The 114,689-nt window shown below is 54.3% G+C and carries 110 protein-coding genes, 1 tRNA gene, 1 other RNA gene, 1 pseudogene and 1 riboswitch (2 of these 114 only partly in view); of the genes and pseudogenes, 68 read left to right on the top strand and 45 right to left on the bottom strand.

Annotated features, from left to right (window positions below; all coding sequences use genetic code 11):
- Nucleotides 1–708: the 5' portion of a 4,5-DOPA dioxygenase extradiol gene (gene ygiD / locus HV127_RS03050; RefSeq protein ID WP_182234969.1), read on the bottom strand. Its footprint begins 84 nt before the window's first position; 708 of the gene's 792 nt are visible here — the first part of the coding sequence; its start codon is at nt 706–708; its stop codon lies off the left edge, out of view.
- Between the two features lie 195 nt (nt 709–903).
- On the opposite strand from ygiD, the gene zupT reads away from it, so the two are divergent.
- Nucleotides 904–1,674 carry a zinc transporter ZupT gene (gene zupT, locus HV127_RS03055; RefSeq protein WP_182234970.1) on the top strand — a complete coding sequence of 257 codons (771 nt, stop codon included), beginning with the start codon at nt 904–906 and terminating at the stop codon, nt 1,672–1,674.
- 58 nt (nt 1,675–1,732) lie between these two features.
- Here zupT and ribB read toward each other — a convergent pair whose 3' ends face one another.
- The gene (gene ribB, locus HV127_RS03060) at nt 1,733–2,386 is read right to left on the bottom strand and encodes a 3,4-dihydroxy-2-butanone-4-phosphate synthase (RefSeq protein WP_182234971.1); all 654 of its coding nucleotides are present in this window, start codon (nt 2,384–2,386) and stop codon (nt 1,733–1,735) included.
- A 105-nt stretch (nt 2,387–2,491) separates the two neighbouring features.
- Nucleotides 2,492–2,643: riboswitch (FMN riboswitch) on the bottom strand.
- A 120-nt stretch (nt 2,644–2,763) separates the two neighbouring features.
- Here ribB and ubiK point away from each other — a divergent pair.
- Nucleotides 2,764–3,045 carry a ubiquinone biosynthesis accessory factor UbiK gene (gene ubiK / locus HV127_RS03065; protein WP_182234972.1) on the top strand — a complete coding sequence of 94 codons (282 nt, stop codon included), beginning with the start codon at nt 2,764–2,766 and terminating at the stop codon, nt 3,043–3,045.
- A gap of 33 nt (nt 3,046–3,078) precedes the next feature.
- Here ubiK and glgS read toward each other — a convergent pair whose 3' ends face one another.
- A complete protein-coding gene (gene glgS / locus HV127_RS03070; protein WP_142514369.1) occupies nt 3,079–3,288 on the bottom strand; it encodes a cell surface composition regulator GlgS in 210 nt (69 codons plus the stop codon).
- A gap of 352 nt (nt 3,289–3,640) precedes the next feature.
- On the opposite strand from glgS, the gene HV127_RS03075 reads away from it, so the two are divergent.
- The 3 genes from HV127_RS03075 to HV127_RS03085 all read left to right on the top strand — a co-directional run bounded on the left by HV127_RS03075 (nt 3,641) and on the right by HV127_RS03085 (nt 6,288).
- Nucleotides 3,641–4,270: an OB-fold-containig protein gene (locus HV127_RS03075; RefSeq protein WP_182234973.1), complete on the top strand. Its 630-nt coding sequence runs from the start codon at nt 3,641–3,643 to the stop codon at nt 4,268–4,270.
- Between the two features lie 31 nt (nt 4,271–4,301).
- Nucleotides 4,302–5,987: a flotillin family protein gene (locus HV127_RS03080; protein WP_182234974.1), complete on the top strand. Its 1,686-nt coding sequence runs from the start codon at nt 4,302–4,304 to the stop codon at nt 5,985–5,987.
- A gap of 241 nt (nt 5,988–6,228) precedes the next feature.
- Complete coding sequence (locus HV127_RS03085; protein ID WP_142462141.1) at nt 6,229–6,288, top strand: type I toxin-antitoxin system Ibs family toxin; 60 nt, start codon at nt 6,229–6,231, stop codon at nt 6,286–6,288.
- A 121-nt stretch (nt 6,289–6,409) separates the two neighbouring features.
- Here HV127_RS03085 and hldE read toward each other — a convergent pair whose 3' ends face one another.
- The 3 genes from hldE to HV127_RS03100 are packed head-to-tail and all read right to left on the bottom strand — an operon-like array spanning nt 6,410 to nt 12,061.
- A complete protein-coding gene (gene hldE / locus HV127_RS03090; protein ID WP_182234975.1) occupies nt 6,410–7,846 on the bottom strand; it encodes a bifunctional D-glycero-beta-D-manno-heptose-7-phosphate kinase/D-glycero-beta-D-manno-heptose 1-phosphate adenylyltransferase HldE in 1,437 nt (478 codons plus the stop codon).
- 58 nt (nt 7,847–7,904) lie between these two features.
- Entirely contained in the window at nt 7,905–10,739 is a 2,835-nt protein-coding gene (glnE, locus tag HV127_RS03095; protein ID WP_182234976.1) for a bifunctional [glutamate--ammonia ligase]-adenylyl-L-tyrosine phosphorylase/[glutamate--ammonia-ligase] adenylyltransferase, read from the bottom strand.
- A gap of 23 nt (nt 10,740–10,762) precedes the next feature.
- Nucleotides 10,763–12,061 carry an inorganic triphosphatase gene (locus tag HV127_RS03100; RefSeq protein ID WP_182234977.1) on the bottom strand — a complete coding sequence of 433 codons (1,299 nt, stop codon included), beginning with the start codon at nt 12,059–12,061 and terminating at the stop codon, nt 10,763–10,765.
- Between the two features lie 214 nt (nt 12,062–12,275).
- Between HV127_RS03100 and HV127_RS03105 the strand changes: the two genes are divergently transcribed.
- Both HV127_RS03105 and HV127_RS03110 read left to right on the top strand, forming a co-directional pair.
- Nucleotides 12,276–12,896, top strand: a complete 621-nt coding sequence (locus HV127_RS03105; protein WP_182234978.1) for a TIGR04211 family SH3 domain-containing protein — start codon at nt 12,276–12,278, stop codon at nt 12,894–12,896.
- 60 nt (nt 12,897–12,956) lie between these two features.
- Entirely contained in the window at nt 12,957–14,198 is a 1,242-nt protein-coding gene (locus HV127_RS03110; protein ID WP_182234979.1) for a multifunctional CCA addition/repair protein, read from the top strand.
- Between the two features lie 13 nt (nt 14,199–14,211).
- Here the strand turns inward: HV127_RS03110 and bacA are convergent, their stop codons facing one another.
- A complete protein-coding gene (gene bacA, locus HV127_RS03115; RefSeq protein ID WP_182234980.1) occupies nt 14,212–15,033 on the bottom strand; it encodes an undecaprenyl-diphosphate phosphatase in 822 nt (273 codons plus the stop codon).
- Nucleotides 15,034–15,101: 68 nt separating this feature from the next.
- A complete protein-coding gene (folB, locus tag HV127_RS03120) occupies nt 15,102–15,485 on the bottom strand; it encodes a bifunctional dihydroneopterin aldolase/7,8-dihydroneopterin epimerase (RefSeq protein WP_110273010.1) in 384 nt (127 codons plus the stop codon).
- Nucleotides 15,486–15,706: 221 nt separating this feature from the next.
- On the opposite strand from folB, the gene plsY reads away from it, so the two are divergent.
- Nucleotides 15,707–16,327 carry a glycerol-3-phosphate 1-O-acyltransferase PlsY gene (gene plsY, locus HV127_RS03125; protein ID WP_182234981.1) on the top strand — a complete coding sequence of 207 codons (621 nt, stop codon included), beginning with the start codon at nt 15,707–15,709 and terminating at the stop codon, nt 16,325–16,327.
- Between the two features lie 247 nt (nt 16,328–16,574).
- Here plsY and HV127_RS31655 read toward each other — a convergent pair.
- Nucleotides 16,575–16,655 (bottom strand): annotated as a pseudogene (locus tag HV127_RS31655) (hypothetical protein); the annotation flags it as partial.
- On the opposite strand from HV127_RS31655, the gene HV127_RS03130 reads away from it, so the two are divergent.
- Genes HV127_RS03130 through ureG form a run of 7 tightly spaced genes read left to right on the top strand, consistent with a single transcriptional unit; the run spans nt 16,627 to nt 21,572 of the window.
- On the top strand, nt 16,627–17,451 hold the full coding sequence (locus HV127_RS03130; RefSeq protein ID WP_182234982.1) for an urease accessory protein UreD: 825 nt from the start codon (nt 16,627–16,629) through the stop codon (nt 17,449–17,451). The pseudogene HV127_RS31655 and the gene HV127_RS03130 sit on opposite strands and share 29 nt — an antisense overlap.
- A gap of 9 nt (nt 17,452–17,460) precedes the next feature.
- Nucleotides 17,461–17,763, top strand: coding sequence for an urease subunit gamma (locus HV127_RS03135; protein ID WP_110273008.1), 303 nt, complete (start codon nt 17,461–17,463; stop codon nt 17,761–17,763).
- A 10-nt stretch (nt 17,764–17,773) separates the two neighbouring features.
- Entirely contained in the window at nt 17,774–18,094 is a 321-nt protein-coding gene (locus tag HV127_RS03140; RefSeq protein WP_181484820.1) for an urease subunit beta, read from the top strand.
- Complete coding sequence (ureC, locus tag HV127_RS03145; protein ID WP_182234983.1) at nt 18,087–19,790, top strand: urease subunit alpha; 1,704 nt, start codon at nt 18,087–18,089, stop codon at nt 19,788–19,790. The genes HV127_RS03140 and ureC overlap by 8 nt, the downstream gene beginning before the upstream one ends.
- A 9-nt stretch (nt 19,791–19,799) precedes the next feature.
- Entirely contained in the window at nt 19,800–20,270 is a 471-nt protein-coding gene (gene ureE / locus HV127_RS03150) for an urease accessory protein UreE (protein ID WP_181484818.1), read from the top strand.
- Between the two features lies 1 nt (nt 20,271).
- Nucleotides 20,272–20,946 (top strand): urease accessory protein UreF, encoded by a 675-nt coding sequence (locus tag HV127_RS03155; protein WP_182240545.1) that lies wholly within the window; start codon nt 20,272–20,274, stop codon nt 20,944–20,946.
- 8 nt (nt 20,947–20,954) lie between these two features.
- Nucleotides 20,955–21,572: an urease accessory protein UreG gene (ureG, locus tag HV127_RS03160; RefSeq protein ID WP_182234984.1), complete on the top strand. Its 618-nt coding sequence runs from the start codon at nt 20,955–20,957 to the stop codon at nt 21,570–21,572.
- Nucleotides 21,573–21,629: 57 nt separating this feature from the next.
- Here ureG and tsaD read toward each other — a convergent pair whose 3' ends face one another.
- Nucleotides 21,630–22,643 (bottom strand): tRNA (adenosine(37)-N6)-threonylcarbamoyltransferase complex transferase subunit TsaD, encoded by a 1,014-nt coding sequence (tsaD, locus tag HV127_RS03165; protein ID WP_112213683.1) that lies wholly within the window; start codon nt 22,641–22,643, stop codon nt 21,630–21,632.
- Between the two features lie 362 nt (nt 22,644–23,005).
- On the opposite strand from tsaD, the gene rpsU reads away from it, so the two are divergent.
- The 4 genes from rpsU to HV127_RS03185 all read left to right on the top strand — a co-directional run bounded on the left by rpsU (nt 23,006) and on the right by HV127_RS03185 (nt 27,952).
- Nucleotides 23,006–23,221: a 30S ribosomal protein S21 gene (gene rpsU / locus HV127_RS03170; protein ID WP_001144069.1), complete on the top strand. Its 216-nt coding sequence runs from the start codon at nt 23,006–23,008 to the stop codon at nt 23,219–23,221.
- Between the two features lie 111 nt (nt 23,222–23,332).
- Nucleotides 23,333–25,078, top strand: a complete 1,746-nt coding sequence (dnaG, locus tag HV127_RS03175) for a DNA primase (protein ID WP_182234985.1) — start codon at nt 23,333–23,335, stop codon at nt 25,076–25,078.
- A 149-nt stretch (nt 25,079–25,227) separates the two neighbouring features.
- Nucleotides 25,228–27,072 carry an RNA polymerase sigma factor RpoD gene (rpoD, locus tag HV127_RS03180; protein WP_110273000.1) on the top strand — a complete coding sequence of 615 codons (1,845 nt, stop codon included), beginning with the start codon at nt 25,228–25,230 and terminating at the stop codon, nt 27,070–27,072.
- A gap of 238 nt (nt 27,073–27,310) precedes the next feature.
- Nucleotides 27,311–27,952, top strand: a complete 642-nt coding sequence (locus HV127_RS03185) for a TetR/AcrR family transcriptional regulator (protein ID WP_182234986.1) — start codon at nt 27,311–27,313, stop codon at nt 27,950–27,952.
- Nucleotides 27,953–28,089: 137 nt separating this feature from the next.
- Here HV127_RS03185 and mug read toward each other — a convergent pair whose 3' ends face one another.
- Nucleotides 28,090–28,596, bottom strand: a complete 507-nt coding sequence (gene mug, locus HV127_RS03190) for a G/U mismatch-specific DNA glycosylase (protein WP_110272997.1) — start codon at nt 28,594–28,596, stop codon at nt 28,090–28,092.
- 124 nt (nt 28,597–28,720) lie between these two features.
- Here mug and HV127_RS03195 point away from each other — a divergent pair.
- Nucleotides 28,721–28,796: transfer RNA gene (locus HV127_RS03195), tRNA-Ile, on the top strand.
- A gap of 182 nt (nt 28,797–28,978) precedes the next feature.
- On the opposite strand, the gene HV127_RS03200 is transcribed toward HV127_RS03195, so the two are convergent.
- From HV127_RS03200 to HV127_RS03225, 6 genes are all read right to left on the bottom strand, one after another.
- On the bottom strand, nt 28,979–29,278 hold the full coding sequence (locus HV127_RS03200) for a DUF1889 family protein (RefSeq protein WP_182234987.1): 300 nt from the start codon (nt 29,276–29,278) through the stop codon (nt 28,979–28,981).
- 162 nt (nt 29,279–29,440) lie between these two features.
- Nucleotides 29,441–30,238, bottom strand: a complete 798-nt coding sequence (locus HV127_RS03205) for an MIP/aquaporin family protein (RefSeq protein WP_182234988.1) — start codon at nt 30,236–30,238, stop codon at nt 29,441–29,443.
- Between the two features lie 59 nt (nt 30,239–30,297).
- Nucleotides 30,298–32,109, bottom strand: a complete 1,812-nt coding sequence (locus tag HV127_RS03210; RefSeq protein ID WP_182234989.1) for a diol dehydratase reactivase subunit alpha — start codon at nt 32,107–32,109, stop codon at nt 30,298–30,300.
- Nucleotides 32,110–32,119: 10 nt separating this feature from the next.
- Nucleotides 32,120–32,548, bottom strand: coding sequence for a diol dehydratase small subunit (locus HV127_RS03215; protein WP_182234990.1), 429 nt, complete (start codon nt 32,546–32,548; stop codon nt 32,120–32,122).
- Nucleotides 32,549–32,550: 2 nt separating this feature from the next.
- Nucleotides 32,551–33,135: a propanediol/glycerol family dehydratase medium subunit gene (locus tag HV127_RS03220; RefSeq protein WP_181484809.1), complete on the bottom strand. Its 585-nt coding sequence runs from the start codon at nt 33,133–33,135 to the stop codon at nt 32,551–32,553.
- Nucleotides 33,136–33,146: 11 nt separating this feature from the next.
- The gene (locus tag HV127_RS03225) at nt 33,147–34,814 is read right to left on the bottom strand and encodes a propanediol/glycerol family dehydratase large subunit (protein WP_182234991.1); all 1,668 of its coding nucleotides are present in this window, start codon (nt 34,812–34,814) and stop codon (nt 33,147–33,149) included.
- A gap of 395 nt (nt 34,815–35,209) precedes the next feature.
- On the opposite strand from HV127_RS03225, the gene HV127_RS03230 reads away from it, so the two are divergent.
- The 4 genes from HV127_RS03230 to HV127_RS03245 are packed head-to-tail and all read left to right on the top strand — an operon-like array spanning nt 35,210 to nt 37,728.
- On the top strand, nt 35,210–35,638 hold the full coding sequence (locus HV127_RS03230) for a heme-binding protein (RefSeq protein ID WP_182234992.1): 429 nt from the start codon (nt 35,210–35,212) through the stop codon (nt 35,636–35,638).
- Between the two features lie 22 nt (nt 35,639–35,660).
- Nucleotides 35,661–36,824: a 1,3-propanediol dehydrogenase gene (dhaT, locus tag HV127_RS03235; RefSeq protein ID WP_182234993.1), complete on the top strand. Its 1,164-nt coding sequence runs from the start codon at nt 35,661–35,663 to the stop codon at nt 36,822–36,824.
- 19 nt (nt 36,825–36,843) lie between these two features.
- Nucleotides 36,844–37,197 carry a glycerol dehydratase reactivase beta/small subunit family protein gene (locus tag HV127_RS03240; protein ID WP_182234994.1) on the top strand — a complete coding sequence of 118 codons (354 nt, stop codon included), beginning with the start codon at nt 36,844–36,846 and terminating at the stop codon, nt 37,195–37,197.
- Nucleotides 37,198–37,728 (top strand): cob(I)yrinic acid a,c-diamide adenosyltransferase, encoded by a 531-nt coding sequence (locus tag HV127_RS03245; protein WP_182234995.1) that lies wholly within the window; start codon nt 37,198–37,200, stop codon nt 37,726–37,728.
- Here the strand turns inward: HV127_RS03245 and dhaR are convergent.
- The 3 genes from dhaR to HV127_RS03260 form a co-directional block, all read right to left on the bottom strand.
- Nucleotides 37,706–39,619, bottom strand: coding sequence for a dihydroxyacetone kinase operon transcriptional regulator DhaR (gene dhaR, locus HV127_RS03250; protein WP_228727448.1), 1,914 nt, complete (start codon nt 39,617–39,619; stop codon nt 37,706–37,708). The two genes, HV127_RS03245 and dhaR, sit on opposite strands and share 23 nt — an antisense overlap.
- Nucleotides 39,620–39,708: 89 nt before the next feature.
- A complete protein-coding gene (locus HV127_RS03255) occupies nt 39,709–40,806 on the bottom strand; it encodes a glycerol dehydrogenase (protein ID WP_181484802.1) in 1,098 nt (365 codons plus the stop codon).
- A 177-nt stretch (nt 40,807–40,983) separates the two neighbouring features.
- Nucleotides 40,984–41,187: a hypothetical protein gene (locus HV127_RS03260; protein ID WP_182234997.1), complete on the bottom strand. Its 204-nt coding sequence runs from the start codon at nt 41,185–41,187 to the stop codon at nt 40,984–40,986.
- 216 nt (nt 41,188–41,403) lie between these two features.
- Between HV127_RS03260 and dhaK the strand changes: the two genes are divergently transcribed.
- From dhaK to HV127_RS03280, 4 genes are all read left to right on the top strand, one after another.
- Nucleotides 41,404–42,474, top strand: a complete 1,071-nt coding sequence (gene dhaK / locus HV127_RS03265; protein WP_182234998.1) for a dihydroxyacetone kinase subunit DhaK — start codon at nt 41,404–41,406, stop codon at nt 42,472–42,474.
- Between the two features lie 10 nt (nt 42,475–42,484).
- A complete protein-coding gene (gene dhaL, locus HV127_RS03270) occupies nt 42,485–43,117 on the top strand; it encodes a dihydroxyacetone kinase subunit DhaL (RefSeq protein ID WP_110272982.1) in 633 nt (210 codons plus the stop codon).
- Nucleotides 43,118–43,127: 10 nt separating this feature from the next.
- Nucleotides 43,128–44,540, top strand: a complete 1,413-nt coding sequence (gene dhaM, locus HV127_RS03275; RefSeq protein ID WP_182234999.1) for a dihydroxyacetone kinase phosphoryl donor subunit DhaM — start codon at nt 43,128–43,130, stop codon at nt 44,538–44,540.
- Between the two features lie 68 nt (nt 44,541–44,608).
- The gene (locus HV127_RS03280; RefSeq protein WP_182235000.1) at nt 44,609–46,258 is read left to right on the top strand and encodes a glycerone kinase; all 1,650 of its coding nucleotides are present in this window, start codon (nt 44,609–44,611) and stop codon (nt 46,256–46,258) included.
- Nucleotides 46,259–46,547: 289 nt separating this feature from the next.
- Here HV127_RS03280 and HV127_RS03285 read toward each other — a convergent pair whose 3' ends face one another.
- The gene (locus HV127_RS03285) at nt 46,548–47,321 is read right to left on the bottom strand and encodes a siderophore-interacting protein (protein WP_182235001.1); all 774 of its coding nucleotides are present in this window, start codon (nt 47,319–47,321) and stop codon (nt 46,548–46,550) included.
- A gap of 240 nt (nt 47,322–47,561) precedes the next feature.
- Between HV127_RS03285 and HV127_RS03290 the strand changes: the two genes are divergently transcribed.
- Together HV127_RS03290 and ygjG are read left to right on the top strand one after the other, a co-directional pair.
- The gene (locus tag HV127_RS03290) at nt 47,562–48,113 is read left to right on the top strand and encodes a PadR family transcriptional regulator (RefSeq protein WP_182235002.1); all 552 of its coding nucleotides are present in this window, start codon (nt 47,562–47,564) and stop codon (nt 48,111–48,113) included.
- A gap of 240 nt (nt 48,114–48,353) precedes the next feature.
- Entirely contained in the window at nt 48,354–49,733 is a 1,380-nt protein-coding gene (gene ygjG / locus HV127_RS03295) for a putrescine aminotransferase (protein ID WP_182235003.1), read from the top strand.
- Nucleotides 49,734–49,904: 171 nt separating this feature from the next.
- Here the strand turns inward: ygjG and HV127_RS03300 are convergent, their stop codons facing one another.
- The gene (locus HV127_RS03300; protein WP_110272970.1) at nt 49,905–50,237 is read right to left on the bottom strand and encodes a tRNA-binding protein; all 333 of its coding nucleotides are present in this window, start codon (nt 50,235–50,237) and stop codon (nt 49,905–49,907) included.
- Between the two features lie 219 nt (nt 50,238–50,456).
- Here HV127_RS03300 and ebgR point away from each other — a divergent pair, with 219 nt between their 5' ends.
- The 7 genes from ebgR to ygjK all read left to right on the top strand — a co-directional run bounded on the left by ebgR (nt 50,457) and on the right by ygjK (nt 61,914).
- Nucleotides 50,457–51,440 carry a transcriptional regulator EbgR gene (gene ebgR, locus HV127_RS03305; protein WP_112213655.1) on the top strand — a complete coding sequence of 328 codons (984 nt, stop codon included), beginning with the start codon at nt 50,457–50,459 and terminating at the stop codon, nt 51,438–51,440.
- Nucleotides 51,441–51,714: 274 nt separating this feature from the next.
- On the top strand, nt 51,715–54,807 hold the full coding sequence (gene ebgA, locus HV127_RS03310) for a beta-galactosidase subunit alpha (RefSeq protein WP_182235004.1): 3,093 nt from the start codon (nt 51,715–51,717) through the stop codon (nt 54,805–54,807).
- Nucleotides 54,804–55,253: a beta-galactosidase subunit beta gene (locus HV127_RS03315; RefSeq protein ID WP_182235005.1), complete on the top strand. Its 450-nt coding sequence runs from the start codon at nt 54,804–54,806 to the stop codon at nt 55,251–55,253. The genes ebgA and HV127_RS03315 overlap by 4 nt, the downstream gene beginning before the upstream one ends.
- Before the next feature lie 93 nt (nt 55,254–55,346).
- Nucleotides 55,347–56,780, top strand: coding sequence for an amino acid permease (locus HV127_RS03320; protein WP_182235006.1), 1,434 nt, complete (start codon nt 55,347–55,349; stop codon nt 56,778–56,780).
- Between the two features lie 225 nt (nt 56,781–57,005).
- Nucleotides 57,006–58,439 carry an amino acid permease gene (locus HV127_RS03325; RefSeq protein WP_110272965.1) on the top strand — a complete coding sequence of 478 codons (1,434 nt, stop codon included), beginning with the start codon at nt 57,006–57,008 and terminating at the stop codon, nt 58,437–58,439.
- A 47-nt stretch (nt 58,440–58,486) separates the two neighbouring features.
- A complete protein-coding gene (ygjJ, locus tag HV127_RS03330) occupies nt 58,487–59,545 on the top strand; it encodes a protein YgjJ (RefSeq protein ID WP_182235007.1) in 1,059 nt (352 codons plus the stop codon).
- Nucleotides 59,546–59,562: 17 nt separating this feature from the next.
- Nucleotides 59,563–61,914 carry an alpha-glucosidase gene (ygjK, locus tag HV127_RS03335; protein WP_182235008.1) on the top strand — a complete coding sequence of 784 codons (2,352 nt, stop codon included), beginning with the start codon at nt 59,563–59,565 and terminating at the stop codon, nt 61,912–61,914.
- A 172-nt stretch (nt 61,915–62,086) separates the two neighbouring features.
- Here the strand turns inward: ygjK and lsrG are convergent, their stop codons facing one another.
- The 6 genes from lsrG to lsrA are packed head-to-tail and all read right to left on the bottom strand — an operon-like array spanning nt 62,087 to nt 67,793.
- A complete protein-coding gene (gene lsrG, locus HV127_RS03340) occupies nt 62,087–62,383 on the bottom strand; it encodes a (4S)-4-hydroxy-5-phosphonooxypentane-2,3-dione isomerase (protein ID WP_182235009.1) in 297 nt (98 codons plus the stop codon).
- Nucleotides 62,380–63,267: a 3-hydroxy-5-phosphonooxypentane-2,4-dione thiolase gene (lsrF, locus tag HV127_RS03345; protein WP_182235010.1), complete on the bottom strand. Its 888-nt coding sequence runs from the start codon at nt 63,265–63,267 to the stop codon at nt 62,380–62,382. The genes lsrG and lsrF overlap by 4 nt, the downstream gene beginning before the upstream one ends.
- Nucleotides 63,268–63,278: 11 nt before the next feature.
- Nucleotides 63,279–64,280 (bottom strand): autoinducer 2 ABC transporter substrate-binding protein LsrB, encoded by a 1,002-nt coding sequence (lsrB, locus tag HV127_RS03350; protein WP_112213646.1) that lies wholly within the window; start codon nt 64,278–64,280, stop codon nt 63,279–63,281.
- Between the two features lies 1 nt (nt 64,281).
- A complete protein-coding gene (gene lsrD / locus HV127_RS03355; RefSeq protein ID WP_182235011.1) occupies nt 64,282–65,274 on the bottom strand; it encodes an autoinducer 2 ABC transporter permease LsrD in 993 nt (330 codons plus the stop codon).
- On the bottom strand, nt 65,275–66,309 hold the full coding sequence (gene lsrC / locus HV127_RS03360; protein ID WP_182235012.1) for an autoinducer 2 ABC transporter permease LsrC: 1,035 nt from the start codon (nt 66,307–66,309) through the stop codon (nt 65,275–65,277). It abuts the gene before it with no gap.
- The gene (gene lsrA / locus HV127_RS03365; protein WP_182235013.1) at nt 66,306–67,793 is read right to left on the bottom strand and encodes an autoinducer 2 ABC transporter ATP-binding protein LsrA; all 1,488 of its coding nucleotides are present in this window, start codon (nt 67,791–67,793) and stop codon (nt 66,306–66,308) included. The genes lsrC and lsrA overlap by 4 nt, the downstream gene beginning before the upstream one ends.
- A gap of 219 nt (nt 67,794–68,012) precedes the next feature.
- Here lsrA and lsrR point away from each other — a divergent pair, with 219 nt between their 5' ends.
- The 3 genes from lsrR to HV127_RS03380 all read left to right on the top strand — a co-directional run bounded on the left by lsrR (nt 68,013) and on the right by HV127_RS03380 (nt 72,903).
- The gene (gene lsrR / locus HV127_RS03370; protein WP_182235014.1) at nt 68,013–68,984 is read left to right on the top strand and encodes a transcriptional regulator LsrR; all 972 of its coding nucleotides are present in this window, start codon (nt 68,013–68,015) and stop codon (nt 68,982–68,984) included.
- 37 nt (nt 68,985–69,021) lie between these two features.
- Nucleotides 69,022–70,614, top strand: coding sequence for an autoinducer-2 kinase (lsrK, locus tag HV127_RS03375; RefSeq protein WP_182235015.1), 1,593 nt, complete (start codon nt 69,022–69,024; stop codon nt 70,612–70,614).
- A 267-nt stretch (nt 70,615–70,881) separates the two neighbouring features.
- Nucleotides 70,882–72,903: an NADPH-dependent 2,4-dienoyl-CoA reductase gene (locus tag HV127_RS03380; RefSeq protein WP_182235016.1), complete on the top strand. Its 2,022-nt coding sequence runs from the start codon at nt 70,882–70,884 to the stop codon at nt 72,901–72,903.
- Here the strand turns inward: HV127_RS03380 and HV127_RS03385 are convergent.
- From HV127_RS03385 to HV127_RS03400, 4 genes are all read right to left on the bottom strand, one after another.
- Nucleotides 72,900–73,688 (bottom strand): hypothetical protein, encoded by a 789-nt coding sequence (locus HV127_RS03385; RefSeq protein ID WP_182235017.1) that lies wholly within the window; start codon nt 73,686–73,688, stop codon nt 72,900–72,902. The two genes, HV127_RS03380 and HV127_RS03385, sit on opposite strands and share 4 nt — an antisense overlap.
- Before the next feature lie 6 nt (nt 73,689–73,694).
- Nucleotides 73,695–74,531 (bottom strand): hypothetical protein, encoded by an 837-nt coding sequence (locus HV127_RS03390; protein WP_228727449.1) that lies wholly within the window; start codon nt 74,529–74,531, stop codon nt 73,695–73,697.
- Between the two features lie 78 nt (nt 74,532–74,609).
- Nucleotides 74,610–75,740 (bottom strand): 23S rRNA (guanine(1835)-N(2))-methyltransferase RlmG, encoded by a 1,131-nt coding sequence (rlmG, locus tag HV127_RS03395; protein ID WP_182235018.1) that lies wholly within the window; start codon nt 75,738–75,740, stop codon nt 74,610–74,612.
- 104 nt (nt 75,741–75,844) lie between these two features.
- Complete coding sequence (locus HV127_RS03400; RefSeq protein WP_181484779.1) at nt 75,845–77,188, bottom strand: glycoside-pentoside-hexuronide (GPH):cation symporter; 1,344 nt, start codon at nt 77,186–77,188, stop codon at nt 75,845–75,847.
- Nucleotides 77,189–77,295: 107 nt separating this feature from the next.
- Between HV127_RS03400 and HV127_RS03405 the strand changes: the two genes are divergently transcribed.
- From HV127_RS03405 to sstT, 6 genes are all read left to right on the top strand, one after another.
- Nucleotides 77,296–78,162: a helix-turn-helix transcriptional regulator gene (locus HV127_RS03405; RefSeq protein WP_181484778.1), complete on the top strand. Its 867-nt coding sequence runs from the start codon at nt 77,296–77,298 to the stop codon at nt 78,160–78,162.
- A 129-nt stretch (nt 78,163–78,291) separates the two neighbouring features.
- Nucleotides 78,292–79,935 carry a glycoside hydrolase family 43 protein gene (locus tag HV127_RS03410; RefSeq protein WP_182235019.1) on the top strand — a complete coding sequence of 548 codons (1,644 nt, stop codon included), beginning with the start codon at nt 78,292–78,294 and terminating at the stop codon, nt 79,933–79,935.
- Between the two features lie 78 nt (nt 79,936–80,013).
- On the top strand, nt 80,014–80,517 hold the full coding sequence (locus HV127_RS03415) for a M48 family metallopeptidase (protein ID WP_181484776.1): 504 nt from the start codon (nt 80,014–80,016) through the stop codon (nt 80,515–80,517).
- Between the two features lie 70 nt (nt 80,518–80,587).
- Nucleotides 80,588–81,577 carry a Gfo/Idh/MocA family oxidoreductase gene (locus tag HV127_RS03420; protein WP_181484775.1) on the top strand — a complete coding sequence of 330 codons (990 nt, stop codon included), beginning with the start codon at nt 80,588–80,590 and terminating at the stop codon, nt 81,575–81,577.
- A 256-nt stretch (nt 81,578–81,833) separates the two neighbouring features.
- Nucleotides 81,834–82,802 carry a TerC family protein gene (locus tag HV127_RS03425; RefSeq protein ID WP_142982311.1) on the top strand — a complete coding sequence of 323 codons (969 nt, stop codon included), beginning with the start codon at nt 81,834–81,836 and terminating at the stop codon, nt 82,800–82,802.
- Between the two features lie 254 nt (nt 82,803–83,056).
- A complete protein-coding gene (gene sstT / locus HV127_RS03430) occupies nt 83,057–84,304 on the top strand; it encodes a serine/threonine transporter SstT (protein ID WP_139540608.1) in 1,248 nt (415 codons plus the stop codon).
- Between the two features lie 15 nt (nt 84,305–84,319).
- On the opposite strand, the gene HV127_RS03435 is transcribed toward sstT, so the two are convergent.
- From HV127_RS03435 to uxaC, 3 genes are all read right to left on the bottom strand, one after another.
- Entirely contained in the window at nt 84,320–84,874 is a 555-nt protein-coding gene (locus HV127_RS03435) for a YgjV family protein (RefSeq protein ID WP_182235020.1), read from the bottom strand.
- Between the two features lie 119 nt (nt 84,875–84,993).
- Nucleotides 84,994–86,481 (bottom strand): altronate dehydratase family protein, encoded by a 1,488-nt coding sequence (locus HV127_RS03440; protein WP_182235021.1) that lies wholly within the window; start codon nt 86,479–86,481, stop codon nt 84,994–84,996.
- 18 nt (nt 86,482–86,499) lie between these two features.
- Entirely contained in the window at nt 86,500–87,912 is a 1,413-nt protein-coding gene (gene uxaC, locus HV127_RS03445; RefSeq protein ID WP_182235022.1) for a glucuronate isomerase, read from the bottom strand.
- A gap of 480 nt (nt 87,913–88,392) precedes the next feature.
- On the opposite strand from uxaC, the gene HV127_RS03450 reads away from it, so the two are divergent.
- The 11 genes from HV127_RS03450 (at nt 88,393) to HV127_RS03500 (ending at nt 95,745) form a co-directional block, all read left to right on the top strand.
- Nucleotides 88,393–89,694, top strand: a complete 1,302-nt coding sequence (locus HV127_RS03450; protein ID WP_112213627.1) for an MFS transporter — start codon at nt 88,393–88,395, stop codon at nt 89,692–89,694.
- A 129-nt stretch (nt 89,695–89,823) separates the two neighbouring features.
- Nucleotides 89,824–90,600, top strand: a complete 777-nt coding sequence (gene exuR, locus HV127_RS03455; protein ID WP_182235023.1) for a transcriptional regulator ExuR — start codon at nt 89,824–89,826, stop codon at nt 90,598–90,600.
- 338 nt (nt 90,601–90,938) lie between these two features.
- Nucleotides 90,939–91,601 (top strand): DedA family general envelope maintenance protein YqjA, encoded by a 663-nt coding sequence (gene yqjA, locus HV127_RS03460; protein ID WP_110272940.1) that lies wholly within the window; start codon nt 90,939–90,941, stop codon nt 91,599–91,601.
- Between the two features lie 8 nt (nt 91,602–91,609).
- Nucleotides 91,610–91,987, top strand: coding sequence for an EnvZ/OmpR regulon moderator MzrA (mzrA, locus tag HV127_RS03465; protein WP_181421753.1), 378 nt, complete (start codon nt 91,610–91,612; stop codon nt 91,985–91,987).
- Nucleotides 91,988–92,137: 150 nt separating this feature from the next.
- Nucleotides 92,138–92,506, top strand: a complete 369-nt coding sequence (locus HV127_RS03470) for a DUF1090 domain-containing protein (protein ID WP_182235024.1) — start codon at nt 92,138–92,140, stop codon at nt 92,504–92,506.
- Between the two features lie 45 nt (nt 92,507–92,551).
- Entirely contained in the window at nt 92,552–92,857 is a 306-nt protein-coding gene (locus tag HV127_RS03475; protein ID WP_004125506.1) for a YqjD family protein, read from the top strand.
- A gap of 2 nt (nt 92,858–92,859) precedes the next feature.
- Nucleotides 92,860–93,258, top strand: coding sequence for a phage holin family protein (locus HV127_RS03480; protein ID WP_112213622.1), 399 nt, complete (start codon nt 92,860–92,862; stop codon nt 93,256–93,258).
- The gene (locus HV127_RS03485; RefSeq protein ID WP_182235025.1) at nt 93,255–93,554 is read left to right on the top strand and encodes a YqjK-like family protein; all 300 of its coding nucleotides are present in this window, start codon (nt 93,255–93,257) and stop codon (nt 93,552–93,554) included. Before HV127_RS03480 ends, HV127_RS03485 begins: the two co-directional genes overlap by 4 nt.
- A gap of 249 nt (nt 93,555–93,803) precedes the next feature.
- The gene (locus HV127_RS03490; protein WP_110272936.1) at nt 93,804–94,196 is read left to right on the top strand and encodes a DoxX family protein; all 393 of its coding nucleotides are present in this window, start codon (nt 93,804–93,806) and stop codon (nt 94,194–94,196) included.
- Nucleotides 94,197–94,263: 67 nt separating this feature from the next.
- Entirely contained in the window at nt 94,264–95,250 is a 987-nt protein-coding gene (locus tag HV127_RS03495; protein ID WP_182240549.1) for a glutathione S-transferase family protein, read from the top strand.
- Between the two features lie 126 nt (nt 95,251–95,376).
- On the top strand, nt 95,377–95,745 hold the full coding sequence (locus HV127_RS03500) for a DUF805 domain-containing protein (protein ID WP_112213618.1): 369 nt from the start codon (nt 95,377–95,379) through the stop codon (nt 95,743–95,745).
- 37 nt (nt 95,746–95,782) lie between these two features.
- Here HV127_RS03500 and HV127_RS03505 read toward each other — a convergent pair whose 3' ends face one another.
- The gene (locus HV127_RS03505; RefSeq protein WP_110272932.1) at nt 95,783–96,679 is read right to left on the bottom strand and encodes a LysR family transcriptional regulator; all 897 of its coding nucleotides are present in this window, start codon (nt 96,677–96,679) and stop codon (nt 95,783–95,785) included.
- Nucleotides 96,680–96,783: 104 nt separating this feature from the next.
- Between HV127_RS03505 and HV127_RS03510 the strand changes: the two genes are divergently transcribed.
- A complete protein-coding gene (locus tag HV127_RS03510; RefSeq protein ID WP_182235026.1) occupies nt 96,784–97,485 on the top strand; it encodes a pirin family protein in 702 nt (233 codons plus the stop codon).
- Nucleotides 97,486–97,509: 24 nt separating this feature from the next.
- On the top strand, nt 97,510–97,671 hold the full coding sequence (locus HV127_RS03515; protein WP_182235027.1) for a hypothetical protein: 162 nt from the start codon (nt 97,510–97,512) through the stop codon (nt 97,669–97,671).
- 36 nt (nt 97,672–97,707) lie between these two features.
- Here the strand turns inward: HV127_RS03515 and HV127_RS03520 are convergent, their stop codons facing one another.
- The 7 genes from HV127_RS03520 to garP form a co-directional block, all read right to left on the bottom strand.
- Nucleotides 97,708–98,118 (bottom strand): Spy/CpxP family protein refolding chaperone, encoded by a 411-nt coding sequence (locus HV127_RS03520; protein ID WP_112213616.1) that lies wholly within the window; start codon nt 98,116–98,118, stop codon nt 97,708–97,710.
- A gap of 132 nt (nt 98,119–98,250) precedes the next feature.
- On the bottom strand, nt 98,251–98,544 hold the full coding sequence (locus tag HV127_RS03525; protein WP_182235028.1) for a hypothetical protein: 294 nt from the start codon (nt 98,542–98,544) through the stop codon (nt 98,251–98,253).
- 33 nt (nt 98,545–98,577) lie between these two features.
- An RNA gene (gene rnpB, locus HV127_RS03530) (RNase P RNA component class A) lies at nt 98,578–98,956 on the bottom strand.
- A gap of 32 nt (nt 98,957–98,988) precedes the next feature.
- Nucleotides 98,989–100,134: a glycerate 2-kinase gene (garK, locus tag HV127_RS03535; RefSeq protein WP_182235029.1), complete on the bottom strand. Its 1,146-nt coding sequence runs from the start codon at nt 100,132–100,134 to the stop codon at nt 98,989–98,991.
- A 65-nt stretch (nt 100,135–100,199) separates the two neighbouring features.
- On the bottom strand, nt 100,200–101,090 hold the full coding sequence (garR, locus tag HV127_RS03540; RefSeq protein WP_182235030.1) for a 2-hydroxy-3-oxopropionate reductase: 891 nt from the start codon (nt 101,088–101,090) through the stop codon (nt 100,200–100,202).
- A 28-nt stretch (nt 101,091–101,118) separates the two neighbouring features.
- Nucleotides 101,119–101,889, bottom strand: coding sequence for a 2-dehydro-3-deoxyglucarate aldolase (garL, locus tag HV127_RS03545; protein WP_182235031.1), 771 nt, complete (start codon nt 101,887–101,889; stop codon nt 101,119–101,121).
- A gap of 28 nt (nt 101,890–101,917) precedes the next feature.
- Nucleotides 101,918–103,252 (bottom strand): galactarate/glucarate/glycerate transporter GarP, encoded by a 1,335-nt coding sequence (gene garP / locus HV127_RS03550; protein WP_182235032.1) that lies wholly within the window; start codon nt 103,250–103,252, stop codon nt 101,918–101,920.
- Nucleotides 103,253–103,645: 393 nt separating this feature from the next.
- Here garP and garD point away from each other — a divergent pair, with 393 nt between their 5' ends.
- Nucleotides 103,646–105,217 carry a galactarate dehydratase gene (gene garD, locus HV127_RS03555; protein ID WP_110272925.1) on the top strand — a complete coding sequence of 524 codons (1,572 nt, stop codon included), beginning with the start codon at nt 103,646–103,648 and terminating at the stop codon, nt 105,215–105,217.
- A gap of 54 nt (nt 105,218–105,271) precedes the next feature.
- Here garD and HV127_RS03560 read toward each other — a convergent pair whose 3' ends face one another.
- Both HV127_RS03560 and HV127_RS03565 read right to left on the bottom strand, forming a co-directional pair.
- Nucleotides 105,272–106,219 (bottom strand): sugar kinase, encoded by a 948-nt coding sequence (locus HV127_RS03560; protein WP_182240551.1) that lies wholly within the window; start codon nt 106,217–106,219, stop codon nt 105,272–105,274.
- A gap of 10 nt (nt 106,220–106,229) precedes the next feature.
- A complete protein-coding gene (locus tag HV127_RS03565) occupies nt 106,230–107,024 on the bottom strand; it encodes a DeoR/GlpR family DNA-binding transcription regulator (RefSeq protein WP_182240553.1) in 795 nt (264 codons plus the stop codon).
- Between the two features lie 351 nt (nt 107,025–107,375).
- Here HV127_RS03565 and HV127_RS03570 point away from each other — a divergent pair, with 351 nt between their 5' ends.
- The 8 genes from HV127_RS03570 to HV127_RS03605 all read left to right on the top strand — a co-directional run.
- Nucleotides 107,376–108,230 carry a tagatose bisphosphate family class II aldolase gene (locus HV127_RS03570; RefSeq protein WP_112213609.1) on the top strand — a complete coding sequence of 285 codons (855 nt, stop codon included), beginning with the start codon at nt 107,376–107,378 and terminating at the stop codon, nt 108,228–108,230.
- 24 nt (nt 108,231–108,254) lie between these two features.
- Nucleotides 108,255–109,169 (top strand): 1-phosphofructokinase, encoded by a 915-nt coding sequence (gene pfkB, locus HV127_RS03575; protein ID WP_182235033.1) that lies wholly within the window; start codon nt 108,255–108,257, stop codon nt 109,167–109,169.
- Nucleotides 109,170–109,179: 10 nt separating this feature from the next.
- Complete coding sequence (locus tag HV127_RS03580) at nt 109,180–110,592, top strand: PTS fructose transporter subunit IIBC (RefSeq protein ID WP_182235034.1); 1,413 nt, start codon at nt 109,180–109,182, stop codon at nt 110,590–110,592.
- A 10-nt stretch (nt 110,593–110,602) separates the two neighbouring features.
- Nucleotides 110,603–111,418, top strand: a complete 816-nt coding sequence (locus tag HV127_RS03585; RefSeq protein ID WP_182235035.1) for an HPr family phosphocarrier protein — start codon at nt 110,603–110,605, stop codon at nt 111,416–111,418.
- A 176-nt stretch (nt 111,419–111,594) separates the two neighbouring features.
- On the top strand, nt 111,595–112,866 hold the full coding sequence (gene gatZ / locus HV127_RS03590) for a tagatose-bisphosphate aldolase subunit GatZ (protein WP_182235036.1): 1,272 nt from the start codon (nt 111,595–111,597) through the stop codon (nt 112,864–112,866).
- Nucleotides 112,867–112,880: 14 nt separating this feature from the next.
- Nucleotides 112,881–113,348 carry a PTS galactitol transporter subunit IIA gene (gene gatA, locus HV127_RS03595; protein ID WP_182235037.1) on the top strand — a complete coding sequence of 156 codons (468 nt, stop codon included), beginning with the start codon at nt 112,881–112,883 and terminating at the stop codon, nt 113,346–113,348.
- Between the two features lie 26 nt (nt 113,349–113,374).
- A complete protein-coding gene (gene gatB / locus HV127_RS03600; RefSeq protein ID WP_112213604.1) occupies nt 113,375–113,659 on the top strand; it encodes a PTS galactitol transporter subunit IIB in 285 nt (94 codons plus the stop codon).
- A 5-nt stretch (nt 113,660–113,664) separates the two neighbouring features.
- Nucleotides 113,665–114,689: the 5' portion of a PTS galactitol transporter subunit IIC gene (locus HV127_RS03605; RefSeq protein WP_182235038.1), read on the top strand. Its footprint extends 349 nt past the window's final position; only the first 1,025 of its 1,374 coding nucleotides appear in the window; it begins with the start codon at nt 113,665–113,667; its stop codon lies off the right edge, out of view.

A 114,689-nucleotide genomic window follows, 5' to 3' on the forward strand; every position in this document is an offset into this window, starting at 1 on the left:
CCACGCACCCAGGACATAAAGCAGAGGCAGGAAGTGGTCTGCGGTCGGGTTGGATAGCGATCCGCCTTCATGTGCCAGATAGTTCACCAACGGATGTTCCGCAATCGGTCCTTTCCAGTTCAGGTTCGCTTTCACGTAATCATTAAACGACTCAGCCCAGGGATATGGCGTGCTTTCACCATGCCAACGCGCGGTACGCAGGTTATGCACCACGTTACCACTTGCTACCAGCATAATGCCCTCATCACGGAGTTGCGCCAACTTGCGCCCCATTTCCAGATGCCAGGCCGCAGGTTTAGTGCTATCAATGCTCAACTGCACCATCGGAATATCAGCATCGGGATACATCTTAATCAGCACGCCCCACGAACCGTGGTCGAACCCCCAGGCCTCTTTATCTAGCGTCACCGGTACTGGCGCCAGCAACTCAACCAGGCGCTGTGCCAGTTGAGGAGAACCCGGTGCCGGGTAATGCGTATCGTATAGCGCCTGCGGGAAGCCACCAAAATCATGAATGGTTTTCGGCGCTTCCATCGCGGTCACTCCCGTACCGCGCGTGAACCAGTGCGCAGAAATCACCACAATCGCTTTTGGTCGCGGTAGCTTTTCACCCAGATGGTGCCAGGCGCGAGTATAGATGTTATCTTCCAGCACGTTCATTGGGCTGCCATGACCTAAAAACAGCGCGGGCATACGGGTACGGGACATGATGATATCCTTAATTCAGATGAATTTGATGTATTCACATTACGCGCTTTTGGTTCAGGATAAACTCTGATAAGCATGATGATGATCATCAGAAAATTTGAATGTAAGAGGCGATAAAGAGTTAATTTTTCCTCTCGCGGTCATATATGAATACAGATAATATTAATGAGAATCATTATCACAAGGAGGTGAGCAATGTCATCACCCGTAATTTTGACCCTGTTAGCCGGTAGCGCCACCTTCATAGGGGCAATATTCGGCGTTATTGGGCAAAAACCATCTAATCGCGTCTTAGGGTTCTCTCTGGGGTTCGCTGCCGGGATCATGCTGCTCATCTCGCTGATGGAGATGCTACCCGCTGCGCTGAGCACCAAAGGCATGTCACCATTGCTTGGCTACGGTATGTTTATTATCGGCCTGCTGGGCTATTTTGCTCTTGACCGCCTGCTGCCGCACGCGCATCCGCAGGACCTGATGCTCCCAGGCATTTCCCGCCCGCGAAATTTGCGACGTACGGCAATGCTTCTGACGTTAGGTATCAGCCTGCATAACTTTCCGGAGGGAATCGCCACCTTCGTGACGGCCAGCAATAACATTGAGTTGGGTATGGGGGTCGCATTAGCAGTCGCGCTACACAATATTCCCGAAGGGCTGGCGGTCGCCGGTCCGGTATATGCTGCCACCGGTTCCAGAAGTAAAGCGGTATTCTGGGCCGGTATTTCCGGCATGGCGGAAATTCTCGGTGGCCTGTTAGCCTGGATTATCCTCGGTAGTCTGATATCGCCGATAGTAATGGGAGCAATTATGGCTGCCGTCGCCGGAATAATGATCGCGCTCTCGGTTGATGAGCTCATGCCGCTGGCAAAAGAGATAGACCCTCAGAGTAATCCCAGTTATGGCGTACTGTGCGGTATGTCTGTGATGGGATTAAGCCTTGTTGTTTTGCAAACAATGGGAATTGGCTAAAGAACGAAAAAACAAAGCCCACATCTAAATGTGGGCTTTGTGAGCAAATAAGCTTGAATTAACTCGCTTTACGCTCGTGCTCACGGCGATAAGCCGCCAGATCTTCGATAGTCACTACGGCCATATTATGCTGCTGAGCAAACTCGATGCACTGCAGCGCACGGGCCATAGAGCCATCGTCGTTAGTCAGTTCACACAGTACGCCAGCCGGTTTAAAACCCGCCAGAGTTACCAGGTCGATAGTTGCTTCGGTATGGCCGCCGCGGGTCAGTACGCCACCCGGCTGCGCGCGCAGCGGGAAAACGTGCCCAGGACGGTTCAGGTCTGACGGTTTTGCGCCATCGGCAATCGCCGCACGCACGGTAGTCACACGATCCGCGGCAGAAACGCCGGTGGTGACGCCTTCAGCAGCTTCAATGGTCACGGTAAAACCGGTGCCGTAAGCGCTGGTGTTGTTTTCAACCATCATTGGCAGGTCGAGCTGTTTGCGACGATCTTCAGTCAGGCACAGGCAAACAATGCCACTGCCGTGACGAATGGTCAGCGCCATCTGCTCAACGGTCATGGTTTCAGCGGCGAAAATCATATCGCCTTCGTTTTCACGGTCTTCATCGTCAAGCACCATCACACCGCGGCCTTCGCGCAGTGCATTTAAAGCGTGTTCCACGCGTTCAAAAGCGGTACCAAAAGAAGAAAGGAGCGTCTGATTCATGGTAAAAAAACCTCATTAAAATTATGGTTACCAGAATCAGGGCAGTCTTAGGAGCGCCGGTTTAGCGGCAAAAGTCAACGCAAGCGGATCGAAACCCGACTGAGCCGTTACTCTCTCCCATCCGGACTCTAACCGTCGGCCCCGGAATCACACCGGATCTGCTGACCTTTCTGCTTTAGCAGAAAGCGCTCGCGGGCTTTCAACGCTATGGTTGATTTACCGCCGGTGGGGAATTTCGCCCCGCCCTGAGAATAAGCACAGCAACTATAACGCTATTGACTATCGTCGGCAATGCATAAGCTTCAAACATTTATGGTTTATCGGTACCGACGATCGCACTACAATGAGCGGCAAACCGACCAGATCAGGAAACCACCATGATTGACCCGAAAAAAATTGAACAGATCGCCCGTCAGGTCCATGAGTCAATGCCGAAAGGCCTTCGTGACCTTGGAGAAGATGTGGAGAAAAAAATTCGTCAGGTGCTCCAGTCGCAGTTAACTCGTCTGGATCTGGTAAGCCGCGAAGAGTTTGATGTGCAGACGCAGGTGCTACTGCGTACACGTGAAAAACTGGCTTTGCTGGAACAACGCCTGAGCGAACTAGAAAGCCGCTCGGCGAGCGTCTCGGTGACTCCGGACGCAGAAGAGAAGCCGTAAAACAAGCAACGGGCCTTTCGGCCCGTTGTAGTCTCAGTGCTCCAGCTCCGCTTCTGGGATCATAGCCTTACTCACCTGCTGGCGGTAAAACTCATATCGTTGGCAAAACCATTCGCGATGCGCTTCATCCATGTTACCGACAATGGCCTGAAGATCGACGGGCTGACCTTGTGCGTACATTCTGGCGAAACTCTGAGCCAGAAAATCAAAATTCTTCATCAAATACATGTCTTTATTATTCATCCGCATACTCCTTCAGCCGTTGGTATTCTGATTGGTCATATGCTTTTTACTCACTTCAGTATTTACCCTTACCTTAACTTTTTTTGGGCGAAAAATGCGCTCAAAGTGGCTATTTATTGCGCTGAATCATAATTCTCATCATTAGGTTTTAAAGTGTGATCTCACATCGCTGAACCTCTCTCCCCTTTGTCTCCAGGTCCCCCTGGATACTGCACGGTTTAAGTTCCATCTGAGCGCATTAAAAAACAAAAGGAATAGCGATATTACCTATTCTATTGCTCGTATTATTGTTAAACTAACCACCAGTATCCGGGTAAAATCTTTATAAGATCTTTCACGAATAAGGAGATTCATGCATCTATTTTCCGAATACAACAATCCTTATCTTTTTGCCCTATCATTCGTACTCCTTATTGGTCTTCTGGAAGTTATTGCGCTTATTTTCGGACATCTGCTTTCCGGCATTATTGACGCGCATTTAAATCATTTTGACTCTTTAACTTCCGGTAACATCGGTCAGGTTCTTCATTATCTGAATATCGGGCGAATCCCTGCACTTATCGTACTCTGTCTGCTGGGAGGCTATTTTGGTTTTCTCGGTATCATCATTCAGCATGCCTGGGTGAGTCTTATGTCATCACCGTTAAACAACTTCCTGTTAGCGCCGGTCTGCCTGGTGGTCTCTGGCATCGCGGTACACTACACGGGAAAAGCCATTGCGCCATGGTTGCCGCTAGATGAAACCACGGCGATTACCGAAGACGATTTTATTGGCAGCATGGCCCTTATTACTGGTCATTTTGCCGAGTCAGGCCGTCCATGCGAAGGAAAGTTCACGGATAAATTCGGTCAAACACATTATTTATTACTTGAGCCGGAAGAGGGTAAAGAGTTTAAAAGAGGGGATCGGGTTCTAATTATCCTCAGACTTACCTCAACACGTTATTTAGCTGAGCTAAATCCCTGGCCACACGTTTTATAGTTTTGTTTCTCATAAATAAGGAGGTTACATAATGGATGGCATTACTGGCTTATTCCCCTCATGGATGTTTACGGCGGGTGTCGTCGTCATTGTTCTATTGGTTATCGGTATTATTTTCGCCAGGCTCTATCGCCGGGCTTCCGCAGAACAGGCTTTTGTCCGTACAGGTCTTGGCGGACAAAAAGTGGTTATGAGCGGCGGTGCTATCTCCATGCCCATTTTCCACGAAATCATCCCGATAAACATGAATACCCTGAAGCTTGAAGTTAGCCGCTCTACCGCCGACAGCCTGATCACCAAAGATCGTATGCGCGTCGACGTCGTCGTGGCCTTCTTCGTCAGGGTAAAACCGTCTATTGAAGGTATTGCCACCGCAGCGCAAACCCTCGGTCAACGCACATTGTCGCCGGAAGATTTACGCATGCTGGTTGAGGATAAGTTCGTGGATGCCCTGCGCGCCACCGCGGCGCAGATGACCATGCATGAGCTGCAGGATACGCGTGAAAACTTCGTGCAGGGCGTACAAAATACTGTTGCTGAAGACTTATCCAAAAACGGCCTGGAGCTGGAAAGCGTCTCGTTGACCAACTTCAACCAGACTTCGAAAGAGCACTTCAACCCCAACAACGCCTTTGACGCCGAAGGTCTGACTAAGCTCACCCAGGAGACGGAGCGTCGTCGTCGCGAGCGTAATGAAGTCGAGCAGGACGTTGAAGTCGCCGTGCGGGAAAAAAACCGCGATGCCCTGTCGCGCAAGCTCGAAATCGCACAGCAAGAAGCCTTTATGACGCTTGAGCAGGAGCAGCAGGTGAAAACCCGCACCGCCGAGCAAAACGCGAAAATCGCCGCTTTTGAAGCGGAACGCCATCGCGAAGCGGAACAAACACGCATCCAGGCTGAACGACAGATTCAGGAAAGCGAAATCGAACGCGAGCAGATTGTGCGGACTAAAAAGGTCGAAGCGGAACGGGAAATTCGCATTAAAGAGATCGAGCAACAGCAGGCGACGGAAATTGCGAATCAGACAAAATCTATCGCTATCGCCGCAAAATCCGAGCAGCAGTCTCAGGCAGAAGCTCGTGCAAACGACGCGCTGGCCGAATCCGTACGCGCACAGCAAAACGTTGAAACCACGCGCCAAACAGCGGAAGCCGATCGTGCAAAACAGGTTGCGTTAATCGCCGCTTCTCAGGATGCAGAAACCCAGGCGGTCGAGCTGACGGTTCGGGCAAAAGCAGAAAAAGAAGCCGCTGAGCTTCAGGCAGCGGCAATCGTGGAACTGGCAGAAGCCACAAAGAAAAAGGGCCTCGCGGAAGCGGAAGCCCAGCGCGCACTCAACGATGCTATCAACGTGCTTTCCGATCAGCAGACCAGTCTGAAATTCAAACTGGCACTGCTGCAATCGCTACCGGCGGTTATCGAGAAATCCGTTGAGCCGATGAAGTCCATTGAAGGCATCAAGATTATTCAGGTTGACGGCCTTAACCGGGGCGGCGGCTCTGGCGGCGCGGAAAACTCCACCGTCAGCGCAGGCGGCAGCAATCTGGCGGAGCAAGCGTTGTCCGCGGCCCTTTCCTATCGTACCCAGGCACCGCTGATTGATTCGCTGTTAAATGAAATTGGCCTCTCCGGTGGTTCGCTTAATGCTCTGACCACGCCACTAAATTCACCAACAGCGATCGAGCCAAGTGAGGAATCAGTAGGAAAAGAAGCATAATCGCTTCCCAGCAAAATCGCTAAACACCTCATCCCTGGCCCCAAAAGCCGGGGATTTTTTTATCCCAAACATGACCTTTCAGCGCCAGGAATGCTGTTTTTGCGTGTACGCTCCAGTAATAAAAAATCGGAGAGGGGAAGCACTTGTGCCTGTGAGGGCGCTCACTAACAATCGCTGTGTTAGCAAGGGGCTGAAACGGGAAAGCCCCTCCCGAGGAAGGGGCCTTAATAAGGAAAGGGTTATGATGAAACTGGTCATCATACTGGTTGTGCTGTTACTGATAAGTTTCCCGACTTTCTAACAGTCAATCAGAGGGGGGAGAAATCCCCTCTCACCCTTATTCCTTTACTTTAGGTCGAAAAAACAGCAGCGTCAACAGCGAGGGGCGCACCAAAGCGAAATGCTCAATGCGCCTTCAACATTCATGATTTATCGCTATCTTTCTGGATCTTCTTAATGATGTTGGTTGTCGAACAGCCATCTTCAAAGTTGAGCACCAGCACCTCGCCGCCGTTTGCCCACACCTCTTCACTACCGGCAATCTGCTCCGGCTTGTAGTCGCCGCCTTTCACCAACAGGTCCGGCAGAATTCCAGCAATCAGCCGCTGTGGCGTATCTTCTTCAAAAGAGACCACCCAGTCGACAGCTTCCAGCGCACCCAGCACGATCATTCGCTGATCCAGCGGGTTCACCGGGCGAGACTCACCTTTCAGACGTTTGGTCGATGCGTCGCTGTTAACAGCAACAATCAGGCGGTCGCCCAGCTTGCGCGCATTCGCCAGATAGGAGACGTGGCCCGCGTGCAGAATGTCGAACACGCCGTTGGTCATCACGACTTTCTCGCCGCGTTTACGCGCCGCAGCCACTGCCAGCTTCAGCTCTTCTTCGTTCATCACGCCAAAGCCCGTTTCTGAACGCCCGCGAACCGCATTTTCCAGCTCGATAGGCGAAACGGTAGAGGTACCGAGTTTGCCTACCACCACGCCTGCCGCCGCGTTGGCGAAGTAGCAGGCTTCTTCCAGCGAATTACCGGAAGCCAGCGTCGCGGCCAGCACGCCAATCACCGTATCGCCCGCGCCGGTAACGTCATAAACCTCCTGCGCCTGAGTCGGCATATGCAGAGCCGGTCGGCCCGGCTGCAGCAGCGTCATGCCCTGCTCGGAGCGAGTGACCAGCAGCGCAGACAGCTCGAAATCAGTGATGATTTTCATCCCACGCTCAACTATTTCCGCTTCGTTCTGACATTTCCCCGCTACCGCTTCAAACTCGGAGAGGTTCGGCGTCAGCAGCGTAGCACCACGATAGCGTTCAAAATCAGTGCCTTTCGGGTCGATCAGCACCGGAACGCCCGCGTCACGAGCGAGCTTAATCATGGTCTGCACGCTGGTCAGCGCGCCTTTGGCGTAGTCAGACAGCACCAGCGCACCAATAGAGCTCAGCGCCTGCTGAATACGTTCGTGCATCGGCTGCGGATCGACGCCAGAGAAACCTTCTTCGAAATCAAGACGAATTAGCTGCTGGTTGCGCGAAAGCACGCGTAGCTTGGTGATTGTTGGATGCGTAGGCAGGGAAACAAAGTCGCACTTCACATTGACGTCGGCCAGCGCCTTGCTTAACGCACGGGCAGCATCGTCGATCCCGGTCAGGCCAACCAGCCGAGAAGTCGCACCGAGCGACGCAATGTTCATCGCTACGTTTGCCGCACCGCCAGGACGTTCTTCGATATTTTCTACTTTCACCACCGGCACCGGCGCTTCCGGCGAAATTCGGCTAGTAGGGCCATACCAGTAGCGGTCCAGCATCACATCGCCAACCACCAACACTTCTGCACGTTCAAACTCTGGCAGCGTTACTTTCATTACTTTCTCCTGCGAGACGCAAACTTTGCGCGCGATAATAGCACACCCGTTTTTTTAGTTAAGCCATCAACCACTTCTGCCAGCTGGCGCTGACCTGTTCACGTTCCTGACTAAACGCGTCAGGCGCCACGTTCCCCGGCAGCTCCTGCAGGGCCAGGTGATGCAACGCATCGCGTAACGTGGTGTAGGCATGGGTCAATGCCCTCGCCTCTGCATCGTCCATAATATCGTTCTGCGCCAGCAGTTCCAGAATGCGCACGTTATCAGACCAACGCGTGAGCTTCGGCTTATCACTGGCATAGCGTAGGACCAGATACTGGGTAATAAATTCAATATCCGTGATCCCACCTGCATCAGCTTTAATATCAAAGCGATCATGGTGCTTATTGCCGAGGTGAGCGCGCATTTTTTCACGCATTTCCCGCACTTCAGTTTGCAGTTTTTCGCCTTCGCGCGCAGTGGTAAGAATATCCCGACGAATCACGTCAAAACGCGCCTGTAGCTCAGGGTCGCCATAGACAACACGAGCGCGAACCAGCGCCTGATGTTCCCAGGTCCAGGCTTCGTTTTGCTGATAATCAGCAAAGGAATCAGTGGTGGTGACCAGCATACCCGCCGCGCCTGAAGGACGTAAGCGAGCGTCCACTTCGTACAGAATGCCCGAAGGCGTTCGAGTGCTGAAAAGATGCATAATGCGCTGCGCCAAGCGCAGATAAAATTGGCGACCATCAATTTCGCGCTCGCCGTCGGTCATCACTTCCATCGGGCAGTCATGCAGAAACACCAGATCGAGGTCAGAACTGTAACCCAGCTCCCAGCCCCCCAGCTTGCCGTAGCCAACCACCGCAAAGCCGCGCCCCTGACGATCGTGCAGATGCGTTGGCTGACCATAGCGGGCGACCATTTGCAGCCATGCCTGCTGGACTACCGCATCGATCATCGCCTCAGCCAGCCAGGTTAAGTGATCGCTCACTTTCATCACCGGCAGCGTCCCGGCGATGTCGGCAGCGGCAATGTGTAACAACTGAGCTTGCTTAAACTGGCGTAACGCTTCCAGTTGCTGCTCTTCATCCTCTTCCGGCACGCGCAGCAGGTATTGACGCAGCTCATCGCGATAAGCGTCAGTGGCCGTTGGTTGATAGAGGGTATTCGGGTCCAGCAGCTCATCCAGCAGCAGCGGGTGTCGAGCCAGCTGGCTGGCAACCATCGGCGAAGCGGCGCACAGGCTAATCAGGTGCTTCAACGCGCCGGGGAATTCGCTCAGCAGCTCAAGATAAGTGGTACGAGTGACGATCCCGGTCAGTAGCGGCGTAATGCGCGCCAACGGTACCGGAGCATCCGCACGTGAACAAATTTCGCTCAGCAGATGCGGCATGAGCTGATCAAGCACCTGACGACCGCGCGGGCCAATCGTGCGTCGGTCCAGCTCTTTACGGAAATCGGCGATCAGCGCCAGCACGCTGCGGCGATCGTTATCCGCAAGATGCGCCAGCGCCGGGCTGGTATCGTCCTCTTCCAGCGCGTCCTGCCACAGTTCGCGCCAGTACTCTGCGAGCTGTTCATCTGGCGATTGTGCTTCATCATCACCGATCAATTCATTAAAGACGCGCCGCACGTTGGCCATCTGCTCGGCCAGCCGCGCGCTAAGGGCCTCCCAGTCGGCAGCGCCCATCCCCCACGCCAGCCGGGCGCGATTAAGCTCATCCTGCGGCAGGGTTTGCGTCTGCTCATCGTTGATGCTTTGCAGCAAGTTTTCCAGGCGACGTAAAAACAGATAGGCCTCTCGCAGCCCAGGTGCATCGCCTTCAGGTAACAAATGAAGCTCTTCGATAGCGGCCAGCGTCGGCAACAAAGCACGCTGTTGCAGCATCGGCTCGCGCCCGCCGCGAATCAGCTGGAAGACCTGGACGATAAATTCAATCTCACGGATGCCGCCCGCGCCGAGCTTGATATTGTCCTTCAGCCCCCGGCGGCGCACTTCACGGGCAATCATCCCTTTCATGTTGCGCAGGGACTGAATGACGCTGAAATCGATGTAGCGACGGAAGACGAACGGTCGCAGCATGGCGCGCAGTTCGCTGGCATAAATGCCATCGTTATCGCCCATAATCCGCGCTTTCACCATCGCGTATCGCTCCCAGTCGCGCCCCTGCTCCTGGTAATAATCCTCCAGCGCGGCGAAGCTCAACACCAGCGGACCGCTATCGCCGAACGGGCGCAGGCGCATGTCGACGCGATAAACGAAACCATCCTGAGTGGGCTGATCCAGGACCTTGATTAAACGTTGTCCAAGACGGGTAAAAAACTGCGCGTTATCCAACTCCCGACGCCCACCTTGCGTGGAGCCGTGCTCCGGCCAGGCAAAAATCAGGTCGATGTCGGAGGAGAAGTTAAGCTCGCCGCCGCCAAGTTTACCCATCCCCAAAATCAACAGCGGCTGCGGCAAACCTTCTGCATTGCACGGAGTCCCCCATTCGCGGCAACAGGCAACGTAAAGCCAGTCGCGAGCAGCGACAATCAGCGTCTCCGCCAGCACGCTTAGCTGCTGCAAACTGCTCTCTTCGCTGACCAGCGATAACGACTGGGCCCAGGCGATACGCACCATTATCCAGCGGCGAAACTGGCGCAGTTCGCGCATCAACGTGGCTTCATCATTCACCTCTGCAAGACGCGTCTGTAGCCAGTCGGCGTAATGACGCCACTCCTGCGCCTCAGGCGGCGAGCTTTCAAGCTCCGCCAGCCATTGCGGTTGGGCGACCAGACTGTGCTCGACGAAATCGCTGAATGCCATCACCGACTGCGCCTGCTCACTTAATGTGGATACTGGAAAATCCGCCGGTAGCCGGTCTATGACCGTCTGCCAGTGCTGCTGTAATTGCGAAGAAAGCGGCATCTTAGGGGCTCCCTGGCCTGAAATTATCGTTTTCCACTATGCAGCCAGAACGGCTCTGCTGCCAGCGCCTGGCGACGGAAATATTCGAGGACGCTGCTGTCGTTATGCTCAATCGCCCGGTGGATTTCTTGCCAGCTTTCCAACCACGGTGCGGCAACATCTGCATACGCACCAGCCAAAAGCTGAACGCTGTCGATTTCGCGCGCCAGGCGCGGAAGCTGACCGACATACTCATCGGCTGACGGCTGCGCAATCGAATTTTTCAGCTCAGCCGCCGCGCGGGAGAGCTGAATATCAGCAAAACGTTTGAAAGAACCACTGATTTTCTGTTCACCGGCAGCGTTCATAAAGGGACGCCAGCCGCGATTCACCAGCCACTCGGTAAGCGCCAGCTTAGCGCCTACGCAGGCAACATTAAACAGCGCCGCCTGGGCGTTCTTTTCCTCCAACAACGCAGCTTCAGCTTCGTTCAAACGCTCACGAAGTTGGGTCGTTGCCTTACGAGGGACAATGCCGCCAAACAACACCAGCGTATGCCGAACGCGGGCAATCGCATGCAAAATCTCGGCTTTCGCTTTTGAATTGCCACGATTGAGGACTTCATCATGATAGAGCCAGTGCGCCAGCGCGTTTTCCAGCGCCGCCTCCAGCGCCTGCTCCACGCTGGCCTTCGGCGTCACACGCAAAACAGATAATGCGGTTAGCGGACGCTCTTCATTGCCCTGCGCCAGATGATAGCCGCGAGCCGCTTTGCTCAGACTTCCCTGACGCAGCACGCCGATATCCAGAAGGCGATGGGCAAGGGTCAGAATATCCTGCGGATCGCCAGACAGCAGCTCCAGTTCCAGCTCGCAGATAGGCTCCTGATGCTCACCAGCTTTGACTTCCCCTCGATCGAGGGCAATTTCAATCTCGCTACCGCCTTCTTTCACTACCCATCTTTCACGTTCGAAATCGGTACTAAAAAGCGGCTGTACGTTCTGCGCAAGCTCGGTCGGCAGCTCGCCCTGTGGCCAGACTTCGGCAGGAAGCCTCTCCAGCGCCAGTTCTGGTTTTTCCAGCGCAATATTGTATTCCGGGCGCTGATGTAGCCCGCCCACCACGCGACCGGCGATTTTCAGCGTCATTTCATAACGCCCCTGGTCACCGCGAATGCGCAGCCCCATATCGTGGCGACGCAGCCAATTGTCCGCCGTTTCGTAGTAAATATTCAGCAGTTGAGCTGCGGGCGTGTGTTTAGCTTCTAACGCGCTAAGGTGCTGACGCAGTACGTCTACACCATTGTGGGCGACGATAAACTTTAATTCGATTTCTTGAGCCATGACTGAATTCTTCCGCTTATGTGCTGTGCCGGGAAAATGCGGCGAACTAACGACGATATTTCTTGTCAGTAAATAGTATTTTGCGGCGAATCGCCATGCAATGCGCATTTTGCCGGGCCACCTGTTGGATGATTCCGATTGTGGCGGAAAACTTTGCGTCACTACGGTGATGCCACTACTATCGTTCAACTTTTTATGACCAAACGATGACCTGATGCCAAAATTACGCCTTATTACATTTACTCTGCTGGCGCTTAGCGCCGCCACGGCGGTTCACGCGGAAGAAAAGCGTTACGTTTCTGATGAACTGAATACCTGGGTTCGCAGCGGTCCGGGCGATAACTATCGTCTCGTGGGCACCATCAACGCCGGGGAAGAAGTCGCGGTGCTGCAAACTAATGACAGCACCAGTTATGCACAAGTGCGCGACAGCAGCGGTCGTACCGCCTGGATCCCACTGAAAGAGCTGAGCAATGAGCCCAGCATCCGCATCCGCGTGCCGGACCTGGAAAACCAGGTCAAAACCCTGACCGATAAGCTGAACAACATCGATACCACTTGGAACCAGCGTACGGCGGACATGCAAAAGAAAGTCGCCGGTAGCGATGCCGTTATCAACAGCCTGAAAGAAGAGAACCAAAAGCTGAAAAACGAGCTGGTTGTCGCGCAGAAGAAGGTGAGCGCCGCCAATCTGCAATTAGATGACAAACAGCGCACCATTATCATGCAGTGGTTTATGTATGGCGGCGGCGTGCTCGGCGTCGGCCTGCTCCTCGGTCTGGTATTGCCACACCTGGTGCCGAGCCGCAAACGCAAAGACCGCTGGATGAACTAATTCGTCTTCTCTGCCAGACTTACGTATCATCGTGAGAAAACGAATACGGGAGAGTAAGGCGTGAAGGTTTATCTGGTCGGTGGTGCGGTTCGGGATGCGTTATTAAGGCTACCGGTCAAAGACAGAGATTGGGTCGTAGTTGGCGCTACGCCTCAGCAATTACTCGACGCGGGCTACCAGCAGGTAGGCCGCGATTTTCCCGTGTTCCTTCATCCGCAAAGCCGTGAAGAGTATGCTCTGGCGCGTACCGAGCGGAAGTCCGGTTCCGGTTACACCGGCTTTACCTGCTATGCCGCCGCTGACGTCACCCTCGAGCAAGACCTGCAGCGCCGCGATCTAACAATTAATGCGCTGGCCCAGGATGCTGACGGTCTGATTATCGATCCCTACGGCGGCCAGGATGATTTGCGTCTGCGCCTGCTGCGTCACGTCTCGCCCGCCTTTAGCGAAGATCCGCTGCGAGTTCTGCGGGTGGCCCGTTTTGCCGCCCGCTATGCGCATCTGGGCTTTCGCATCGCTGATGAAACGATGGCGCTGATGCGCACGATGGCCGATGCCGGTGAACTTGCGCACCTCACGCCCGAGCGGGTGTGGAAAGAGACGGAGAGCGCCCTCACCACCCGTAATCCCCAGGTTTTCTTTCAGACCTTACGCGACTGTCGTGCGCTCAAGGTGTTGTTCCCGGAAGTCGACGCCCTCTACGGCGTACCAGCACCTGCTAAATGGCATCCGGAAATCGACACGGGTCTGCATACCCTGATGACCGTCACGATGGCGGCAATGCTCTCTCCTGAAGTGGACGTGCGTTTCGCCACCCTGTGTCACGATCTCGGGAAAGGGCTGACGCCGAAAGAGCTCTGGCCACGCCATCATGGTCACGGCCCGGCAGGCGTTAAGCTGGTCGAACAGCTTTGCGTTCGCCTGCGGGTACCCAATGAAATCCGCGATCTGGCAAAACTGGTCGCCGAATTTCACGATCTGATTCATACCCTGCCGATGCTACAGCCGAAAACGCTGGTCAAACTGTTCGATAACATTGACGCCTGGCGCAAACCGCATCGAGTCAGGCAAATTGCCTTAACCAGCGAAGCCGACGTGCGCGGGCGCGCCGGTTTTGAAGCTTGCGATTACCCTCAGGGTCGCCTGCTGCTTGAAGCCTGGGAAGTGGCCAAATCGGTGTCGACGAAACAGGTAGTGGCTGAAGGTTTTCAGGGGATTGAGATTCGCGAAGAGCTGACGCGTCGGCGGATTAAAGCCGTAGCACAATGGAAAGAAAAACGTTGCCCTCAGCCGCAAGACTGAGGGCCAGGTCTTATCAGAAGAAGACCACGTAGACCGCTGCCGCGACGACAAAACGGTAGATAGCGAACGGAATAAACGAGATACGTTTAATCAGCTGCAGGAAGGTTTTAATCGCAATCAGCGCGACGATAAACGCGGTGATGAAGCCAACGGCAAACATCGGAATATCGCTAACGCTCAGAAAACCGATGCTCTTGTACATATCCAGCACGGTTGCGCCCATCATCATCGGCACCGCCAGCAGGAACGAGAACTCAGAAGCCGCATAGCGGCTTACGCCCATCAGCATCCCGCCAGAAATGGTCGCCCCGGAACGCGAGAAACCCGGCCACAGAGCCAGACACTGGAAGCAACCGATCACGAACGCCTGACGATAGGTCATATCGTCAATGCCTACTGCGCGCGGCTGTTTTGGTTTCAGCACTTCCGCCGCGATCAGCAGCACGCCGCCAACAATCAGCGCATACATCACGTTAACCGGATTGAAAAGAGACTTAATGGAATCATGGAAAATCAGCCCCAGCACCACCGCCGGGATCATCCCAAGAAGAATATGAATAAGCGATAAACGACCACTGCCCTGGCCTTCATGCTCTGGAGGTCTGCCAAAATGAATACCGATAAGACCAAACAGACGACGCCAGAACATCACAACAACCGCAAGAATAGAACCTAGCTGAATCACCACCTCAAAAGTATTTGCGGTATCGCCTTCAAAACCAAGAAGATGACCGACAATAATCATATGACCCGTACTGGAAACAGGTAAAAATTCTGTCAAACCCTCAACCACACCCAATATTGCCGCCACCAGCAGCGAGTGTATATCGCTCATCCAATTAAACCCTTTAAAAAGTAAAATGAAAAAAACCAGGAACTATGACCGGTATAAACGCAATTTGTTTAACAAGTATGACCTGAAAAGTTTTGTTTCAGATTAAGGCCACGCTCAATAATGACGCCAACGTTCGTTGCCCGGGCCACCGCGCCAGGCTTGCTGACTTTAATACGTACCCATGGAGATTGGAACTTTTCCAGCAGCAGGTCGGCAATTTCTTCCGCCACGCGTTCGACAAGCGCAAAACGCGCGCCCTCAACGTGGTTAATCACCAGCTCGCTGATGTCAGCATAGCTGAGACAATCGCTGACATCATCACTGGCCGCCGCTTTGCGGTTATCCCACGCCATTTCGATATCGAACACCAGCTTCTGTTCGATGGTTTGTTCCCAGTCATAAACACCAATAGTGGTGATTACCGAAAGTTGCTCTATAAATACAATATCCATCACGACCTGCCTGCTTTTTGGCTAAACCGGATACCACTTCCGGCGAATTATGCGTATTATCCACAGATGCAAAGACATCCCCTAAATAATTTGCGTTGCGGGAAAGCAGCGACGCAGCGAGCCTTCGGGAACATAGCGCCACTATGCGTCCAGGCAAACCGACGCGCCGACTGCGCGAAAGGTGACGGGGATAAACCGACACTTTCAAAATGGAACAGCTGATGAGTGCAATCGCGCCTGGACTGGTTATCCTCGCCTACCTCTGCGGCTCAATCTCCAGCGCCATTCTGGTCTGCCGCCTCGCTGGCCTGCCCGATCCTCGCGATAACGGCTCCGGCAATCCCGGGGCGACCAACGTCCTGCGAATAGGCGGCAAGAGAGCAGCCGTAGCGGTGCTTATTTTTGACGTGCTGAAAGGCATGCTGCCGGTCTGGGGCGCTTGGGCATTGGGCCTGACCCCGTTCTGGCTTGGCCTGGTAGCGATTGCCGCCTGCGTGGGTCACATCTGGCCGGTATTCTTTAATTTTCGCGGCGGCAAAGGCGTGGCTACTGCTTTTGGTGCTATTGCCCCTATCGGCTGGGATCTCACCGGCGTGATGGCGGGGACCTGGCTGCTCACCATTCTGCTCAGCGGCTACTCTTCTCTCGGCGCCATCGTCAGCGCGCTTATCGCGCCGTTCTACGTATGGTGGTTTAAACCGCAATACACCTTCCCAGTGTCGATGCTTTCGTGCCTGATCCTGCTACGCCATCATGACAACATTCAGCGCCTGTGGCGTCGCCAGGAGACCCGAATCTGGACGCGGTTAAAAAAGAAGAAAAAAACGCCAGAGCAGAAGTAACCTTTGCATCACGTATCCAACGGCCGCAGCTCGAAGTATGGCGGTTATGAGACTGATGACAAACTTGATTTAGATATGGTGCTGTATTCTTGTCGGGTGGCGGCTGACGCCTTACCCGACCTACAAAACCATCAACATCATCAAGTTATGCACTCCCCGTAGGCCCGGTAAGGCGTCAGCAGCCAACGCAGCTGCGGCTCGAAGTATGACGGGCATAAGCTTTTCATATGACCGTGATGCTTAGCCCCCGATCAATACTCATCCCTGCTGTTTTATCTTGATTTTGCAGGGGCGCGACATTGCACGGCACCGTGTTACCACAGACCAAAAAAGGCTGGCAGGCCGCGCTGGACCTGCAGTTTCAATTTCTCGGCGGGAAAACAACGCTCGCCTCCCGTCGTCATGTCGGTCCCCTCACCGTTCAACGCCCTTTTTATCCTGAAGAAGAGACCTGCCACCTCTATTTACTCCATCCCCCCGGCGGCATCGTCGGCGGCGATGAACTGACCATTAGCGTCACCATGGAGCCTGGTTGCCATACGTTGATCACCATGCCCGGCGCCAGTAAGTTTTATCGCAGCAGCGGCGCTCAGGCACAGCTTGAGCAAACCCTGGCGCTGGCCGAAAACGCAACACTCGAATGGCTGCCGCAGGACGCGATCTTCTTTCCCGGCGCTAACGCCTCTTTGCATACCGCGTTTCACCTCACCGCCTCCAGCACGCTGCTGGCCTGGGACCTACTGTGTCTTGGCCGCCCGGTGATTGGTGAAGCCTTTAGCCACGGCGCGATAACCAATCGGCTGGAAGTGTGGATCGACGGCTCCCCGAAGTTGATTGAGCGCCTGAGTCTGGCCGACGGACAACTGGCAAGCGTCGCTGAGCAGCCGTGGGTCGGAACTCTGCTGTTCTACCCGGCGAACGAAACGCTGCTGGACGGCGTGCGTGAAAAGCTTATTCCACTGGCTAATTACGCCGGAGCCACGCTTATCGATGGCCTGATGACGGTCCGCTTTTTAAGTGACGATAATCTGCTTTGCCAGCGGGCAATGCGCGACATCTGGCAATTTATGCGCCCGCATCTGACCGGTAAATCTCCGCTACTTCCCCGAATCTGGCTGACCTAAGAGAATGCTATGGAACTAACCCCCAGAGAAAAAGACAAGCTGTTGCTGTTTACCGCCGCGCTGGTGGCAGAGCGTCGTCTGGCCCGCGGTCTGAAGCTCAACTACCCCGAATCCGTGGCCCTGATCAGCGCCTTTATTATGGAAGGCGCGCGCGATGGTCAAAGCGTCGCGGCGCTAATGGAAGACGGACGTCACGTCCTGAGCCGCGATCAGGTCATGGAAGGCGTGCCGGAAATGATCCCCGACATCCAGGTTGAGGCCACCTTTCCGGACGGCTCGAAGCTGGTCACCGTCCATAACCCGATAATCTGAGGCAGCCACGATGATCCCAGGAGAGTATCAGGTAAAGCCCGGTCAGATAGCCATTAACGTTGGCCGCGCGACCTGCCGCATTACCGTTGAGAATCATGGCGACCGACCGATTCAGGTGGGATCGCATTACCACTTCGCCGAAGTTAACCCAGCGCTGAAGTTCGATCGTCAACAGGCCACCGGTTATCGTCTGAATATCGCCGCCGGAACCGCGGTGCGCTTCGAACCGGGGCAAAAACGCGAGGTGGAGCTGGTGGCGCTTGCCGGAACCCGCGCGGTGTATGGTTTTCGCGGCGAGGTCATGGGCAATCTGGAGGCTAGCGATGAGTGAGATTTCGCGTCAGGCCTGGGCCGATATGTTCGGCCCCACCACCGGCGACAAAGTGCGCCTGGCGGACACCGAGTTGTGGATCGAGGTTGAAGACGATCTCACTACCTACGGCGAAGAGGTCAAATTTGGCGGTGGCAAAGTGATCCGCGACGGTATGGGCCAGGGGCAGATGCTTGCCGCCGAATGCGTGGATCTGGTGCTGACCAACGCGCTGATTATCGATTACTGGGGGATCATCAAAGCCGATATCGGCGTCAAAGACGGGCGGATCTTCGCGATCGGAAAAGCAGGGAATCCGGACATTCAACCCAACGTCACGATCCCTATCGGCGCGGCGACGGAAATTATTGCTGCGGAAGGTAAGATCGTCACCGCAGGCGGCGTCGACACCCATATTCACTGGATCTGCCCGCAGCAGGCGGAAGAGGCGCTGGTCTCCGGCGTCACCACGATGATCGGCGGCGGTACCGGTCCGGCGGCGGGAACTAACGCCACAACCTGTACGCCGGGGCCGTGGTACATCTCGCGAATGCTACAGGCGGCAGACAGTCTGCCGGTCAATATCGGCCTGCTGGGCAAAGGCAACGGCTCGAATCCGGATGCGCTGCGTGAGCAGGTTGCAGCGGGAGTTATTGGCCTGAAAATTCACGAAGACTGGGGCGCGACGCCGGCGGCAATCAACTGCGCGCTGACCGTAGCCGACGAGATGGATGTTCAGGTCGCGTTGCACAGCGACACCCTCAATGAGTCAGGCTTCGTGGAAGATACCCTGGCGGCTATTGGCGGGCGCACTATCCACACTTTCCATACCGAAGGCGCGGGCGGCGGCCATGCGCCGGATATTATTACCGCCTGCGCGCATCCCAATATTCTGCCGTCGTCGACCAATCCGACGCTGCCCTATACCGTCAACACCATTGACGAGCATCTGGACATGCTGATGGTTTGCCATCACCTCGACCCGGATATCGCCGAGGACGTGGCGTTTGCCGAATCGCGTATTCGTCGGGAAACCATCGCCGCAGAAGACGTCCTGCACGACCTCGGCGCGTTCTCCCTCACCTCGTCCGATTCGCAGGCCATGGGCCGCGTCGGCGAAGTGATTTTGCGTACCTGGCAGGTGGCGCACCGCATGAAAGTCCAGCGCGGCCCGTTAGCGGAAGAGAACGGGGATAACGATAACTACCGCGTGAAGCGCTATATCGCCAAGTACACCATTAACCCGGCGCTGACCCACGGCATCGCCCATGAAGTCGGTTCGATTGAAGCGGGCAAACTGGCGGATCTGGTGCTGTGGTCCCCGGCGTTCTTCGGCGTGAAACCGGCGACAGTGGTCAAAGGCGGCATGATCGCCATCGCGCCGATGGGGGATATCAACGCTTCCATCCCGACGCCACAGCCGGTGCACTATCGCCCAATGTTCGGCGCGCTGGGTAGCGCTCGTCACCACTGCCGTTTGACCTTCCTGTCGCAGGCGGCGGCGAAAAACGGCGTCGCTGAAAAGCTGAACCTGCACAGCATGACGGCAGTAGCGAAAGGCTGCCGCACAGTACAAAAAACCGATATGCGCCACAACGGACTGCTGCCCAATATTACCGTTGATTCGCAAACCTACGAGGTGCGTATCGACGGCGAACTGATCACCAGCGAACCGGCGGACGTACTACCAATGGCGCAACGTTATTTCCTGTTTTAAGGAGTGAAAATGCTTTATTTGACCCAACGCGTGGACGCTCCGGCACAGGCCACTGCCAGCGTCACGCTGCCGATTGATGTGCGGGTGAAAAGCCGTATTAAAGTCACGCTTAATGATGGCCGCCAGGCGGGCCTGCTGTTGCCGCGCGGCCTGCTGCTGCGCGGCGGCGATATTCTTAGCAACGAAAACGGCAGCGAATTTATCAAGGTGATCGCCGCCGATGAAGCCGTTTCAGTGGTGCGTTGCGATGACCCCTTTGTGCTGGCAAAAGCCTGCTATCACCTTGGAAACCGCCATGTGCCGCTGCAAATCATGCCCGGCGAGCTACGCTACCATCATGATCACGTGCTGGACGATATGCTGCGCCAGTTTGGTCTGGCCGTTGATTTCGCTCACCTGCCGTTTGAACCGGAAGCCGGAGCTTACGCCAGCGAGTCGCACGGCCATCACCACCACCACGATCATGGACACAGCCACTAACATGCCGACGCCGGAAAAACGTCTGCGGCTAATGCAGCTTGCCAGCAGCAGTCTGCCGGTCGGCGGCTATAGCTGGTCTCAAGGGCTGGAGTGGGCGGTGGAAGCAGGCTGGGTGCCGGATACTGCCGCCTTTGAGCGCTGGCAGCTGCGGCAGATGGAACAGAGCTTTTTTACCGTCGACCTGCCGCTGTTCGCCCGGCTTTATCATGCCTGCGAAGCGAGCGATCTGACCGCAGCGCAGCGCTTGACGGCTTATCTGCTCGCCTGCCGGGAAACTCGTGAGCTGCGTGATGAAGAGCGCAATCGCGGTGCAGCCTTCACCCGCCTGCTCGCCGACTGGCAACCGGACTGCCCGCCCGAATGGCGCAAACTGTGTCAGCAAAGCCAACTTACCGGCATGGCATGGCTCGGCGTGCGCTGGCAAATCGCCATCCCCGACCTGGCTCTTAGCCTCGGCTATAGCTGGATTGAGAGCGCGGTGATGGCAGGCGTCAAGTTAGTGCCTTTTGGCCAGCAGGCCGCCCAGCAGCTGATTCTGCGCCTATGCGACCGCTACGCGGCGGATATGGACAGTGCCCTGGCCGCGCCAGACAGCGCTATCGGCTCGGCCACGCCGCTTGCCGCCATCGCCTCCGCCCGGCATGAAACCCAATATTCCCGACTATTCCGTTCTTAGGAGAAGGTATGAACACGATTAAGCAACCGCTGCGCGTCGGCGTCGGCGGCCCGGTCGGCTCCGGTAAAACCGCGCTGCTGGAAGCGCTTTGCAAAGCGATGCGCGACACTTATCAGTTAGCGGTGGTGACCAACGACATCTATACCAAAGAGGATCAACGGATCCTCACCGAAGCCGGAGCCCTGGAGCCCGAGCGGATTGTCGGCGTTGAAACCGGCGGCTGCCCGCACACTGCTATTCGTGAAGATGCATCGATGAACCTCGCCGCAGTGGAAGCCCTGAGCGAAAAATTCGGCAACCTCGATCTTATCTTCGTGGAAAGTGGCGGCGATAACCTGAGCGCCACCTTCAGCCCGGAGCTAGCGGACCTTACCCTCTACGTGATCGACGTCGCGGAAGGAGAGAAGATCCCGCGCAAAGGCGGGCCGGGGATCACCAAATCTGACTTTCTGGTGATCAATAAAACCGATCTCGCACCTTATGTGGGCGCGTCTCTGGAAGTGATGGAGCGCGATACCATGCGCATGCGCGGCGAGCGTCCGTGGACGTTTACCAATTTAAAAGCTGGTGACGGCCTGGCGAAGATCATTGCTTTTCTGGAAGAGAAAGGGATGTTGCGGGTGTAGTTTATTGCCCGCTGGCACTTCGTTTGCCGGGCCTACAAAACCGTAGGCCCGGCAAAATTACGCTGCCGGTAACTCCGCCAGCGGCCAGCGAGGACGGACGGTCACGCCGAGCTCGGCTTTCGCGCCGGAGTGCAGGCGAACCATACCCGCGTAGGCAATCATCGCACCGTTATCGGTGCAGAACTCAGGGCGAGCGTAGAACACCTCCCCCCCGCGTTTTTTCATCATCTCCGCCAGCTTCGCGCGCAGCGTACGGTTAGCGCTGACGCCCCCCGCCATCACCAGACGCTTAAAACCGGTTTGATCCAACGCACGACGGCACTTGATCATCAATGTATCCACCACTGCATCTTCAAAAGCACGGGCAATATCAGCGCGGGTTTGATCGTCATTGTCGTTGCTGCGAATGGTGTTCGCGGCAAAGGTTTTCAGGCCAGAGAAGCTAAAATCCAGTCCCGGACGGTCGGTCATGGGGCGAGGAAAGACAAAACGTCCTTCGGTACCCTGCGAGGCCATCTTCGACAGCATCGGGCCGCCAGGATAATCAAGCCCCAGCAGTTTAGCGGTCTTATCGAAAGCTTCACCCGCCGCATCGTCAATCGACTCGCCCAGCAGTTCATATTGACCGATGCCGGTAACGCTAATCAGCTGTGTGTGGCCGCCGGAGACCAGCAGCGCAACAAACGGATATTGCGGCGGATTGTCTTCCAGCATCGGCGCCAGCAGATGCCCTTCCATATGATGCACCGGGATCGCCGGAACGTTCCATGCAAACGCCAGCGAACGTCCGACGGTTGCGCCTACCAGCAGTGCGCCAACCAGACCCGGGCCTGCGGTATACGCGACGGCATCAATATCTTTTGCCGTCAGCCTCGCTTCTTTTAGCGCAGCCTGGATCAGCGGCACGGTTTTACGCACGTGATCGCGGGAAGCCAGTTCGGGCACAACGCCACCGTAATCAGCGTGTAATTTCACCTGACTATACAGTTGGTTGGCTAACAGACCTTTTTCGTCGTCGTAAATGGCGATGCCGGTTTCATCGCAGGATGTTTCAATACCCAGTACACGCATGACTTGTTTTACCTCATTTCAATACCGCGCAGTGTAGGACCAATGCCGGTTGATGTATACCCTAAGAATTTCAGGCCGCAGGAAGGCGGCGACGCAGCGCATCCCCCGGAGCGTACGGAAAGTACGTGACTGGGGTAAGCGAGAAAAGCCAACGCCCCTGCGGGCTGAAAGACGACGGGTATAAAACTTTCCTCCCCCCTGGCGTTCACTTCGTGTATACTCCCTGTCCTTATAAAAGTCCCTTTCAAAATCGCATCGGTGCTTTACAAAGCAGCAGCAATTGCAGTAAAATTCCGCACCATTTTGAAATAAGCTGGCGTTGATGCCAGCGGCAAACCGAATTTATTAAAGGTGAGAGTTACATGCCGGTAATTAAAGTACGTGAAAACGAGCCGTTCGACGTAGCACTGCGTCGCTTCAAACGTTCATGCGAAAAAGCAGGTGTTCTGGCGGAAGTTCGTCGTCGTGAGTTCTATGAAAAACCGACTACCGAACGTAAACGCGCTAAAGCTTCTGCTGTGAAACGTCACGCGAAGAAACTGGCTCGCGAAAACGCACGCCGCACTCGTCTGTACTAATCTATTGAGGGCTCAGCTCTCAATTCAGACCGAGTTGTAGTTGTAAGGCCGTGCTTCCGAAAGGAATGCGCGGCTTATTTTCGTTTATAGTCATCAAAAAAACAGGGGCTTATGGCTGGACGAATTCCTCGCGTTTTTATTAATGACCTGCTGGCGCGTACCGATATCGTCGATCTGATCGATGCACGGGTAAAGCTGAAAAAGCAGGGCAAGAATTATCACGCGTGCTGTCCGTTCCATAACGAAAAAACCCCCTCTTTCACCGTCAACGGTGAAAAACAGTTTTATCACTGCTTTGGCTGCGGTGCGCACGGCAACGCTGTCGACTTCCTGATGAACTACGACAAGCTCGAGTTCGTGGAAACGGTCGAAGAGCTTGCCGCCATGCACAATCTCGAAGTGCCGTATGAAGCAGGTAATGGACCCAGCCAAATTGAGCGCCATCAGCGGCAGAATCTTTATCAGTTGATGGATGGTCTGAACACGTTTTATCAACAGTCTCTGATGCAACCCGCCGCTGACCCCGCGCGCCAGTATCTGGCACAACGTGGTTTAAGCAGCGAGGTGATTACGCGCTTTGCGATTGGTTATGCCCCTCCCGGTTGGGACAACGTCTTAAAACGTTTTGGCGGCAATCAAGAAAATCGTCAGTCGCTAATTGATGCAGGCATGCTGGTCACCAACGATAAGGGACGCAGCTACGACCGCTTCCGCGAACGGGTGATGTTCCCCATCCGCGATAAGCGAGGCCGGGTGATTGGTTTTGGTGGTCGCGTGCTGGGCGATGCCTTGCCGAAGTACCTGAACTCCCCGGAAACCGATATTTTCCATAAAGGCCGCCAGCTGTACGGCCTTTATGAAGCGCAGCAGGATAACGCTGAACCGTCTCGTCTGCTGGTGGTCGAAGGTTATATGGACGTGGTTGCGCTGGCACAGTTCGATATTAACTACGCTGTCGCGTCGTTAGGTACGTCGACGACCGCTGACCATATTCAGCTGTTGTTCCGGGTTACCAATCAGGTCGTTTGCTGTTACGACGGCGACCGGGCAGGCCGCGATGCCGCCTGGCGAGCGCTGGAAACGGCGCTGCCGTATATGACCGACGGACGCCAGCTGCGTTTCATGTTTCTGCCGGATGGCGAAGACCCGGATACGCTAGTGCGTAAAGAGGGAAAAGCCGCATTTGAAGCGCGGATGGAGCAGGCTCAGCCGCTCTCCACGTTTTTGTTCAACAGCCTGCTGCCGCAGGTAGACTTGAGCACTCCGGACGGGCGCGCACAGCTAAGCACTTTAGCGCTGCCGCTGATAACCCAGGTGCCGGGTGAAACGCTGCGCATTTATCTGCGCCAGGAGTTAGGTAACAAGCTGGGGATTTTAGATGATGCGCAGCTTGAACGTTTAATGCCAAAACAGTCCGAAAATGGCCCGCAACGCCCTGCTCCGCAGCTAAAACGCACGACCATGCGTATACTTATAGGATTGCTGGTGCAAAACCCGGATCTGGCCCCGCGAGTACCGCCTTTAGAAGGGCTGGACCCAAGTAAAATGCCCGGACTTGGTTTATTTAACGAACTGGTCAAAACGTGTTTATCTCAGCCAGGACTGACCACCGGGCAACTTTTAGAGCAGTATCGCGGCAAAAATGAAGCCGTGACCCTTGAAAAACTGTCGACGTGGGACGATATAGCAGATAAAGATATCGCTGAAAAAACCTTCACCGACTCGCTCAACCATATGTTTGATTCACTGCTTGAGCTGCGACAGGAAGAGCTGATAGCTCGCGATCGCACACACGGTTTAAGCAGTGAGGAACGCCGGGAACTCTGGACTATCAGTCAGGAACTGGCAAAAAAATGAATTTAACGGCTTAACTGCCGAATACCGTTCGGGAAGACCCCGACAGCCGCTCGAGGCGCAGCGGCAATAATATAAGTACGCCCTCGCTTTAAATGTTGGCAGCTCGTCTGCTTACACCAATCAAACGAATTAAGTGTGGATACCGTCTTATGGAGCAAAACCCGCAGTCACAGCTGAAGCTTCTTGTCCAACGTGGTAAGGAGCAAGGCTATCTGACCTATGCCGAGGTCAATGACCATCTGCCGGAAGATATCGTCGACTCCGACCAGATCGAAGACATCATCCAAATGATCAACGATATGGGCATTCAGGTGATGGAAGAAGCACCGGATGCCGATGATCTGCTGCTTGCTGAAAATAGCAACAATACCGACGAAGATGCGGAAGAGGCTGCTGCACAGGTTCTCTCCAGCGTTGAATCTGAAATCGGCCGTACAACTGACCCGGTGCGCATGTACATGCGCGAGATGGGTACCGTCGAACTGCTGACGCGTGAAGGCGAAATCGACATCGCCAAACGTATCGAAGATGGGATTAACCAGGTTCAGTGCTCCGTTGCTGAATACCCGGAAGCAATTACCTATCTGCTGGAACAGTACGATCGCGTTGAAGCAGAAGAAGCGCGTCTGTCCGATCTCATCACCGGATTCGTCGATCCGAACGCCGAAGAAGAGATGGCGCCAACGGCGACGCACGTCGGTTCTGAACTCTCTCAAGAAGAAAGGGATGACGACGAAGACGAAGATGAAGAAGAAGACGACGACAGCAGCGATGACGACAACAGCATCGACCCTGAGTTGGCACGCGCGAAATTCGGTGAGCTGCGTACACAGTACGAACTAACCCGCGATACCATCAAAGCGAAAGGTCGTAGCCACGCCGCAGCGCAGGAAGAAATTCTCAAACTGTCAGAAGTTTTCAAACAGTTCCGTCTGGTACCGAAGCAATTTGATTACCTGGTCGGCAGCATGCGTAGCATGATGGACCGCGTTCGTACACAAGAACGCATCATCATGAAACTGTGCGTTGAACAGTGCAAAATGCCGAAGAAAAACTTCATCACTCTGTTCACTGGCAACGAAACCAGCGAAACCTGGTTCAATGCGGCCATCGCCATGAACAAACCGTGGTCAGAGAAGCTGCTTGACGTTAAAGACGACGTTCAGCGCAGCTTGATGAAACTGCAGCAGATCGAACAAGAAACTGGCCTGACCATTGAGCAGGTCAAAGACATCAACCGTCGTATGTCTATCGGTGAAGCGAAAGCCCGCCGTGCGAAGAAAGAGATGGTTGAAGCGAACTTGCGTCTGGTTATCTCTATCGCCAAGAAATACACCAACCGTGGTCTGCAGTTCCTCGATCTGATTCAGGAAGGCAACATCGGTCTGATGAAAGCGGTAGATAAGTTTGAATACCGTCGCGGTTACAAGTTCTCCACCTACGCAACCTGGTGGATCCGTCAGGCAATCACCCGCTCTATCGCGGACCAGGCGCGCACCATTCGTATTCCGGTGCATATGATTGAGACTATCAACAAGCTCAACCGTATTTCACGCCAGATGCTGCAAGAAATGGGTCGCGAGCCGACGCCAGAAGAACTGGCCGAGCGCATGCTGATGCCGGAAGATAAAATTCGTAAAGTGCTCAAAATTGCCAAAGAGCCTATCTCCATGGAAACGCCGATTGGCGACGATGAAGATTCGCATCTGGGCGATTTCATCGAGGATAACACCCTCGAACTGCCGCTGGACTCTGCCACCACTGAGAGCCTGCGCGCCGCCACTCACGACGTTCTGGCAGGCCTCACCGCCCGTGAAGCGAAAGTCCTGCGTATGCGTTTTGGTATTGATATGAATACCGACCACACGCTGGAAGAAGTGGGTAAACAGTTTGACGTTACCCGCGAACGTATCCGTCAGATCGAAGCGAAGGCGCTGCGTAAACTGCGTCATCCAAGCCGCTCTGAAGTACTGCGTAGCTTCCTCGACGATTAATTATCGCCACGCTCGTCAAAAAGCCAGTCAAATGACTGGCTTTTTTATTACTTAATCAAAATCATTCCCCCGAAAAATATAAAAATACAATAAATAAATATTTCAATATATATATGAGTCATATTCCGATTAATTGTCCAATAAAAGCAAACAACTGGACTCAAAGTTTTTCTTTTGTACTATCAGTTCATATATAGCATTTAATGCTCAGTACAGAAAAATATTACAAGGAAAAGTAATGAGAAGTCATCGTAAGATTCAGCTGGCTGATTTTAATCGCATGGCTATCTTAACGGCGGCGAACACGCTCTTTCTGAGCCGTGGAGTAGAAAGCACAAGGATGGACGAAATTGCAGAGGGTGCAGGGTTTAGTAAGACAACGCTTTATACCTATTTCGAGAGTAAGCAAGACATTCTGGATCATCTTATTCTCGATGGAATGGTATGTTTTCACCAACAAATAAAACTCATTGCTAGCCGACAGAATCCATTCCGCGAATTTTATCATGCGTTTTGTCAGGCACTAATTGATATCCATGATGACGGTATTATCTATTTCCAGGGCATGACAGGAAAAATTGGCTGTTCCGTAAAAGAAACCGACGATAGAAAAGTGCTGATGGATATTTATCTGATCGGGGAAGAGATAAATCAGATTATCGCCGCACAAATCTCCAGAGCAGTTGAACAAAAAGAACTTACGTTAAACGCCCCCATCACGGATGTGATCATGCTGTTCTGGCTTTGTCTTACCGGGCTGGTGGAGAAATCATCCAGTAAAGAAGAGTATCTTGTTCGTCACCTTGAGAAAGACCGGGTGGCTTTTCTGAACTTTGCTTTTGAATCTTTACTACTGATGATAGAAAAAAGGAGCGAGTAAATGATAAAGAAAATTTTGCCCGGCCTACTGATATGCATCGTGGCTATCTCTGCATATTCTGATAATTGACTCTTTCCTCACATCGCCCCCGATAAACGCGAATCCGAAACTCATCTGGAATCACTACCGGAAGTACATTAAAGCCCTCGCGTCGCCAGCGCATCATCAAGCTCCCGGTAGGCTTCGACCAGTTTATCCAGCGTCGCGCGGTTGAGGCCGCTGGGATTTGGCAACACCCATACCTCCGTCGCGCCGATAGTCACCTGCTGCTTGCCCCAGCGTGCACCGCGGGCCTGAAACGCTTTCTCAAAGGCCTGTTTGCCGAGAATCGCCAGCGCGCGCGGCTGATACTCTTCCATCTTTCTGACCAGCTCCCGCCCACCGCTGCGCAGCTCCAGCAGCTCAACCTCACTGGCCTGCACCGTCGGGCGCTCAACTAACATGGTGATCCCGCAGCGGGTATCCAGCAGCTGTAGCTCCTCCTCAGGCTTCAGAAGGCGGTCAGTAAACCCGGCCTGATGAATCACCTTCCAGAAGCGATTGCCTGGATGAGCAAAGTGGAAACCGGTATGGGCAGAAGACTTCCCGGGATTGATACCGCAAAAGACCACCCGCAGGTCCGGCGCCAAAATATCGTTAATCATGTTTTCCCCAGCTCAATAACCAAAAGCTAATTATAAAGGATTGAAAATACATTGTTTATAAAAACAGCAGCCGTGCGTTTTAGGCTGGATTGCGGGCATCAGTTACTTTATAATCCCTCGCCACGGCCCCTTAGCTCAGTGGTTAGAGCAGGCGACTCATAATCGCTTGGTCGCTGGTTCAAGTCCAGCAGGGGCCACCAAATATCAAGGACTTGCGAGAAATCGCGAGTCCTTTTTTTATGGATAACATCCAGGATGTCGTCGCCCGGTATGCGCCAGTATTCAGGAGAGATTGGATCGTGAATGGAAAAAATGGTAACGCTGATTGACGCCTTCACCTCAAGGGTGAAAGCGTCGGGTTAGAATTTTTTGACCGACTAGCTCACACAAGTTCCTGGAGCTGCTCGCGCATATAAGAAGAGAAGTACTCAGGATTTTTGATAACGATACGGTTACCAGATGCGATTTTTTCCGCCCATCCGGCCACTTTATTCGTAAACTCGGGATTCCACCCCTCCTTTTCGCCGCGCGCCATCACGTCAGCTACGCTCGCCGGAGTCCCCAACTCATTCAAATACTTTAAAATTCCCTTCGCCGTACTTTCATCCATTGAATGCGGCACTGATGCCGATGTGTTCATACCACCAATGAAATCTAATGCTTTATCAATGACTGTTGGCATGCTCTTATCCTTAAAATTAACCGCGTAAAAGACACCTTTCTAATATGACCCCAAGTCAGCCGGGATATCAAAGGGAACGTTGCCTTTATTTGATTCAGACCTCAGTCAAACGCTTGCGTGGTGCTTTTATGCGCTAATAACGATGTGGAATTCATCCTCAGGTTACGAGTTACATTCACACGGCAAGTGACGACCAATCAGCTTACGGTATAAAAAAGCCCCGATGTTGGCTCCTACAACCGGCGCCAACAGCGGCACCAGAAAATAAGGTATCGTTCGCCCACCAGTAAACGCAATCTCACCCCAACCTGCCAAGCAGGCAAAAATCTTCGGGCCAAAATCACGAGCTGGATTAAGGGCGAAGCCGGTCAGTGGCCCCATCGACGCGCCAATTACCGCAATCAACAAGCCAATCAGCAGCGGTGCCAGTGGGCCTCGCGGGATGCCGTTACCGTCATCCGTTAATGCCATAATCATCGCCATCAGGATCGCAGCAATAGTGGTTTCAATGGCAAAAGCCTGCGCGAAGGTAATATGTGAATTCGGGTAGGTTGAAAATACGCCAGCCAGATTAAGGCTCTCCACACTACCGCGTACAACATGCTGCGCCAGCTCAGTATCAAGAAAGAGGTTTTGATACAATCCGTAGACCAACGCTGCCGCACAGAACGCCCCAGCCATCTGCGCCATAATAAACGGTACAACCTTACGCCGTTCAAAACAGGCGAACAGCCACAGCGCAATGGTAACCGCCGGATTCAGATGCGCCCCGGAAACGCCTGCGGTCAGATAGATAGCCATCGCCACGCCAAGTCCCCAGATAATACTGATCTCCCACTGACCGAAACTGGCCCCCGCCACTCTCAGCCCGGCAACGCAGCCTGCGCCAAAGAAGACAAGTAAACCGGTACCGAGAAACTCCGCAATGCACTGCCCGCGTAAGGTTGATGTCTGGCTCATAGTCGGATCCTGAATAAAAAAGATAAAATAATGAGTATGTTATCTGCTATTTTGAATAACTAACCCGCTTCCCCGGATAACACCAGCCCGGTCGCTACGGCATTTCGCGGCCCTTCCGTCCCACGAATATTGCCCTGCCCGGCAACAACGCCGTAATGCGCCAACGCTTCAGTGATCATCTGTGGAATTTCAAAATCCAGCGATGAACCACCGACCAGCACCACAAAGGTAATATCGCGAATGGAACCACCAGGCGAGACCTGACGCAACGCACGCAGGCAGTTCGTCACAAAGACCTTCTCCTTTGCCTGCCGACGCACCAGGCGAATTTTCTCCAGCGAAGTCTGGTTATCGATAGGGATCGGTTCGCCATCTTTGAGATACATAACTTTGGCAAATACCGACGGGCTCAGCGGTTCGCGAAAGAACTCCACCGCACCGTTTTCATGACGAATACTGAACAGGCTCTCCACTTTTGCCAGCGGATATTTTTTAATCTCTTCTGCCAGAAACGGATCGCTCAGACCTAGCTCCGTTTTAATCAGCAGGCTGACCATATTCCCCGCCCCGGCCAGATGAATAGCTTTCACCGTTCCTTCACTATTGATAATGGCGGCATCGGTAGAACCTGCGCCTAAATCAAGGATCGCCAGCGGTGCAGCGCAACCTGGCGTCGTCAGCGCCCCAGCCACTGCCATGTTGGCTTCCACACCCCCCACTTCAACAGCTGTATTCAGCCGCATGCTCAGTTCACTGGCGATCGTTTGCATCTGTAGTCGATCGGATTTCACCATCGCCGCAATACCGACGGCGTTTTCCATCGAATATTCCCCGGCGATACCGCCCAGCACTTTGCGAGGAATAAAGGTATCGACAGCTAGCAGATCCTGGATATGTATCGTGCTCATGTTGTGCCCACTCAGTGAGGCCATCACCTTACGTACGCGCTCCAGCATACCGCCCGCGTGGGTACCGGCTTCACCGCGAATATCGCGAACAGGCGCACAGGTGTTCATCGCCTGCATAATGGCCTGCGCCCCTTTCGCCACATCGGCTTCACCACTGCGCTTTTCTCCGCTGATAAAGATCCTTCCCGCTGGGATCGTTCTCGATTGCACATCGCCCTGCGGGGTTTTCAGTACCACGGCAGAGCGGTTGCCGATCAGCGCTCTTGCGATCGGGACGATCGTCTGGGTTTCCTCCGGCGTCAGGGCAAAGAAGGTGGCGATGCCATAGGGATTCGACAGCACCCGAACAACCTGCCCCGGGGCCGCAACTTCCACCGCCGCCTGTACGCCCTCCGGAACCTTCTCCAGCAACGTCACTTCATCGATCACCGGCAACGTTCTGCGCAGACGATTATTGACCAGCACGCCATCGTCCTTTTTCAGGATCGCCGCTACCACGTTGACGCCGCGATCCAGCGCCTCATTCAACAACCAGACCGCTTCAAGAAAATCCATCTCTTCGCCAATCAGCGGGATCCAGCCCTGCGTAAACCGATCGCTGCTCAACGACGCCAGTTTATCTATGCCGATCGTGGTTCCCACTCCGACGCCAATACCACCTGGCGTTTGCGGGTTATGACCAATCATTGTCGATTCAGTAATGATGGTTTCGGTGATTGTTTCCATGGCAACATCGCCAATCACTGGCGCAGCTTCATTGATGCAGATTTTCACCACGTCCTTAAGAGACCAGGTCGTTTTATCCAGCGCCTGCTGCAGGGAGGCTATCACCCCGGCAATATTGTCCCGCGTGCCTTTCATGCCTGTGGTGGCGACAATCCCGCTGGCGATAAACCGGCCATGCTGCGCCAACGCCACTTCCGTGGTGGCGTTGCCGATATCAATCCCTGCAATTAACGGCATACCCCCTCCGTCACTGGCTGCCTTTACGCAGCTTATTTCTCTGCTGATAAACCTCTGCCGACTCGCGAACAAACCCGGCATTCACTATGGCGTGCCAGGTGTGCTCCAACTCATCAGCAATGGCCAATAGTTCTGCAACAGAAGAACGGAACGGACGCAACGCGTTGTAGATCTCCAGAATGCGGGCATCCGGAATAGCAATCAGCTCTGCCGCGCGCCGGAAATTACGTGCCACAGCATGGCGCTGCATCTGCTCAGCTATCTGCGCCTGATACTCCAGCGTTTGCTGAGAAATACGTACATCCTGCGGTCCCACGCGTCCCGCAAGCACATTTTCAAGGGTAATATCGGTTAACGGCTTCCCGGTTGGGGTCTGGATTTTCTCCGGGCAGCGGGTCGCTAACGGGTAATCCTGAGCGGTCATAATGTTGTCGTTCATCCTTATTCCCTTACTAATGCAATGTGCAGCGTGACGGGCGCGGCATCCTGCACCACGTGTTTGGTTTCTTTAATATGAAACAGCGCAGCCTTAGCCATAAACTTCGGCCGCACCATCTGGTCATTCACCACCGGTACCGGCGAGGGCGACTCTTTACGTGCGTAGCGCGCAGCGTTCTTACCAATCTGCCGATAGATTTCCAGCGTCAGCAGCGGGGCCTGAGAGAACAACTCAAGGTTGCTCAGTGGCAGTAAATCACGCTGATGAATAACCGTAGTTCCTTTCGACTGAATACCAATGCCAATACCGGAACCGCTAAGGTTCGCCGCATCCCAGGCCATAAAGGAGACATCCGAGGTGCGCAGAATTCTCACCACTCGCGCATGCAGCCCCTCCTCTTCAATCCCGGCGACCAGTTCTTTCAGGATCGCTTCATGCGGCATATCAATCAGCGTTTTATGCTGATACTTATCAAAAGCCGGACCGACGCCGATCACCACTTCATCCGCGCGATCGTCGGCTTTTGCCGCCTCTCCTTCGCTAACCTGCAAAGTGAAAACAGGTTTACGTTCAGTTGTACATTCCACTGTGTACCGCCTTATTCAATCGAGCCTGGTTGTACCACGCCCGCGATATTTTTAATTTCCTCCCAACGTTCGGCAGAGATGCGATAGCCGGTGCCAGGTCCCTGATAATCATTGATATCATTGACGGCGCTAACCACTTCAAACTGGCGATCCAGAATGGCGGAGGTTTGCAGGTAATCGCCGGTCACACGCTGCCTTAGCATGTTAAGAATGTTGCTGGCGATATCTTCGAAGCCGTTACTACTTAATGCGCTGACGATATCCAGCCCGGTGATATTGCGCTTCATCATCTCTTCCACGGCGGCCAGATCCTCCACTACGTTGCGCGCGGGCATATCTTTGCTGCCGTGGGCATAGGTGGCGGCGTCTACTTCCTCATCGCTAATCAGCGGCAGGCCCAGTTCGCGGAATACCGCCTGAATGGCGCGCGCAGCCTTATTGCGGATAGCGATGGTTTCCTCTTCAGTTACCGGACGCAGGCCACCGTCGACCATCAGATCGCGTTGCAAAATGTTGTAATCATCGAAGTCTTCGGCATCGAAGTTCGACCCGGCAAACATGTTGTCGTAGTTCGGCACGGCGCTATAGCCGGAGAAGATAAAGTCGGTGCCGGGCAGCATCTGCATCAGCGTGCGGGCGGTGCGGCGAATATCGGAATGTGAGAAGGTTTGATCATTGGCTGAGGCCACTTCGAGGTCGAGCATCGAGGCTATCAGGTTTTCCGCCAGTACCGCACGGATCCCCGACGGCACCGCGCCGGTCATCCCGATACAGCTGACCGCACCGTTTTGCAGCCCCTGCACCCCCGCGCCTTTGGTGATAAAGATGCAGCGTGACTCCAGGTACAGCATCGATTTACTTTCTGAATAGCCCATCAGCGCCTCCGAGCCAGTGCCAGAGGTGTAGCGCATTTTCAGCCCGCGGGAAGCATAGGCCGAGGCGAGAAAGGCTTTCGACCACGGCGTGTCATCGCCATCGGTAAACACCGACTCCGTACCGTATACCGACACCGTTTCGGCATAGCTGGTTAATCCACGCATTCCCAGTTCCAGCTCGGTGGCTTCTTCGACGGAACATTGCGTGAGCACACCAGGGCGGCCGCACTGGGAGCCGACCAGCAGCGCCAGAGCGTTAAACGGCGCATAGCGGGCGATACCGACTGTGGTTTCCTGCTCAGAAAATCCGCGGATCCCGGCTTCGGCGGCATCCGCAGCAATCTGCACCGGGTTATCTTTCAGATTAGTGACGTGACACTGGTTGGAAGGAGTGCGTCTGGCGCGCATTTTTTGCAGCGCCATCATCATTTCCACCACGTTCATTTTCGCCATCACCTCCACCGCTTTCGCCGGGGTAATGGCGGTGGTAATGGCAATAATCTCTTCCCGGCTAACGTGGATATCCACCAGCATTCGGGCGATTTCCAGCGCGTCGAGCTGCATGGCGCGTTCGGTTTCCGCAACGTTAATCGCGTAGTCGGCAATAAAGCGGTCAATCATGTCAAACTGTTCGCGGCTCTTGCCGTCCAGCTCAACAATCCGACCGTTTTTTACCTTCACCGACGACGCCGGATCGTATGGACTTTCCATGGCGATCAGCCCCTCTTCCGGCCATTCACCAATAAGCCCATCCTGATTGACTGCTCGCTGGGCAAGGACTTCGAATCGTTTTGATCTTCTCATAGCTCGTTGACTCAAAAGATAAATAATAGGAACGCCGGGCAATACCGCAGGAGGTATTAAACTCTCCTGAGATAGTGTGAATCAGCAATAGCGGAACTTTAAATGAGCAGAATAATAAAAAAATAAAATTAATTACGTTCCAGTTTGATACAAAATAAAACTTGAGAGTTTCATTATGAAACGTAAATTTAGAGCAGTCACAACGAAATGTGACCAGGTTAAATGATCATTATCAATAAACATCTGACACCAAGAATAAACTGACTACTGACACTTTTTTCGCACTATTGACTTAATAACCTACAGCGCGAGAATAAAGAAAAACCAACGATAAAATAATGTCTGAAGCGTGATATTTTTCGCGACCTCAGCCCTATACCTTGACAGGAGATATTGTGAATAAGAGTCAACAAATCGCCACTATCACGCTAGCGGCAGCAAAGAAAATGGCGCTAACCGTCGAGGCTAAAGCGCTTGAAATCAACGTCCCGGTGGTCTTTTCCGTGGTGGATCACGGCGGAAACACGCTGCTGATGCAACGCATGGACGACGCGTTTGTCACCAGCTGTGATATTTCACTTAATAAAGCTTATACCGCCTGCTGCCTGCGAAAGGGCACTCATGAAATTACTGATGCAGTACAGCCAGGTGCTTCACTCTATGGTTTACAGCTAACTAACCAACAGCGAATCGTTATTTTTGGCGGCGGTTTGCCTGTCATATTTAACGGTGAACTAATCGGTGCTGTTGGCGTAAGCGGTGGTACCGTTGAACAGGACAAGCTATTAGCTGAAACTGCACTGAGTTGTTTCTCTGAATTATAATTCAAATCTAAGAAGGTATATTATGAGCTATCGTATGTTTGATTACCTGGTGCCAAACGTGAATTTTTTTGGCCCCAATGCCGTTTCCGTGGTTGGCGAGCGCTGCAAACTGCTGGGCGGGAAAAAAGCGTTGCTGGTGACCGATAAAGGCCTGCGGTCAATTAAAGACGGTGCGGTAGATAAAACGCTCGAACATCTGCGTGAAGCGGGTATTGAGGTGGTTGTTTTTGATGGCGTCGAGCCAAATCCAAAAGATACCAACGTGCGCGACGGTCTGGAGGTTTTTCGTAGAGAGCAGTGCGATATTATCGTCACCGTCGGCGGCGGCAGTCCGCATGACTGTGGTAAAGGGATTGGCATCGCGGCTACTCACGAAGGCGAGCTTTACAACTACGCAGGTATTGAAACCCTGACCAACCCGCTGCCGCCGATCGTGGCGGTGAATACCACCGCTGGTACCGCCAGCGAAGTCACCCGCCACTGCGTGTTGACCAATACCAAAACAAAAGTGAAATTCGTCATTGTCAGCTGGCGTAACCTGCCGTCGGTCTCCATTAATGACCCGCTGCTAATGCTCGGCAAACCAGCACCGCTGACTGCCGCTACCGGAATGGATGCCCTGACCCATGCCGTGGAGGCCTATATTTCCAAAGATGCCAACCCGGTGACCGATGCCGCAGCAATCCAGGCGATTCGCCTAATCGCCCGTAACTTACGCCAGGCGGTGGCGCTGGGCAGCAATCTGAAAGCCCGCGAGAACATGGCCTACGCCTCTCTACTGGCGGGTATGGCCTTCAACAACGCCAACCTCGGCTATGTTCACGCCATGGCACACCAGCTCGGCGGCCTGTACGACATGCCACATGGGGTAGCGAACGCCGTTCTGCTACCCCACGTTGCGCGCTATAACCTGATTGCCAACCCGGAAAAATTTGCTGATATCGCCGGATTTATGGGGGAAAACACTGACGGACTGTCAACGATGGACGCTGCTGAACAGGCCATTCGCGCCATCGCCCGCCTCTCTGCCGATATCGGTATTCCGCAGCATCTGAAAGAACTGGGCGTGAAAGAGGCCGATTTCCCTTACATGGCGGAAATGGCGCTGAAAGACGGCAATGCGTTCTCTAACCCGCGCAAGGGTAATGAGAAAGAGATCGCCGAAATCTTCCGCCAGGCTTTCTGATAAATAAAGGGGGGACGCAATGTCACTTTCATCACCGAGCGTACATCTGTTTTATCACTCATGCTGGCAGGATACCCGTGAGCTTGATGAGCTATGCTGGGGGCTGGAGGAACAAGGCGTCCCGTGCCGGGCTATCTGTTACGACGGGAATGATTGCGCGCTGGCGTTAAGTAAACTGGCAGCCAAAAGTTCGACGCTGCGCGTTGGTCTCGGCCTCAACGCAACGGGTGATATTGCCTTAACGCATGCCCAGTTGCCCGAGGTTCGGGCGCTGGTCCGCGGACATATTGCCGGCGGAATCGGGCAAATCCGCACGCTCGGCGTCAATGCCGGTCAACTGGTCAAAGTGCTTCCCTTCAGCGAGATAAAATAAATGTACCGCATCTATACCCGAACCGGCGATAAAGGTACCACCGCGCTGTTTGGCGGCAGCCGTATCGACAAAGACGACATTCGCGTTAACGCCTACGGCACGGTGGATGAACTGATTTCACAGCTTGGCGTCTGCTATGCCAGCACGCACCAGGTAGAATTACGCCAGGATCTGCACGCCATACAGAAGATGCTGTTTGTGCTGGGCGCGGAACTCGCCAGCGATGAGAAAGGTCTCGCTCGCTTAACGCAGACGATTAATACCGAGGATATTCAGTCTCTTGAGAAGATAATTGACCGCAATATGGCGCAAAGCGGCCCGCTCAAAGAGTTTGTCATCCCGGGGAAAAACCTGGCGTCCGCGCAGCTGCACGTCGCGCGAACGCTGGCGCGTCGGCTGGAGCGTATTCTGACGGCGGCGGGCAGAACGCTTGCCGTGCGCGATGATCTCAAGCGCTACATCAACCGCTTGTCCGATGCGCTCTTCTCGATGGCCAGAATCGAAGAAACTACTCCAGATGCTTGCGCTTAAACTGGCTGGCATCAATATCGTACTGTTTCATCTTGCGCCATAGCGTGGTGCGGCCAATATTCAGTAGCTGCGACATCTCCTGCACCCGTCCGCTAGTTACGCGAGCGGCATGGATAATCGCCTCTTTCTCGATAGCGCTAAAGGTCAGGCTGGCGGGTAATAGCGACGAACTGACATCGGTGCCGTGGCGCTCGGCAAACAGATATTCCGGCAGATTGCTCAGGCGGATATGGCCGTTTTCGCTGCTGATAGCAATGTTCTCGATAATGCTGTTCAGTTCAAAATCATTGCCCGGCCAGGAGTAGGCTACCAACTGCGCCAGAGCATCGTCGTCCACCTTCAGGCGCGATGAAAACCGTTTTTCCAGGCTCTTCAGGCGATTATGCACTAACGATGGAATACTGTTGCGCCGTGCCCGCAGCGGCGGAATGACAATCTCAAACGAATGCAGCGCGTAGTAAAGCTGGCGGCTAAAGCGGTTTTGCTCTACCAGATTGGCAAGGTCAACGGTGGTGGTGGCGATGACTTTAACGTCCACCGGGATCAGCCGGCGGGCATCCAGGCGGGTTAACACACCCTGCTTGATAACCTGCAACAGCGCGGATTGCAGCTCCGGTGCCAGATATTCGATTTTTTCCAGAAACAGCGTCCCGCCGTTGGCCAGCTCAAGACGGCTAAGACGCCCGTTTTCATCGTCCGTCGGCGCGCTACCCATAAAATCCTGACCCAATACGCTGTCGGCATACAGCTGGCAGTTGACCGCGATATACGGTCCACCGCCCCGCTCGCTCTCATTATGAATCGCTTGGCTGAGCAGCTCTTTACCCACACCTTCTTCACCACACAGCAGCACCGGAAAAGCGCCGCGCGCCGCCTGGCGGCCAAAGTGAATCAGCCGTCGTGTTTCCGGATCGTCCGCCGACATCTGTTCAAAGGTATGGCTCACTTTGCCAAGCTGGCTGGTCATTAGCTGGCGCATCTGCTCAACCGGATGCAGCAGCAAAATAAAGCTGTTGCCCTGCTCTTCAACAATCGGTTTGAGGGTGATTACCGCATCAATAAACTGATGCTGACTCTCAAAGGTGACTTCAACGTGATTCAGCCCGCGCGCGTGCTTAATTGCCCGACGCAGCAGAGCCGGAAGCGTCACCAGGTCATTGATATTTTTCCCCTGGCTGGCCTGCGCATCGAGGTGTAACAGCGTTGCGGCCTGCACGTTAAGAAACTGCAAAACGCCCTGCTCGTTCCAGGCCATCACCCCATCATCCATGCTCTCCAGCAGACCATACATCTGGTTAAGATGGCGGTTCGACTCGGCCAGCAGGCTATCGGTGAGCAGAGAGTTACCGACTTCCCGCGCGATCGCGAGGGTCAGGGACAAATCCGACGTGGCCTGCTCTTCAATCTGGCAACACAGCGAAATGGAGCCAAACAGGCGTCCATGGTTATCAAACACCGGCGTGGAGCTGAACGACCAACCATGCAGAACCTGCTTAAAATGCTGATCGCCAGAGGTCTTCACCGGCTGTCCGAGCATTGAGGCCAGCGAGAGCGCACAGCTGCCGATAATGCTTTCTGCACAGTAACTGCCGTCGAGAAACCCCAGTTCCGCCAGTTGGGCGATAGTCTGCGGATCGCCGCAGCGGCTGAGAATACAGGCGGACTCATCGAGAATAAATAACGCGCAGGGACGGCTATCCATAAACTCCCAGGCATCTTCCAGCGCCGCCTGACCAATTGTCAGCAGCGCGGTCTTGCGCCGGCAAATCGATTCAAAGGTCAGTCCCTGCGCCTGATGCGGCGCCTGCCAGGTTTCCCGCTGCATAAACTTGCTGCAACGATGCCATGACTGAGTTATCACCGAAGGAAAGCGTTGAGTCTGCGCCGTCATATCCATTTCCGCTGTATTAAAAACGACAAACCCTTCGACGGAAACCGCCGAAGGGATATTTTAGCCAGGCCGGGCAAGCCGACGCTAAATTAACGCGCCAGCCACTGCTGCCCAAGCAGGTCAGCGGTCAGAATCGCCGCATGCACGCTCTGGGCGCTGACCGGGAACGGCATATTGTGGATGGTTTCGCCTTCAGCGCAGGTCGCTTTCGCTACCGCCTGAATTTTCTCATCTATACCCTCTTTCACGCCCATCTGCGCCAAAGTCACCGGCAGGCCAACTTTCTGGCAGAAGTTCAGCACGGTTTCGATCTCTTCCATTGGGCTGTTTTGCAGCACCAGCTGCGCCAGGGTGCCAAAAGCAACTTTTTCGCCGTGGTACAAATGATGGCACTCTTCGAGGATGGTGAAACCGTTGTGAATGGCGTGCGCCGCGGCCAGACCGCTGCTTTCAAAGCCGATACCGCTGAGGTAGGTATTCGCTTCAACAATGCGCTCCAGCGCATCGGTGACGACCCCGGCCTGAGCGGCGAGACGGGCTTTTTCCCCTTCCGCCAGCAGCGTATCATAGCACAGGCGCGCCAGGCTCAAGGCCGCCGCCGTAGACTGACCGCCCGCCATACTGGTGGCTCTGGAGTCATAGCAGGCCTTCGCTTCAAACCAGGTTGAAAGCGCATCACCCATCCCGGCCACCAGCAGACGTACCGGCGCTTTAGCGATAATTGCCGTATCCATCACCACCATATCCGGGTTTTTCGGGTAAATCAGGTACTCTTCAAACTCACCGGCTTCGGTGTAGATAACCGACAGCGCGCTGGTTGGCGCATCGGTGGAGGCAATCGTTGGGATCACCACCACCGGCAGCTTCTGGTAATAACCAATCGCTTTTGCCGTATCGAGCGTTTTCCCGCCGCCAATACCCACTACGCCGCGACAGCCGTGCTGTTTCAGAATGGCAATCAGGCGATTGATTTCAACATGGCTGCACTCACCGTTAAAGCGCTCAGCATGGCAGCTGATATTGTGGCTGTTCAGGCCATTCAACACTTTATCTCCCGCCAGCTTCATCACGAAGTCATCGGCAATCACGAAAAAGCTGTCCGCCAGGTTTTTAGCGTACTGACCAAACAGAGTGGAGGCATCTGGACCCTGGAGATATTTGGCTGGAGATTGAATAACTTTTAGCATTCCGTTCACCCTCAAATAAGTGCATGTTTTACATGATGAGCCCCGGCATTTCTTCTTCCAGCCTCGTATTAAGAGCGGGAACGAAAGCGCTACCTGAGCGATGCCATCACTGTAGGGCGAGCGGCGGGCAAAAAAATGTTTCGCATTTTTGTCCCGATATGAAACGGATAACAAAAATTATTGTTTCATATTGGAACGTAAATTCACATCAAACGCTGGGATTGCGATCCCGATCCGCTCGTTTGGCATAAAAACAGGTCTGAAACCGAATGACTGGTCGTGTTTTCCACCAGTACAGGCAGCAATAGCAGCAAAAACTATTTCTTTGCCAGCGCCTTCCGGGTATGTAAAGCGAGGTAGAAAAATAGCTTTGCGTCGCATTTTTCCATTTCCCTGATTAAAAATGTTTCATTAAGGAACATAAAATAACAATCGCGTTCCGTAATGAAACCCGTTTTATGACGATTTTTTTTTCCGCTAACTCAGCCAGAATCAATACATCGCCGGATATCGCATATCGTCAGGCGGTACCCCTACACGATGACCGCCTCCGTCAGCAGAGAGGCCGCATCGGCAACCTCCGACGGAGAATAAGCAATGAAAAAACTGATTAACCGTGTCGAAGATGTACTGAGTGAACAATTAGCTGGCCTGGCGAAAGCACACCCTGAACTCACGCTTCACCAGGACCCGGTCTACGTGACCCGTGCCGATGCCCCGGTCGCGGGAAAAGTGGCGCTGCTCTCCGGCGGCGGCAGCGGCCATGAGCCGATGCATTGCGGCTATATCGGCAAGGGGATGCTCTCCGGTGCCTGCCCGGGTGAGATTTTCACCTCCCCTACGCCGGATAAAATGTTCGAATGCGCCATGAACATCGACGGCGGCGAAGGCGTACTGCTGATTATCAAAAACTATACTGGCGACATTCTTAACTTCGAAACCGCCACCGAACTACTGCATGAAAGCGGTGTGAAGGTTACCACCGTCGTGATCGATGACGACGTGGCGGTAAAAGACAGCCTTTACACCGCCGGGCGTCGCGGGGTTGCCAATACCGTGCTGATTGAGAAACTGGTTGGCGCGGCGGCTGAACGCGGCGACTCTCTGCAAGACTGCGCCGAACTGGGACGTAGCCTCAACAACCTCGGTCACTCTATCGGTATCGCGCTCGGCGCCTGTACTGTCCCGGCCGCTGGGCAGCCCTCATTCGAATTACAGGATGACGAAATGGAGTTCGGCGTGGGTATTCACGGCGAACCGGGCATCGATCGCCGCCGCTTCACTTCCCTCGATCGCACCGTCGATGAAATGTTCGAAACCCTACTGGAGAACGGCACCTACAGCCGCACGCTGCGCCAGTGGGATAACGTCAAAGGCGCATGGCAGGACGTACCGCAGGCGAAAAAAGCACTGCAAAAAGGCGATCGCGTCATCGCCCTGGTCAACAACCTCGGCGCGACGCCGCTATCAGAACTGTACGGCGTCTACAGCCGCCTGGCGCAGCGCTGCGAGGAAACCGACATCGTTATCGAACGCAATCTTATCGGCAGCTACTGTACCTCTCTGGACATGGTGGGCTTTTCCATCACCCTGCTCAAAGCCGATGACGAGACGCTGGCATTATGGGACGCCCCGGTTCACACCCCGGCGCTAAACTGGGGAAAATAAGGAGCACGACATGTCATTAAGCAGAACGCAAATCGTAGACTGGCTCTATCGCTGCGGCGAAATCTTCACCAAAGAGAGTGATTTTTTAACCGGTCTGGACAGAGAAATTGGCGACGCCGACCACGGCCTGAATATGCATCGTGGTTTTAGCAAGGTGGTAGAAAAGCTGCCGTCCATTGCCGATAAAGACATTGGCTTCATTCTGAAGAACACCGGCATGACGCTGCTCTCCAACGTCGGCGGAGCCAGCGGCCCGCTATTCGGCACCTTCTTTATTCGCGCCGCCCAGGTGACCCAGGCCCATCAAAGCCTGACCCTGGATGAGCTTTATCAAACGATCCGTGAAGGTGCGGACGGCGTGGTCAATCGCGGCAAAGCGGAGCCGGGGGATAAAACCATGTGCGACGTCTGGCTGCCAGTGGCGGAATCATTGCGTCAGTCGAGCGAGCAGCACCTGTCGATACAAAGCGCGCTGGATGCCGCCTGCGAACAGGCACAAGCCGCCGTCCACGCCACGATCACTATGCAGGCCCGCAAAGGCCGCGCCAGCTACCTCGGCGAGCGCAGCATTGGACATCAGGATCCGGGAGCAACCTCGGTGATGTTTATGGTTCAGATGCTGGCAGCGGCAGCAAAAGAGTAAGGAAAACGCGATGGTAAACCTGGTTATTGTTTCTCATAGCGCCCAGTTGGGCGAAGGTGTCGGAGAACTGGCCCGGCAGATGTTAATGAACGACGGCTGTAAGCTGGCGATCGCCGCCGGGATTGACGATCCTACAAGCCCGATCGGCACCGATCCGATAAAGGTCATGGAAGCGATTGAATCCGTTGCCGACACCGATCATGTGCTGGTGATGATGGATATCGGCAGCGCCCTCCTCAGCGCCGAAACCGCGCTGGATCTACTCGATCCGGCGATTGCCGCGAAGGTTCGGCTATGTGCCGCACCGCTGGTCGAAGGCACCCTGGCAGCGACGGTCAGCGCCGCTGCCGGAGCCAATATCGATAAGGTGATCGAAGACGCCATGAATGCGCTGGAGGCAAAGCGCGTACAGCTGGGATTACCATCGCAACCGCAATCCTCTTCCACCGTCGCCGCGCTGACCGATGCGCGCTCCGTTTCGGTGGTCATTAAAAATCACAACGGCCTGCACGTTCGCCCGGCATCAAAGCTGGTCGCCGCGCTGACCGGGTTCAATGCCGAGCTGGTGCTGGAAAAAGAGGGGAAATGCGTGACCCCGGATAGCCTCAACCAAATCGCCCTGCTCCAGGTTCGCTGTAACGATACCTTACGGCTTCTGGCCCGCGGCCCGGACGCCGACGCCGCGCTGGCGGCATTTCAGGTACTGGCGGCAGACAACTTCGGCGAGCAAACGGGCGCATCGCCTGCGGTTCACCCCGCCACAGACGCTCGCGTACAGGGCCGCGTAGCGCGGTACCCGCAGCCGCATGCTGCGGTAGAGCGGGAAAATTGCGGCGATACTGGGCAGGAGCAACTGCGCCTGAAACGAGCCATCGACCAGACGCTGGAAGACCTTAGCGCGCTGACCACGCAGGCGGAAGAGAAGTATTGCGCCGATATCGCGGCAATCTTCTCCGGGCATCATACCCTGCTCGACGACCCTGATTTATTCGAATCCGCCTGCGATATTGTGCGCGATGAACAGTGTTGCGCTGAGTGGGCGTGGTATCAGGTGCTGGTCGATTTAAGCCAGCAATATCGCCATCTCGACGATGCCTACCTGCAAGCGCGCTATATTGATATTGAAGATATTTTGCATCGAACGCTGCGCCACCTTCAGGACCGCAGTGAGCCGTTGCCGCAATTTAGCGGGCCAACAATTCTCGTTGCCGACGATATCTTCCCCTCTACCGTGCTGCAGCTCGACGCCCGGCAGGTCAAGGGCATCTGCCTGCAGGCGGGCAGCGAACTTTCTCACGGCGCGATTATCGCCCGTCAGGCCGGTATCGCCATGCTTTGCCAGCAGGATGAAGCGCTGAACACGTTGCAAAACGGCGATACCGTCACGCTCGATATTCCCGGCAAACGCATTATTCGCGGGTAGCTTGCCACCCACCTTTTCGCTGCCGGGGGCCAGTCCTCCGGCTTTTTGCTCAATATCCAGGATCCGTTATGTCTCAATTCTTTTTTAATCAGCGCGCCAACCTCGTCAACGAAGTGATTGAAGGGACCATTATCGCCAGCCCGTGGAACAATCTGGCCCGGCTGGAGAGCGATCCCGCCATTCGCGTGGTGGTGCGCCGCGATCTCGACAAAAATAACGTCGCGGTGATCTCCGGCGGCGGTTCCGGTCACGAACCGGCACATGCGGGGTTTGTTGGTAAAGGGATGCTGACCGCTGCCGTCTGCGGCGATCTATTTGCTTCGCCGAGCGTCGATGCGGTACTGACTGCCATTCAGGCGGTGACCGGCGAAGCGGGCTGCCTGCTGATCGTGAAGAACTATACCGGCGATCGCCTGAACTTCGGCCTTGCGGCGGAGAAAGCGCGTCGCCTGGGCTATAACGTTGAAATGCTGATCGTCGGAGATGATATTTCGCTGCCGGATAACAAACATCCGCGCGGCATCGCCGGGACGATCCTGGTGCATAAAGTGGCGGGTTACTTTGCCGAACGCGGTCATAATCTGGCAACCGTGCTGCGTGAGGCGCAGTATGCCGCCAACCATACCGTCAGCCTTGGCCTGGCGCTCTCCAGCTGCCATCTGCCGCAGGATGCGGAATCGACGCCGCGCCATCATCCCGACCAGGCCGAACTGGGGATGGGGATCCACGGCGAACCGGGCGCTTCGGTTATCGCTACCCAGAACAGCGCGGAAATCGTAGGCCTGATGGTTGAGAAACTCACCGCCGCCCTGCCGGAAACTGGCCGCCTGGCGGTGATGATCAACAACCTCGGCGGCGTGTCGATTGCCGAAATGGCGATTCTGACCCGTGAGCTGGCGAATACTCCGCTGCGCCAGCGTATCGACTGGCTGATTGGCCCGGCCTCGCTGGTGACCGCGCTGGATATGAAAGGCTTCTCCCTCACCGCCATCGTGCTGGAGGAAAGCATCGAGAAAGCGCTGCTTTCTGCGGTAGAAACCGCAGGCTGGCAGATGCCGGTGCAGCCGCGTGAAATCAACGTGATGCCGTCATCGCTGCGCAGCACTCGCGTAGAGTTTGAGCCTTCACAGAATAGCGTGGTTGCGGGTTATGTCGAGCAGGTGACCGGGACGCTGTCCGATCTGGAAGCAGACCTCAACGCGCTGGATGCCAAAGTCGGCGACGGCGATACCGGCTCCACTTTCGCCGCCGGGGCGCGCGACATCGCCGATTTATTACAGCGCCAGCAGCTGCCGCTGGATAACCTCGCCACGCTATTTGCCTTAATTGGCGAGCGCCTGACCGTCGTGATGGGTGGCTCCAGCGGCGTGCTGATGTCGATTTTCTTCACCGCCGCCGGGCAGAAGCTGGAGCAGGGAGCGAACGTCGCCGAAGCGCTGAACGCCGGTCTGGCGCAGATGAAATTTTACGGCGGCGCGGATGAAGGCGACCGTACCATGATCGACGCCCTGCAACCGGCATTGACAGCGCTGCTGGCGGAACCGGCGAATCTGCAGGCAGCTTTCGCGGCGGCGCAGGCGGGCGCAGATCGTACCCTTCACGCCAGCAAAGCCAACGCCGGGCGCGCGTCGTATCTGAACAGCGATAGCCTGCGCGGCAATATGGACCCCGGCGCCCACGCGGTGGCAATGGTATTTAAAGCGCTGGCGCAGCGTTAATTTCCCGGACATCTCCCCTGCTCGCGCTGCGCTTAGCAGGGCTACAGGTTCACAGCCGACTGCGGGCCGGTAGCCCGGACAGATGCGCAGCATCGCCTCCGGGAAATTCTGCCTCTCTGCATTCTTCTCCCGGGGGCGGCGCAAAGCGCCTGCCCGGGCTACAGGTTCACCGGCGTCTGCGAGACGGTAGCCCGGACAGATGCGCAGCATCGCCTCCGGGAAAACCACCGCGCAATTCTCTTTCGTAGCCCGGGTAAGGCGTCAGCCGCAACCCGGGTTTTCTCCGCGCTTACTTACTGTGCCAATAGGCCTGAGAACGCACCAGCTGCGGGTCAATCTCTTCACCTTCAAAGCGCGCCAGCAGCGATTTCACCACCGCCCCTTCCCCGGTCACCCAGATAAAATAGTCTTCCGCCGGAACCACCACCTGCGCCAGGCGCTCAGCCACGGCAGATGAGTTATGCCCCACTACCCACTCAATATTAAAGCCGTTGAGATCCGCCAGATAATCTTTGTAAGACTCATCGCCAATGGTCACAATCGCCGTCACCTGCGGACGCGTCGGGAGCAGCTGTAACCCTAACAGACGGCGGCGCAGCGCGGGCATTCCGGACTCATCGGTGACGTACAACTGCCAGGCGTAATCCTCCGGCACCACCAGCGAACCACGCGGACCGCCGATCACCAGCTTATCGCCAACTTTCGCCGCCAGCGCCCAGCTGCTGGCGATACCGCCATCGTGAATAAAGAAGTCGTACGCCAGCTCATTACGTTCAGCATCGTACAACGGCGTATAGTCGCGGGTCGCCGGGCGCACGCCCTCACCCCAGTTAATGCCTTCATCCGTCACCTCTGGCGGGGTGAACGCAGATCCCGCTTCGGGGAAAAAGAGCTTGGTATGGTCGTCAAACCCCTGGGAAACAAAGCCATTCAGCGCCTCTCCACCCAGCACGATGCGCTGGAAAGCGCGACCGATACGCTCGATGCGCAGCACGGTTAACTCACGAAAACGCAGCTCGTTACGCACGCGTTGCGGATATTTAGGTTGATTTGTCGTTGTCATTTTCAGTCGCCTTCGTGAACAGTAAATAGATATATCTAAAAATCTTGCAAATGATAATGATTGCCATTAAAAAAGAATGCAAGCATTTTTTGATATAAGCATAACAAAACGCCACAAAAGTCAAAAAATCAAAACAAACCCTTAAATATCAATATTATAAAAAATAAATAAATTTCATGGTTGCCATAAAATATTTTTTAGATATAAATTAGATATATCAAAACGACACAGGAACAAAACATGAGACATCATCACGAAGAAGGACGTGGGCCACGTGGACGCCACGGTGAACATAGCGAACATGGCCGCAGAGGCGGAGGTGGCGGACGCCGTCAGCGCTTCTTTGGTCACGGCGAGTTGCGTCTGGTTATTCTGGATATCCTCACCCGCAACGCCAGCCACGGTTACGAGCTAATCAAAGAGATTGAAACCCTGACCCAGGGTAACTACAGCCCGAGTCCCGGCGTTATCTATCCGACGCTCGACCTCCTCCAGGATCAGGGGCTGATCAGCGTTGCCGACGAGAACGGGCGCAAAAAAATCGCTATTACCGCCGAGGGCAGCCAGCTGCATGCTGAAAACCAGGAACATCTGGAGCATATCCAGGCCAGGCTACAGGCCCGCATGGTGGGCTGTGAACTGCGTAAAAACCCGCAGATGAAGCGCGCCCTGGAAAACTTCAAAGCGGTACTGGATTTAAGAGTTAATCAGCAGGAAATTACCGAAGCGCAATTGAAGCAAATTATCGGCGTGATTGACCGCGCGGCAATGGAGATTTCCCAGCTCGACTAACCTTCTGCCCCACAGCAGGGCAGCCTGCACCGCCGCAAAGCATGCGGCGGAAGCCCTTTCCTGCATCGTTTTGCGCCTTCAGGAGTAAAACATGCCAATAATATCGCCGTGAGATTAAATTTTGCACAATCACCATTTCACGTTGCGTTTATCCCGATTTTCCTGGCCCGAGCCGAAGTGGCGTAATCCCTGCAATACTTAATTCAGTATCATGTGATACGCCCCGTCCAGGAGCTCATTTTGAACAGGTTACCTTCCAGCGCATCGGCTCTGGCCTGCAGCGCACACGCACTGAATCTCATTGAAAAGCGAACGCTCGATCATGAGGAGATGAAATCACTTAATCAGGAGGTCAGGGAATACTTTAAAGAGCATGTGAATCCAGGGTTTTTAGCGTATCGAAAATCAGTCACTGCTGGCGGGGATTACGGGGCCGTAGAGTGGCAAGCGGGAGGGTTGAATACGCTTGTCGACACTCAGGGACAGGAGTTTATTGACTGCCTGGGTGGGTTTGGGATTTTTAATGTAGGGCACCGTAATCCAGTTGTCGTTTCCGCCGTCGAGAATCAGCTCGCTAAACAACCTCTTCATAGCCAGGAACTGCTGGACCCGCTGCGGGCCATGCTGGCAAAAACGCTGGCGGCCTTAACGCCCGGCAAACTGAAATACAGCTTCTTTAGCAATAGCGGTACCGAATCAGTCGAAGCGGCGCTAAAGCTAGCGAAAGCTTACCAGTCTCCGCGGGGCAAGTTTACCTTCGTCGCCACCAGCGGCGCGTTTCACGGTAAATCACTGGGCGCGCTCTCGGCCACTGCTAAATCCACCTTCCGTAAGCCGTTTATGCCGCTGTTGCCAGGGTTTCGCCATGTGCCGTTTGGCGATATTAACGCCATGCGTACGCTGCTTAGCGAGTGTAAGAAAACCGGCGATGACGTTGCGGCGGTGATCCTTGAGCCAATTCAGGGCGAAGGCGGGGTCATTCTGCCGCCGCCGGGCTATCTGCCTGCGGTTCGCAAGCTGTGCGACGAGTTTGGCGCACTGCTGATCCTCGATGAAGTGCAGACCGGGATGGGCCGCACCGGCAAGATGTTTGCCTGCGAGCATGAAAACGTCCAGCCAGATATTCTGTGCCTTGCCAAAGCGCTGGGCGGCGGCGTGATGCCAATTGGCGCAACGATCGCCACCGAAGAGGTGTTCTCGGTGCTGTTCGACAATCCGTTCCTGCACACCACCACCTTTGGCGGTAATCCGCTGGCCTGCGCGGCGGCTCTGGCGACCATCAACGTGCTGCTGACGCAAAACCTGCCCGCGCAGGCGGAGCAGAAAGGCGACATCCTGCTGGACGGCTTCCGTCAACTGGCCCGCGAGTATCCGGATCTGGTGAATGAAGTACGTGGTAAAGGCATGCTGATGGCAATTGAGTTTGTTGATAACGAAATCGGTTATGACTTTGCCAGCGAGATGTTCCGCCAGCGGGTGCTGGTGGCCGGAACGCTAAATAACGCGAGGACGATTCGCATCGAGCCGCCGCTGACGCTGACGCTGGAACAGTGTGAGCAGGTGCTGAAAGCGGCCCGTCTGGCGCTGGCAGCATTGCGGGTTTCCGTGGAAGAGGCTTAGCGACTTCCCCTCTCCCGTTCAGGGAGAGGGGAAGGCTGATGACAAATCTGATTTCGCTATTGTGCTAGCGTTTTTGCCGGGTGGCGGCTAACGCCTTACCCGGCCTACAATGCTCGAGGCCGTCGTCGGCCCGTGCAAGCGAAACGCCACCGGGCAATCCCAGAAAGATTGCTATACCACCCGCACGCCAGCAGGCATCAGCCTCTCAGGTGTGAGCAACACACTTTCGCTGCCATCATCAGTTTCCGCGCACAGCAGCATGCACTCCGATGTTTCCCCACGCATTTTCGCTTTCGCCAGATTACACAGCACCACCACGGTTTTCCCCAGCAGCTCTTCTTCGCTGTAGTACGGCACCAGGCTGGTCACCGTCTGCAACGTGCGCTCACCGACATCAATCTGGGCAATGTACAGCTTGTCGGCATTCGCATGGCGTTGGACTGCCACTATCTTGCCGGTGCGCATTTCCAGTTTGGCAAAATCATCATAAACCACCGTTTCCATCTTTTACCTCCCAAGTAAAATTTTAGTAAAAGATAACAAATATCGTCAACGCTTCCGCATAATATTGACAGGAGTGTTAGATCTATCACGATTTACATCAGAGAAAACGCTGTGCTGATGATGAATAATACGGCGGAAATTTACTGAAAAGAGATGCAGGAGCCCGCGCTTGCTTTACAATGGTTTGCGTCGATGGGGCAACGTCAGATAAGGGAAAAAATGGCTACACTAAAAGATATCGCGACCGAAGCGGGCGTCTCGCTGGCGACGGTTTCACGGGTATTAAACGACGACCCCACCCTGAACGTAAAAGAAGAGACCAAGCACCGCATCCTGGAGATTGCGGAGAAGCTGGAATATAAAAGTACCAGTTCGCGTAAGACTCAGACTCATACCGTGGGGCACCACCATATCCTGGCGATCTACAGCTATCAGCAGGATCTGGAAATTAACGATCCTTACTATCTGGCAATTCGCCATGGTATTGAAACGCAATGCGAAAAGCTTGGTATTGAGCTGACTAACTGCTACTTCAATAACGCTCTGCCCGAGCTAAAAAAAGTGACCGGTGTATTGATTGTCGGCCAGCCTTCACGCGCTATTCGTGACGCCGCCACCGCGTTAACTGACAATATCTGCTTTATCGATTTCCATGAGCCAGGCAGCAGCTATGATGCCGTGGATATCGATCTGGTGCGTATTGCCAAAGAGGTGATCGACTTTTTTATCGCTCAGGGCGCGTCGCGCATTGGGTTTATTGGCGGTCAGGATGAGCCCGGCAAGGCTGATATCCGCGAAGTGGCATTCGTCGAGTACGGTCGCCTGAAGGGCGTAGTGTCGGAAGATGATATCTGGCGCGGCGGCTTTTCCAGCTCCTCCGGCTATGAACTGGCGAAAATGATGCTGGCGAAAGCGGATTTCCCCGCCGCGCTGTTCGTCGCCTCGGACTCCATCGCCATCGGCGTATTACGCGCTATTCATGAGCGTGGACTGTCTATTCCGCAAGATATTTCGCTTATCAGCGTTAACGATATCCCCACCGCACGCTTTACCTTCCCGCCGCTCTCCACGGTGCGCATTCACTCTGAAATGATGGGTAGCCAGGGCGTTAACCTGTTGGTTGAAAAAGCCCGCGATGGTCGTGCGCTACCGCTTAACGTATTCGTTCCCAGCGTACTTAAGCTACGCGGCACCACCCGTTAATCCCGTTTCTGACGCTAAATCCTCTGCGCTCGGCTCCCGGGGGCGGCGCTTCACGCGCCTTGCCCGGGCTACGGGTTCACCGCCGTCTGCAAAACGGTAGCCCGGACAGATGCGCAGCATCGCCTCCGGGAATGTCCCCTTCCCGACGCCCACCCCAGGCGCCCGGTAACGCTCATTTTGTGATCGAGTTAAAGTAAATCGCCTCCGGTGGTTTTATTTAGTAAAAGTTTTACTAAAATAAACCATATCCATTTAGTCCGTTCAGGGAGGCGATATGAATCGCTGGGAAAATCTTCAACTCACTCATGAAAACAGGCTGCCGCCGCGGGCCTATTTCTTCTCTTACGATTCGCAGGCCCAGGCGCGCACCTTCGCCCGTGAAGCCAGCAGCCGCTTTTTGTCCCTCAGCGGACAATGGAACTTCCGCTTCTTCACCAACCCGCTGCTGGTACCGGAAGCGTTCACCTCGCAATACCTCAGCGACTGGGGGCCGATTACCGTGCCGGGAATGTGGCAGATGGAAGGCCACGGCCAGCTGCAATATACCGATGAAGGTTTTCCCTTCCCGATTGACGTACCGTACGTTCCGACCGATAACCCGACCGGCGCCTATCAGCGTATCTTTACCCTCAGCGACGGCTGGCAGGATCAGCAGACCATTATTAAATTTGATGGCGTCGAAACCTATTTCGAAGTCTACGTTAACGGTCAGTACATTGGTTTTAGTAAAGGCAGCCGCCTGACGGCAGAGTTCGATATCAGTCACGCGGTGGCAACCGGCGACAACCTGCTGTGTGTGCGCGTGATGCAGTGGGCCGACTCCACCTATATCGAAGACCAGGATATGTGGTGGTCGGCGGGTATTTTCCGCGACGTCTATCTTGTAGGGAAAAATCCGCTGCATGTGCAGGATTTCACCCTGCGTACCGACTTTAACGACGACTATATTGACGCTACCCTCTCCTGCCAGCTGGTACTGGAAAACCTCGCCGCCCAGGCGGGTGAAGTCACACTGGAATATGCGCTGTTCGACGGTGAAAAAGCGCTGTATGAAGGCGCAACCCAGCGCCTGACCGTCAACCAGCAGCTGAACGTCGATTTTGCTATCGATGTGAAAGCGCCGCAGCAGTGGTCAGCAGAAAACCCGTACCTCTATCACCTGGTGATGACGTTGAAAAACGCCGCCGGGGAGATTATCGAAGTTATCCCTCAGCGCGTTGGTTTTCGCGATATCAAAGTGCGCGATGGCCTGTTCTATATCAACAACCGCTACGTGATGCTGCACGGTGTTAACCGCCACGATAACGACCATCTTAAAGGCCGCGCCGTGGGAATGGACCGCGTGGAGAAAGATCTGCTGCTGATGAAGCAGCACAATATTAACTCGGTGCGTACCGCCCACTACCCGAACGACCCGCGCTTCTATGAGATGTGCGACATTTACGGCCTGTTCGTGATGGCGGAAACCGATGTCGAATCCCACGGTTTCGCCAACGTCGGCAACCTGAGCGCCATCACCGACGACCCGGCATGGGAGCACGTTTACGTCGAGCGTATCGTGCGCCACGTTCACGCGCAGAAAAACCATCCGTCCATCATCATCTGGTCGCTGGGCAACGAGTCCGGCTATGGCTGCAACATCCGCGCGATGTACCACGCCAGCAAAGCGCTGGATGATACGCGTCTGGTGCACTACGAAGAGGATCGCGACGCCGAAGTGGTGGATATCATCTCCACCATGTATACCCGCGTACCGCTGATGAACGAATTTGGTGAGCATCCGCATGAAAAACCACGCATTATCTGCGAATACGCCCATGCGATGGGCAACGGCCCCGGCGGGCTGAGCGAATATCAGAACGTGTTCTATCAGCACGACAGCATTCAGGGCCACTACGTGTGGGAGTGGTGCGATCACGGTATCCAAGCCACCGATGACAACGGCGCGGTGTGGTACAAATTCGGCGGCGACTACGGCGACTATCCTAATAACTATAACTTCTGTCTCGACGGGCTGATTTTCTCCGATCAGACCCCAGGGCCGGGGCTCAGAGAGTACAAACAGGTTATCGCACCGGTAAAAGTCCAGGCGACCGACATCACCCGGGGCGAGCTGCGCGTCGATAATAAGCTCTGGTTCTCCACGCTGGATGACTACACTCTGCGCGTTGAAGTGCGTGCCGAAGGGTCAACGCTGGCGACCCAACAGCTTAAGGTTCAGGGGCTTGCGGCAAACAGCAGTCGCGATATCAAAATCGACCTGCCGGCGCTCGACGATCGCGAAACCTTCGTCAACATCATGGTGACCAAAGATTCCCGTACGCCGTACAGCGAAGCCAACCACCCAATCGCCGTCTACCACTTCCAGCTTAAAGAGCAGACCGCAGCCAAAACACCGCTCATCAACGCCAGCGCCACCCCGCTGCACATTGCCGATGAACGCCTGAGCTACAGCATCACCGGGCACAACTTCCGCGTGGTGTTCTCGAAAGTCAGCGGCAAGCTCAGCGAATGGCAGGTGAACGGCATCGACCAGGTGACCCGCGAGCCGAAGATTAACTTCTTCAAACCGATGATTGATAACCATAAGCAGGAATACGAAGGGCTGTGGCAGCCAAATCATCTGCAAATTATGCAGGAGCATCTGCGTGAATTCAGCGCCGAGCAGCGCGGTGAAACGGTGATTATCACCACCCGCAGCATCATCGCCCCGCCGGTTTTCGATTTCGGCATGCGCTGTACCTATCGCTGGCAGGTCACTCCGCAGGGCCATATCAACGTTGAGCTTGAAGGCGAACGCTACGGTGATTACCCGCATATCGTACCGTGCATCGGCTTTATGCTCGGCATTAACGGTCAGTTTGAGCAGGTCAATTATTATGGTCGCGGGCCGGGCGAAAACTACGCCGACAGCCAGCAAAGCAACATCATTGACGTCTGGCGCACCACCGTCGACGACATGTTCGTGAACTACCCGTTCCCGCAGAATAACGGCAACCGCCAGCATGTGCGCTGGGCCTCTTTTACCGACCGCCACGGCAGCGGCCTGATGGTGGTGCCGCGTAACCCGCTCAACGTCAGCGCCTGGCACTATACGGCTGAGAATTTGCATGCCGCGCAGCACTGCAACGAACTGCGCCGCAGCGATGACATCACCCTGAATATCGACGCCCAACTGCTCGGACTGGGCTCTAACTCCTGGGGCAGCGAGGTGCTGGATAGCTGGCGCGTCTGGCTCAAACCGTTCAACTACGGCTTCACGTTGCTGCCGCTGGAAGGCGGATGCGCTTCCTCGCAGAGGCTGGCGAATCATAACTTTGACGCCGGTTTCTTTTCCTCCGATTCACACAGCGAGGCTGAAAAATGAGAATTCTCGATAATTTAGAACAGTTTAAGCAGGTCTATCACAGCGGACGTAAATGGCAACGCTGCGTGGAAGCCATCAATAACATCGACAATATTCGGCCCGGCGTCGCTCACTCCATCGGCGATTCGCTCTCCTATCGTGTGGAAAGCAATAGCACCACCGATGCGCTTTTTGTCGGTAATCGCCGCTATTTTGAAGTGCACTATTATCTGCAAGGTCAGCAAAAAATAGAGTTTGCCGCCAAAGAGCAGCTCCAGACCGTCGCCTGCTACCGTGATGAAACCGACCGCGAATATCTGAAAGGCCTTGGTGAAACCGTCCAGGTCCATGAAGGACAAATGGTGATTTGCGATACCGACGAAGCTTACCGTTTTATCTGCGATTCACCGGTCAAAAAAGTGGTGCTCAAAGTAACGATTGAAGATGGCTACTTTCTGAATAAGTAAGCCTACGTTAAGCAACAAGAGGCCAGCGGGTGCGCCCGCTGGCCGTCCCGGTTCCAGCCCCAAATCCGGGCCAGCTAAATTTTCGGAGGACTTATGTCCGAATCAATACGTGCCAAAATAGGTAAATTCGCCTTGCTGTCGATGGCGTTTACCGCCGTGTTTAACGTGCGTAATATCGTTAATAACAACATAGAGTTAGGACTGAGTTCCGCTCCTATCTTCTTGTTCGCCACGGTGGTTTACTTTATCCCGTTTGTGTTTATCATCGCCGAGTTCGTCTCAGCGAATAAAAATTCCGAGTCAGGCATGTACGCCTGGCTGAAACAGCCTTTAGGCACCCGCGCGGCCTATCTGGGTTCGTTCCTGTACTGGTTTGTGAACCTGTTCTTTTTCCTGTCGCTGCTGCCGAACGTGGTGGCCTACGCGTCGTACGCGATTATGGGTTACGCCATTCCCTTCTCGCCGATGGTCACTTCACTGATCTCTATCGTCCTGTTCGCCATGGCGACCCATATCTCCACCAAAGGCGCGACGTGGCTGGGGAAAATTTCCGAATGCGTGGCATATGGCGTCTTCGCGTTGTTTGCGATTTACGTCGTCGGCGCCTTCACCGCACTGGGTTCGGGTCACGTGCCAGCGCAGCCGATTACGCTGCACGCCATGGCCCCTACCATTAACTGGGCAACGCTGGGCATCATGTGCTGGATTTTCCAGGCCGCGGGCGGTGCTGAAACCGTTGCCGCCTACCTGAACGACACCAAAGGCGGGCAGAAATCGTTTATTAAAGTGATCATCACCGCCGGAGTGCTGATTGGCGGTATGTATGCGCTGGGTTCACTGCTGGTAAACGTCTTTGTGGCGCGCGAAGATCTGACCTACGCGGCGGGGATGGTGGAAATCTTCACCGGCCTTGGCGCTTACTTCCATATTTCTGAAGCGCTGATGGGCCGCTTCGTCGGCATCATTCTGTTTATCGCCATCTTCGGCAGCATGATGATGTGGACCGCCGCACCGGTAAAAATTCACTTCTCTGAAATTCCTGCGGGCATCTATGGCAAAAAAACCACCGAGCTGAACGCTCACGGCGTGCCGGTACGCGCCGCCTGGTGGCAGTTTGTCTTCGTCCTGCTGATGCTTATCGTCAACGGCTTCGGCTCCGCCAGCGTCCAGCAGATGATGAATACCGCCATCAACCTGACCGCGGGCACCGCCATGCTGCCGCCGCTGTTCATTATGGCTGCCTACTTTGTTTTCCGCTGGAAACACGACGACACGCCGCGCGACTTCCGCATGGGGTCAAGAAAGGTCGGGATGGGCGTGGTGTCGATGCTGATGGTGATTTTCCTGGTCAGCATGACCGCCTCCGCCTTCCCGCCGGGCGTCGACCTGGTAAACGCCTTCTTCATTAACGTCTTTATGACCGCGGTCTTCTCCGGTCTCGCGTGGTGGTGGATAACCCGCTTTGAGAAAAAACAGCAGAAAAGCCAACAGACGGCGCTGAAAGGCGCAGTAAATCCGGCGAAATAGGCACCCGACTTCCCGCCTGCACCCTATCAGCAGGCGGGATTTTTTTTACCTGTTGAGATGACGTCCCGCCAACCATTTTCGTGATCGAGTTAAAGCAATTCAGTTTTACCGCTTTTATTTACTAAAATTTTTACTAAATTAACCATAATACTTAACTGCCTCTACCCTACAAACAACACAATCCCCTTCGGCCACTCTCTGAGGGATAATGTGTGGAGATGTGTTATGTCTGATACCAAACGTAATACCATCGGCAAGTTCGGTCTGCTGTCGCTGACCTTCGCCGCCGTCTTCAGTTTTAACAACGTTATCAATAACAATATTGAGCTGGGGCTGGCGTCGGCACCGATGTTTTTCCTCGCCACCCTGTTCTACTTCATCCCTTTCTGCCTGATTATTGCCGAATTCGTTTCGCTGAATAAAAACTCCGAGGCGGGCGTTTACGCCTGGGTGAAAAGCTCGCTGGGCGGGCGCTGGGCGTTTATTACCGCCTACACCTACTGGTTTGTGAATCTGTTCTTTTTCACCTCGCTGCTGCCGCGCGTGATTGCCTACGCCTCTTACGCTTTTCTCGGCTACGAGTACATTCTGACACCTGTCGCCACCACGGTGCTGAGCATGGCGCTGTTCGCTTTATCCACCTGGGTTTCCACCAACGGCGCAAAAATGTTGGGGCCGATTACCTCGGTCACGTCATCGTTGATGCTACTGCTGACGCTCTCCTACATTCTGCTCTCAGGCAGCGCGCTGGTGGGCGGTATTCAACCTGCGGATCCCATTACCGTGGATGCGATGATCCCCAACTTCAACTGGGCGTTTCTTGGCATCACCACCTGGATTTTTATGGCGGCTGGCGGCGCAGAATCCGTCGCGGTGTATGTTAACGACGTCAAAGGCGGATCAAAGTCATTCGTTAAAGTCATCATTATGGCGGGAATAGTGATTGGCGTGCTGTACTCGATTTCCTCGGTGCTGATTAACGTGTTTATCAGCAGCAAAGAGCTGAAATTCACCGGCGGCTCGGTACAGGTCTTCCATGGCATGGCGGTATATTTTGGCCTACCGGAACTGCTGGTTAACCGTTTTGTCGGCCTGGTCTCCTTCACTGCGATGTTCGGTTCATTATTAATGTGGACCGCGACGCCGGTAAAAATCTTTTTCTCCGAAATCCCGGCCGGGATATTTGGCAAAAAGACCGTCGAGCTCAATCAGAATGGCGTACCGGCGCGCGCGGCGTGGATTCAGTTCCTGATTGTTATTCCGCTGATGATTATCCCGATGATGGGCTCCAATACGGTGCAGGATTTAATGAACACCATCATCAACATGACCGCTGCCGCCTCGATGCTGCCGCCGCTGTTTATTATGCTGGCCTACCTTAACCTGCGCCGCAAGCTCGACCATTTGCCGCGCGATTTCAAGATGGGCTCGCGCACCACCGGCATCGCGGTGGTTTCCATGTTGATTGTTATTTTCGCCATCGGCTTCGTTGCTTCAACGTTCCCAACCGGCGGCAATATTCTGACGATTATTTTCTATAACGTCGGCGGGATCGTTATCTTCCTCGGATTTGCATGGTGGAAATACAGCAAATACGTGAAGGGATTAACTCAGGAAGAAAAAAGAATTGAAGCGGCACCGGCCTCTGATGCTTCTTAATAAGACTTTTTCTTAAAAATTAAAACTCACTACCTCTTAATCACTCTATGAAAAATAATAACTACTTTTACGGGGCGCTTGCCGCCCTGGCTTTTTGCGCCCCGACAATGGCTGCTGACGTTGCTCATCCGGCAGAACATGATGATATGAAGACGCCAGACATCAGCACCACGTCATATCGGTTTTACGGCGAGCTGGGCGTCGGCGGATATATGGATTTAGAAGGCGAGGATAAACACAAATATAGCGATGGCACCTATATTGAAGGCGGGCTGGAAATAAAGCACGGCAACTGGTTCGGCTTAATTTATGGCGAAGGCTGGACGGTGCAGGCCGATAACCAGGGCAACGCCTGGGTACCGGACCATAGCTGGGGCGGATTTGAAGGCGGTATTAACCGCTTCTATGGTGGATATAAAACCGATAACAGTACCGAGATCATGCTCAGCCTGCGCCAGGACTCATCGCTCGATGACCTGCAATGGTGGGGCGATTTCACCCCCGACCTCGGCTACGTGATCCCCAACACGCGCGACATTATGTACGCGCTCAAGGTGCAAAACCTGGCAGGCGACTTTCGCTATAGCGTGACCGCCACGCCCGCCGGGCATCACGATGAAGGCAAAGCCTGGCTGCATTTCGGCAAATACGACCGTTACGACGATAAATACACCTATCCGGCGATGGTCAACGGCTATATTCAGTACGATATCGCCAAAGATGTCACCTGGATGAACGGTCTGGAAGTGACCGACGGCACCGGACAGCTGTTTTTAACCGGTATTCTCTCCCCCAATCTCGCCGCTCGCGCCTGGCACCACACCGGTCGCGCCAAAGGGCGGAACGTCCCAGGGACCGAAACCGGCTTTATGGCCAGCGCCATGTATGAGGCGCTCAAGGGCGTTTATCTCTCCACCGCGTACAGCTACGCCAAACATCGCCCGGATAACGCCGCCGAGGAAACCACCTCATTTATGCAGTTCGGGATCTGGTATGAATACGGCGGCGGGCGTTTTGCTACCGCAGCAGACAGCCGGTTCTACATGAAAAACGCCTCTGGCGATCCGAGCGACCAGGTTTTCCTGATGCAATATTTCTATTGGTAACAAGGGACAGACATACCATGAAAATAATCACCACTCTCACGCCGCTGGCCTGCGCGCTGCTGCTCAGTTTTTCCGCCCATGCGCTGACCGCTGATGAGTTTAAAAACGTCATCAACCGTAGCGGCGCACCACAATCTATGCAGGATTTTGATTACGATGACCACCAGCGCTTCAACCCGTTTTTCGATCTTGGCGCATGGCATGGACACCTGCTGCCGGACGGCCCTGCCACTATGGGCGGCTTTCCTGGACCTGCGCTACTGACCGAGGAGTACATCAACTTTATGGCGACCAATTTCGATCGCCTGACGGTGTACCAGAACGATAAAAAGGTCGCCTTCACGATGCAGGCCTGGAGCCTGCCCGGCGCGCTGGTACAAAAGCTCTCAGCCCCCGGTGTGCAGGTTGAAATGACGCTGCGCTTCGCCAGCGCGCACACCTCTTTGCTGGAAACTAAAATAACCAGCAACACGCCGCTTAAGCTAGTCTGGAACGGCGAACTGCTGGAGAAACTGGCCGCGAAAGAGGGTAAACCGCTGGCGGGTAAAACCATTGATGAAGCCTTCCCGGACTATCAGCGCCGCCTGAGCGCCACTCACGATGGTCTGACGGTGAGCTTTGGCAAAGTCCGTTCCGCCTCCGATTTAATGACCTCCGGCGAATCGCAGTATCAGGTGCATCGCTCCCTGCCGACGGTAACCAAAATCGACGGGCATCGTTTCACCAGCAGCGCACAGATAAATGGCTCAACGACAATCTACACCACCTACTCGCACCTGCTAACCGCCGAACAGGTGCGTCTTGAGAAGGCACAAATCCGCGATATTCTGGCGCGCCCGGCCCACTACCTGAGCGCCTCCGAACAGCGCTGGAACGGCTATCTGCAAAAGGGGCTGACCAACCCTGACGCCACCGCAGAACAAACCCGGGTAGCGGTGAAAGCCATCGAAACCCTGAACGGCAACTGGCGCGCCCCCGGCGGTGCGGTGCAGCACAATACCGTCACGCCGTCGGTGACCGGACGCTGGTTCTCCGGTAACCAGACCTGGCCGTGGGATACCTGGAAACAGGCCTACGCCATGGCCCACTTCAACCCGGAGATCGCCAAAGAGAATATTCGCGCCGTCTTCTCCTGGCAGATCGCCGCCAATGACAAGGTTCGCCCACAGGATGCCGGGTTCGTTCCGGATCTGATCGCCTGGAACCTGAGCCCGGAGCGCGGCGGCGACGGCAGCAACTGGAACGAACGCAATACCAAGCCGAGCCTGGCCGCCTGGTCGGTGATGGAGGTCTATAACGTCACCAAAGATAAAGCCTGGCTGGAGGAGATGTATCCAAAGCTGGTGGCCTATCATGACTGGTGGCTGCGCAACCGCGACCACAACGGCAACGGCGTGCCGGAGTACGGTGCGACCCGCGATAAAGCGCACAATACTGCCAGCGGCGAGATGCTGTTTACCGTGAAAAAGGGTGATAAAGAAGAGGTACTCTCCGGCCTCAAAACCTACGAGCAAGTGACGGCGAAGGGCGATTACGACAGCCTGGAGATCCCGGCGCAGGTGGCCGCCTCCTGGGAGTCCGGGCGCGATGACGCGGCGGTGTTCGGCTTTATCGATAAAGAGCAGTTGGATAGATACATCGCCAACGGCGGGAAACGCAGCGACTGGACGGTGAAATTCGCTGAAAACCGGGATCAGAGCGGTAACCTGCTCGGCTATTCGCTGTTGCAGGAGTCGGTCGATCAGGCCAGCTATATGTACAGCGATAACCACTACCTGGCTGAGATGGCGGCCCTCCTCGGCAAGCCGGAAGAGGCGAAACGCTACCAGGCGCTGGCGAAAAAGCTCGCCGATTACATCAACACCTGCATGTTCGACCCGCAGACAAAATTCTATTACGACATTCGTATTGAGGAGCAGCCGCTGGCGAACGGCTGCGCCGGTAAGCCGATCGTCGAGCGCGGCAAAGGCCCGGAGGGCTGGTCGCCGCTGTTTAACGGCGCGGCGACTCAGGCGCATGCCGACGAGGTGATTTCGGTGATGCTGGATAATAAAGAGTTCAACACCTTTGTACCGCTGGGCACCGCCGCATTAACCAATCCGGCGTTTGGCGCAGATATTTACTGGCGCGGTCGCGTGTGGGTGGATCAGTTCTGGTTCGGCCTGAAAGGGATGGAACGCTACGGCCATCGAGAAGAGGCGCTGAACCTGGCGGACGCCTTCTTCAGGCACGCCAAAGGGTTAACCTCCGACGGCCCGATTCAGGAGAACTACAATCCGCTGACCGGCGCGCAGCAGGGAGCACCGAACTTCTCCTGGAGCGCTGCGCATTTGTATATGTTGTATAACGAGTTTTTCCGCCAGCCGTAGCGTTTTCCCCTCACCCTAACCCTCTCCCCGCCGGGGAGAGGGAACCGTTCGGCGCCGCTTTTTATCCACTGCTCCGACCCGCTTTTCTCCCTCTCCCCACACCCTATTTAACCGACGGCTCCGCTTTTCTCCCTCTCCCCTGTGGGGAGAGGGCCGGGGTGAGGGGCCAGTTTCACACCGCCGGCAGCAGGCCGATAAAGCTGCGTTTCTGCCGCGGCTGCGACATCATCTCCTCCAGCTTCGCCACGCAGGCCAGATAGTGCGGAGTTTTCTTGTGCGCCAGCACCGCCTCGTCGTCTTTATAGGCTTCGTAAATAAAAAAGCGCGTCTTCACCTCCGGGTCCTGCAATACGTCAAAGCGCAGATTGCCCGGCTCCAGCAATGCTCCTTCGTGGTTAGCGCGGAACACCTCAAGAAACTCATCGACCCGCTCCGGTTTGATATTAATTTCCACCAGCGTCACGTTCATTTCAGCTCTCCCTGTTTTTCCTCCTGCCAGAACTGATACGCCTCGCGGGCGCTCAGATTCTCGTGCACCACTTTTTTCACTGCTTTGAGCATCGCGCTCGGCGCGCTGGACTGGAAGATATTGCGCCCCATATCCACGCCGGATGCGCCCTGATCTATCGCCCGCCAGCACATCTCCAGCGCTTCCAGCTCCGGCAGCTTTTTCCCTCCGGCGATAACGATCGGCACCGGGCAGCTGGCGGTCACTTTTTCAAAGCCTTCCTCAACAAAATAGGTTTTCACAAACTGCGCGCCCATCTCGGCGGCAATACGGCTGGCCAGCGAGAAGTATCGGGCGTCGCGGGTCATCTCTTTACCCACGCCGGTTACCGCCAGCACCGGCATCCCGTAGCGGTTCCCGGCATCCACCAGCTTGATGATATTGCTGATCGACTGATGCTCGTGCTCGCTGCCGATATAGACCTGCGCCGCTACCGCGCAGACGTTGAGGCGCAGCGCGTCCTCCATCGCCACCGCCACGCATTCGTTAGAGAGTTCGCTTAAAATCGAGTTACCGCCCGAGGCGCGCAGCACCACCGGCTTATTCGTCGCCGCAGGCACCTGACTGCGCAGCACGCCGCGGGTACACATCAGCACATCGGTTTCTTCAAACAGCGGCGCGATAGAGAGGTCGATACGCTCCAGCCCGGTGGTCGGCCCCTGAAAATAGCCGTGATCGAACGCCAGCATTACCGTGCGGTTGCTCTGCGGGTTAAAAATGCGCGCCAGCCGCGACTGCATCCCCCACTCCAGCGAACCACAGCCCTTCAGCGTATAGAGCGTGTTCTGCTGCGGACGGTCTAAGCCGAAGTTTTTTCCCTCTTTGATATCGTCTAAATCAGCCATCTCATCCTCCATCAGAAATCGTAGTTATTGATATTCTCTTTGGTGAACACCACCCGCTCCGGCAGCAGCACGATGCCGTTGCCTTTCGCTTCATACTGGTAGCCCTGTACGCTATTTGGCTCGACTTTCAGAGTGCCGAGATCTTTCACATCAACGCTGTCGCCAACGTTAAGATCGCCCTTTTTCAACAGACGATCGGCGACGTTAACCGCGATCTTGCCCTGCTGCACCACGTCCCACAGGCCAAAAGCTTTGACCGTGCCGCGTTCCACATAGGGGCGCATCACATTCGGAGTACTAAAACCGACGATCGCCACGCCCTGGCGCTTAAGGTTCTCCGCCGCCTGCGCCGCCGCCGGGAGCGCGTTGGCATCAGGAGCGATAATGGCGTCGAGATCCGGATACGCTTTTAAGATCCCCTCGGCGGTTTGCAGTGATTTCGTGGCATCGTTATAGCCAAACTGGGTGGTCACCACTTCCCACTGCGGATGCTCTTTTTCGATTTTGGCTTTCGCCTCTTTTACCCACTGGTTCTGGTCGGTGACCGTTGGGCTGGAGTAGAAAAACGCCACTTTGGCGGTGGGTTTCGTCACCTGTTTTTCCGCCATCTCCACCAGCAGGCCACCGAGCTGCTGCGGCGTGCCCTGGTTGATGTAGATGCTGCGGCACTCCGGTTTAGTGTCGGAGTCCCAGGTCAGGACCTTGACCCCACGCTGCATCGCCCGCTTCAGCGCCGGGCACAGGCCGTCCGGCGATACCGCAGAGACGATGATCGCGTTATAGCCCTGGTTGACGAAGTTGTTGATCAGCTGCACCTGGCCGGAAACACTCGGTTCGGTCGGGCCGTCGTAGGTAACGTCCACGCCAAGCGCTTTGCCCGCCTCTTTCGCACCGTTGCCGCCGCTGGTAAAGAAGCCGACGCCAACCAGCTTAGGAATAAAGGCGATGCGGTCTGCCGCCTGAGCGGTTGCCACGCTTAACGCCACTGCCAGCACCATCAGTTTTAATTTCATTTTATGCTCCGATTGTTTTACGCGAGAAAAGACGCCGCCAGGTCATCCGCACCCATTCACGATGCAGGCTCAGCGAGCGCCCCATCACCACCACAACCAACAGCGCCCCTGACAGCGCGCTCGACACCTGGTTGGGGATGCCGACCATTTGCAAACCTTGTTGTAAATAACCCACCAGCAGCGCCGCCAGCGCGGTGCCGATGATAGAGCCGGAACCGCCGTAGATATTGGCCCCGCCAAGCACCGCGGCGGTTAGCGCGGGCATCAGCAGGTCGCGGCCTAAATCCGAGCGCGCCGAGCCGAAGTAGGAAACCATTACCAGCGCGGCAATCGCCGAGGCCACGCCGACCAGGCCATACAGCACGTACGGCATGCCGTTTACGGACAGCGCCGCATAGCGCGCGGCGCGCGGATTTTGTCCGAGCAGAAAGAGATGGCGGCCAAAGCGCCCGCGATGAGCCAGCAGCCAGAAGAAAAAAGTAATCACCGCGAACAGCACCAGCGGTATCGGCAGGCCGAACAGCGTCTGGTTCGCGAAGGCGGTAAAGCTATCCGGGAATCCGCCGATGCCTTCGTAGCCGGTCGCTCCCGCCATGCCGGAGAGCAGCAGCGCGCCGCCGCCGTAGAGGTACAGAGTGCCGAGGGTAATCACCAGCGGGCTGATGCCGGTGTAGTGGATTAGCGCCGCGTTCAGCAGCCCGCACAACAGACCGAGCAGAAGCGTCAGCGGAATTGCCAGACTCATCGGCCAGCCCGCCTGCATCATCACCCCCAGCGCGATGGCGCACAGGCCGATGGTCGAACCGAGAGAAATATCAATCCCGCCGCTGATAATCACCAGCGTCAGCGGCAGGGCCACGATACCAATGCAGATAAAATCGCTGGTGCTGAACAGCAGCATATTGAGATCCAGCATGCGCGGATTCAGCGTGCCGAACAGCAGGATCTCCAGCACCAGTAACGCCAGCAGCGCGCTTTCCCAGTTGAGCTTCATTTACGCCACCTCTTTGTTTTTACGTTCGGGAAAGGGAGCTACGCGCTTGCCCCCTTTATTGCCGGGCTGAAAGCGGCTGTACTTCAGCGCCCGCTGATGACGAGCCAGCGCCTGGCGCAGTCGTCCGTCAAGCACCAGTACGCCGAGCAGCACCAGACCGGCGATAAAGTCGTTCCACCACGCCGGGAGGCGAAACAGCACCAGCACGGTGTCAATTTGGGTGAGGAAAAACGCGCCGAGGAAAGCGCCGAGCAGCGTGCCGGTGCCGCCAAGCAGAGAAATTCCGCCGAGAACGCAGGCCGCGATAGCTTTCATCTCCAGTCCGCTGCCGGTCTGATTCGGCACGAAGCCAATCTGCGCGGCGAAAACAACCCCGGCGCAGGCCGCCAGCATGCCGTTAAGGGTAAAAGCCAGCATCCGCGTACGGTTCACCGCCACCCCGAGCTGGCGAGCAGCGGCAAGGTTATCGCCGACGGCGTAAAAATCGCGGCCAAAGGCGGTACGTGAAAGTACCCAGCCGCCCACCAGCAGCAGCGCCAGCACCAACCACCCCAGCGGCGAAATGCCGATAAACGCCGGTTCCGATAGCGCCTTCAGGCTGTTCGGCAGGCCTTCAATCCACTTGCCGCCGGTCCACAGCAGCATCACCCCACGATAAAGCCCGAGGGTGCCGAGCGTGGCGACTATCGCCGGGATGCGCAGTCCCACCACCAGCAGGCCGTTAAACGCCCCGGCCAGCGCGCCGATCGCCAGCGCAAAGGCGATAGCCGTCATCAGGCCATATCCACTGTTCAACGCCACGCCCACCGCGATTGCGCTCAGGCCGACGGTGGAGCCAACGGAAACATCGATATTGCGGGTCAGCATCACCAACGTCGCCCCCAGCGCCAACAGGCAGAGGATTTGCGAGCTGGCGAAGATCATTGCCAGGGTTTGCAAGCTGAAATAGGCCGGGTTGAGCGCCACCAGCCCGGCAAACAGCACCACGATGGCGAGAAAAGCGCTCAGTTCGCGATTCTTGAGTAACGTTTTCATGGCTGTCCTCCGAAGGCCAGGGTCATCATCCGGTCGACGGTGACCGCCTGCTGCGAAAGCTCGCCGCTCTGCCTGCCCTGATGCATCACCAGCACCCGATCCGCGAGACCAACAAACTCATCAAGATCGCTGGAGATCATCAGTACCGCCACGTTCTGGGCGGCCACGCTTTTCAGCAGTTGATAGATGTCGGCGCGGGCGGAAACGTCCACCCCGCGCGTGGGCTCATCGACGATCAGCAGCAATGGGTTGGCCTCCAGGCAGCGCGCCAGCAGCACCTTCTGCTGGTTGCCGCCGGAGAGCGTGCGCACCGGACGATCGCCATCGGTCATTTTGATCCCCAGCGCCCGGTGATAGCGCTCAACCACCGCGGCTTCGCGCTTGTTCTGCTGCCACAGCGACGGTTGGTTAAACATCACCGTGTTCCAGCGCACCGGCGCATCAAGAAACAGCCCGGAGACCTGGCGGTCTTCCGGCAGATAAACCAGCCCACTGGCCAGCCGGTTGCGGGTGCTGTCACGGCTGATATCACGGTTTTCCAGCCACACCCGACCGGCGCGTACCGGACGCAGGCCATACAGCGTTTCGGCAAATTCGGTGCGTCCGGATCCGACTAATCCGGCGAGGCCGACGATCTCCCCGGCGTGGATCTCAAGGTTGAGATCGATAAAACCTTCCCCGGTCAGATCCTCGACCCGCAGCACCGGGAAATCCTGCGCCTGAGTGCGGCGATTGCCCGGCAGCGCCAGCCACAGCTTTTGCGTGTCGCTCAGCGTATGGTCGCGCCCAACGGGCGTCATCGCGCCGATCAGCTGGTTGTCGCCGTATTGCGCGGTTTCCCCGCTCAGCACCACCGCACCGTCGCGCATGACCGATACGTGGCTGGCGACCAGGCGGATCTCGGGGAGTTTATGCGAGATAAACACGATCCCAACGCCGAGCCCCTGCAAGGAACGGATCTGGCGAAACAGCCGCTCTGTCTCCCCCGGAGTTAATGAGGCGGTCGGTTCATCAAGGATCAGGATCTGCGCATCGCGCATCAGCCCGCGCAGGATCTCCACCATCTGTTGATCGGCAACTTCCAGAGTGCTGGCCGCCGCATCAAGCTGAAGCTGGCAGTTGAGCTGCTGGAGCTTTTCCTGCAAGCGAGCCTCGTTATCAGCCCGCTTCGGCAGACGAAAGAGAATGTTTTCCCGCACCGTCAGGTTGGGAAAGAGCATCGGTTCCTGCGGCACCAGATACACGCCCTGCTGATGGGCCTGCGCAGGGTTGAGGCGCGCAAAAGTGCGTCCGCCGAGGATTAACTCACCGCTGTCGGGCGTTTCCACCCCGGCGATAATCTTCATCAGCGTCGATTTCCCCGCTCCGTTACCGCCCATCAGCGCGTGAACCTGGCCGGAAAACACCGTGAAATCAATGCGCTTGAGTACAGTAATGCCGGAGAACTGTTTGCAGATTTGGCGAGCTTCAAGCAGTGGCTTCATTATCACGCCCCGATTTGAACAAAAGATTTTTTAATTTAATAATGTTCAAAAGCGTAGACGGTGAACTATATTTACAACCGTGCAAAGATCACAGTTTTATGCTTTAGATCGTTTGGATAAAACCAGAGAACAACGAAAGATCGGTTTTGCCAGTCGGCTCACATTTTCCGACCACGCAATAACGAACATATGATCTAAATTTTTATAAGAGTTCACTTTATGAGCGAAAAACGCATTACGGAAGAGAGCCGCTACGCCGGGCTGGCGTTAGCCGAGGAAGAGCTGGTGGCGCGGGTGGCCTGGTGTTACTACCACGATGGCTTAACGCAGAACGACATCGGCGAGCGTTTAGGACTGCCGCGGTTAAAGATCTCCCGTCTGCTGGAGAAAGGCCGCCAGTCCGGGGTAATCCGCGTACAGATTAATTCGCGCTATGAAGGCTGTCTGGCGCTGGAGACCGAACTCCAGCAGCGCTTCGGCCTGAAAATCGCCCGCGTACTGCCCGCGCTGAATACCCCGCCGATGAACACCCGGCTGGGGATTGGCGCGGCGCAATCGTTAATGGGCGTGCTCGAGCCTGGACAGCTGCTGGCAGTGGGCTTTGGCGAAGCGACCATGAGCTGCCTACAGCATCTGAGCGGGTTTATCGGCTCGCAGCAGGTACGGCTGGTGACGCTTTCCGGCGGCGTCGGCCCCTATATGACCGGCATCGGCCAGCTGGATGCGGCCTGTAGCATCAGCATGATCCCCGCTCCGCTCAGGGTGTCATCAGCCGATGTGGCGGAGATCCTGCGTCGGGAATCCAGCGTCCGCGACGTGATCCTCGCGGCCACGGCGGCAGATGTGGCGGTGGTCGGCATTGGCGCGATCGATCAGCGCCGCGACGCGACCATCCTGCGTTCCGGCTATATCAGCGAAGGCGAACAGCTGATGTACGTCCGTAAAGGCGCGGTGGGCGACATTTTAGGTTATTTCCTGCAGGCCGATGGCAAACCGGTCGAGGGACTGGAGATCCATCGGGAACTGCTTGGCGTGACCCTCGATGAACTGGCGCAGCTGCCGACTATCGTCGGCGTTGCCGGGGGCGCAGAAAAAGCGCAGGCGATTTACGCGGCCCTTATTGGCAAGCGGATTAATGGCCTGGTAACGGAAGAGACAACAGCACGCGCGGTGCTCACGCTGGCCTCATAACGGTCCTGCGCCGCGCAACAATAGCGAGGCGCATGTCATGAGTTACCTGTTAGCGTTAGATGCCGGGACCGGCAGCGTTCGGGCGGTGATTTTCGATCTCAACGGTCGCCAGATTGCGGTCGGCCAGGCCGAATGGAAACACCTGAGCATCGACAACGTTCCCGGCTCGATGGAGTTCGATCTTACCCTCAACTGGCAGCTGGCCTGCCAGTGCATCCGCCAGGCGCTGGCCGCCGCTCATCTCTCCCCGGCGGATATTCAGTCCGTGGCCTGCTGTTCAATGCGCGAAGGCATCGTGCTTTATGACCGCAACGGCGAGGCCATCTGGGCCTGCGCCAACGTTGACGCTCGCGCCAGCCGCGAGGTGGCGGAGCTCAAAGAGATCCACGACTATCGTTTCGAATCCGAGGTATACGGCGTTTCCGGGCAGACTCTGGCGCTGAGCGCCATGCCGCGCCTGCTGTGGCTGGCCCATCATCGCCCGGATATCTACCGCAAAGCGGCAACCATCACCATGATCAGCGACTGGCTGGCGGCGAAGCTCTCCGGTGAGCTGGCGGTCGATCCTTCAAATGCCGGGACCACCGGTATGCTCGATCTGTTCAGCCGTGACTGGCGTCCGGCACTGCTGGATATGGCCGGGTTGCGGGCCGATATTCTCTCGCCGGTGAAAGAGACCGGTACCGTGCTCGGCGCGGTGACCGATGCGGCGGCCCAACAAAGCGGACTGCGCGCAGGTACGCCGGTGGTGATGGGCGGCGGCGACGTCCAGCTCGGCTGCCTCGGGCTGGGGGTGGTGCGCGCCGGGCAGACCGCAGTGCTCGGCGGTACTTTCTGGCAGCAGGTGGTTAATCTGCCGGAAGTGCGCACCGATCCGGAGATGAATATCCGCGTTAACCCGCACGTGATCCCCGGTATGGCGCAGGCGGAATCCATCAGCTTCTTTACCGGACTGACCATGCGCTGGTTTCGCGATGCTTTCTGTGCGGAAGAGAAGCTGGTTGCCGAGCGGCTTGGGGTGGATGCTTATTCGCTGCTGGAAGAGATGGCCAGCCGCGTTCCAGCGGGCTCCCACGGGGTGATGCCCATTTTCTCCGACGCCATGCATTTTAAGCAGTGGTACCACGCCGCGCCGTCGTTTATTAACCTCTCCATCGACCCGGAAAAATGTAATAAAGCCACGCTCTTTCGCGCGCTGGAAGAGAACGCGGCGATTGTTTCCGCCTGCAATCTGGCGCAGATTTCGCAGTTTTCCGGCGTGAAGTTCGACAGCCTGGTGTTCGCTGGCGGCGGTTCAAAAGGGGCGCTGTGGAGCCAGATACTTAGCGACGTGACCGGGCTGCCGGTGCGGGTGCCCGAGGTTCGTGAAGCGACCGCACTGGGCTGCGCGATTGCCGCCGGGGCCGGTGCCGGGTTGTACAGCGATATGGCGACAACGGGCGAGAAGCTGGTGAGCTGGCATCGGGTATTTATGCCAAACCCAGCGCATCGCGAGCTGTATCAGGAGATGATGGTGAAATGGCAGTCGGTGTACGCCGAGCAGCTCGGTCTGGTGGATAGCGGATTGACGACGTCAATGTGGCAGGCGCCGGGGCTGGCGCGCCGTGCGCCTGCTGCCCCCTCACCCTAACCCTCTCCCCGCAGGGGAGAGGGGACCGTTCGGCACCGCTTTTTTATTCGTCACACAATTCCGCCTTTCTCCTTCTCACTTCAGGAGAGGCACAATCCCGTCCTTCTCCCTCTCCCCCCGGGAGAGGGTCGGGGTGAGGGGAGTCTTCCTGCGCCGTTCTTTGAATCCCATCACAATCGTCGCACTCCCCTTTTCCCTTTTTGCCCGTGACGGCTAAATTAGTAACTCATCCGACCACATAACAATAATTTTACATTGGAAGCTATTATGAGCCGCTACCCGTCGCTTTTCGCCCCGCTTGAGCTGGGGTTCACAACGCTCAAAAACCGCGTGTTGATGGGCTCGATGCATACCGGCCTGGAGGAGCTCCCGGACGGCGCACAGCGGCTGGCGGCCTTTTACGCCGAGCGCGCTCGCCATGGGGTAGCGCTGATTGTCACCGGCGGTATTGCCCCCGCGCCTTCCGGCGTTACCATGGCAGGCGGCGCGGTGCTTAACGACGCCAGCCACCTCTCCCACCATCGCCATATTACCGATGCGGTACACCAGGAAGGCGGAAAAATCGCCCTGCAAATTCTGCATACCGGGCGCTATAGCTACCAGCCTAAACTGGTCGCCCCTTCCGCGCTTCAGGCACCGATCAACCCCTTTACGCCGCATGAACTGAGCCACGATGAGATCTTACAACTGATCGATGATTTTGCCCGCTGCGCCCAGCTGGCGCGGGAAGCCGGGTACGATGGCGTCGAGGTGATGGGCTCGGAGGGTTATCTGATTAACGAGTTTCTCGCCGCGCGCACCAACCTGCGCGACGACCAGTGGGGCGGCGATTATGCCCAACGTATGCGTTTTGCTGTCGAGGTCGTCAAAGCCGTTCGCGAGCGCGCGGGCAGCGATTTTATTATCATCTACCGCCTGTCGATGCTTGACCTGGTGAGCGGCGGCAGCACCCAGGCAGAAGTCACCGAGCTGGCAAAAGCCATTGAGGCCGCCGGGGCAACCATTATCAATACCGGTATCGGCTGGCACGAAGCGCGTATTCCGACCATTGCCACCCCGGTGCCGCGCGGCGCGTTTAGCTGGGTCACCCGCAAGCTGAAGGGCGCGGTGTCGATCCCGCTGGTCACCACCAACCGAATTAATGACCCTGAAGTAGCGGAGGCAATCCTTGCCCGTGAAGATGCCGACATGGTGTCGATGGCCCGCCCTTTCCTCGCCGACAGCGAATTTCTCTCCAAAGCGCAGAGTGGGCGCGCGGATGAGATCAATACCTGCATCGGCTGTAATCAGGCCTGCCTGGATCAGATCTTCGCCGGTAAAGTCACCTCGTGTCTGGTCAACCCGCGCGCCTGCCATGAAACCCTGATGCCAATTGTCCCGGCGGCCACATCGAAGCGACTCGCAGTGGTTGGCGCAGGCCCTGCCGGGCTGGCGTTTGCCGTAAACGCCGCCTCGCGCGGTCATCAGGTGACGCTATTTGACGGACACAAAGAGATTGGCGGCCAGTTTAATATCGCCAAGCAGATCCCCGGCAAAGAGGAGTTCTACGAAACCCTGCGCTATTACCGGCGAATGTTGGATCTGACCGGCGTCACGCTACGGCTGGAAACCCTGGTGGCGGCGGACGATCTGCTGGCGTTTGATGAAACGATCCTCGCCACCGGGATCGCCCCGCGAATGCCGGATATCGCGGGTATCGATCACCCGAAGGTGCTGAGCTATCTCGACGTCCTGCGTGACAAAGCGCCGGTTGGCGAGAAAGTAGCAATTATCGGCTGCGGCGGGATCGGTTTTGATACCGCCATGTATCTCAGCCAGTCCGGTGCTGCTACCAGCCAGAATATCGGCGAGTTTTGCCTCGAATGGGGGATTGATACCAGCCTGCAGACCGCTGGAGGGCTGCGCGCGGAGGGGATTCAATTGGCGAAAAGCCCACGCCAGATAGTGATGCTCCAGCGTAAAACCAGCAAACCCGGCGACGGCTTAGGGAAAACCACCGGCTGGATCCACCGCACTACCCTGCTGGCCCGCGGCGTTAAAATGATCCCCGGCGTCAGCTATCAACGAATTGATGATCAAGGCTTACATGTGACGATCGGCGGCGAATTGCAGGTCCTCAACGTCGATCAGGTCATCATCTGCGCCGGTCAGGATCCTCGCCGTGAGTTAGTTGACCCGCTACAGGCTGCGGGAAAAACGGTGCATCTGATTGGCGGCTGCGATGTGGCGATGGAGCTGGATGCCCGGCAGGCAATCGCCCAGGGCACCCGGCTGGCGCTGTCGATTTAAAAATTCATACTCTGACAATCGCGAGCGCCGTATTCAAACTCGCGTTTGTCATCCCCCTGCGTGAGGCGGTACAGCACCCGTAATCCCAGAGACTGGGGAACGGCGCGGCGACAAAAACGGGCAAAATCCTCACGCGTTTTTTTGTCCCACCCCTGCGAGCCGATATTTTTTAAATCTTGTGCATCGTAGGTAAAGACCAGCGTTTTATCCTCAAAACCCACCTGAGTTAACAAAACGTTTGTCTCCACCTGCTGAGGAAGTTTAAGCGTTTTAATTTCCTCAGTGGTTATCTGTACGTATTGTGCCCATTGTTTCTGGGCCTTGTGATTGTGGATTTTATTCGCCAGCGGCAAACCCGCGCCAAAGAAAATAACCAGCATCAGAACTGATGTTATCAATGCGGGCCTGCGTAATTTTTTACTGACGACGGTCCCTTCTTTTACCATTTGATGGTATTGCCAACATGCCACTAGTGCGAAAGTGAAGCCAGAGATAACAACAACCCATAATACGTTAAAACGCGTATAGCCCTGGCCAGAAACTATAAACAGCTGATCGAACATATAGCAAACTATCGCCATAACGGCGCAAATCCGGCTCTTTTTATAAATGCCAATACCCAGCCCTAGCCAGAGCAGGAAAAAAGTGATGGCGCGAATCGCACCACTTAAACCGGATGGAAAAATAACCATAACCACAATTATGGTCGCACAGCTCAGTAGGCATAGTCCCAGACCGATACGAACGGCGATATTGATATTTTTGGCAACGATGGCTTCACTCATCGATTCTTATCCCTTTTTAAATTGACAGTCTTTCGGCGTAAACGTCAGGTCACGCGTCTCGTATCCTTGCGCAAAGCGGACTATCATCGTTAAATCAAGCGAGGTTGCAACACCATTGGCACAGTAGCGGGAGTAGAGTTTTCTGGCATGCGCGTAGAAATTGGCTATCGATAAATCAGCTAACTTTTCATGGCTCACCTGATGCTCAACAATCAGGGTGCGCTGTTCAAAATAGATATCGGTAATAGTGATGTTATTATTAATTTTCATCGGCAGCGGGATCTTACTCTTATCTTCCATCACCGATTGATAGAACGCCTGCCAGAGAATATTTCTGGTGTGCTTCTGCACCTCTTTCATACCAAAGTAAGCAGAATGGAACAGTGCTAACACAATCACGACAAGTATTATTGTTTGCTTATAAACACGCTCACTATCATCTCTATTTTTCTTCTTATATTTATGCTGTTTCCAGCAGGCGATAATTCCGATGGAAAGGCACAGCAACAACAAAAAAGTGGCAATAAGCCAGATAAAACTAAAACTCTGCCCTGGTGGAATAAGTTCAACAGAAAGTTTTTCAATAACGTATAACAGCAGTGCGGTAACCGCGCAGGCGCGGCTGTATTTATAAATCCCGAATGCCAACGCCCCCCATAAAATAATAAAAAAAAGATTAACCCACAAGGCGTTATCTTCACCAGAACCGAACCAACCAGCCCCCGTAATGAATATATATACAGCGCATTGTATCAGGCAGATAAAAATAGCAGGATTTCTGGCAAGGCGAATTTTCCGCGGAATAATATTGGGCTTAGTACATTCATCATCCTGATGATTCACGTTAATAATCTCCACTCAGTTAATACAAATGGGCAGGCCATTCCCGGCCTGCCCGTCAACTCAGTGGATTATTATCCTTTAACGCTGCTTACGCAATTTCACAGCTTTTAAAATCACAAATTTATTATTCGTGGCGATAGTGGTGCAGTTGCCGAACGCGCGCTTCAGCTTGCGGAAATAATCGAGGTGGCGGTTGCCGACCACGTACAGCTCGCCGCCGTACTTCAGGCTGCGGCGGGCGTCGTTGAACATCTGCCACGCAATATGGTCGGTGATCGCATGCAACTGATGGAACGGCGGGTTACAGAGAATGGCATCAAAGCGGTCCGGTTCAATATCAGTCAGGGCGTTATTGACCACAAACTCGCAGCGCTCGATGTCATCCGGCATGTTGGTTTCGACGTTCAGCTGACTGGAGGCTACCGCCATGTACGATTCATCGGTAAACATCACCCGGGCATTAGGGTTTAAGGCCAGCGCCTGGAGACCAATCACACCGTTGCCGCAACCGAGGTCGGCAATTTCACCTTCGATGCCTTCCGGCAGATAGTCGAGGAAGAAACGCGCGCCGACATCGAGACCGCTGCGGGCAAACACGTTGGCATGGTTGTGAATCGTCCACGGAGTACCGTCCAGCTGCCAGCTATAGGTCTGCGGCGCATCGGTGACTTCGGGCGCGGTAAAGGTACAAAAAATCAACCGCGCCTTTTTCCATGCCAGCGAAGTGGTGGTGGTTCCGAGGATCTTTTCGAACAGCGCCAGGGTGGAGTTATGCACATCGCGCGCTTTCGCGGCGGCGATGATGCGGGTTTCCGGCGTCACCACATCACGCAGCGCACGCAGTTGCTGCTCTAACAGCGCCAGCTGTTTCGGCACCTTAATTAATACCAGCGCCGGTGCTGCGGGCAGCTCGCTCAGGGAATCCTGAAAGCGCACGCTCTCTTCATCGATGCCATTCATCCGCAGGTTGTAGCGGGTCGCCAGCTCAGCAACGTAAGAGTCGTTAACGCTCACCGGGTTACGTTCCGCCAGCGCACAGCCCAGCGCGCCGAAGCTATCATTGAAAATGAGCGTCAGGCCGTCGACGTCATTCAGCTGTTGCAGCAGATACTCATCCGCCGCTTCCCATGCCTGAAGCGCTTCCTCTTCAGCATTTGGTGGGAACCGCTCTAATGTGAATAACTCACCGTTTAACTCTACCTGGCTCATCGCCTCTGTGCCTCCGGAATACTAAAACCCGCGAGTTTATACGCAAACTTCGCCCAGTTGAATAGAGATACGCCGATTATCTCCTCCTCGCGGGCGATAGCCTATTACGCCGGGAGGTCGTCCTGCGACAGGCGAGACAAGCGCTTATCATTCAGACTGTATTTGCCCATGATAACGATCAGCAGCGCGACCAGAACGCCGGGGAAGACGGTGAACAGTAGCTTGATCATCTCCAGCGCGGACTCGGTTTGCTGCGCCGCGCCGCCGACATAGTCACCCCATGCCAGCATATAGCCCACCAGCGCGCCGCCGATGGCGATACCGAGCTTAATAGCAAAAAGATTAGTTGAAAAAACGATGCCGCTGAGCTTTTTACCGCTGCGTTTTTCTTCCGCATCAATAATATCGGACAGCATGCTCCACTGTAGCGGCGTGGCGGCAAGCTGAATAATGTTGATGATAATCACCAGCGCAAAGATAGCGGCCACGTTGCCCGCCGGGACAAAGTACATCCCAATCAGCAGCACCGCCTCCAGGGCCATCGAGATTTTAAACCCTTTGACCTTATCAATATTTTTAAAGATAAACGGTGAGAGCATCGCTCCCAGCACGCCGGACGCCAGGGTGGTGGTCAACAGCAGGCTGCCCAAATCCGCTCGCCCCATAATATTGTTAACGTAGTACAGCGTCGTTCCGCCTTTGAACAGCACAGCAATCAGGTTGACAACGTTGAGTGCGAACAGAATGCGCCAGTCTTTATTGGCAAGCAGCGTTTTCAGGTCATCAAGAATACTGCTTTGGTTATTCACCGCAATATCAGTGGAAAAGCGCTCTTTGGTCAGGCCAAAACAGATAAAGAACAGAATGATGCTCAGGCATCCCATCACAATCATGGTGTAAAAATAGCCGTTCTGCACGTTCCCCTGGCCAAGAAAAGCCACCAGCGGCAGCGCTGTGAGCGAGACAATCAGGCCGCCGAGGGTACTGAGTGCAAAGCGCCAGGACTGGAGAGAGACGCGCTCTCTGGAATCGTTAGAGATATTATTGATCATCGCGCAATACGGTACGTTAATGGCCGTATAGACTAAAGATAATAAGGTATAAGAAACATAAGCATAAATAAGCTTACCGGTATAGCCAAAATCTGGCGTATAAAACGTTAAGCAGCAAAGTACGCCAAAGGGAATAGCGAACCACAAAATATAGGGCCGGAACTGCCCATATTTAGTCCGGGTACGGTCCGCGACAGCGCCCATTAATACATCAGTCACTGCATCTAATACTCTTACCGCGAGAAACATGGTCCCCATATGTGCCGGGCTTAAACCGAATACGTCGGTATAAAACCAGGCCATAAACAGCATTACCGTCTGCCAGACTAAATTACAGCCGGTATCGCCTAACCCATAACTAAATTTTTCTTTGATACTTATACGGGCAGTATTCATCGCGTCTCCGCCTAAAAGAACGTTAAGATTTGTCCTCTGTACGTTATTGCGAAGGGCCTGCTGATTATGTATAAATCATCCTGTGAAATATAAGAAGAGTGTACTCGATGAGTGATGAATCTCCCGTTTTCGAAAAGATCCCCGTGGGCACCGGCGAGCTGTTTACGCTGCGTGTAGATAACATAAATGATTTCAATGGGATAAACGTAGTCCCCCATTATCATATGATGGATGAGCTGATGTGGTTCCGGGAATCAGGGGGAAGTTATTCGATCGGTGACGAAAAATTCACCATTAAAAACAATACCCTGGTATTCGTTCCCGCCTTACTGATCCATGAAATGACGCTCCCGGCCGCCGCCAGCCACAAGCGCTATCTTATGCAATTTGAGAAAGAGTGGCTGGAGGGGTACGACCTGTCATTGCCCGCCGCCCACTGCGGCGCGGTGGTGTATCTTTCTGGTGAAGAGGCCGAACGTCTGGAGCTGCTGCTAAGCTGGTGCGGGGAGTTCAGCGACTTCTCCGATTCGCTATTCCGATCGCTTATGCAAAGCGTACTGCTCCACGCGTTTAATAGCCTGAAAGACTCGGTCCAGATTACCGAACGCACCAGCCATCGCTATCTCAGCGAGCTTATCGAACTGTTACAGTCCATCGATGCCAGCGAGAATTTTGAGATGACCACCGAAGAGGCCGCTCGCCGCTGCCAGTGGTCGAAATCCTGGTTTTCAAAGACCTTTAAATCGGCCTTTGGAATCAGCTTCAAAAAATTCATGCTGCTGCGTAAACTCAATATTGCCATTAATCTCCTGACCAATACCGACCTGAAGATCAGCGACATCTCGCAAAGCGCCGGTTTCACCGACAGCGCCTACTTTTGCCTAAAGTTCAAAGAGATGATGAACGATACTCCGCTGGCCTTTCGCCACAAGGTCAGAAGCACCGATGCGGTAGGGAGCCGCGCAGATAAATAAATCGCTTTTTGTGAGCGATATCACGGGGTGAGTGGACGTTTATTATATAAATAAAACCAGTCTATATATCCCCTGACCGAACGACTATTTACAATCATCGTTATATTTTTTGCATCAAGGGTAAATACGATGATTCAGAATCCTGTTTTTAAAGGTTTTAATCCTGACCCCAGTATATGTCGACGCGGTGATGATTATTACGTGGCGGTATCATCATTTGAGTGGTTTCCCGGCTTACCGGTTTATCACTCCAGGGATCTTAAACATTGGCAATTACTCACTCACGTTCTTACCGACGATAACAACCCAGATTTAAAAAAACTGCCCTCAGCCAAAGGAATTTGGGCACCAAGTCTGACCTGGTGCGAAGAAGAACAACTGTTTTACGTTATTTATGGTGTGATGAACTCCATGAGTTCACGTTATTTCGATGTGGATAATTATCTTATTACCGCCAGTGAAATAACCGGCCCGTGGAGCGAGCCAATATATCTCCACTCCGCCGGGTTCGATGCCTCAATCCTTCACGACAACGACGGTAAAAAATGGATCGTCTCTCTGGAGTGGGAAACCCGTGAAGGCTACGAAAAACCGGGGGCCATTTGCCTGGTGGAGTACTCGCCACAAACACAAAGTATCATCGGCTACCCGCAGCGAATCTGGCATGGCGGTACCAACCGCGGCTGTATTGAAGCGCCCCATCTGACGCGGCGCGGCGACTATTACTACCTGATGGTTGCCGAAGGCGGTACCGGATACGGCCATGCGGTCACCATGGCCCGCGCAACGGAAGTCACCGGCCCCTATGAAGGCGATCCGATGAACCCAATCGTCACCTCCTGGCCGCAGAATTTTAACGAGCGTAAAGACGCAGGGCATCTGAAGCCGCACTACTTCAATCCGGAAACCTATCTGCAAAAGGCCGGGCACGGCAGCTATGTCGAAACCCCCACGGGCGAAGTCTGGTTAACCCATCTGTGCAGTCGCCCGTTCCGCCAGGAATTACGCTGCCCGCTAGGTCGGGAAACGGCGATTCAAAAGATGGAATGGACCGACGAAGGCTGGCTGCGAATGGCATCCGGGGGGAATCTCGCCGAGCACCAGGTGGAAGAATCCAGGCTGCCTGCACACCCATTTCCGGCCAAAGCGGATATCGATGATTTTGATGGGCAAACGCTGGATAACGCGTTTTATGCCCCGAGGATTCGCTTCCAGCGTTTTACCAGCCTGAGCCGTAAAGCGGGCTACCTTGCCGTGCGCGGGCAGGAGTCGCTGAGCTCGCTGAATAAGGTCAGCCTGCTGGCGAAAAAACTCACCTCGGTATACGCAAACATCACCACGAAAATGGATTTCAGCCCCGAGATTTATCAGCACAGCGCGGGTCTGGTGCTCTATTACGACAACATGAACTATCTGTTCCTGCATAAAACCTGGGATCAAGCCTCTGGCTCTGCGCAACTGGCCATTATTTATATGGATAACGGCGAACGTCATGACGACCCGCAGAAAATTCGCCTCGCGGAAGGAGAAATTTATCTGGCGATGGCCATTAACGGCCGGGAGATCCAGTGCTCATGGTCTGTCGATGGCGAAAAATATCAAAAAATCGGCGCGATCTACGACACATCGCGTTTTTCCGATGAATATAGTCGCTACGGCGAGTTTACCGGCGCATTTGTCGGCCTGGCCTGTGTGGATAGCATGCTGCATCGCAAAGAGGCGCTGTTTGATTTCTTCGGCTATCGGGCGGTTGAAGACGCGATCATCGAGTAACGCAGCCTTTCTGGCATCCTGCCCGCGCGGGGTGCTAGAATTCGCGCCAGTTGTCGCTTAATTACGCAAACAGGCCCCATGAGCACATTAACCTATCTCCAGGGTTACCCTGAATCCCTGCTGGCGCAGGTCACCACCTTAATCGAACAGAATCGCCTCGGTGAGGTGCTGAAAAAGCGCTATCCGCAGGGCCATGATATCAACAACGATAAAGCGCTGTACCAATACACCCAGGATCTGAAGTCTCGCTATCTGCGCGGCGCGGCCCCTATTAATAAGGTGATGTACGACAACAAAATCCACGTACTGAACAACGCGCTCGGCCTGCATACCGCTATCTCACGCGTACAGGGCGGCAAGCTGAAGGCGAAGGCCGAAATTCGCGTCGCCACCGTTTTTCGCGATGCGCCAGAGGATTTTCTAAGGATGATCGTGGTACACGAACTGGCGCACCTGAAGGAAAAAGACCACAACAAAGCGTTCTATCAGCTGTGCTGTCATATGGAGCCGCAGTACCATCAGCTGGAGTTTGATACTCGCCTGTGGCTGACGCAGCTTTCGTTAGAGCGTTCTGCGCCATAGCGCACTGGTTTTGTCATGATGGCGTGTTAGAGTGACGAAAGGTCCCTTTTTACGGAGTTCGTCAACGTTTATGATACGTTTCGCAGTTGTTGGCACAAACTGGATAACCAAGCAGTTTGTCGATGCCGCCCATGAAACCGGCAAATATAAGCTTACCGCCATCTACTCCCGTAGCCTTGAACAAGCCCAGGCCTTCGCCAGCGATTATCCCGTCGAACACCTCTTCACTTCACTGGAAGAACTGGCGCAATGCGCTGATGTGGACGCGGTTTATATCGCCAGCCCTAACTCGCTGCATTTTCCGCAAACCCGCCTGTTTCTGAGCCATAAAAAGCATGTGATTTGCGAAAAACCGCTGGCCTCGAATCTGCAAGAAGTGGAAGCCGCTATTAAGGTCGCGCGGGAAAATAACGTGGTGCTGTTCGAAGCGTTCAAAACCGCCAGCCTGCCAAACTTCCTGCTGCTGAAGCAGTCGTTCGACAAGATCGGCAAGCTGCGCAAAGCCTTTATTAACTACTGCCAGTACTCTTCTCGCTATCAGCGTTATCTCGACGGCGAGAACCCCAATACCTTTAACCCGGCCTTCTCTAACGGCTCGATTATGGATATCGGCTTTTACTGTCTGGCCTCAGCGGTCGCGCTGTGGGGCGAGCCGCGCGCGGTGCACGCCAGCGCCAGCCTGCTGGACAGCGGCGTTGATGGCCAGGGCACGGTAGTTTTAAGCTACGGTGATTTTGATGTCACTCTGCATCACTCCAAAGTGAGCGATTCCGCAATCCCGAGCGAAATTCAGGGTGAAGCAGGCGCGCTGGTTATCGAGAAAATTTCGGAATGCCAGAAAGTCTGTTTTATACCGCGCGGCGGCAAGCCCCAGGATCTGACGCAGCCACAGCACATCAATACTATGCTGTATGAAGCGGAAGAGTTTGCTCGCCTGGTGGAAGCCAACGAGGTTGCTCATCCGGGTCTGGAAGTGAGCCGCATCACAGCGAAGCTGCTGAGCGAGATTCGTCGCCAGACCGGCGTGGTCTTCCCGGCGGATTCCCAACCCGTGGCGTAAAGGAGTGTAAATGGTCCGTCGGACTCCATTGACGCCATTTATAACTTGTAATACTTTGTTACGCGCAAAGGGGAGTAACTTCCTTGCCGGCCGATCGTCATTACGATGCGTGAAAAACCGCATCCGGTCGCCGGGCAACAAGATTCAATTCTTGTTGTAAGTGAGACCTTGCCGGAAGGCGAGGTCTATGCATAAAAGCGCAGCGGCTGCCGTCTTCCGACGTCAGCCGTTTTGTTTTTATGTAAGGAATATCGTAATGAATACTGTCGGCACACCGTTGTTATGGGGCGGATTCGCAGTGGTCGTGGTCATCATGTTGGCTATCGACCTATTGCTGCAAGGACGGCGTGGTGCACATAGCATGACCATGAAGCAAGCCGCTGGCTGGTCAATCCTCTGGGTTACCCTCTCACTTCTGTTTAACGCCGCTTTCTGGTGGTATCTGGTGCAGACCGAAGGTCGCGCCGTGGCCGACCCGCAAGCGCTGGCGTTCCTCACCGGTTATCTGATCGAAAAAGCGCTGGCCGTGGATAACGTTTTCGTCTGGCTGATGCTGTTTAGCTACTTCGCCGTTCCGCCTGCGCTTCAGCGTCGGGTGCTGGTCTATGGCGTACTTGGCGCGATCGTGCTGCGTACGATCATGATCTTTGCCGGTAGCTGGCTGATCTCCCAGTTCGAGTGGCTGCTCTACGTTTTCGGCGCATTCCTGCTGTTTACTGGTGTGAAAATGGCGCTGGCGAAAGAGGATGATTCCGGTATCGGCGATAAGCCGCTGGTGCGCTGGATACGCAGTCATCTGCGCATGACCGATAAGATTGACGGCGAACATTTCTTTCTCCGCAAAAACGGCGTGCTATACGCTACGCCGCTGCTGCTGGTGCTGATTCTGGTCGAGCTGAGCGACGTTATCTTTGCCGTTGACAGTATTCCGGCCATCTTCGCCGTCACCACCGATCCGTTTATCGTGCTGACCTCAAACCTGTTCGCGATTCTCGGCCTGCGTGCGATGTACTTCCTGCTGGCGGGCGTCGCAGAACGCTTCTCGATGCTGAAATATGGCCTGTCGGTGATCCTGGTGTTTATCGGTATCAAGATGCTGATTGTCGATTTCTTCCACATTCCAATCGGTATCTCGCTTGGCGTGGTAGGTGGCATTCTGGTATTGACGCTGCTCATCAATGCCTGGGTCAATAAGCAGCGCGACAAGAAAAAACAGCTGCAATAAGCCATCAAAAACCGGGTGAAGACCTCTTTCACCCGGTCTGCAACTTTCGCCGCGTATTATTCTTACTCATGTCACAAAATCGTTAATATATAGTTAAAAAATGAATTCTCAGAGCCAGAGACAGAATTTTACCCTTCCCCAATAGCGTTCTTTCCGTATACTCAACCAGGCAAACATTTATTTACATCCGGATATAAACGTTACAAATAATGCGTAGCCGGGACGGACAGCAACATCACAGGAAGGAATGAATCATGGCAACTCAATCAACCCGATCGACCCTGCTACGGCGACTGACTCAGGGTAGTCTGGTCAAACAAATTTTAATCGGACTGATACTGGGAATTTTGCTGGCTCTGGTTTCTAAACCAGCAGCAGAAGCAACCGGGCTGCTCGGTACATTATTCGTCGGCGCATTGAAGGCTGTCGCACCTGTACTAGTACTGACGTTAGTCATGGCTTCCATCGCCAACCACCAGCAGGGACAAAAAACCAATATTCGTCCCATTTTGGTTCTCTATCTGCTCGGAACATTTTCTGCCGCGCTAACCGCTGTAGTCGTCAGTTTTATCTTTCCCTCAACGTTACTACTGGCAACCGGCGCGACAGACATCACTCCACCCACGGGTATTGTTCAGGTGGTTCACGGACTGTTGATGAGTATTGTTGCTAACCCCTTTCACGCGTTGATCAATGCTAACTACATCGGGATTTTAGTCTGGGCAGTCGGTCTCGGCTTTGCACTACGCCACAGCAATCAGACCACTAAAAATCTGGTAAATGACCTCTCTAATGCCGTGACTTTTATCGTGGTGTTGGTCATTCGCTTTGCGCCTGTGGGTATTTTCGGGCTAGTGGCCTCAACACTGGCTACTACTGGTTTCTCCGCGCTGTGGGGTTATGCGCAACTGCTGTTGGTACTAATTAGTTGTATGGCTGTTGTCGCACTGGTGATCAACCCGTTGCTGGTGTTTTTACAAATCCGTCGTAACCCCTATCCGCTGGTTCTACTCTGCCTGCGGGAGAGCGGCGTCTATGCATTCTTTACACGCAGCTCCGCCGCTAATATTCCAGTGAATATGGCACTGTGTGAGAAGCTGAATCTGGATCGCGATACCTATTCCGTTTCTATACCGCTGGGTGCGACCATCAATATGGCAGGTGCAGCAATAACCATTACCGTATTAACCCTGGCTGCAGTACATACGTTAGGAATTCCAGTGGATCTACCAACAGCTCTGCTACTGAGCATCGTCGCATCACTATGCGCCTGTGGTGCCTCAGGAGTTGCTGGTGGCTCTCTCCTGCTAATTCCGCTCGCTTGCAATATGTTCGGTATTCCAAATGAAATAGCAATGCAGGTCGTTGCCGTTGGGTTTATTATTGGCGTTCTTCAGGATTCTTGTGAAACCGCAATCAACTCCTCTACCGACGTGATGTTTACCGCCGCAGTTTGTCAGGCGGAAGACGCACGTATGGCGAAAAACGCCCTGCGCAATTAATCTTTCCCCCCTCCGCTAACGCGCGGAGGGGCTCTCTTCCTGCACTACCTTTTCCACTCTAAACGGGTCAATACCGCGTTTTTGCATCCGCCGGAAGCGAACGATGTTCAGACCGTTCATGACCAGAAAACTGCCTTCAATCATCGTGCCGCCAATCGAGCCCAGCCAGAAGTTATGGATAACCCAGCAAGCGGTCGCACACCACATCACGCAGCGAACGGTTAAGCCGGTACAGCGAAAGAGCGCCCAGGTGCTAGCGAGCGTGCCAACAATCGGCAGCAGCTCCATCGCGTGTTGCAGCTTTGCGAGCCCCAATACCAGAGTGAGCACAATAAACACGGTCATCACCCACAGCTTACGGGTGCGCATAGAGATAAGGGTTCGGACGGTATTGAGCTCGGCGCTCATGCCCGCCGGATACGCGCCCATCAAAAAGAAATGTACGCCAATGGTGGCGCTATAGACGGCAAGCTGCAGCTTAAAGCGGCGCTCATCGCGGTTGAAAAAGGTCGTAATACCGATCAGAAAGGCGATGACACCAACGCCCTGGGCAAGCCAATACGCGGTCATGGGAAGTCCTTATAAAACAAAACGGCGCATCATACTCTGAAACACCGCTTTTGAAACGCCTCCCTTTATTACTCAATAAGGTTTCACGCCGCAATCACGGCGTGAAAGATAACGAGTCATTAGAGAGTGACGCCGCTTTTGAATATCGCCAGTTCGCGGAAATCATTACGTTCGTTGCAGGTCTGCTTACCGTTAGCAAAGTCCACAATAGTATCCACGAACTCATCCAGCAGCTGCGGCATTGCTTTACCGTGAATCAGCTGACCGGCATCGAAGTCGATCCAGTGTTTTTTCTTCGCCGCCAGTTCACTGTTAGTGGCAATTTTCACCGTCGGAACGAAACCGCCGTATGGCGTGCCGCGACCGGTACTGAACAGCACCATATGGCAGCCCGCCCCGGCCAGCGCGCTGGTCGCTACCGCATCGTTGCCCGGCGCGCTCAGCAGATTAAGGCCGTGAACTTTCAGGCGTTCACCGTAGCGCAGCACGTCAACCACCTGGCTGGAGCCCGCTTTCTGCGTACAGCCCAAAGATTTATCTTCCAGCGTAGTGATGCCGCCCGCTTTGTTGCCCGGCGATGGGTTCTCGTAAATCGGCTGATCATGGGCGATAAAGTACTGTTTAAAGTCGTTAACCATCGTCACCAGCTTGCCGAAGGTCTCTTCGTCGCGACAGTGGCTCATCAGCAGTTGTTCGGCACCGAACATTTCCGGTACTTCGGTCAGCACGGTGGTGCCGCCGTTGGCAATCAGGTAATCCGAGAAACGGCCCAGCATTGGGTTCGCGGTGATGCCGGACAGACCATCGGAACCGCCGCATTCGAGACCAAACTTCAGCTCGCTCAGTTTACCCGGCTCACGCTTGTCGTTACGCATCACGTCGTAAAGCTGATGGAGATGCTCGATCCCCGCTTCCACTTCGTCATCCTGGTGTTGGCAAATCATAAAGTGAACACGTTCAGGATCGAACTCACCTAAGGTTTCGCGGAACGCATCCACCTGGTTGTTTTCGCAACCCAGACCAACTACCAGCACCGCGCCCGCATTTGGGTGACGCACCATATTTTGCAGCATGGTACGGGTGTTAATGTGATCGTCGCCGAGTTGCGAACAGCCGTAGGTGTGGCTGAAGAGATGAACGCCGTCGATACCTTCAGCATCATTTGTCTCTTTGAGAAAACGATTCTGCATCTGACGGGCCATGGCGTTGACGCAGCCAACGGTCGGCAGGATCCACAGCTCGTTACGCACGCCAACATCGCCGTTGGCGCGACGATAAATCTGGATATCGCGATCCGCAGGCTGCGCGACGGGCTCGATAAGTTCCGGTTGATAGCTATACGCGTCGAGATCGCTTAAGTTAGTGCGCGTATTGTGGGAGTGGATATGTTCCCCCGGCGCAATATCCGCCAGCGCATGTCCTATCGGCAGACCGTACTTAACGACGTTGTCTCCCTTCGCAATGCTACGCAGCGTAAACTTATGCCCGCGCGCAACATCCTGAGCCAACGTGACCGTATCGCCGTCAATGGTGACCACCGTGCCTGCCGCCATATCCGCCAACGCTACCGCGACGTTATCTTGCGAATGGATTTTAATGTATTGCATATCAACCGACCTCTGGTCTTAGTTCAGTTCAATGGCGAAGTAGTCACGCGCATTGTTAAAGCAAATGTTTTTCACCATCTCACCCAGCAGCTGAATATCCGCCGGCGCTTCGCCAGCCTCAACCCAACGGCCAATCATCTGGCACAGGATGCGACGGAAGTATTCGTGACGGGTGTAGGAGAGGAAGCTGCGGCTATCGGTCAGCATACCGACAAAGCGGCTCAGCAGGCCAAGCTGTGCCAGCTGGGTCATCTGACGTTCCATGCCGTCTTTCTGATCGTTGAACCACCAGCCGGAACCGAACTGCATCTTGCCCGGCATGCCTTCCCCCTGGAAGTTGCCTGTCATGGTGCCCAGCACTTCGTTGTCACGCGGGTTCAGGCAGTAGAGGATGGTTTTCGGCAGCAGGTTTTCTTCGTTCTGTTTGCTGAGCAGTTTGGACAACTCTTCCGCCATCGGACGGTCATTGATGGAGTCGAAACCAACATCTGGCCCTAACAGTTTGAACTGACGCTGGTTGTTGTTACGCAGTGCGCCAATGTGGTACTGCTGCACCCAGCCGCGACGGGCGTATTCCGCGCCGAGGAACACCAACACGGCAGTTTTGAACTGCGCCACTTCATGCTCGCTGAGGGCTTCACCTGCCAGACGACGCGCCAGGATGCTATCCAGTTCGCTTTCGTTAGCTTCGGCGAACAGCACCACATCCAGCGCGTGGTCAGAAACCTTACAACCGTGGGCGGCGAAGTGATCCAGGCGTTTCGTCAGCGCGGACTGCAGGTCGGCAAAGCGACGAATGTCGGTATCGGACACTTCGCCCAGCTTCGCCATGTAATCGTTGAAGGTCGCCTGTTCGATGTTGAACGCTTTATCCGGGCGCCAGCTCGGCAGCACTTTCACGGAGAAGGTACTGTCTTTAGCGACAGAGGCATGATGTTCCAGCGAATCGATTGGGTCGTCGGTGGTGCCAACCATTTTCACGTTCATCTGCTGCATGATGCCGCGAGCGGAGAAGCTATCCTGAGCCAGCAGGTCGTTGCATTGATCCCAGATTTCACCCGCAGTAGCTGGGGAAAGAACCTTACCTGTAATACCAAAAGGACGACGTAGTTCAAGATGGGTCCAGTGGTATAACGGGTTGCCAATGGTATGCGGTACGGTGGCCGCCCAGGCGTCAAATTTCTCGCGATCGGAAGCATCCCCAGTACACAGGCGCTCGGCAACGCCGTTGGTACGCATCGCACGCCATTTGTAGTGATCGCCTTTCAGCCAGATGTCATACAGATTTTTAAAGCGGTAATTTTCCGCGATCTGCTGCGGCGGTAAATGGCAGTGATAGTCGAAAATCGGCTGATCTTTAGCGTAATCATGGTACAGGCGGCGGGAAAACTCGGTATCAAGCAGAAAATCTTCGGTCATAAACGGTGTCATTTTCGTGTCCTCTTCAGCCCCTGGGGAGCCCATCAGATGATTGACTATAATGCTGATAAAGTTATCACACCAATTTCTACAGGCCGAAGTATTTTTCGTGAGTTAGATCAATAAACGTCAATAAATAAATTACCATCAAAGGAGTAAACAGCCCGCCAGGGCGCGCCAGCTCTGGCCTCTCTCACAGAAATAAATGCCCACACAAACTTTCCCACTTTTGTGATGTCACTCACCTTTTGAAGTTGTATGACAAGTTATCTTGCTGCCGTCGAAACATATAAACCGACGGAATGCATTACCGACGAATATCACGTCGGATTTACCGGTATGGACACCGAATTAGACACAACAGTTAATGGCAAGGTTCGGGCCATACGAGGCTTCCTCTCCTGAACCCTCCGTTTCACCTTCTTCGCCGCAGTTACAGGGCTGGAAGATAGCCGCACCCGCTGCGGATATATAACAAACGATGAGGTTTACATGCGTAAAATTAAAGGGTTACGTTGGTACATGATCGCGCTGGTGACGTTAGGCACCGTGCTCGGGTACCTGACGCGTAACACTGTGGCGGCAGCTGCGCCAACTCTGATGGAAGAGTTACACATCTCCACCCAACAGTATTCCTATATCATCGCGGCCTATTCCGCTGCTTATACCGTCATGCAGCCGGTTGCCGGCTACGTGCTGGACGTTTTGGGTACCAAAATCGGCTATGCCTTCTTTGCTGTCGCCTGGGCAGTCTTCTGCGGCTCCACGGCGCTGGCGGGAAGCTGGGGCGGCCTGGCGCTGGCGCGTGGCGCAGTAGGTGCCGCTGAAGCCGCGATGATCCCCGCAGGTCTGAAGGCCAGCTCTGAATGGTTCCCGGCAAAAGAGCGTTCAATCGCTGTCGGCTACTTCAACGTTGGCTCTTCTATCGGTGCAATGATCGCGCCGCCGCTGGTGGTATGGGCTATCGTAATGCACAGCTGGCAGATGGCGTTTATTATCTCCGGCGTCCTGAGCTTTGCCTGGGCAATGGCCTGGCTGGTTTTCTACAAACACCCGCGCGATCAGAAAAAATTAACCGAAGAAGAACGCGAATATATTATTGGTGGCCAGGAGTCTCAGCATCAGACCAATAACGGCAAGAAAATGTCCCCGTGGCAGATTCTGCGCAACCGTCAGTTCTGGGGTATCGCCCTGCCGCGCTTCCTTGCAGAACCTGCATGGGGGACCTTCAACGCGTGGATCCCGCTGTTCATGTTTAAAGTTTACGGCTTTAACCTGAAAGAGATCGCCATGTTTGCGTGGATGCCGATGCTGTTTGCCGACCTCGGGTGCATCATTGGGGGTTACCTGCCGCCGCTGTTCCAGCGCTGGTTTGGCGTTAACCTGATCGTTTCGCGTAAAATGGTGGTCACCATGGGTGCGCTGCTGATGATTGGCCCAGGGATGATCGGTCTGTTCACCAGCCCATTCGTGGCTATCGCGCTGCTGTGCGTTGGTGGCTTTGCTCACCAGGCGCTGTCCGGTGCGCTGATCACGCTCTCTTCCGACGTATTTGGTCGTAACGAAGTGGCAACGGCGAACGGGATGACCGGGATGGCCGCATGGCTGGCAAGCACTCTGTTTGCCCTGGTTGTCGGCGCGCTGGCGGATACCATTGGCTTTAGCCCGCTGTTCGCCGTACTGGCGGTATTCGATGTGCTGGGCGCGATAGTTATCTGGACGGTACTGAAAAATAAATCAGCCGATGACGATCCCACGCCGTTAAACACCAGTAAACCGGCAACGCAAAGCTAGAGTCTGCCTGGTTAATTAGGACATGAAAGCCGCCGGTATAAAGGCGGCTTTTTCGTCTCTTCTGGTGGTGAGAAGCGCGTAAAAGTGGTATAACAAATCCAATATTGTCGCCATCTCCCGGGAGCGAATATGGAAATCACTGAACCGCGTCGTTTGTATCAGCAGCTTGCCGCCGAGTTGAAGACGCGTATTGAACAAGGTGTCTACCTTGTGGGCGATAAACTGCCCGCAGAGCGGTTTATTGCTGATGAAAAAAGCGTTAGCCGCACCGTGGTTCGCGAAGCCATTATTATGCTGGAAGTGGAAGGCTACGTTGAAGTACGCAAAGGTTCCGGCATCCACGTTATCTCCAACCAACCGAAGCATCAGCAAATTCCTGATGAGTCGCTGGAGTTCGCCAGCTACGGTCCGTTTGAGCTGCTGCAAGCCCGTCAGCTCATTGAAAGTAATATCGCCGAGTTCGCTGCCACTCAGGTGACCAAGCAAGACATCATGAAACTGATGGAAATACAGGAGAAAGCGCGTAAAGAAAAATGCTTCCGCGACTCCGAGTGGGATCTTCAGTTTCACGTTCAGGTGGCTCTGGCGACGCAAAACACCGCCTTAGCCGCTATCGTTGAAAAGATGTGGACCCAGCGTGTGCATAACCCGTACTGGAAAAAGCTGCACGACCACATCGACCTGCGCACCGTCGATAACTGGTGCGACGATCATGACCAAATCCTCAAAGCGCTTATCCGCAAGGATCCACACGCGGCAAAACTGGCCATGTGGCAGCATCTGGAAAACACCAAGCTCATGCTGTTTAACGAAACCAGCGATGACTTCGAATTCAATGCGGACCGCTATCTGTTTGCTGATAATCCGGTCGTTCATCTCGATACCGTCGCCAACGGCGTAAAATAGGCCATTATCTTCTTCTCGGGCAGCCATTGCGCCGCTGCCCGCAAACCCCACAGGGTAAGCAAAACATATATAGTGTCAGCCTGTGTAAATACTCTCGCCTCCCTCCTTCGCAATCAGCAAAATCAATATGCAACAAACAGCAATTTCTATGACGTAAAGTCAGCTGGTTTGTTACAATTAGATGCATTTTGTCGTTCTGAGAGTTAGCTTTTGCTTACTTCACTTTTAAACAGGGATCCGTTCAGAGCGCAGCAGCGACCATAATCCAATAAGAAGCCATGTCGCCATGCATACACCGCGTTCAGACGTGCCGTTAACCGATGTACCAGGAATCGTGAATGGAACTATTAACCCAATTATTGAATGCCTTGTGGGCTCAGGATTACGAAACTCTCGCTAATCCGTCCATGATTGGCATGCTGTATTTCGTCTTATTTATGATTTTGTTCCTTGAGAACGGTTTGCTACCTGCCGCCTTTTTACCGGGCGACAGCCTGCTCGTGCTGGTCGGCGTGTTGATTGCTAAGGGCGCGATGGGCTTTCCTGAAACGCTGTTGCTCCTCACCGCTGCGGCAAGTCTCGGCTGCTGGCTAAGCTACATTCAGGGTCGCTGGTTGGGCAATACGCGAATCGTACAAAACTGGCTTTCGCACCTACCCTCACACTACCACCAGCGCGCGCATCACCTTTTCCATAAACACGGGCTTTCTGCGCTGCTGATAGGCCGTTTTATCGCCTTCGTCCGCACGCTACTGCCAACCATTGCCGGGCTATCAGGCCTGAGCAGCGCACGCTTCCAGTTCTTTAACTGGATGAGCGGCCTGTTATGGGTTTTGATTCTCACCTCGCTGGGATATCTGCTGGGGAAAACGCCGGTATTCCTGAAGTATGAAGATCAGCTGATGTCCTGCCTGATGCTGCTGCCCGTCGCGCTGCTGGTGTTTGGTTTGATTGGATCGCTGGTTGTCCTGTGGAAGAAAAAACACAGAAGCCGGAGCTGATGATGGTGATTAAACGTCCTTCACTGCGTCACATAAGCTGGGTGCTGGGCGGCTCGTTACTCCTGTGCGGTCTGTTCTGGCTCTGGCTGACCGTGCAACAGCAGGAATCCACGCTGGCAATCCGCCCGGTCAGTCAGGGAATCAGCATGCCGGATGGTTTTTCCGTCTGGCATCATCTCGACGCCAACGGCATCCGTTTTAAAAGCATTACGCCGCAAAATGATGGCCTGTTAATCAAGTTTGACTCCAACGCCCAGGGCATAGCGGCCAAAGAAGTGCTGGGCCGCGCTCTGCCGCATGGCTATATTATTGCCTTGCTGGACGATGATAATTCGCCGACGGCCTGGATTTCACGCTTGCGCGATACCCCGCATAGATTCGGATAAGCAACGAAAATTCCGAATATTTTCACCCGGTTTGGTGATTCTCCGTTTTACTTACTATGCTTAAGTTCGCGGGGGTGACCAGACCCACGTTAATCAACTGGATCGGGTATAGTCGTTAGATATGCCCTCACACAATGGAAGGTAGCATCCATGAAACACCGCATCGCTTTGATCCTGGTACTGACTTCACTTAGCACCAGCGCCTTTGCCATCTCCCCTTGTCAGGAAAAAGAGCAGGACATCCAGCGGGAGATTAGCTACGCAGAAAAACATCATAATCAGAACCGTATTGATGGTTTGAATCGGGCGCTTAGTGAATTCAGAGCAAACTGCAGCGACAGTAAGCTCAAAGCTGAACACCAGCAAAAAATCGCCAAACAGCAAGCAGAGATAGCCGAACGGCAGAACGATCTGCGCGAAGCCGAACAGAAAGGCGATGCTGACAAAATCAGCAAACGCCAGCATAAACTTGATGAAGCGCAGCAAGAGCTGAAAACGCTGCAATCTCGCGAGTATTAATCGGTTAAGTAAGACCAATATGGACCACTTTAACAGGAGATAAACATGGCTAAAGATAACGTTGCAGAAGACCTGCGTGCGGAACTAAAAACGCTGGCTGATACCCTGGAAGAAGTGCTGAACTCCTCCACGGATAAATCGAAAGAAGAGATTGGTAAGCTGCGTAGCAAAGCCGAAAGCGCGCTGAAGGAGAGCCGAGTTCGTTTGGGAGAAACCAGCGACGCCATTGTGAAGCAAACGCGCGAAACCGCTGCTCGCGCCGATGAATACGTCCGCGAAAATCCGTGGACCGGCGTCGGAATTGGCGCAGCTGTCGGATTGGTGCTGGGTGTTCTGCTGACGCGTCGCTGATTATGGCAAACTCTCAACACACGCAGGGGCCGGGGCAAAGCGTTTTCGGTATTGGTCAGCGGATAGTTACCCTGCTGGTCGAAATGGTGGAAACGCGCCTGCGCCTGGTGGTCGTGGAGCTGGAAGAGGAGAAAGCGAATCTCTTTCAGCTGTTTCTGATGCTAGGGCTGACGTTGCTATTTGCTGCATTCGGGTTGATGAGCCTGTTGGTCCTCATTATCTGGGCCGTCGATGCGCAATATCGCCTGAACGTGATGATAGCCACCACCGTAACCCTGCTGCTGGCGGCGCTTATTGGCGGTATCTGGACGCTTAGTAAGGCCCGACGTTCGACGTTTCTGCGCCTTACGCGTCAGGAACTGGCTAACGACAGGTCCTTACTGGAGGACGATAAGCCATGAGCCGCGACCAACAGGAACGTGAACGGCAAAAAGCACGTCTGCTGCGTCTAATCCAACAGCAACGGCTGGATCTCAACGCCAGCCGTCGCGACTGGCTGGAGGCAACCGCGCCAATAGATCGCGGCTGGCATACCCTACTTAACTTGCGTTCATGGGCGATGGTCGGCAGTGGACTCGTCGCGGTGTGGTCTGTCCGCCACCCGCGCTTTTTACTCCGTTGGACAAAACGCAGCTTTGGTCTCTGGAGCACCTGGCGCATGGTGCGTAGCCTCCTGCGTCAGCAATCAACACGCTGAGGCACATCTGTGCCTCTTCTTATTTAACGTCCCCCACCGAACACCATCTCCAGACCGCTCAGCCGGCCCTTCTATTCATTTGCTTTATCAATGGTTACTCAGAATCTTTGAAGTAGATCTACAGTTTTCCTTGCTAACAATTACGTCACAGCCTCGCTAATATTCACTCCATCGACAGCAACCCCGCGTCATACGCAGGATTGCACCAAAAAACAAAATCGCCGCCCTTTGGGTTTTATGGAGTAAGAAATGAAAAAATTAGAAGATGTTGGGGTACTGGTAGCACGCATTCTGATGCCAATTCTGTTTATCACCGCAGGTTGGGGAAAAATCACTGGTTATGCGGGTACCCAACAATATATGGAAGCGATGGGCGTCCCTGGGTTTATGCTGCCGCTGGTTATTCTGCTTGAATTTGGCGGCGGTCTGGCAATCCTGTTCGGTTTCCTGACTCGCACTACCGCGCTGTTCACCGCAGGCTTCACCGTACTGACCGCGTTCCTGTTCCACAGCAACTTTGCTGAAGGCGTGAACTCGCTGATGTTCATGAAAAACCTGACCATCGCTGGCGGCTTCCTGCTGCTGGGTATCACCGGTCCGGGCGCATTCAGTATCGACCGCGTGCTGAATAAAAAGTGGTAAGCGCACTATACTGATTAAAAAAAGCGAGGGGACATCTCCTCGCTTTTGCTATCTGAGGGAGGAAATGATGGGACAATTAATTGACGGCGTCTGGCACGATACCTGGTACGACACCCAATCCACCGGAGGGCGGTTCAAGCGTTCTGTTTCTGCCTTTCGCAACTGGCTAACCGCCGACGGCGCACCAGGACCGGGTGGTGAACCCGGGTTTCCGGCGGAAAAAGACCGCTATCATCTGTACGTTTCTCTTGCCTGTCCATGGGCACATCGCACCTTAATTCTGCGCAAGCTGAAAGGGTTAGAGCCGTTTATTTCCGTCTCAGTGGTCAACCCTTTAATGTTCGAGAACGGCTGGACGTTCGACGATAGCTTTCCAGCGGCCACTGGCGATACCCTCTATCAGCACGAATTTCTTTATCAGCTTTACCTGCATGCCGATCCGCAATACAGCGGGCGCGTTACGGTGCCGGTGTTGTGGGATAAAAAACAGCACACCATCGTCAGTAACGAGTCGGCTGAAATCATCCGCATGTTCAACTCCGCTTTCGATGGGCTCGGTGCTCGTGCCGGAGATTACTATCCACCTGAGCTGCGTGAACAAATTGATGAGCTGAACGGCTGGATCTACGACAACGTCAACAACGGCGTTTATAAAGCCGGATTCGCCACCAGCCAGCAGGCCTACGACGAAGCGGTCGATGCGGTATTTACCTCGCTGGAGCGCCTTGAGCAAATCCTGGGACAGCACCGCTTCCTGACGGGTAACCAGTTAACCGAGGCAGATATTCGCCTGTGGACTACACTGGTTCGCTTCGACCCGGTGTATGTGACCCATTTTAAATGCGATAAACACCGCATCAGCGATTATCTCAATCTTTATGGCTTCCTGCGCGATATCTACCAGATGCCAGGCATTGCCGAAACGGTAGATTTTGCCCATATTCGCAACCACTACTACCGTAGCCATAAAACGATCAACCCAACCGGGATTATCTCCATTGGGCCACAGCAAGATCTCAGCGAGCCGCACGGCCGCGATCTTCGCTTCCGCTAAGATATTGGGCGCTATTTACAGCGCCCAATAATTCACTCGACAAATATTTGCCAACATTTCATTCGCGTCTATTCTTATTTCGATCGCTTTAAAAACAAGTGATTGACGGTTAATTGAGGCGTAGAAATGGACTGGTATCTTAAAGTATTACAAAACTATCTTGGATTTGGCGGCCGTGCCCGGCGCAAAGAGTACTGGATGTTTATTCTGGTCAACATCATCCTGACTGGCGTACTCAGCATCATTGATAAGATGCTCGGTTGGCAGCGCGCGGGAGGAGAAGGCATCCTGACAACTATCTATGCCATACTGGTATTTTTACCGTGGTGGGCGGTGCAGTTTCGTCGTTTGCACGACACCGACCGTTCAGCATGGTGGCTGTTATTACTGCTGATTCCTGTTATCGGCTGGCTGGTGATCATTATCTTTAATTGCCAGAACGGTACTCCCGGCAATAACCGCTTCGGGCCGGACCCAAAACCAACCTCATACTAAGCAATGCGCCCCTTGCCAAAAAGGGGCGCACGTTGCTCTATCTATTCATAAACAGCTTCGGGATCTCGCGCAGACACCATGACTTCGCTTCACCCATGCTATCGCGGCGCCAGGCCATAATGATATCAACTTCATTACTGTATTCCGGGCTGACCACCCGTAAACGACCTTCGGCAATATCCTGCTCAACGAGCGGATAAGGCATTGTCGCCACGCCCAGTCCTGCCAATAGCGCCTGACGTTTATCTTCAATCGTACTGACGGTTAATCGCGGCTGTTTGTCGAGCAGCTGCACCGTCAATACCGGGCGTTCGCGAGCGGTATCGGCCACCGCTACGCCGCGATACTTCACGCGCGTAACTTCAGAAAGCGGCTCTGGCTCTTGATGAATCGGATGATCCGGCGCGGCAACGTAGACGCTTGTCACCGAGTAAAGCTTGCGGGAATTAATTTCTGACGATGAGCGAAAATGCATATCCGGCGCAACGACAATATCCGCCCGCCCCTGCTCGAGGCGTTCCCACGCACCGGCCAGCACTTCAGTAATGATCGACAGCTGAGTATTAGATTTGGTCGCCAGCTTTTCAATCAGCGGGAATAGATTGGTGGTTGGCACCAGCGCTTCGGTAACAAGAGTCAGATGCGTTTCCCAACCGCGCGACAGGGCTTCAGCGTCGGTCGTCAACTTATCCGCCGCTTCCAGCAGAACCCGTCCACGCTCCAGCAGCATTCGCCCAACGTTGGTGAATTTTGTTCGATGTCCTGAGCGGTCAAACAGCACGACATCAAGCTCCTCCTCCAGCTTTTGCATGGTATAGCTCAGTGCCGAAGGAACACGACCGAGTTCATCAGCCGCAGCGGCAAAGCTTCCGCGTCGGTCAATCGCATCCATAACGCGCAACGCTTCCAGCGTTAGTGCTCTCTCTTTGGCCATCATTCTCTCATTCAGGAAATTTGAACATACCGGGCAGAATATCTGGCTAACAATACAGCGTCCATCCCTTTACCATTGATTTAGTGTAAAGAGAGGTCAAGAAAATGATTACTACCCGAACAGCCAAACAATGCGGTCAAGCTGACTTCGGCTGGCTGCAGGCCCGCTACACCTTTTCCTTTGGCCACTACTTCGACCCGAAACTGCTAGGCTACGCGTCTCTGCGCGTGCTCAACCAGGAAGTGCTGGCGCCCGGCGCCTCGTTCCAGCCGCGTACCTACCCGAAGGTCGATATTCTGAACCTGATACTGGAAGGGGAAGCGGAGTACCGCGACAGTGACGGCAACCATATCCAGGCGAAAGCGGGAGAGGCACTGCTGATTTCGACTCAACCCGGCGTCAGCTATAGCGAGCACAACCTGAGTAAAGAGGGTTCGTTGACGCGAATGCAGCTGTGGCTGGATGCTTGTCCGCAGCATGAAAATCCACTAGTCCAGAAAATAGCGATCGCCGCCGGGCCGCAACAGCTGCTGGCCTCGCCGGACGGAAGCCAAAATAGTCTCCAGTTGCGCCAGCAGGTATGGATTCACCATATCGAACTGGCAAAAGGCGAGCAGCTCAGCGTCCAGCTTCACGGCCCACGCGCCTATCTGCAGTCGATTCACGGGACGGTGCATGCTCTTGTACAAGAAGAAGAAAAACAGGCCCTGACCTGCGGTGACGGCGCGTTTATTCGTGACGAAGCTAACATTACCCTCGTCGCCGATACGCCGTTACGCGCTTTGCTGATAGATTTACCTGTGTAACAACGGCAGTAAGGGAGTTTGCCTGTGAGCAAGAAGAAAGCAAAAAAAGCAGCGATATTAGTGCAACAGCCGCAACCGGAAGTTATGGTCGCAGTCAGTTTTGGCTATGAAGAGATGTTAAGTGAACTGGAAGCTATCGTCGCGGAAGCGGAGATACGGATTCAGGACGAAGAGAGCCTCGCCTGACGTAAAAACATCGGCCCCGGAACGGGGCCGATTGATTTACTCGCTCAGTTCCTGGGCTAAATCTTTTTGCACCTGCTTGCGCTGCTCTGGCGTTAATACCTGGTTCACACCAAAATAGTATTTCACACGATAGTAGCGAACCTGCTGTTCTACTTTGCTAAATGCCGCCAACTGATCTTTAACCGCTTTTTCATTCCATTTGCCGGAATCGATCACATCAAACAGTACGCCGTCTTTAATATCTTTCTGGGAAATCTGCTGAACATTTTTTTCCAATTGCTGGTGCAGACTCTTAATTTTCGTTACCTGATCGTTGGTCAGCTTTAAATGTTGAACAATCGGATCCTGTGCTGGGGCTGGTGCAGCCTTAACATCAGCAGCCTGAGCCGCCATAGAGAATCCGCTAGCCAGAACAGCGGTGAACACGATACGGGTCATTAATTTCATTGTTTTATCCTGAAGGGTAATTGCCAGAAAGGGCGGCTTATTATTTTTCAGAAGCAGATGTGGAAATGTAAGAAATAGTACGTATAGATGTAGTTAAAGATCAGGAAATATAATTAATAGAAATGTATTAAATTAAATAATTAATTGAGCGAATATAAAATACCTGACCTTATGAGAGAGGGTTGGTGTTAATGACAAACCTGCCTTGCGCATTGTGCCCGCATTCTTGTCAGGTGGCGGCTGGCGCCTTACCTGACCTACAAAACCATCGGGCAATTCCACCTGCGCCAGAAAGCAAAACCCCCGCCATTTCTGACGAGGGTTTTCTGAAAAGTTGAAGCTGACCGTTAAGCCGCTTTCTTTATCGGTATAGCGTCGTGGACAGTCATTCATCTGCCCTTTTGATCCACCTGCGCCAGAAAGCAAAAACCCCGCCATTTCTGACGGGGTTTTGTTGAATGAGGAAGCTGACCGTTAAGCCGGGTTCTGTCGTGGACAGTCATTCATCTAGGCCAGCAATCGCTCACTGGCTCAAGCAGCCTACCCGGGTTCAGTACGGGCCGTACCTTGTGAACCCCTATTTGGCCTTGCTCCGGGTGGAGTTTACCGTGCCACGAACTGTTACCAGCCGCGCGGTGCGCTCTTACCGCACCCTTTCACCCTTACCTGATCCCACTTGCGTGGGCCATCGGCGGTTTGCTCTCTGTTGCACTGGTCGTAGGCTTGCGCCTCCCAGGCGTTACCTGGCACCCTGCCCTATGGAGCCCGGACTTTCCTCCCCTCCGCCCGTCTCCCCCGAAGAGGACGACGACGAAGCGGCGACTGTCTGGTCAGCTTCGGCGCGAAGTATAGAGGGTTTGCCGCCGGTTGTCATCCTTCCGTCGCCATCCCGACCTGCAATGTCGCCGCAATATTCCGCGACGCATGATAAATATTGTCTGCTGCGCCGCGAAACGCCTCTTCCAGAGTGGTCACGCTGGTCAGTACGCTAAACACCGCATCAATACCATACTGATGAACTACGCCCACATCACGGGTCAAGCTACCGGCAATACCGATCACCGGCTTATGATACTTTTTCGCCACGCTGGCCACGCCAACCGGCACTTTACCGTTAATGCTCTGGCTATCCAGCCGACCTTCACCGGTTACCACCAGCGAGCAATCGAGGATATGCTCTTCCAGATTCAGCGCCTGGGTTACAATTTCGATTCCGCTGCGCAATTCAGCATTGAGAAACGCCATCAACGCTGCGCCCATGCCGCCTGCCGCTCCCGCACCAGCAACCTGCTTAACATCAACATGCAGGTCGGCCAGAATAATATCGGCGTAATGCTCAAGATTGCTATCCAGCGTGCGGATCATGGCTTCGGTGGCCCCTTTTTGCGGGCCAAAAATCCGTGAAGCGCCAGTATCGCCGATCAGCGGGTTGGTCACGTCGCAAGCCACGCGGATAACACAATCGCGCAATCGCGCATCAAGACCAGAGATATCAATCGAATTCAGGCTACACAGGCTACCGCCACCGTTGCCGATCTCAGCACCATTCGCGTCGCAAAGACGTGCGCCCAGCGCCTGTACCATCCCCGCGCCGCCATCATTGGTGGCGCTGCCGCCGATACCAATAATGATATTTTTCGCCCCGCTTTCCAGCGCCTGCAAAATCAGCTCGCCGGTACCGCGCGAGGTGGTTAATAACGGATTGCGCTGGGCGGGAGGTACCAGCCCTAGTCCACTGGCCGCCGCCATTTCGATAAACGCGGTTTTGCCATCGCCGGAAAGTCCCCAGCAGGCATCAACCGGAACACCCAGCGGCCCCGTCACACAGGCACTCATCTCGGTTCCCTGCGTCGCGGCAATCATCGCCTCAACGGTACCTTCTCCGCCATCGGCGAGAGGAACCTTCACGTAGAGCGCATCGGGGAAAATTTCCCGAAAACCTTTTTCTATAGCCTGTGCCACCTCAGTGGCCGAGAGGCTTTCTTTATAAGAGTCTGGGGCGATTACGATTTTCATAGTTATGTAGCCTGACAGTGCCGCGCAAGGCAAGAATTACAGGGCGCGTATCCGCGCCCTTCTTGTTAGCGAGTGACTTCCACTTTCGCCAGTTTTTCGTAGTAGCATGCGATAGCGCTATGGTCGGCAGTACCCAGACCGTCGGCACGCAGCGCCTGCATCATCTCCATCACCGCAGCGGTCAGCGGCAGCTGTGCGCCGACGCCGTGAGAGGTATCCAGCGCGTTCGCCAGATCTTTGATATGCAGATCGATACGGAAGCCCGGCTTGAAGTTACGGTCCATCACCATTGGCGCTTTCGCATCCAGTACGGTGCTACCGGCCAGTCCACCACGGATAGCCTGATAAACCAGATCCGGGTTCACGCCCGCTTTGGTCGCCAGAGTCAGCGCTTCAGACATCGCGGCAATGTTCAGCGCCACAATGACCTGGTTAGCCAGTTTGGTTACGTTACCTGCGCCGATATCACCGGTATGTACTACGGAGCCGGCCATCGCTTTCAGCAGATCGTAATATTTGTCAAAAATCGCTTTATCGCCGCCAACCATCACCGACAAGGTGCCGTCGATGGCCTTCGGTTCGCCGCCGCTGACCGGCGCATCCAGCATATCCACGCCTTTCACTTTCAGCGCTTCGCTGATTTCGCGGCTTGCCAGAGGTGCGATGGAGCTCATATCGATCAGAACGGTACCCGGCTTCGCGCCTTCAATGATGCCGCCTTCGCCCAACGCCACCTCTTTCACATGCGGAGAGTTCGGCAGCATGGTGATGATCACGTCACACTGTTCAGCAATGGCTTTCGCCGATGTGGCGGTTTCCGCGCCTGCGGCAATCACTTCTGCAATCGCATCCGGGTTACGGTCAGCAACCACCAACGAGTAACCTGCCTTGAGGAGGTTTTTACTCATTGGTTTACCCATGATACCAAGGCCAATAAAACCAACTTTCATTGTCATGTCTTTATCTCTCTAGTTTCGGTGGTGGTTATTTCTTAAAGGAATCAGCTAATTTCTGCGTGCCCGAACGGAATACGCCCAGGTCGCTGCCGACGGCGACAAAGGTTGCGCCCCATTCCAGATAACGACGCGCATCCGCTTCAACCGGCGCCAGAATGCCGCTTGGCTTACCGTTCTTTTTCGCGACCGCAAAGATGTGCTGGATAGCTTTTTGTACTTCCGGGTGGGAAGCATTGCCCAGATGGCCTAACGCGGCGGCCAAATCGCTTGGGCCGACAAAAATACCGTCGACGCCTGGGGTTGCGGCGATCGCATCGACGTTATCCACGCCTTGCTGACTTTCGATCTGCACCAGGATGGTGATGTTTTTGTTCGACTGCGCGAAGTAATCCGGCACGGTGCCAAACATATTGGCGCGGTGTGATACGGAGACGCCGCGAATGCCTTCTGGCGGATAACGCGTAGAAGCTACGGCATTGACTGCTTCTTCTTCCGTCTCTACAAACGGAATCAGGAAGTTATAGAAACCAATGTCCAACAGGCGCTTAATAACCACCGGCTCATTGGTCGGTACGCGCACAACTGGCGCACTAGTGCTGCCTTTCAGCGCCATCAGCTGTGGGATAAAGGTTGAGATATCGTTCGGCGCATGTTCGCCGTCCAGCACCAGCCAGTCAAAGCCAGCCAAACCTAAAACTTCAGTGCTGATAGGGCTTGCCAGCGCGGACCAGCAGCCGATCTGAACTTGATGCGCCGCCAGGGCCGCCTTAAATTTGTTCGGGAAGATATCGTTATTCATCGCTTATACCTTGTCACTTAACCGTTAATTATTTCTGCAGTTCCATACGTTTGATGTCGCCGACAATAAACAGATAGCAAACCATCGCCATCAGAGCCGAACATCCTACGAAGACCAGCGCTGCGTTGAATGAATGCAGCTCGCTCACCAGGTAACCGATAACCAGCGGAGTTACGATGGAAGCGACGTTACCAAATACGTTAAATACACCACCGCACAGACCAACAATCTCTTTCGGAGCGGTATCGGAAATCACTGGCCAGCCCAGTGCGCCAAATCCTTTGCCGAAGAAGGCCAGTGCCATCAGGCTCACCACCAACACGGTATTATCGGTGTAGTTGCACAGAATGATGGTCGAGGCCAGCAGCATTCCGAGGACAATCGGCAGCTTACGCGCCACGGTGATAGAAAAACCACGTTTAATCAGATAGTCGGAGAACACCCCACCCAGAACCCCGCCGGCAAAGCCGCACAGCGCTGGAATAGATGCCACCAGACCCACTTTCAGAATCGACATCCCCTTTTCCTGTACCAGATAAATCGGGAACCAGGTGAGGAAGAACCAGGTGATGGTGTTGATAAAATATTGGCCGAAGAACACGCCCAGCATCATGCGGTTGGTCAACAGCTGCTTGATATAGTGAAGTTTAGGACCGCTGGCCGCTGCACTACCCGGCTTTTTATGATCCATATCGACAACTGCGCCGTTCTCAGAGATAAACTTCAGCTCTTCTTTGGTCATCCGCGGATGGTCGGTTGGGTTGTGAACGAACTTAACCCACAGACCGGTCAGGACAAAGCCAATCACACCCATGACGGTAAACACATGTTCCCAGCCCCAGGCAAAAGTCAGCCAGCCCAGCAACGGAGAGAACAGCGCCAGAGAAAAATATTGCGCGGAGTTAAAGATAGCGGATGCGGTACCGCGCTCTTTGGTCGGGAACCAGGCAGCAACGATACGGGCGTTTGCCGGGAAAGAAGGTGCTTCCGAGAAGCCCAGCATAAAACGCATGATAAACATTGAGATACCCGCCCAGGCCAGCGGGAATACATCTACAAAGCCTTGCAGGAAGGTAAACAGCGACCAGAAGAACAGGCTGTAGGTGTAGACTTTCTTCGAGCCAAATTTGTCCAGCAGCCAGCCGCCAGGAATTTGCATCAGCAAATAGGCCCAACCGAAAGCGGAGAAAATATAACCCATTGAGATTGCACTCAGCTGCAACTCTTTCGCCACTTCGGTACCGGCAATAGATAGCGTCGCGCGGTCTGCATAGTTAACGGCAGTAACAATAAATATTATCAACAGAATTAAATATCGGGTTGGCATACCCTTTTTCTGCTCTATTGTTGCATCCACACTCATTTTATATTCCTCAGGTACGACACACCTTCCATCATTTATTACTGGTGTGATTTTAGTTATTTATAAATCGATCTTAGATACTGTCGATTTACTTATCCGACGCATTGCAAGCATGACTCAGTATAATCAGCTCACGGTATTTGATCACTGTGCATAAACCCCACAAAGAGATAACAAAAACCATTATAATTGTGCAAATGCAATAATCAGTGGGCGCTGATGCACAGTTCCAGTGATTTCCTTCTATACCTGACTCCCTCTCGCAAAAATGAGTGATTTAGATCACATTTTTAAATCTAAACACCTGACATTCTTAATTCCACAAATCTGAGCATCAGAAATTGAATAACCGTTTTATTTTATTATTCGCACCTTGCTGGAGAATACTGGACAATGGCTGACATTGAAATTAGACAAGAATCGCCGACGGCGTTTTATATAAAAGTACACGAAACGGATAATGTGGCGATTATTGTTAACGATCGAGGTTTAACGGCCGGAACGCGTTTCCCTGATGGACTCACGCTCGTTGAACATATCCCGCAAGGCCACAAGGTCGCGTTGGTCGATATTCCCGCACACGGTGAAATCATCCGCTATGGCGAAGTGATTGGCTACGCGGTACGTGATATCGCGCAGGGTAGCTGGATTGATGAATCGCTGGTCGAACTGCCGGAAGCGCCACCGCTCAACACCCTGCCGCTGGCGACCAAAGTTCCCGAGCCGCTGCCGCCGCTGGAAGGCTACACCTTCGAAGGGTATCGCAACGCGGACGGTAGCGTGGGGAGCAAAAATCTGCTCGGCATTAGCACCAGCGTGCACTGCGTGGCGGGCGTTGTAGATTACGTGGTTAAAATTATCGAACGCGATCTGCTGCCGAAATATCCCAACGTTGATGGCGTAGTCGGCCTGAACCACCTTTACGGCTGCGGCGTGGCGATTAACGCCCCGGCGGCGGTCGTGCCTATCCGTACCATTCACAACCTTGCGCTTAACCCGAATTTCGGCGGCGAAGTGATGGTAATTGGCCTCGGCTGTGAAAAACTTCAGCCAGAGCGTCTGCTGGAAGGTACCGACGATGTGAAAAGCATCCCGGTGGATAGCGCCAGTATCGTTAGCCTGCAAGACGAAAAGCACGTCGGTTTTAAATCGATGGTCGACGATATTCTGCAAGTTGCCGAGCGTCATCTGGAGAAACTGAACCAGCGCCAACGTGAAACCTGCCCGGCCTCCGAGCTGGTTGTCGGTATGCAGTGCGGCGGCAGCGATGCGTTTTCTGGCGTGACCGCCAACCCGGCAGTGGGCTATGCATCCGACCTGCTGGTGCGCTGTGGCGCAACCGTGATGTTCTCCGAAGTGACTGAAGTGCGTGATGCCATCCATCTGCTGACGCCACGCGCCATCAACGAAGAAGTAGGTAAACGTCTGCTGGAAGAGATGGCCTGGTACGATAACTATCTCGATATGGGCAAAACCGACCGCAGCGCCAACCCTTCCCCAGGCAACAAGAAAGGCGGCCTGGCAAACGTGGTGGAAAAGGCGCTCGGTTCTATCGCTAAATCCGGTAAGAGCGCGATTGCCGAAGTACTTTCCCCGGGACAGCGTCCAACCAAACGCGGCCTGATTTACGCCGCAACGCCAGCCAGTGATTTTGTCTGCGGTACCCAGCAGGTGGCCTCTGGGATCACCGTGCAGGTGTTTACCACCGGTCGCGGGACGCCGTATGGCCTGGTAGCGGTGCCGGTCATTAAGATGGCGACGCGTACCGAGCTGGCGAACCGCTGGTTTGACTTAATGGATATCAACGCCGGAACGATTGCGACCGGTGAAGAGACCATCGAAGAGGTGGGGCTGAAGCTGTTCGAGTTTATTCTTGATGTCGCCAGCGGCCGCAAGAAAACCTTCTCGGATCAGTGGGGATTACATAATCAGCTGGCGGTGTTTAACCCAGCGCCGGTGACGTGATCCGTTAACATCATTTATCCCGCTCGTTATTGCCTCGAGCGGGATAACTCATTCTCATCTCTGTTCGTTAAGAAACGCCTCTATCTGCGCCTTCGTCGAAGTCCCTTCCATCGGCCCACGCTGGGTAATCGCCAGAGAACCGCTGGCATTAGCCCATCTCAACGCTTCCTGCGGCGATGCGCCTGACAGAAACAGACTGACAAAGGTTGCACCGAAACAGTCACCCGCTCCCGTAGGATCCACGACTGGCACATTAAAACCGGTAACATGATGTGTTTCCTGAGCACTGAAATAGCTGGCTCCCCGAGGCCCACGTTTAATGACAACATGCTTAACACCACGTTTGAGCAACTTATCAACCAGCACTTGCTCATCACGCCCCGGATTAAGGCCAAAGTAATTCAACTCACCATCGCTTGGCAGGAAAATATCCGTGTAATCGAGAATATATTCAAAGGCCTGCAACATTTCAGGAATATTGAGCATCTCTTTACGAATATTCGGATCGAACGAAACCGTGCCGTTGCGCGCTTTGATATTTTCAATCGCCTTACGCATCGCATCGATCATGCGAAACGAAAACAGCGAGGAACCCATAATGTGAAAATGATTGCACTGATTAAGCAGGCTTTCGTCAATATGATCGGCAGTCAACAGACCGCAGGCACTGTTCGGCATATTAAAAATAAAATCGCGCTGTGCCTGACTCCGATAGCTTACAAAAGCACTGCCAGTAGTCGCTTTTTGCAGTATGGCGATACCGTTGACATTAACGCCATCGGCATCCAGTCGCGCGATATTCATTTCGCCAAATGCATCATTGCCGACGCAGCTAAAAAGCACCGAACCAAAACCCAACTTTGCCACCTGATCGGCAAAAATTGCCGGTGCACCGCTGGGATATGGCCCCCAAAACTCTCCCGGACGAGAAAAACCCTGGTTCTCTTCTTTTGCCAGAAACTCCACCAGTAGTTCGCCGATGGTGCAAATGGTCACTTTCATCATCGCTCCTTTACTTTGCTTTTTGCAAAGCAGGGTTGAGCCATGTCAGGCACTCATTATTGGTATAGCTGTTAGTCAGCCCCGCGGCGAGTAGACGGGCATGATATTCCGCAGCAACAACCTGCGGCGTCACCACGCAACTCATCTGCTGCAAATGACCAATCTCATACCGCTTGTCGCCGTATACCGGGCGATTAGCGATTACTGCAATCACTCGATCACTTTGGGTAATCGCCTCATTCAACAGTCGGGCGCAGGCCTCTTGCCTGACGCTTAAGATGCCATCCTCGGCAATCTGATCAACAGCGATAAGCGCTCGCGAAGGGCGATAATGTCCCAGAGCGTTAAGCGCCAAATCACCCTCAACAATTTTTCCGTTATTTCCCAGCACACCGCCGAGTAATACGGTTTCACCATTAAGGAATTCTTGAGCTAGCGGGACATGCGACAGATCGTTAAGTAGCAGACAAAGCTCATCGTAACCAGCAAGGAAAGGGATCACTTTACGCAAAATCGAGCCCTGTCCCAAAAATAACGTTTCACTATTCTCTATTTGCGCTGCGACCTGGCGAGCCATTTCGGTTTCCAGCGCTTTGTCTATCGCAACCGAAGACTCCCGAACCAATGCCACCGGGGTCCCCGACTGGGCGGTGTAAATTGCACCACCAAAAGAGCGCTTAAGATAGCCCTGCTGCTCCAGGTAATTCAGGTCATTGCGAATCGTCACTCCGGAAACGGCAAGCATTTCAGCCAAATCATCGACTTTAATCTCCCCGTTTTTGCGTACGATCTCCGCGATGTCCAAGCGCCTTTTTAGCAGGCTGGTTGACGGTTTTGCCACGGTATTGCGCCTTCTTATTATCTCCCAGAATAACTTTCATTTTTAAATTTCCCCGCCACATTGTCAAACTTCATGCCACTGACAAAAAGCATAAAATTCACTAAAAACAATAGATTCATACGATTAACGTTAGGTTTAGTTCATAAAATACCTTTAAAAAAGAAACCATACAACAACGATTAACTTTCACTTTTAAAATAAAATAGCGTTTGTGTGCGATGGATCACAACATGAGTGGAAGACGATCGTTACATTACTTTCAAAATGAAGGGTTAAGACCAATATAAACTTACGATTTAAAAATTAGGAGTACGAATGTACATTATCTCTAGTAAAAATATGCTGTTGAAAGCCCAGCGTCTCGGTTACGCCGTTCCTGCCTTTAATATCCACAATCTGGAAACGATGCAGGTCGTAGTAGAAACTGCAGCCGAACTGCGCTCTCCGCTGATCCTTGCAGGTACCCCGGGAACTTACAGCTATGCAGGAACCGGTAACGTGGTGGCGATCGCTCGCGATCTGGCTAAGATTTGGGATCTCCCGCTAGCGGTACACCTCGATCACCATGAAGACCTGACCGATATCACGCGTAAGGTACAGGCCGGTATCCGTTCGGTCATGATTGACGGTTCGCACTCTCCTTTTGAAGAAAACGTCGCATTAGTCAAGAGCGTGGTTGAACTGAGCCATCGTTATGATGCCAGCGTTGAAGCCGAACTGGGTCGTCTTGGCGGTGTGGAAGACGATCTGGTTGTCGATGCAAAAGATGCGCTGTATACCAACCCGGAGCAGGCTCGCGAATTTGTCACTCGCACCGGCATCGACTCGCTGGCTGTAGCCATTGGTACGGCGCACGGCATGTATGCCGCGGAACCGAAGCTTGATTTTGACCGTCTCGCCGCCATTCGCGATCGCGTTGACGTGCCGCTGGTACTGCATGGCGCATCAGGTCTTCCAGATAGTGACATCCGCCGGGCAATTTCTCTGGGCGTATGCAAAGTCAACGTCGCCACTGAGTTGAAAATCGCCTTCTCCGACGCTCTGAAACAGTACTTCGATGAAAATCCAGACGCTAACGATCCGCGCCATTACATGAAACCTGCAAAAGCAGCGATGAAAGATGTGGTACGCAAAGTTATTCACGTTTGCGGCTGTGAAGGGCAACTGTAATTTCCGGATCGAAGGAGCAATGTCGTGATCCATACCCTGACACTCAACACTGCGATCGATATGAATATCTTTTGCGATCCGCTGAAGCCTTCGGCGGTGAACCGAACCCGGCATACAGAATATTGCCCAAACGGTAAGGGAGTTAACGTTTCGCTGATATTAAATCACTATCAGCAACCCACTCACGTTATGGGCATTTTCGGTGGTTTCACTGGCCGTTATATTGTGGAAGAGTTACGTCAGCAGAAAATTAAAGTCACGCCAGCATGGGTCTCTGAGCCAACCAGAATTAATATTTTCATTAATGATGGCACCGATGAATATAAGCTGGTGAATCCCGGGGCAAAAATTGATGATGATTGTAAGCAGCAGGTTATTCATCACCTGGAATGCGTTTGTGCTGGGGATTATTTAGTCATTAGCGGCAGCCTGCCTCCGGGAATTGAAAGCCGGTTTTATGGCGAGATTATTGAATTATGCCAGCAGAAAGGCTGCGAAATTATTCTCGATATCAGCCATCCGGTCCTGCGCCAGTTGCTGGAATTACGGCCGTTGCTGATCAAGCCTAACGATGACGAGCTGCGGGAAATCTTCAGTCTCGATGTCAGTAACCACCAGCAGGTGCGGGAGGCAATGCATACGCTGCACCAGCTCGGCGCTCGCAACGTGCTGTTAACGATGGGCGCCGAAGGTCTCTACTTTTCTGATGGTGAAAGCGTTTGGTTCTGCTCCGCACCCAAAATAGACCTGGTCAGCTCCGCCTGTGCCGGTGATGCCGCACTAGGCGCTTTTCTTAGTAAATGGCTTAATGAAGAAGACGTCACTCACGCTCTGGCATTAGCCAGCGCCACCGGCGCTGACGTTGCTGGTTCCGCCGGATTAGGAAAATTACAACGCACAGAAGAATTATTACAGCAGATTCAAGTCGTCCAATTATAAAGGTCCGATTATGAAAAAAATTATTGCAGTTACCGGCTGCCCTACCGGTATTGCGCATACTTTTATGGCTGAAGAAGCCTTAAAAACTGCAGCAAAGAAATTAAATGTCGAAATTAAAGTCGAAACCAACGGCGCTTCCGGCGTTGAAAATGTCATTACGCCAGAAGATCTAAAAGATATTTATGGCGTTATTATTGCCGCTGATAAAGATGTTAATGCCGAGAGATTTAACGGACTACCCGTCATTGAAGTTCCGGTTAAAGAAGCCATTCATCATCCTGCCGATTTAATTAATAAAGTTATCAGCGGCCAGGCGACGCGTCGTCAGGGTATTTCCTCCACACAAGAATCAACGGAGAAATACGAGCAGGAATCATTCGGTCGCCAGGTTTATAAGCACCTGATGAGCGGCGTTTCTAACATGCTGCCGTTTGTTGTCGCCGGGGGGATCCTGATTGCTATCTCCTTCCTGTGGGGCATCTACTCCGCAGACCCGAATTCGCCGCAATATAACATTATCGCCGCCACGCTGATGAAAGTAGGCCAGCAGGCCTTCTCGATCATGGTGCCAATTTTCACCGCGTATATCGCCTGGTCTATTTCCGGACGTCCCGGGATGGTGGCTGGCTTCGTTGGCGGACTGCTGGCCAACGCGACCGGTGCGGGCTTTCTCGGCGGGATCATCGCTGGTTTCGCCGCCGGTTACTTTATGCTACTCATCCGCAATATGCTCAACGGCCTGCCGCGCCAGTATGAGGGGCTGAAGTCGATCTTTATTATGCCGCTGGTCGGCGTGCTGGTGATTGGCGTGATGATGGTGCTGCTGGGGCAACCTGTCGCCGCTATCAATAACGCGATGATGAACTGGCTGAGCTCATTACAGGAAGCAAACCCGATTCTGCTGGGTATTGTGGTCGGCGCGATGTGTTCCTTCGACTTTGGCGGTCCGGTAAATAAAGCGGCCTACGTCACCGGGACGCTGCTGCTTGGCCAGGGCAACTACTTCTTTATGGCCGGGGTTTCCGCCGCCTGTATCACGCCGCCGCTAGTTATCGCTCTGGCGACAACCTTCTTCCCGAAAGGCTTTAGCGAAGAAGAGCGCGCCGCCGGGATGGTCAACTATATCCTCGGCTGCACCCACATTACCGAAGGCGCTATTCCCTTCGCCGCCAAAGACCCTTTACGTGTCATCCCAATGATGATGATCGCCTCATCTATCTCTGCAGTTCTCAGCTATAGCTTGCATATTCAGGTCCCTGCTCCGCACGGCGGCTTCCTGATCCTGCCGCTGGTGAGTAAACCCCTGATGTGGGTACTGTGTATTCTCGCCGGTTCCGCCTGCGGCGCGGTCATGCTGGGATGCTGGAGGCTTTGGCAGAAACGCACCCAGGAAGCGACGGCGCTTGCCGGTGCCATTAAATAAGGAGCTTTTTATGCAACTGACTTGTGCAGATATCCATTTCGACCGCGAGGTCAAAACGAAAGATGAAGCGCTGCAACGCGTCGTTGGGAGCTTAACCGAGGCCGGTCATACCACGCCCGCTTATCTGAACGGCATGCGCGAGCGCGAAGGGCAAATCAGCACCTACCTCGGCAACGGTATCGCCATTCCCCACGGCACACCGCAGAGTCGTGACGCCGTGCTACAAACCGGAGTGAAAGTGCTGGCCTGCCCGCAGGGGGTGGACTGGGGTGAAGAACAAACGGCTTATCTGATTGTGGGTATCGCAGCTCAGGATAACGAGCACCTCGATATTCTGCGCCAACTCACCCATGCCCTGAGCGACGATCGCGTGCCTGAAGCGCTATCGCGCGCCGAAAACCCGCAGGCGGTGCTGGAAATTCTGGCGGGTAATATTTTGCCCGCTGAAGGGGAAGAAATTGAAGCCCCTCCGGTGTTCGACGAAGAGGCGACGTTTACCTTACGCAACCCCCATGGCTTGCATGCGCGGCCAAGCGCGGTGCTGGTGAAGGCGGTGAAACAGTGGCAATCGCAAATTCGGGTGGAAAATCTCGATACGCGATCCGCTATTGTCGATGCCAAAAACCTGATGCGTGTGGTTTCTCTCGGCGCAAAACAGGGGCATCGTCTGCACTTTATGGCCAGCGGGGAAGATGCCCATCAGGCGCTGGATGCTATCGGCGCGGCCTTTAATGCCGGATTAGGCGAAATTGCCGCCCAGCCGCAGCAGGTCGTTCAGCCTGCAGAAAAGCCCAAACGGAGCTGGCTATCCCGTATATTTAGTTAAATTTCAATGAATTAAAAACGCTCTGCCGTCATCGCCAGAGCGTTTTTTTATCTGCATCTTTCGGAATATTACGTTTTATCTTTCTTTTTTTCGAGGTGGATCACAAATCAAAACAAAGTGATTTGCGAGCAAAACAAAACATAACGAATATATTCGAAAGAAAACGGAGGATTGAAATGAAAGATATTATTTCCCGCCACAAAGCTGGCGAACACATCGGCATCTGTTCAGTTTGTTCCGCACATCCGTTGGTTATCGAAGCGGCATTGCGTTTCGATCTGAACACCAACAATAAGGTCCTTATCGAAGCGACATCCAACCAGGTGAACCAGTTTGGCGGCTACACCGGGATGCAGCCTGCGGACTTCCGCGATTTCGTGAATAAAATCGCCCAGGACGTTGGTTTTCCGTCAGAACGCATCATCCTCGGCGGCGACCACCTTGGCCCAAACTGCTGGCAGGGCGGACCCGCTGCCGAAGCGATGGAAAAATCTGTCGACCTGATTAAGGCTTACGTCGCCGCCGGCTTCAGCAAAATCCATCTCGATGCTTCGATGTCCTGCGCTGACGACCCGGTGCCGCTGGACCCGGCCGTCGTCGCCGAACGCGCCGCCCGCCTGTGCCAGGCCGCAGAAGAGACGGCAAGCGATGAGCTGAAGCGCCACCTGACCTACGTGATTGGCACTGAAGTCCCGGTACCGGGCGGCGAAGCCAGCACCATCGGCAGCGTCCACGTGACCCGTGCGCAGGATGCGGCGGCAACGCTGGAAACGCACGAAGCCGCCTTCCGCAAGCTGGGGCTGGATGCTGCGCTGGAGCGCGTCATTGCTATCGTGGTGCAGCCTGGCGTTGAGTTCGACCATACGCAAATTATCCATTATCAGCCGGAAGCTGCTAAAGCGCTGTCCGCATGGATTGAAGGCACGCCAATGGTCTACGAAGCGCACTCGACTGACTACCAGTCCCGCCAGGCCTATCGTGCGCTGGTCCGAGACCACTACGCCATCCTGAAAGTTGGCCCGGCGCTGACCTTCGCGCTGCGCGAAGCTATTTTCGCCCTCGCGCAAATGGAAAATGAGCTTGTTGCTCCGGAATCCCGCAGCCACGTGATGGAAGTCATTGATGAAGTGATGCTTAACGAACCGGGATACTGGAAGAAGTACTATCGTCCGACCTGGAGCCAGGCAATGGTGGATATCCACTTCAGCCTGTCCGACCGCATTCGCTACTACTGGCCGCACCCACGTATTCGCCAGAGCGTCGAAAAGTTAATTGCAAACCTGACTGAAACCAAACTGCCGCTGGGCCTTATCAGCCAATATATGCCTGTGCAGTTTGAACGACTGTCGTTAAACGAACTCGCCGCCGTACCGCACGACCTCATCCTCGACAAAATTCAGGATGTGCTGCGTGCTTACCGTTACGGCTGTTCATCTGAAATCGCCTGAAGTAAAGAGGATTTATGAGTCAACTATTTGTTCGTACCGGCATTCATTTTAGCACCAGCCAGCAGGCGCTGGAGCACATTGGAGAAGAGATGCTGGCACGCGGCGTCGTGCATGACAGCTATCCGCTGGCGCTGCTCGAACGAGAAGCGACTTTCCCAACCGGCATTGCGCTGGAGCAGCATGCGGTCGCGATCCCTCACTGTGAGGCGGTGCATGCGAAGTCTCCAGCTATCTATCTGATTCGCCCGGATAATCCGGTCCCTTTTCAGCGCGCTGACGACGACGGCGAAATTAACGTTTCGTTAATCATCGCGCTGATTGTTGAAAATCCGACTGCACAGCTAAAACTGCTGCGTCGGTTATTTAGTGAGCTACAGAACCCGACCACGCTTGAAGCATTACTGGCTGCCTCAGAAGAGCAGCTGCCCGAGCTGTTTCGGCACTCTATCCTTGAGTCAGAGCCCAGCGCTCAGGCTATATAACAGACTGATAATAAAAGGGGTACCCTATGAAACGTAAAGTAATCGTAGCTTGTGGCGGCGCTGTCGCCACCTCTACCATGGCCGCAGAAGAGATCAAAGACCTGTGTGCAGACCACAACATTGAGCTGGACCTGGTGCAGTGTCGTGTCAATGAAATCGAAACCTATATGGACGGTGCACATCTGATTTGCACTACCGCCCGGGTCGACAGAACTTTCGGCGACATTCCGGTTGTTCACGGCATGCCTTTCATCTCCGGCGTCGGCATTGAAGAACTGCAGCAAAAAATCCTGAACATCCTTGCGGAGTAACGTCCATGTTTAGCGAAATTATGCGTTATATCCTCGATCTTGGTCCGACGGTGATGCTGCCAATTGTGATCATTATCTTCTCCAAACTACTGGGGATGAAGCTCGGGGATTGCTTTAAATCAGGCCTGCATATCGGGATTGGGTTCGTCGGCATTGGCCTGGTCATCGGTCTGATGCTCGATTCTATCGGCCCGGCAGCAAAAGCAATGGCCGAACAGTTCCAGATTAACCTGCACGTGATTGACGTTGGATGGCCAGGCTCAGCACCGATGACCTGGGCGTCACAAATCGCACTGGTCGCTATTCCCATCGCTATTGCGGTCAATATCATCATGCTGGTCACCCGAATGACCCGCGTCGTGAACGTCGATATCTGGAATATCTGGCACATGACCTTTACCGGCGCGATGCTGCATATCGCCACCGGTTCCTACTGGATTGGTATTTTCGGCGTTGTAGTACACGCGGCTTTCGTCTACAAACTCGGAGATTGGTTTGCCAAGGATACTCGCGACTTTTTCGGTCTCGACGGTATCGCCATTCCGCACGGTAGCTCAGCATATTTAGGGCCGATAGCGGTGCTGGTCGATACGATTATTGAAAAAATTCCCGGCTTGAATCGTATTCACTTCAGCGCTGACGATATCCAGAAACGCTTCGGCCCGTTCGGCGAGCCGGTCACCGTCGGCTTTGTGATGGGGCTGGTCATTGGCGCACTGGCAGGCTACGACCTGAAAGGTATTCTGCAGCTGGCGGTGAAAACCGGTGCTGTGATGCTGCTGATGCCGCGCGTTATCAAACCGATCATGGACGGCCTGAACCCGATTGCCAAACAGGCGCGTAAACGTCTGCAGGCAAAATTCGGTGGCCAGGACTTCCTGATTGGTCTCGACCCGGCGCTGCTGCTTGGCCATACCTCGGTCGTCTCTGCCAGCCTGATCTTTATCCCGCTGAGTATTCTTATCGCGGTCGTGGTGCCGGGCAACCAGGTCCTGCCGTTCGGTGACCTCGCAACCATCGGTTTCTTCGT

This window comes from Klebsiella sp. RHBSTW-00215 (genome assembly GCF_014103785.1).
Taxonomy (GTDB): domain Bacteria; phylum Pseudomonadota; class Gammaproteobacteria; order Enterobacterales; family Enterobacteriaceae; genus Klebsiella.

Excerpts from the sequence above, each read along its gene's own strand:
- zupT (WP_182234970.1), top strand. The coding sequence starts at position 904 with ATGTCATCACCCGTAATTTTGACCCTGTTAGCCGGTAGCGCCACCTTC.
- ribB (WP_182234971.1), bottom strand. The coding sequence starts at position 2,386 with ATGAATCAGACGCTCCTTTCTTCTTTTGGTACCGCTTTTGAACGCGTG.
- ubiK (WP_182234972.1), top strand. The coding sequence starts at position 2,764 with ATGATTGACCCGAAAAAAATTGAACAGATCGCCCGTCAGGTCCATGAG.
- glgS (WP_142514369.1), bottom strand. The coding sequence starts at position 3,288 with ATGAATAATAAAGACATGTATTTGATGAAGAATTTTGATTTTCTGGCT.
- HV127_RS03075 (WP_182234973.1), top strand. The coding sequence starts at position 3,641 with ATGCATCTATTTTCCGAATACAACAATCCTTATCTTTTTGCCCTATCA.
- HV127_RS03080 (WP_182234974.1), top strand. The coding sequence starts at position 4,302 with ATGGATGGCATTACTGGCTTATTCCCCTCATGGATGTTTACGGCGGGT.
- hldE (WP_182234975.1), bottom strand. The coding sequence starts at position 7,846 with ATGAAAGTAACGCTGCCAGAGTTTGAACGTGCAGAAGTGTTGGTGGTT.
- glnE (WP_182234976.1), bottom strand. The coding sequence starts at position 10,739 with ATGCCGCTTTCTTCGCAATTACAGCAGCACTGGCAGACGGTCATAGAC.
- HV127_RS03100 (WP_182234977.1), bottom strand. The coding sequence starts at position 12,061 with ATGGCTCAAGAAATCGAATTAAAGTTTATCGTCGCCCACAATGGTGTA.
- HV127_RS03105 (WP_182234978.1), top strand. The coding sequence starts at position 12,276 with ATGCCAAAATTACGCCTTATTACATTTACTCTGCTGGCGCTTAGCGCC.
- bacA (WP_182234980.1), bottom strand. The coding sequence starts at position 15,033 with ATGAGCGATATACACTCGCTGCTGGTGGCGGCAATATTGGGTGTGGTT.
- folB (WP_110273010.1), bottom strand. The coding sequence starts at position 15,485 with ATGGATATTGTATTTATAGAGCAACTTTCGGTAATCACCACTATTGGT.
- plsY (WP_182234981.1), top strand. The coding sequence starts at position 15,707 with ATGAGTGCAATCGCGCCTGGACTGGTTATCCTCGCCTACCTCTGCGGC.
- HV127_RS03135 (WP_110273008.1), top strand. The coding sequence starts at position 17,461 with ATGGAACTAACCCCCAGAGAAAAAGACAAGCTGTTGCTGTTTACCGCC.
- HV127_RS03140 (WP_181484820.1), top strand. The coding sequence starts at position 17,774 with ATGATCCCAGGAGAGTATCAGGTAAAGCCCGGTCAGATAGCCATTAAC.
- ureC (WP_182234983.1), top strand. The coding sequence starts at position 18,087 with ATGAGTGAGATTTCGCGTCAGGCCTGGGCCGATATGTTCGGCCCCACC.
- ureE (WP_181484818.1), top strand. The coding sequence starts at position 19,800 with ATGCTTTATTTGACCCAACGCGTGGACGCTCCGGCACAGGCCACTGCC.
- HV127_RS03155 (WP_182240545.1), top strand. The coding sequence starts at position 20,272 with ATGCCGACGCCGGAAAAACGTCTGCGGCTAATGCAGCTTGCCAGCAGC.
- ureG (WP_182234984.1), top strand. The coding sequence starts at position 20,955 with ATGAACACGATTAAGCAACCGCTGCGCGTCGGCGTCGGCGGCCCGGTC.
- tsaD (WP_112213683.1), bottom strand. The coding sequence starts at position 22,643 with ATGCGTGTACTGGGTATTGAAACATCCTGCGATGAAACCGGCATCGCC.
- rpsU (WP_001144069.1), top strand. The coding sequence starts at position 23,006 with ATGCCGGTAATTAAAGTACGTGAAAACGAGCCGTTCGACGTAGCACTG.
- dnaG (WP_182234985.1), top strand. The coding sequence starts at position 23,333 with ATGGCTGGACGAATTCCTCGCGTTTTTATTAATGACCTGCTGGCGCGT.
- rpoD (WP_110273000.1), top strand. The coding sequence starts at position 25,228 with ATGGAGCAAAACCCGCAGTCACAGCTGAAGCTTCTTGTCCAACGTGGT.
- HV127_RS03185 (WP_182234986.1), top strand. The coding sequence starts at position 27,311 with ATGAGAAGTCATCGTAAGATTCAGCTGGCTGATTTTAATCGCATGGCT.
- mug (WP_110272997.1), bottom strand. The coding sequence starts at position 28,596 with ATGATTAACGATATTTTGGCGCCGGACCTGCGGGTGGTCTTTTGCGGT.
- HV127_RS03200 (WP_182234987.1), bottom strand. The coding sequence starts at position 29,278 with ATGCCAACAGTCATTGATAAAGCATTAGATTTCATTGGTGGTATGAAC.
- HV127_RS03205 (WP_182234988.1), bottom strand. The coding sequence starts at position 30,238 with ATGAGCCAGACATCAACCTTACGCGGGCAGTGCATTGCGGAGTTTCTC.
- HV127_RS03210 (WP_182234989.1), bottom strand. The coding sequence starts at position 32,109 with ATGCCGTTAATTGCAGGGATTGATATCGGCAACGCCACCACGGAAGTG.
- HV127_RS03215 (WP_182234990.1), bottom strand. The coding sequence starts at position 32,548 with ATGAACGACAACATTATGACCGCTCAGGATTACCCGTTAGCGACCCGC.
- HV127_RS03225 (WP_182234991.1), bottom strand. The coding sequence starts at position 34,814 with ATGAGAAGATCAAAACGATTCGAAGTCCTTGCCCAGCGAGCAGTCAAT.
- dhaT (WP_182234993.1), top strand. The coding sequence starts at position 35,661 with ATGAGCTATCGTATGTTTGATTACCTGGTGCCAAACGTGAATTTTTTT.
- HV127_RS03240 (WP_182234994.1), top strand. The coding sequence starts at position 36,844 with ATGTCACTTTCATCACCGAGCGTACATCTGTTTTATCACTCATGCTGG.
- HV127_RS03245 (WP_182234995.1), top strand. The coding sequence starts at position 37,198 with ATGTACCGCATCTATACCCGAACCGGCGATAAAGGTACCACCGCGCTG.
- dhaR (WP_228727448.1), bottom strand. The coding sequence starts at position 39,619 with ATGACGGCGCAGACTCAACGCTTTCCTTCGGTGATAACTCAGTCATGG.
- HV127_RS03255 (WP_181484802.1), bottom strand. The coding sequence starts at position 40,806 with ATGCTAAAAGTTATTCAATCTCCAGCCAAATATCTCCAGGGTCCAGAT.
- HV127_RS03260 (WP_182234997.1), bottom strand. The coding sequence starts at position 41,187 with ATGCGACGCAAAGCTATTTTTCTACCTCGCTTTACATACCCGGAAGGC.
- dhaK (WP_182234998.1), top strand. The coding sequence starts at position 41,404 with ATGAAAAAACTGATTAACCGTGTCGAAGATGTACTGAGTGAACAATTA.
- dhaL (WP_110272982.1), top strand. The coding sequence starts at position 42,485 with ATGTCATTAAGCAGAACGCAAATCGTAGACTGGCTCTATCGCTGCGGC.
- dhaM (WP_182234999.1), top strand. The coding sequence starts at position 43,128 with ATGGTAAACCTGGTTATTGTTTCTCATAGCGCCCAGTTGGGCGAAGGT.
- HV127_RS03280 (WP_182235000.1), top strand. The coding sequence starts at position 44,609 with ATGTCTCAATTCTTTTTTAATCAGCGCGCCAACCTCGTCAACGAAGTG.
- HV127_RS03285 (WP_182235001.1), bottom strand. The coding sequence starts at position 47,321 with ATGACAACGACAAATCAACCTAAATATCCGCAACGCGTGCGTAACGAG.
- HV127_RS03290 (WP_182235002.1), top strand. The coding sequence starts at position 47,562 with ATGAGACATCATCACGAAGAAGGACGTGGGCCACGTGGACGCCACGGT.
- HV127_RS03300 (WP_110272970.1), bottom strand. The coding sequence starts at position 50,237 with ATGGAAACGGTGGTTTATGATGATTTTGCCAAACTGGAAATGCGCACC.
- ebgR (WP_112213655.1), top strand. The coding sequence starts at position 50,457 with ATGGCTACACTAAAAGATATCGCGACCGAAGCGGGCGTCTCGCTGGCG.
- ebgA (WP_182235004.1), top strand. The coding sequence starts at position 51,715 with ATGAATCGCTGGGAAAATCTTCAACTCACTCATGAAAACAGGCTGCCG.
- HV127_RS03315 (WP_182235005.1), top strand. The coding sequence starts at position 54,804 with ATGAGAATTCTCGATAATTTAGAACAGTTTAAGCAGGTCTATCACAGC.
- HV127_RS03320 (WP_182235006.1), top strand. The coding sequence starts at position 55,347 with ATGTCCGAATCAATACGTGCCAAAATAGGTAAATTCGCCTTGCTGTCG.
- HV127_RS03325 (WP_110272965.1), top strand. The coding sequence starts at position 57,006 with ATGTCTGATACCAAACGTAATACCATCGGCAAGTTCGGTCTGCTGTCG.
- ygjJ (WP_182235007.1), top strand. The coding sequence starts at position 58,487 with ATGAAAAATAATAACTACTTTTACGGGGCGCTTGCCGCCCTGGCTTTT.
- ygjK (WP_182235008.1), top strand. The coding sequence starts at position 59,563 with ATGAAAATAATCACCACTCTCACGCCGCTGGCCTGCGCGCTGCTGCTC.
- lsrG (WP_182235009.1), bottom strand. The coding sequence starts at position 62,383 with ATGAACGTGACGCTGGTGGAAATTAATATCAAACCGGAGCGGGTCGAT.
- lsrF (WP_182235010.1), bottom strand. The coding sequence starts at position 63,267 with ATGGCTGATTTAGACGATATCAAAGAGGGAAAAAACTTCGGCTTAGAC.
- lsrB (WP_112213646.1), bottom strand. The coding sequence starts at position 64,280 with ATGAAATTAAAACTGATGGTGCTGGCAGTGGCGTTAAGCGTGGCAACC.
- lsrD (WP_182235011.1), bottom strand. The coding sequence starts at position 65,274 with ATGAAGCTCAACTGGGAAAGCGCGCTGCTGGCGTTACTGGTGCTGGAG.
- lsrC (WP_182235012.1), bottom strand. The coding sequence starts at position 66,309 with ATGAAAACGTTACTCAAGAATCGCGAACTGAGCGCTTTTCTCGCCATC.
- lsrA (WP_182235013.1), bottom strand. The coding sequence starts at position 67,793 with ATGAAGCCACTGCTTGAAGCTCGCCAAATCTGCAAACAGTTCTCCGGC.
- lsrR (WP_182235014.1), top strand. The coding sequence starts at position 68,013 with ATGAGCGAAAAACGCATTACGGAAGAGAGCCGCTACGCCGGGCTGGCG.
- lsrK (WP_182235015.1), top strand. The coding sequence starts at position 69,022 with ATGAGTTACCTGTTAGCGTTAGATGCCGGGACCGGCAGCGTTCGGGCG.
- HV127_RS03380 (WP_182235016.1), top strand. The coding sequence starts at position 70,882 with ATGAGCCGCTACCCGTCGCTTTTCGCCCCGCTTGAGCTGGGGTTCACA.
- HV127_RS03385 (WP_182235017.1), bottom strand. The coding sequence starts at position 73,688 with ATGAGTGAAGCCATCGTTGCCAAAAATATCAATATCGCCGTTCGTATC.
- rlmG (WP_182235018.1), bottom strand. The coding sequence starts at position 75,740 with ATGAGCCAGGTAGAGTTAAACGGTGAGTTATTCACATTAGAGCGGTTC.
- HV127_RS03400 (WP_181484779.1), bottom strand. The coding sequence starts at position 77,188 with ATGAATACTGCCCGTATAAGTATCAAAGAAAAATTTAGTTATGGGTTA.
- HV127_RS03405 (WP_181484778.1), top strand. The coding sequence starts at position 77,296 with ATGAGTGATGAATCTCCCGTTTTCGAAAAGATCCCCGTGGGCACCGGC.
- HV127_RS03410 (WP_182235019.1), top strand. The coding sequence starts at position 78,292 with ATGATTCAGAATCCTGTTTTTAAAGGTTTTAATCCTGACCCCAGTATA.
- HV127_RS03415 (WP_181484776.1), top strand. The coding sequence starts at position 80,014 with ATGAGCACATTAACCTATCTCCAGGGTTACCCTGAATCCCTGCTGGCG.
- HV127_RS03420 (WP_181484775.1), top strand. The coding sequence starts at position 80,588 with ATGATACGTTTCGCAGTTGTTGGCACAAACTGGATAACCAAGCAGTTT.
- HV127_RS03425 (WP_142982311.1), top strand. The coding sequence starts at position 81,834 with ATGAATACTGTCGGCACACCGTTGTTATGGGGCGGATTCGCAGTGGTC.
- sstT (WP_139540608.1), top strand. The coding sequence starts at position 83,057 with ATGGCAACTCAATCAACCCGATCGACCCTGCTACGGCGACTGACTCAG.
- HV127_RS03435 (WP_182235020.1), bottom strand. The coding sequence starts at position 84,874 with ATGACCGCGTATTGGCTTGCCCAGGGCGTTGGTGTCATCGCCTTTCTG.
- HV127_RS03440 (WP_182235021.1), bottom strand. The coding sequence starts at position 86,481 with ATGCAATACATTAAAATCCATTCGCAAGATAACGTCGCGGTAGCGTTG.
- uxaC (WP_182235022.1), bottom strand. The coding sequence starts at position 87,912 with ATGACACCGTTTATGACCGAAGATTTTCTGCTTGATACCGAGTTTTCC.
- HV127_RS03450 (WP_112213627.1), top strand. The coding sequence starts at position 88,393 with ATGCGTAAAATTAAAGGGTTACGTTGGTACATGATCGCGCTGGTGACG.
- exuR (WP_182235023.1), top strand. The coding sequence starts at position 89,824 with ATGGAAATCACTGAACCGCGTCGTTTGTATCAGCAGCTTGCCGCCGAG.
- yqjA (WP_110272940.1), top strand. The coding sequence starts at position 90,939 with ATGGAACTATTAACCCAATTATTGAATGCCTTGTGGGCTCAGGATTAC.
- HV127_RS03470 (WP_182235024.1), top strand. The coding sequence starts at position 92,138 with ATGAAACACCGCATCGCTTTGATCCTGGTACTGACTTCACTTAGCACC.
- HV127_RS03475 (WP_004125506.1), top strand. The coding sequence starts at position 92,552 with ATGGCTAAAGATAACGTTGCAGAAGACCTGCGTGCGGAACTAAAAACG.
- HV127_RS03480 (WP_112213622.1), top strand. The coding sequence starts at position 92,860 with ATGGCAAACTCTCAACACACGCAGGGGCCGGGGCAAAGCGTTTTCGGT.
- HV127_RS03485 (WP_182235025.1), top strand. The coding sequence starts at position 93,255 with ATGAGCCGCGACCAACAGGAACGTGAACGGCAAAAAGCACGTCTGCTG.
- HV127_RS03490 (WP_110272936.1), top strand. The coding sequence starts at position 93,804 with ATGAAAAAATTAGAAGATGTTGGGGTACTGGTAGCACGCATTCTGATG.
- HV127_RS03495 (WP_182240549.1), top strand. The coding sequence starts at position 94,264 with ATGGGACAATTAATTGACGGCGTCTGGCACGATACCTGGTACGACACC.
- HV127_RS03500 (WP_112213618.1), top strand. The coding sequence starts at position 95,377 with ATGGACTGGTATCTTAAAGTATTACAAAACTATCTTGGATTTGGCGGC.
- HV127_RS03505 (WP_110272932.1), bottom strand. The coding sequence starts at position 96,679 with ATGGCCAAAGAGAGAGCACTAACGCTGGAAGCGTTGCGCGTTATGGAT.
- HV127_RS03510 (WP_182235026.1), top strand. The coding sequence starts at position 96,784 with ATGATTACTACCCGAACAGCCAAACAATGCGGTCAAGCTGACTTCGGC.
- HV127_RS03520 (WP_112213616.1), bottom strand. The coding sequence starts at position 98,118 with ATGAAATTAATGACCCGTATCGTGTTCACCGCTGTTCTGGCTAGCGGA.
- garK (WP_182235029.1), bottom strand. The coding sequence starts at position 100,134 with ATGAAAATCGTAATCGCCCCAGACTCTTATAAAGAAAGCCTCTCGGCC.
- garR (WP_182235030.1), bottom strand. The coding sequence starts at position 101,090 with ATGACAATGAAAGTTGGTTTTATTGGCCTTGGTATCATGGGTAAACCA.
- garL (WP_182235031.1), bottom strand. The coding sequence starts at position 101,889 with ATGAATAACGATATCTTCCCGAACAAATTTAAGGCGGCCCTGGCGGCG.
- garP (WP_182235032.1), bottom strand. The coding sequence starts at position 103,252 with ATGAGTGTGGATGCAACAATAGAGCAGAAAAAGGGTATGCCAACCCGA.
- garD (WP_110272925.1), top strand. The coding sequence starts at position 103,646 with ATGGCTGACATTGAAATTAGACAAGAATCGCCGACGGCGTTTTATATA.
- HV127_RS03560 (WP_182240551.1), bottom strand. The coding sequence starts at position 106,219 with ATGAAAGTGACCATTTGCACCATCGGCGAACTACTGGTGGAGTTTCTG.
- HV127_RS03570 (WP_112213609.1), top strand. The coding sequence starts at position 107,376 with ATGTACATTATCTCTAGTAAAAATATGCTGTTGAAAGCCCAGCGTCTC.
- HV127_RS03580 (WP_182235034.1), top strand. The coding sequence starts at position 109,180 with ATGAAAAAAATTATTGCAGTTACCGGCTGCCCTACCGGTATTGCGCAT.
- HV127_RS03585 (WP_182235035.1), top strand. The coding sequence starts at position 110,603 with ATGCAACTGACTTGTGCAGATATCCATTTCGACCGCGAGGTCAAAACG.
- gatZ (WP_182235036.1), top strand. The coding sequence starts at position 111,595 with ATGAAAGATATTATTTCCCGCCACAAAGCTGGCGAACACATCGGCATC.
- gatA (WP_182235037.1), top strand. The coding sequence starts at position 112,881 with ATGAGTCAACTATTTGTTCGTACCGGCATTCATTTTAGCACCAGCCAG.
- gatB (WP_112213604.1), top strand. The coding sequence starts at position 113,375 with ATGAAACGTAAAGTAATCGTAGCTTGTGGCGGCGCTGTCGCCACCTCT.